Below are 92,239 nucleotides of genomic sequence, written 5' to 3'. Positions count from 1 at the left end.
TGACTTCTATATAAAAAGACGCTGTGTCGTAACAAGAGGCATTGACCAAACTTTCCGCTCTTATAAACAATTCTTGAGGGTTGGTCTGGTTCTCAAAGCTCTCGGCAATGGCATTTAACCCCGAGTCCGCATCGCTTTGGCTTAGGTGATAGGTGACCTTGCCTGTTTGCGTGTTCAATGTTTGGGCCTGTAAATTGAAAATGGCCTTGCCGTCATTGGAAACATCATCGCATAAAGTTAAGTCATCTACATGTCCTACCACTGGTAATGAATTGACTTTTATATAAAAAGAAGTTGTATCATAACAAGAGGCATTAACTACACTTTCTGCTCTTACAAATAATTGTTGTGGGTTCGTTTGATTTTCAAAATTTTCAGGCAAAGGGTTTATTCCCGCATCGGCTTCGCTTTGCGTTAAATAATAGGTAACGTTGCCTGTTTGCGTATTTAATATTTTTAATGTTTGATTTTTTAAATTAAAAAATGATTTACTATCATTTGAAGCATCATCACATAAATACATGTTATCAGGTTGATGTGCCATTAACGTTTCATTAATGATTATTTTGAAATGTGTCGTATCAAAACAACCTGTATTTGTATTTTCTATTCGGGCATATATATCTTGATTATTACTATTTGTTTCAAAATTATTTGATAAAGCTAAGACTCCTGATATAGCCTGTGCTTGAGTTAAATGGTATGTGATTTGACAGTTGAAGTGTGGTATTACAGGGTAATTTGAAGCAACCTGAGCATTAAACTGACGTAAATCTATAATTTCCTTTCCATCATTAGATTTATCATCACAAATTATTAAATCCTCTACTAAACCTGCTAGTTTCGTTTCAACTTTTAATAAAAAACTAGAAATATCGTAACAATCTGAATTAAGACGATTCTGTATTCTAGCATAAATTACCTGATTATTTATATCGCTTGTATAGGTTATTGGTAATGCCCCAATATTATCTGTTGCGTCTTCATGGCTTTCAAAATAAGAAACTTCAAAATCCGAACCTAATTGCCCTCCCAATATTTCAGGAGTTTTAGTATTTAAATCAAAAGACTCAAAACCATCATTTATAACATTGCCACATACTAAATAATCCGTAGCTTTATTAGCTATTGGAGATTCATAAACAACTATATCCTTAGTTATACTAATAATACTGTACCCTGTATTTATCTTTGCTTCTACAGTATACGCTCCTGATGTTTTATATGTATGATTTGGGTTTTTTAAACTAGATGATTCTCTGTCGCCAAAATCCCATAATACGCTATTAACTGACTCATCAGTTTTTAAACTAAATTGACTACTGTTATTTGAACATAAATTATTTGCTTCAATTTTAGCTACAAAAAGTGATTGTATAAATGTTGGCAAACCGTAAACGTTTCGTCTTCCTTGTAAATCTACAACTCTAGATATGTAACTACTAGAAAGCCCTATAGCATTGGGAGTTTCTATAGCATCTAAATATGATGTAAAAGTACGACATAAGTATATTTTGCCATCTAAAGCTAATTGCAAAGCCGATATTAAATTTCGCCCTTGATACAGAAGAACTTTAGAATTAATAATATCTGTTTTGGTATAAATACTCAAATTAAATTGATGCAATTTACTTAAGTAACTCCTTAAATCTATTTCTGAAACATAAAGCAACTCACTATTGGGGGAAAACTCTATACCATAAGCTCCATTTTCAAAATCGGCACCAAAAACAGAGTCTATAACAATAGGGTTCGAAATAACTCCTGTATTACTATCAAAATCAAAAACTTCAACTAAACTATCAGTACTCCATCTTGCTAAAGCTATTTTTTTTCCATTAGGAGAAAATTTCATATAGCCAATACCGCTATACGGATGACCTCCATGAAAACTAACACCTGGCGAAATTACCGGTGACATTTCTACCCCATTTTCAGTTATTTTGAAAACAGTAAAATCTGAACTATTCCAATTATGAGTTGCAACCCAATAATCAGATCCGTTAGCATGCTTAACCGCAGAAATTTTCTCGGTACAAGGCGTCATTAAAAGCACATTTTTATTTGAGCTTACATCTCCGTTTCCGTTATTTAAAGTTAGGTCTACTTCAGAATATCTCAATCCTTCAACTCGACCTCCATTTATAACAGTAAATATGTAGTAAATAGTTTCAGAATTTGGCTTTGGTACAATAATAGCAGACTGTGTACTAGAGGGGTCTCCCAACAACCCTTGCCCATTAGGCATTATATTATGGTTTTTGTCCCAAACAGTAATGCCATCTGTATAAAATAAAAGTTCGCCTTTACTATTTGAAATAGTTGCACAACCTTCATTTGTTTTAAGCCCACCATCCGACAATGAATTTACAGAACCCGCATTGAAATTAATTCCTGCATTATTTCCAAAATACCAGTTTGCTCCTTCACCTTGTCCATGCAAAATAACAGAAACAAAAAAAATAGCTATGCTAACAAGCAACCTAAAACCTCTTATCCAATTAATATTTTCACCTTCTTTATCTAACATCATTAACCCACCTTCATTTACTTCTGTTCGTTCTCTAAATTCATCTATAGTATATTAATACTTGCTTTTTAATAAAAGAGGGTGTCAAATATGTTAAAATATTCTTAGATTAATAAATAAACTATATCAAACAGCCTTTATTAACGTTTAAATCCATTGCAGTCAATTAATTGTACGTTAAATATTATTAAATTATTGAGTATTATTTAATAGTTTACTATTTTTATAAAAAATTCTTTAATGAAAAAAAATATAATATTCCTTTTTATTATTTTTTTACTAGTTGAACATTCATATGGTCAAGAAGTTACTAAAGTAGAAGGAATAGTAATTAATTCCTCTGATGATTCCGCTCTTGAAAGTGTAAACATTGTGAATCTAAATCAAGTGATTGGAACAACTACCAACAACAAAGGGAAATTCAAAATTTCCGCTAAAGTTAACGACACGCTTCATTTTTCATATTTAGGCTTTAAATCCATTAAAGTTAGGGTAACTAATGATTGGTTGAAGTTTGGGAGTTCTAAAATTGAATTGACTGAATTAGCTCTTGCCCTTGAAGAAGTGGTTGTAAACCAATTAAAATTAACAGGCTATTTAGAAGTTGACATTAAACAAGTACCTGCCATAAACGATAATTATCGATACAGTATTTCCGGACTACAAGGCACTGGATATGAAGCCAGTAAAAAATCAGGTCTAACTAAAGTTATAGGTTCTATTTTTAATCCTGCAGACTTCTTACATCGTATGTTTGGTAAAAAACCGAACGAATTACGTAAACTTAAAAAGATGAAGCAAGATGATGAAATTAGAAATTTATTAGCATCACGTTTTGACAGAGAAATGCTTACTGTCCTGCTTCAAGTAGACCGGGTGGATTTAGATGAAATTGTAAGTCAGTGTAACTATTCAAATGGATTTATTCAAACCGCAAACGATTTACAAATTCTTGACGCTATTAGTGAATGTTATGAGGAATATAAATTGTTAAGCAGAGGACGAAGCAAAAGATTATAATATTAAAAGAAAGACTCAAAATTATTGATTACATTTTTATGCTCTAGAGCGTAATGCTATTCTATTCCCTTCACTATCAATAAAAACAGCCATATAGCCTATATCTGGTGAAATTTATGTTTTAGACTGTACAATACCAATAATAACATAAAAGAAGCTTAATAAAACGTCCTTTTTCCCTTTCTTTTTCATTAAAAAAAGAAACCGTAACTAAGGCTATGATTTATTTTTTGTAAATCAAATAAAGAAAAAAAATAATCATTTTATTTTAATCTCATTTTAAATCATAATTGGTATAACTTTACCTCCTCTTGTTTCTACACTACTCAATTTATTATGGATTATAAAAACGCTCTACAATGTCATCATAACTCTTTATCGTTTTTTTACACCAATCCAATCGCTTTTCATTCATTTCATTTTCAGATAATTGCCAGTTAATATCCGTTTGCCTTAGTTTTGTGGTAACGTATTGCAAAATTATAGCCGCAGATACGGATATATTTAAACTCTCAGTAAAACCAACCATAGGTATTTTTAAATAGCAATTGGCAGCATCTAAAACTTCTTGAGATACCCCATCTGTTTCTCGTCCAAAGAAGAAGCAAGATTTTTTGGTAACATCAAAATCATGCAGTTCACAATCATTAGCGTGAGGTGTAGTTGCGACAATTTGGTAACCTTTGTGTTTTAAATCTAAAATACAATCGTTTACAGAATTATATCTGTTTAAGTCCACCCATTTTTGAGCGCCCATAGCAATTTCCCCATCAATGCTTTTTGAGTTTTGCTCTTCCACGATATTCACTTCTTGTATTCCAAATACATCACAGCTGCGCATTACTGCACTAGTGTTGTGGAGTTGATAAACGTCTTCGGTAGCTACTGTAAAGTGTTTTGTGCGTTGTGCTAATACGGTATCAAAACGTTGTTTTCGATGTGCTGTTAAATAGGATTGTAAATGCTCTAGGAGTTTCGGGTCTGTCATAGATCAAAATTAAGAAAGTTTTTGTCATTATGATGAGCTCCATACAAATGGCAAGGGTGTTTTTAACTGTTGTTGAAATCGAATCTCACGAATTACTACTAATAAACAATGGTTTTAAAAATTTACTGATTAGCTTCAATCCTAATTATCACACTTTTAGAAGCTGGTGTTTTAGCGGTATGCGCAAAACTATCTAATGGTACTAACACATTTGTTTCAGGGAAATATGTAGCGCAACAGTTTTTAGGAATATCATAGCCCACAACTTTAAAATTATTTGCTTCTCGAATAAAACCTTTATATTCAGATTTCAAATTAACAACTTGTTGTTCTTCTAAACGACGCGCTTTCATGTCGTCTCGATTCATAAAAATGATTCGTCTTTCATTAAAAACGCCTCTGTAACGGTCGTCTAACCCGTAAATAGTCGTATTAAATTGATCGTGACTGCGAATGGTCATCATGATGAGTTCATCTTTTTTTAATTTCCATTTAGGAAGTTTATTGATTGAAAAATTAGCCTTTCCTGTTTTAGTTTTAAATTGTCTATTTCTTGCTCCATTAGGCAAATAAAACCCTGCAGGCTGTTTTAACTTTTTATTATAATCTTTAAATCCATCAACAACCTCAGCAATATCATCTCGCACCAGTTTGTAATCATCTTTATATTCTAACCAATTGATTTTTGAACGCTCTTTTAAAGTGGCATGTGCAACACCACACACTACTGCAACTTCACTTAGTAAATCGCTAGAACAAGGTTCCAAAACACCTTTTGTTGCGGACACTACGCCCATTGAATTTTCAACACTTTGCACTTGAACTCCCGATTTTTGATAATCTTTCTCCGTTCGTCCCAAACATGGTAAAATCAATGCTTCTTTACCTGTTACTACATGTGAACGATTGAGTTTTGTACTAACATGAACCGTTAGATTACAATTTGCTAATGCCCGAGCTGAATATGCTGTATCTGGAACTGCCGAAATAAAATTACCGCCCAAACCAAAGAATACTTTGGCTTTTTTTTCATGCATGGCTTTAATGGCATCAATTACGGAATAGCCATGTTTGTTGGTTGGCTTAAAACCGTATTTATCTTCTATTTTATCTAAAAATGCTTGAGGGGCAGATTCCCAAATACCGACTGTTCTATCTCCTTGCACGTTTGAATGTCCGCGTACAGGACAAGTTCCAGCACCTTCTTTACCAATACTGCCTTTGAGCAGTAATAAGTTGACTAATTCTCTGATATTATCAACGGCATTCTCATGTTGCGTTAAGCCCATTGCCCAACAAATAATAATTTTGTCATTATTTAGAATAAGGTCAAAAACATCATTGAAAATTTCTAAAGATACTCCTGAAGCTTTCAAGCAGTCATCAAAATTATAACGTTTTAAATCTGTAATAAAAGCATCATAACCCTGAGTAAATTCATTGATAAAAGCTTTATCAAAAACGTTGCCCCGAACGTCTTCTTTCTCTAACAACCTTAGAAGTATCGCTTTAAAAAAAGCCACATCCCCATTAATTGTAATTGGCACGAACACATCTGCTATTTGGGTCCCTCCTGTTAATATTTTAATAGGGTTTTGTGGATTGGTAAACTTTATCAATCCAGCTTCTGGAAGTGGATTAACAGCAATAATTTTACCACCATTCTTTTTACATTTTTCGAGTGCAGTAAGCATTCTAGGGTGATTTGTTCCTGGGTTCTGCCCAACAACCATAACCACCTCAGCCTTATATAAATCGTCTAAAGTCACAGAGCCTTTTCCTATCCCCAATGTTTCGGACAAAGCACTTCCACTAGCTTCATGACACATATTGGAACAATCTGGAAGATTAGCCGTTCCAAATTCCCTTACGAATAATTGATATAAAAATGCAGCTTCGTTCGTTGTTCTACCTGAGGTATAAAAGGCTGCTTCATCTGGATTATCCAATGCATTTAGATGCTCCCCTACCTTTTTAAAAGCATCTTCCCAAGACATGGGTTGATAATGCGTAGCGCCTTCAGGAAGAAACATAGGTTCTGCCAAACGTCCAGATTTTCCAATTTCAAAATCAGACCAACTTGCCAATTCATCAACAGAATATTTTGCAAAAAAATCGGTTCCAATGGTTTTATTTTGAGCTTCTTCAGCAATGGCTTTTATTCCATTTTCACAAAACTCACCAAGTGAAGAGCGTTCATCATCTGGATCTGGCCATGCACAACCCGGACAATCAAAACCTCCTTTTTGATTCATTTTTAGTGCTAACTTAAAAGCATCAGCAGGATTCATGTATTTTGAAACCTGACCTATAGCACTTTTTACAGAAGAAAGCCCAACACTGTTTTCAGGACGTTGGGTTGTTTTTAATTTCTCAAACTTTTCTGATGTTTTGGCCTTTTCTTCAGGAGATAAACTCATTAAATGATAATTATTTGTTTTATAAACACGAAGTAAAACAATTTTACAATATTATAGCTATCCTATTTAGTTCTTATTAGTAACAAATGGTTTTTTAAACAGCAATCCTAATTTTAAAGTTACAGATTAAAAACAGCTTAATTTTACAAACTCTAAAGCGCGCTTTTCATTATAATACACATTCTTTTTTCCAATAAACCCTGCGTGGCCACCATGAATTGGCATTTCTAAATACAAATTCGGGTTGTTTTTAGCTTCTTTTACAGGATAACATTCCGAAGACAAAAACGAGTCATTCAATGCATTAATAATTAATGCAGGTATTTTTATATTTGGTAGAAACTGCAAACTACTGCATTTTATATAATAATCTAAAGCATCTTCAAAACCATGTGCTTTTGAGGTATAAACGTTATCAAAACTTGCTAATGTTTTAATAGTATTTAGTGTTTCTATACTTAACAGTTCTGGAAATCGTTGCTGCTTTGTTTTTAATTTACCAACTAAATGTTTCAAGAACCTATCGTGATATAATTTGTTTTTTAAAGTATGTAATTCTTTAGCTGAACCCGTTAGATAACAAGGTACAGAAACGGCAATTGCTGCTTTAACTTGAACAGGAACGTTATCTCTTTCGCCTAAATATTTCAAAATAATGTTTGCTCCAAGGCTGATGCCTTTTAAGTAGATATTGGAATATTTTTTATTAGAAATAGCATGTTGAATTACAGCTTCTAAATCTTGGGTTGCTCCAGAATGATAACTGTAATATTTTAAATTATCCTCCCCACTGCATCCTCTGAAATTTACACAAACGGCATCTATGTTATTTGCGTTAAACAATTTTGCTGTTCCGGTCATATACGGACGTTGGCCGTTACCTTCAAGTCCGTGTAATAAAATAATGAGTTTACTTGATTTAGATTCAGAAAAACTCCAATCTAAATCTAAAAAGTCGTCATCTTTTAATGTAATACGCTCGCGTTCTTGTTTTAAAGAAACACGTCTAACTAATCCCGAATATACCGTTGAGATAAATCCGTTTTTAAAGTAAAATGGTGGTTTGTAAGTTGATTCTATTATTGGCATTTTTCAGTATTCAATTTGCAGTATTCAGTCTTCATTCTCAGTTGCATTTTCAATTTTATCGTTTATTATTGTTTATTTACATGTTTTTTATTTTCGTCTTGGCGCGATATAATGTGTTGACAGTCTCAGTTTTCAGTTGTTTTCGTTTATTATAATAACACTTCACTTCTTTTTAACTTTGCGCCTTGGCGGCTTTGCGTGAAAAAAACCTCAATTTTAATTAAATTCTAAAGACGTAAATTTAAATTCTTTTCCATTAAACAAGCCTTTATCACTCAACTTCAATGATGGAATTACCAATAAAGCCATAAACGATAGCGCCATATAAGGCGCGTGTAATGCACTTCCTAGTTGTTTAGCCATTTTATCAAGTTCTGCGTATTGTTTTCCAATAGTTGTTCCGTCTCTATCACTCATAATTCCGGCAACGGGAAGCTGCACTATTTTTTCTTCGTTCCGATGGTTATCGGGATTAGAAATTGCACAAATACCACCTTTATTTTCAATGATTAAATTAACAGCTTTACAAATAGCTTCATCTGAAACACCTACAGCTATAATATTATGAGAATCATGACCAACAGACGATGCAATAGCCCCTTCTTTCAAACCAAAATTTTTAATAAATGCTATGGCTGGTTTTTGGTTCTTATATCTATTAACTACAGTCATTTTTAAAATATCCTTTTCAGTATTTGAAACTAAATTACCGTTTTCAATCTTTGCTTCACCGATAATTTCATTAGTTACCAACTGCCCTTCTAAAGCTTTAATAACTCGAATTTGTTTTGCTGAAGATTCTACTCTAAAATCTAAAACCTCTTTCTTATCACAATTGAAATTATTTAAATTTTCAAAAGACACTTGCTTTATTAAAGATTCTCCTGCATTAAAAACCAACTCGCCACTAATATACGTTTGAAGGGTTTTGAAATGTTTTAAATCCTCTACAACCAAAAAGTCCGCATCATGCCCTACTTTAAGTAAACCAACATCCAAGTTATAATGATGAACAGGGTTTGCACAAGCAACTTGCAACACTTTAAAAATGTCCATGTCTTTTGCTACAGCTCTTGCACATAATTGATTGATATGTCCTAGTATTAAATCGTCTGGATGTTTGTCATCGCTACAAAACATCATGTTTTCAAAATGCTCTGGTAATAAATCGATTAAAGCTTCAAAATTTTTGGCGGCACTACCTTCTCGAATTAAAATTTTCATGCCTTTTTGAAGTTTATCTAAAGCCTCTTCATATGTGAAACATTCATGGTCTGTAGAAATACCTGCGTTTATATATTTTGAAACCTCTTCCCCTCTTAATCCTGGAGCATGTCCATCAACTGGCTTGTTATAATGTTTTGCCCACGCTATTTTTTTTATGACTTCTTCATCATCAAAAAGAACACCAGGGTAATTCATCATTTCTGCTAAGTATTTGATATCTGGATTTTCAAGAAGTAATTTTATGCCGTTTGAATCAATAACCGCTCCCGCCGATTCAAAATTGGTAGCCGGCACACAGGAAGGTGCTCCAAAATTGAATTTAAAAGGGACTTCTTTTCCGTTTTCAATCATAAACTCAACACCTTTAACACCCAATACATTGGCAATTTCGTGTGGGTCTGAAACGGTTGCTACGGTGCCGTGTTTTATAGCTAATCGAGCAAATTCCGAAGGCACTAACATAGAACTTTCTATGTGAATATGTGCATCTACAAACCCAGGAATTATGTAATGGTTTACCTGGTGTTCCTTTTCTTGAATGGATAGAATTTTCCCGTTCTCAAAAGTGACTTCGCCTTTGTAAATGCGTTTGTTTTCTATATCGACTATTTGACCTTGTAGTTTCAATTTGATGTTTTATTCTTAATAGTGGATTCCTGCTGGAGTTTATCTTGAGCGAAGACGAAAGGCAGGAATGACAAATCATTATGATTTCATTCAAAAAGGCACTTCGACTGCGCTCAGTGTGACTGTATTACTTCAATTCAATTTTTAGTATTTGTTTTGTGTTTTCAGTAACTCTAAACCGGTTGTCTGCTCTTCTATTAATTACCCAAACAATAGCGTCTCCAGAACATAATAACCATGTGTTTTCTTTATCTAAAAGCGATAGTTTTTCGTCTTTAAAGTATTTACTAACTTTCTTTTTACCAATCATTCCTAACGGATAAAACACATCAGCTTCTTTATGTTTTCTAATGGTTAATGGGAATTTCAACTCATTTTTATCAACAAATATAATATTGGACTGTTTACCAAAAACGGCATCGTCCCGATAGCTATCGGCTTCATCAAAAAATAAAGTTCCAAAAGGTGTTTCTACTTGTTTTTCGTTTTCTAAAACAGAAATAGTTTCGCTTGCTTCTAAATTAATTTCACTTAAAAGTAAATGCTCCCTGTTTTTAATCAAACGGTGGGTTGCTGAATACACTTGCTTTCCTGTTTCAGCATCCAATAAACCCAAAACATCATTCCATTCGGTAAATCCATACACATTAAAAACTTCAAACAAATATGCTTTTGGATTATTGAGCTTTTTAAATTCTGAAATTTTAAACGCTATATGATTGTCATCAATAGTTTCAATAGCCCTTTTTAAAACAGCATTTGTACTTTCTTCAACAATATCAGATGTATCTTTTAGATTATTTAGAGTTGATTGAAAACTCTGCAATAAACTAAGATTAATTTCTTTTAGAATTGGAATGACTTCGTGGCGTAATTTATTCCTTAAATACTTGACAGATTTGTTACTACTATCATCACGCCATTTAATATTATTTATCTTAGCATAAGTTTCAATGTCTTTACTAGAAAATGGTAATAATGGGCGTACAAAATTGCCATTAACTTCTGGGATTCCGGTTAAACCCTCTAGCCCTGTACCTCTAGTAAAATTGATTAAAAACGTTTCCAGATTATCGTCTGCATGATGAGCGGTTAAAACATAATCGAATTGTAATTGTTCCGTTAACTCCTCAAACCAACTGTAACGTAATTCTCTTGCTGCCATTTGTATGGAACGCTTGTTGTCTTTAGCATAATTTTGGGTATCAAAACGTTGTATAAAGACTTCTAAATTTAAATCTTCTGCTAATTGTAAAACGAAATCTTCATCGGCATCGCTCTCTGCACCTCTTAGGTTGAAATTGCAATGCGCTAATGCCATATTTAGCTTTAATGCTTTGCACAAATGCGTTAAAACAACACTATCTATCCCTCCAGAAATAGCGATAAGGATTTTAGCACTTCTTAGAAACTCTAAATTTGAATTTATATGATTTTCAAACCGATTCAACATAAGCCCAAATATACAATGATATAATCATTTTTAACTAATTTTAAAATGACAAAAATCATATATAAACTCTATATATTTCGTATTTTTAAAGGACTAATTAATACCTTGAATTATGTCTAGTATAGATAAATTAAACGATAGGGCCACTCTAACAGCATTCAATAAAAAAGTGGTTTCAGCAACGCAACATTTACAAGCTTATGTAAAACACCGTTTATACATTGCCGAGTCAACTCATATTATTCCTAAAAATATGTATAAATCTAGTGATATTATTGATGAAGGTATTGCCAAGTTTTACGAAGCAGGTTACAATGTTGACGCCGATGCTGGTGCAATAAAAATTAAACTTTTTAAAATTGTAGATGCAGATTTAGACGAGCTTTTCAAAAAAGAAGCGTTTCATCAAAACACCATGAGCACGCACTCCATTTTGGAAGATGAACTTAATGGACTAGAAGAAAAGTTTACCGCCGATGAAGGTTTTGATTTTATAATGAATGAGGAATTAAGCGACATATCTTACAATCAAGATATGGATGACCAACATGTATTTGTATATGATGATAATAACGCATCCATAAAAAATGCTTTTGATATTTCCGATATTTCTTTACATCGCAACAAACACTTGTTAGGTAAATTCTATACTTGGCTACCTCTTAAAGTTTCAGATATTGTAGATTTATTTGTATTTGGCAAATTAACTTTTGAAGAAATAGCAAAAGTAAAGGCTATTGAAGCCAAACGTGTTGAACGCGTTTTAGAATTAGCCATAGAGGATTTTAAAAAACACTTGATTTAGAGACTGTTTTAAAATGTATCAATTAGTTCTCCAAAACCTGTCGCATGGCTTTTGCTTTCACTAAACATTCCTCATATTCTTTTAGCGGGTCGCTTTTAGCCGTAATGGCACCACCTACGGAGTATGAAATGTATTGTTTTTTAGCATTGTATAAAATGGTTCGTATAACCACATTAAAATCGAAATCTCCATTAGGAGAAAAATAACCGATAGCCCCAGAATATACACCGCGTTTGGTTTCTTCTAAATCTTCAATAATTTTCATTGCTGAAATTTTTGGAGCTCCAGTCATACTGCCCATAGGGAATGTACTTTTAATAATATCTACGGGATGTGTTCCTGAATCTATTTTTGAAGAGATTGTAGAAATCATGTGATGCACTTGGTCAAAGGTATAAATCTGGCATAATTCTTCTACTTTCACACTACCCTTAAGTGCCGTTTTTGATAAATCGTTGCGCACTAAATCCACTATCATGATGTTTTCACTGCGCTCTTTTTCGTCGCTTAGCAAATCAGATTTCAATTGATTATCCTCCACTAGACTTTCTGAACGTTTTGCAGTGCCTTTTATGGGTTGCGAAATTATAGTATCCGCTTCTTTTTTTATATAACGTTCTGGAGAGGCGCTCAACACATACTTATCCTGTAATTTTACAAATGATGCAAATGGTGGTTTAGAAATTTGGTTAAGTTTCTTATAGGTTTCTAAAGGATTTATAGAAGTGCTTTCTGCAAAAAATTCTTGACAAAAATTAGCTTCATAAATATCGCCACGATGAATATGAGCAAGCATGTTATTTACTTTTTCAAAGTATTCATCTTTGTGGATTCGGAGTTTTATCTTTATGTTACTACGCTCACTTGGCAGATTGCCACGTCCTAATTCTTCACAATGACGAATGGTGGTTAAATCATCTTGCAATTCGTCATCAACACAGTTTAAGTATTGTATCTCAACATGATTCCCTTTAATTAAAAAAAGCTTTTTTGGCTGAAAAAAACACAAATCGGGAAACTCTAAACCATCAACATTCCTAGATTTTAAATCCTCAACATCGTTTTTTAAATCGTAAGTAAGATATCCGAAAATCCAATCTTGCGCATTAGTCTGGTAGTCTTTTAATTTTTCGAAACCATTATAATAATCGGTTTGAATACTTGTAAAAGCATCAACCGCCAAAACAGCATCGTAGCTATAATGTTTTTGCTCGTCCCGATTGCTATCTGGATTAGAATCCAACCAAACCACATCATCAAATTGCTGCGCCCAATTTAGTAATTGATTTTTAAAATTTTCGATATCCTCGAAAGTATGAATGTGTCTTGTCCTCAATTAAAAATATTATGGAGCAAAGTTACTTAGAATACTTAAAAAATGAAGACTTTTGTACATTAGTTTAAATACAAAATAGGATGCATACATTACAAAACGACAAACTCAAAATAAGCATAAAAAAAACAGGGGCTGAACTCTGTAAAATTACTTCCATAAAAAACAATACAGATTTTATGTGGCATGCAAACCCTGATGTTTGGGGAAGCTATGCGCCTAACTTATTCCCTATTATTGGAGCACTAAAAGATGATACTTATGTTTTTGAGAATGAAAAATATGAACTCCCAAAACATGGCTTTGTTAGACATAATGAAGATGTGATTTTACACGAACAAACCAAAAACAGTTTAACTTTTAAGTTAGTTTCAAATGACACTTTGTTTACAAACTATCCTTTTAAGTTTGAATTCTACATGACATACACTCTAACGGATAATACCATTGCCGTTACCCATACCGTTAAAAATACGGATAATAAAACCATGTATTTCTCTGTTGGCGGTCATCCAGCTTTTAAATGTCCTGTTTTTGAAAATGAAGCTTATGATGATTATAGTTTAGAATTTGAACATCCAGAAAACTCTAGAACACATCTTATTAATATGGAAAACGGATTAATTTCCTCTAAATCAAAACCTGTTTTTAATAATTCAAACACAATACCATTAAAACACGATTTATTTAATGAGGATGCCCTTATTTTAAAAGATTTGAAATCTAAAAGCGTCACTTTAAAAAGCAGTAAAAGCGGGGCTATACTTTCTGTAAATTATCAAGACTTTCCCTATTTGGGTATTTGGGCTAAACCCAACGGTAACTATGTTTGTATTGAACCCTGGCTAGGAATTGCTGATAGCGAAACCACCAACCAAAACCTTAAAGAAAAAGAAGGCATAATAGCTTTAGATGCCAACAAAACATTTAAAGCAACTTACAATATTGAAATACATAATAGCCATTTAGTGTAAACAGATTAATAAGCTTAACTTTGCCAGCTAAATAGCAGATTGTGACTTTTGAAGATTTAAATATAAACACACCACTTTTTAACGCCTTAGACGATTTAGGCTTTACAACGCCTACACCTATTCAAGAGCAAGCCTTTAACGTGGTAGCTTCTGGGAAAGATGTGGTTGGTATTGCTCAAACAGGTACAGGAAAGACTTTTGCCTACATGTTGCCTATTCTTAAAGATTTGAAGTTTTCTACTCAAGAAAATCCTCGTGTTTTGGTTTTGGTGCCAACGCGCGAATTGGTTGTGCAAGTTGTTGACGAAATTGAAAAGCTTTCAAAATATATAAACAATCGTGTTTTAGGAGTTTATGGTGGCACAAACATTAATACTCAAAAACAGGCTATTGCAGAAGGTATAGATATTTTAGTAGCTACTCCTGGCCGTTTATATGATTTAGCTTTAAGCCGCGTTTTACAGCTTAAATCGATTCAGAAATTAGTGATTGATGAAGTTGATGTGATGCTAGATTTAGGATTTAGACACCAACTCATTAATATTTTTGATATTCTACCAGAACGCCGTCAAAATATCATGTTTTCGGCAACCATGACGCAAGATGTTGATTTGCTAATTAACGATTTCTTTAAAAGTCCAGAACGTGTGTCTATTGCAGTTTCAGGAACTCCACTTGAAAATATATCGCAGCAACGTTTTAATGTGCCTAACTTTTACACGAAAGTGAATTTGTTAACACATCTATTAAATGATACCGAGCAATACAACAAGGTTTTAATATTTGTGGCTTTTAAACGCATGGCAGACCGTTTATTTGAAAAGCTGGAAGAACGTTTTCATGATGAGTTATGTGTGATTCACTCTAATAAAACTCAGAATTATAGACTACGAAGTATTGAGCAATTTAGAAATGGAGAGAACCGTATTTTAATTGCAACCGATGTTATGGCGCGCGGTTTGGATATTGATAACATATCTCATGTTATTAATTTTGATACACCAGATTTTCCTGAAAATTATATGCACCGTATTGGTAGAACTGGTCGTGCAGAACGCCAAGGTGAAGCGCTTGTATTTTCTACTAAAAAGGAGCAAGACGCTATAGCGCGTATTGAAGCCCTAATGGATATGAAAATTCCAGTGATGGAAATCCCTGATGCTGTTGAAATCTCTACAGAACTCATTGAAGAAGAACGTCCACAAATTAAGGAACACAACAATCCTAATAAACGTAGAGATGAAGATGCTCCTGGCCCAGCCTTTCATGAAAAATCTGAAAAGAACTCTAAAGAAAACTTAGGAGGTTCTTATAAATTTAAAATTGCTGCTAAGTACAAAAAGCCAAAAACTCGTGGCGATAAGAATTACAATAAACGGAATAAGAGGAAGTAGTTTCTGTTGCCCTCTTTAGTTATAGCTCTAATTTATGGTATCCGTTAGAGTAAATCCTTTTATCCATCTTATTAATTTTTTAAAAATTAAAATGACTCTTATCAGTTTTATTAAAAAGCTGAACTAGTACATTTGCGTCTTATAAATTTCATATAATAATGCATAATTCTGAAAAGTTTACAAAAACTGCCAATTTGCTATTAGAAATCTCATCACTCTTAATGGTTTCAGGTGCTAACACAAATAGGATCAACTCTAGTATAGATAGATTTTCTTCGGTTTTAAATTTTAATGTTCATAGTTGGATTAATCAAAAAACTATGATTATGACTTTAACCGACAAAGAAACCAATCATAGTGTAACAAAAGTATATAACCTTCCACCGCATGCATTAAACTTTCAAACGCTTTCTGAAATTAGTAAAGCGAGTTGGACAGCTAAAAGTGAAAATTGGAATCTAGAAGAAATTATAACTGAAATAGAACGTATAAAAAAACTTAAAAAACACCCAAAACTATTGGTTCTCATAGCTGTTGGCCTTGCTGTAGCAGGGTTTTGTAATATTTTTCAAGGAGACTACTTAAATATGCTGGTTGCATTTATAAGTGCATTTATTGGATTATTTGTTGCACAACAAGTACATAAGCTGCAATACAACATGTACATCAGAATATTTTTAGCGGCTTTAATGGCCTCTTTTATAGCATCCATAGGTATTATTTTTGATATTGGCAAAAACCCTCAAACCGCTTTAGCAACATCCATACTTTTTTTAGTTCCTGGAGTTGCTCTTATCAATTCGTTTACCGATTTACTTGAAAACAATGTTTTAAATGGTGTTGCAAGGTTTGCCGTTGGCGCCCTAACGGTATTAGTTATGGCAACCGCCTTATTTGTTTCAATGTATATCTTTTCAATTAAAATAATATGATAGATAGCTTATTACATTTTCTTGAAGTTTCTTTCTGGTCTGGAATAGCCGCGGTTGGCTTTGGCATTCTATTTAATGTTCCTAAAAGAACTATATTTACTATATTCTTATTAGGCTTATCAGCCGGTTTTATCAAATTTTCTTTACTTTTTTTTAACTTCCATATTGCTTTGGCAAGTCTAATTGCAGCATCGTATGTAGGTTTAATAAGTATTCCTATAGCGCATAAAATTCATCACCCTCCAGTAGTATTCTCCATTCCTACGGTTATACCCATGATTCCTGGTTATTTTGCCTACGAAACCATATTATCTATTATGAATTTTGTGTTTATAGAATCAAATACCGAAAAGCGACTAGCTCTAATAGATGCTATTTTTACCAATGGTTTTAATATGATATACATATTAATCTCCCTCACTATTGGTGTGTCTTTACCGCTTTTGATACTTAATAAAAAAAGCGTCAAAAAAATAAAGAGAGTTAAATAAGAAGTAGAATTTCTTGGGCGTTACCCTTCCCGATAGGTATCGTGAAGGGTCGGGCTTGAAGTTTATCCTGAGTACTTCGGCTACGCTCAGCATATACTAAGCCAGAGGGCTACATCTTTTTAAAGCGCCATTGCGAAGGAGGAACGACTGTGGCAATCTGTTAATCGATAGTTCTTCACTAAATTTATAACTCTAAAGCTTTAAAAAGTTAAGGGTATCCACAGTTAATCGAAAGGCTGCAACCTAACTCTAACAGACTAATACGCACAATACAGGTTTTATCTGAAATAGATTTGTCATTTCGACAAAGGAGAAATCACATAACAAGCTTTTAAATTTAGGATGAGATTCCTCCTGCATCGGAATGACAAACAAAAAAAATCCCCTTTCAATGCCGAATCTTTTCGGGAGAAAGGGGATTATAACATGTAGAGAGTTTTTCGGTTTACAGAAAAGTAACCAACCAAATTTTAACCCTAACTTAAAGTTAATCCTGTATACTTACTTGACTCTCTACAATATCTTTAATGGGTACTATTAATTTTCCTTCTTTTGTTTTTATTGTTACCGTTATGCCGTCAATAGATTCAACTTCGCCTTTAATGTTGTTGAACTCTATTTTCTGACCTATTTCGTATGTTTTTCTAGTGTAAAACGTTCTTAATAAATCGCCTACTACTTTTTGAGCTCCAAAACCCAGGGCTAATGCAAAGGCTAATAAAAAAGCCGCTAATATCATAGTGATATTACTTGTTATAATTTCTGTATCAACACCTGCTTGATTTAATGCAGTAATGGAAACAAAGGTTAAAATTAAGAAAAACACCACTTGACTTATTATTTTGGCTCCTGACAAATCCATAGATTCAAAAAATGATTTCAGCCCCTTTTTAACAAGATTTGCTAATATTAATCCAACAGTAAATATGACTAAAGCAGCAAATAATTGTGGTAAATAGCCTAACAAATTACTAATCTGTTCAGAAATCATGGTTAAATTCATGATATCGGATGCCATGATTAATAACATGATATACATAATCCACTTCACAAAATTTGAGACTACTTTTATAGTATCAAAATTTAGCTTTTTACCTTCAACAATCTCTATTTCATTTATAGCATCGTCTAGCTTGTTTGCTTTTGCTAGTTTTAAAGCTTTCTTAATAATTTTCACAACAAGCTTAGTAACTAACCAGCCTACTAATAGGACTATTATAGTTCCAATGATATTCGGAAATATTTTAGATATCTCTAGCCACATAGTTGTTAAAGACTCCATAGCTATATCTTTCCATTCTGTTGCTTTTTCCATTGCTATATTATTTTATTAGGGTTATGTTTGGTTAAAATATTCTATTTGTTTGGTTTTCTGCTTCGCATAACTGTTTCAATAACGTCACCAATATTATATGAAAATAAGGCAGCCAATTCCATAATGAGTTTTGCCATGGCAATATCACTCATAACCTTCGACTTAAGCTCCGGCGGAACTTCTTTAAGTGGTTGGTTTATATGTTTAAATGGATTATCCATTAATTTTGGTTTTCGTTATATACGCTTACAAGCTTATCTTTTGCGCGTTTAATTCTCATTTTAACGGCGCTTTCTCCAATACCTAAAGCACTTTCAATCTCCTTTATTGAAAGAAAATCTTGGTATTTTAATAACAATATCATTTTCTCCTCAGGAGAAATAAGCTCTAATGCCACTTTTAATTTATCCACTTTCATATCCAGAAAACTAGTATCGTCTTCTTCTTCAGAAAGGTTTTCTATATCTTTATAATCAACGGACTGCTTTTCAAATTTCTTAGCCGTATTTCTAGTTACATAATTTACACAATGATTATAAGTAAACGCATACAACCATGTTGAAAATTTCGATTTTCCTTTAAAACTAGATAATTTAACAAAGAGTTTTAAAAATACATCTTGTGTTAAATCTTTAGCTTCATCACCATCCTTTGCAAAACCATAACATTTATTGTACACTAATCCAGCATACCTATCGTACAAAATCTCAAAAAGCATTGTGTCATTTGTTTTCACAATGGCTTCAATCAAATCTTCGTCAGATAGCTTAATAATGTTGTTAAGGGTTTTCAAATTTAGCTTTCGCTATTAGTTTATAATGTTTAAGACACGTACTTTTCTATAAAGTCACATGATTTTCAAAAAAATAAAAATACTGTTTTTTCGTACTAAAAGACATCCAATTTATACGCATTTATTACACAAACTGTTTTTTTATTTCAAAAATAATAAACCTCTTGGCATTACATATTGATAATCAAAATATTAGAATATGATATTAATAAGGATTTACATGGAACACAATTCATGAAAGCTTTTCCCTAAATAAATAAAATTAGAGACGGTTTTTTTTCTTGTGCATTAAGATGAAAGGAAAAGTAACGAGGAATAATACTGCTTTCCTGATGATAATTTGTTTTAATTAGATTGATATTTCTCTTTCTGTTCTAGTTTTTTTTATTCTGTAACTAATCTAAATCGCTCCTTTGTTTCTCTCAAAAATTTTTGATAATTCTTTAACGGTTTTACCTTCAAATAATACAATTCAAGACGACCATCATCTGAAGGAATCCATGGTCTATATGCATAAAACGGAACACGTTTTAGAACACGATATTCTTGTTTATTTTGCACATATTCTAAATATTAAACTTAGGTTTTACCCAACCATTCCATTTACAAACACCTCAATAAAGGTTTTCATTTTATCTAGAATACGCTCCCCTATTTCGCGTGCTTTAAAAATACTTGGTCTATTATCCAAACAATTAAATACTTCATCGCGTAAAGGTTCTCTACCACTGTATATGTAGCTTTTAATTAATGCATTGAACTGCTTTTGATCTAACTGCTCCTCTTCGCAAATCTTACTTATTGCAAGTACCTTTTGCTCTTGCCAATATGTCTCAAATTCATCTTCAATAGCATCAACATCATCAATATGTGGTAAATTTTCTTCAATAAATTTTTCTATTAATTCGCGTTTACTTCTTAAATCTACTTCGCCAGAAAGCATATCGATAATAGCTTTTTTCTGTGCTTTAGCTTCATTCGATTTAGATTGTTTAAGTTTTGAAAGTAACTTAAGAATATATGCGACATTTATTTGATCCCGATGTATGAGTTCTAACTCAAAGTCAATATCATCTAAAATTGATGTTTTATTCGTCTGTCTATCATTTTTAACTTTATCATACAAGTCTAAATACTTGCTTTTATAATCTTCAAAAGATTGTTCATCAATCTGTAAATCTTCCCACTCAAAATCAGCATAAGATTCTAATACATTTTTAGCACGCATTAATTTCCTAAAAGCCTGAATAAACTGAAGTTCTTCTTCTTCACTGGGTAATTCATCGACACTCTGAAAGGTTGGTGTAATTTCTAATAGATTTTTTAACGCCTCATCAAACTTTCCTGCTATAGCTTCATAAGGAGGCATGATAATGTCTTCTATAGCATCTTTATTAGAAAATAAGGTAATAGCATCGTCTGTGGCATTCTTTAAATTACGGAAGCATAAAATATTACCTTGCGATTTCTTTTCACCTAGAATACGATTGGTTCTAGAAAAGGCTTGTATGAGTCCATGGTATTTTAAATTCTTATCCACATAAAGTGTGTTCACTTTTTTTGCATCGAAACCTGTTAACATCATATTGACCACAATAACAATATCTAATCGGTCTTTCTCCTCATTAAAAGTTGTTTTTTCACGGTCTTTTAAACGCTTACTTATGTCTTTAAAATAGTTTTCAAACTGTTGCCCGTCTTTGGTCGAGAAACTCGTGCTGTACATGTCGTTATAATCTGAAATGTATGCGTCTAACTTATCTCTAGTATGACTTGATTGGTATTTTACATTTGGTTCTGCAGCCCTTCTTTCATATTCTCCTGGAATGTAATCTTGAGCATCTTGATCGTCTTCATTAGCGCCATAGGTGAAAATAGTAGCAATCCGTAAATCATGCTCTTTAGCTATTTTTTTGGTTTGAAAAATATCGTAATACTTAATTAAAGTGTCTATACTATTTACTGCAAATAATGATGAATAGTCCTTATTGAATGTTTTCTGGTCATGATAAGCAATAATATAATCCACAATTTTCTCCAGTCGTTTTGGATCAGCATAAACCTCAGCTTTATCAATGGCTTCTACCTCAATATCTATAAACGTATTCCGGTTTTGTTTGTATTTCCCAACATACTCAATACCAAACTTCAATACATTTTGATCCCTAATCGCGTCTGTAATTACATACTTATGCAGGCATGCACCAAACAGGTCTTTAGTTGTTCGTTTTCCTAAATCATTTTTAGACGCATTTTTTGCAAAAATTGGTGTGCCCGTAAAGCCAAAGAGTTGACTGTTTTTAAAATACTCAGAAATACGCCTATGTGTATCTCCAAATTGCGAACGGTGACACTCATCAAAAATAAAGACCACCTTTTTATCCTGTAAATGCTTTAAACCACTTTCAAAATGTGTTTTAGAAATGGCGTTGTTTAACTTCTGAATGGTGGTTAACACCAACTTAGTATCATTAGTTAATTGTTTTACAAGGGCACGTGTATTGTCGGTAACATCTACACTATCTTTTTTAAAACTATTAAACTCATTCATGGTTTGGTAATCTAAATCTTTACGATCTACCACAAAAACCACTTTGTGTATTTTGGGCAAATCCATAATAATTTGGCTTGCCTTAAATGAGGTTAAGGTTTTACCAGAACCCGTAGTATGCCAGATATACCCATTATCATTATTTGTAGAAACTTGTTTAACTAATTGCTCTGCTGCATAAAATTGATAAGGTCGCAATACCATGAGTATTTTGTGGGTCTCGCTATGTACAATGTATTGCGCAATCATTTTCCCTAAATGATTTGGGTTTAAAAAGGCATTAGCGAAATCTGTAAGGTCTGTTATGTTTTTATTGTCTTGAGTAGCCCAAAAGAAGGTCTGCTTAACCGATTGCAGTTTGTTATTTGCCAGATACTTGGTATTGACACCATTACTTATAATAAATAACTGCACATATTGAAACAGGCCATGATTGCTCCAAAATGAATGTTTCTGGTAGCGATTAATTTGATTGAAAGCCTCCTTAATCTCTAATCCTCTGCGTTTTAATTCTATTTGAACTAATGGTAAACCGTTGACCAATAAAGTAACATCATATCGGTTTTTATAAGAGCCCTCTTGGGTGACTTGATTGGTGACTTGATATAAGTTTTGGCTCCAATCCTCATTATTAAAAAACCGCACATATACCACCTCTCCATTTTCTCTGGCAAAACTGAAACGGTCTCTAAGCGTTTTGGCTTTTTCAAACACATTGCCTTTGGCTAAATGATTCAGGATAGCATTGAACTCCTTGTCTGAATAGTTGTTTTTATTAAATGCTTCGAGTTGCGATTTTAAATTGGCAACTAAAGCATCGCCATCCATTATCTTAACGGATGTATAACCTAAACCAACTAATTGATTGATTAGGTTATTTTCTAATATGGCTTCTGATTGATGACTCATTAATTATCTAAAAAAATATCTTGATAGTTGTCTTGTATAGCATTAATCTCATCTTCATTTAATTCTGAAAATTCTTTCTTTAAAGCACGTTTTGAAAGTATACCATCATTTTGTTCCAAAAACCGAACTAAAATAGCAACCATTTTATCTGGCATTTCAAATTCGTTATCGATAAAGTGTTTAAACTCATCATATCGTAACAAATAATTTACCTCTTGCGGAATAACACGATTTAATGTATCATCTACGCAATCATATAAAAATTCGGCTTGTTTGGTCGCATCAAAATATCTATAGAAGTCTATAGTTTCATTTAAAACTTCCACATTATGGCCGTCCGTTTCTTTCCAGGCAATAAAATCTAGTAATGGATGCGAATAACTTTCAAGGGTTATTCTGTAGTCATCAATATGGTCTAGAATCGATGCTGATACCGGAAAAATAACACCTTGTTTCGTAAATTCTTTTTTAGCGAGTATATGATGTATTAAATATCTATGTAAGCGACCATTTCCATCCTCAAAAGGATGTATAAACACAAATCCAAAAGCTATAGAGGCTGATGCCAATACAGCATCATAAGTTGTGTCTTGCATTAACATGTTGGCACTGACCAATCCTCTGAGTAAGGATGGTAAATCCTCATGTTTTGCTGATATATGTTGCGGAATTGCATCACCAGTAGTTCTATCGTGTTCACCTATAAATCCGCCTTCATCTCTTAAACCCAGCTTTACAAACCTAGCATTTTCAATAACGATTTGCTGTAAACGCTCTAATTCTTCAATGCTTAGTGGTTTATTACCAGCTTGCCCAATAGCTTTTCCCCAACGCATGGCTCTATTGGTTCCTGGATTTTCATTCTCTATTGTAAATGAAGCCTTTGAATCTTTTAATAGCAAAAAAGAAGATGCACGTTGTAACACATCTTTATGAATCCCATTTAAGTAGGTGTTTTTTTGCTCTGATAGTTTTGCATTAATATAGGTTTCTAGTTTCTCTGATTTAAATATTAATGGGCAAAACTCTTGTGTACCAGGAAGGTTATTTACTATTTTTTGCCTTGCGACTTCACTACCTTTTATGGCATATTGTAAGTTTTTATCTATTAACGGAATGTATTTACGTTTTTTTAAATCTACATTTATGTCTATTTGTTTTTGTATTAACCATTCATACAGAAACCAAATTTTACGACTGTATTGACCACTGGGCTCAATATGTAATAACTCTATAAGTTTATTTTGATTAATGCTATTAAAAAAAGCTTTAAAAAACAATAGATTAATGCCTTCATATTTTATAGCAAATACTAATTGTTTGTAAAGCGTTTCTTCTGGCTGATAAGATGGTGAGTATACAGACCAACGGTCTGATTGATATTTTTTAGACTTTTGAGCAACAAGTGATAGTCTATGAGGTAGTGGTATTGGTAGTTTTAAACGCTCAATTAGTGCTCCATAACCAACTAAAACACCATCTTCTGGTGCTTGTCTGCCATGAAACGTGTTTATTTTTAGTGAATACTGCTTATTGTCCATTTGTTTTGGTAAAAACTAGTTACATCAAATATATCCAAATAACGTGCGCTAAACAAAAAATATATGCGCAAAATATGATTATTTAAAAAATACATGCGCAATAAATCTAAAAATGATGCGCTACTACTAAAAAATAGGCGCATACTAATTGAATTACAAAATTATACGTGCATACCATAATTACACAAATAGTTGCTGCAACAGCCCTTTTTTAAAGTGTTGCGTTTTTTCTATTTGTGTGTTTACGGTTTCTATTTTTTTATCTATAGCACTTAAATAATTGGCTATTTTTTGTTGTTCTGGTTGCGATGGATATGGAATCATGAATTTCTTCAAATCACTTCCATTAATTGAATTAATAGTAGCACCTAAATTTTTATGTACTTCTTTCTTGTAATCAACAGTATCGAAATAATGAAACAAGAACAAATTGGATGAACTTCTATAAACAGTCATAAAAGCACCAAATGCAACACCAATAGCTTTACCTTTTATTAAAGCATTCTTTCCAATTAATCTTTTGCTACCATTTCTTACACAAATCAGAATGTCATTTTCTTCAACTGGGTTGAATTTATTATCTACTATATTAACGTAAACATTATCATCAAACGTAACTTGTCTGCCATGTACATTGCTTGAACGTAGAACTAAAACACCTTCTTCATTGATATCATCTGGACTGTACGTCAAACCAGAAACAATCTTTCCAACTTCTCCCAATCGTTTCTCCTCCCAATCTGGGTAGGGATTCCCATTCTCATCTTTAAAGCGGAGCTTGCCAGAGAAGAGTTGTTGCATGACGCCTTTTTTGTATTGCTCCAACAAGGCCTTCTTTTTGGTGAGCTGCTGTATTTTTTCATCTACCGCAGATAAAAAGGCAGCTATTTTTTGTTGTTCGGGGAGGGATGGGAAAGATATTTTGTACCCCGATATTTGAGGTGCGGTTAATTGTGGCACTCCAGTACTTTCAATAAATAGATTTAATCTATTAATGGCACACTCGCTGAAATGTATATCTTCATCATTTAACGGTTTTAAGACTAACAATCTTACAATAGGATAAAACCTGTGGTCTCTTGCGTGTGCGATTCCCAAATGAGCACCTCTCCCTGAAATTGTTATCGTGTTTGGTTCAACATTGTAAATATCTGAATATGCATAAAACCCTTTTTCTTTTTTAGCATTTGCATAAATCGGATATTGATATTTCTCTGTTTTTATTTGGCTAACGTGATTTTCATTAATATCTCCACCTGCATTCACTCTATATATTTCCCCTATTTTTTTTGTATTCCAATCTCCTTCAAACTCATTGAATCGTAGTTTAGGAATGCGATTGGCAGATTGCTTCGTCGTACCTCCTCGCCATGACGGTTTGTTATTGCTATGTGTTGTTGCGGTACTCATAAGTTGCACGAAGGATAGAACGGTTTGTTTGAGCTTCCCGAAACAAGTTCGGGACAGGCTATTTTGTTTTTCACATAATAGCGAGTAGTGATAGCCTGACCCTTGTGGTCGTGCCCAAATTTTAATTTATATGTTTTGTTTCTGTTCATTATTTTCTCTTGTTTCGTCATTGCGAGGCACGAAGCAATCTGTTTGTTGTTTACGTTCCATTTCATGAGATTGCTTCGTTCATTTTTTCGTTTCTATCATGAGATTGCCACGTCCTTCGTCCTCGCAATGACAGTTAGAACGGTGTGTCTATATCTAATTGGTTACAGAAATTGGCTATGGTGGCATTGGTAGCTTCCATGTCCGTATTTATGGCTTTGAGTTCCTTAGCAACGGCTGCCAGGTCTACGGGTTCTTCTTCTTCAAAAGTATCTACATAACGTGGTATGTTTAGGTTATAGTCGTTTTCGGCTACGTCTTGCAATGTGGCTACATAGCTGTATTTATCTGTGGTTATGCGGTTGGTGTAGGTATCAATTATTTTATTGATGTCTACCTCTCGCAGCATATTTTGGGTTTTTACTTTCTCGAAATGCTGGCTGGAATCTATAAACAGGATGTTATTTGTATGTTCTCGTTTTTTCTTGAGTACCAAAATACAGGTAGGTATACTGGTGCCATAAAAGATGTTGGCTGGCAAACCTATTACGGCATCGAGGTAGTTGCGGTCTTCTATGAGGTACTTACGGATGTGTCCTTCGGCGGCGCCTCTAAACAATACGCCATGTGGTAGCACGACTGCCATGGTTCCGTTATCATCTAACTGATGTACCATGTGTTGCACAAAGGCAAAATCGGCTTTACTTTTGGGTGCCATTTTACCGTATGCCGAAAAACGGTCGTCGTTAATTATTTTATCGGGTTGCCAATTGGCAGAAAACGGCGGATTGGCTACAATGGCATCAAAACGCATCTCACTGTGTTTTGGCGATGGGTTGACCAAAGTGTCCTCATTATAAATATCGAAGCGTTTGTAATGTACGTTGTGCATGATCATATTCATGCGGCATAAGTTATAGGTGGTTGGGTTGCTTTCTTGACCAAAAAACTCGCTGACTTCTTCTACTTCTTTTGCTACACGTAATAATAGCGACCCTGAACCGCAGGTTGGATCGTATACATTTTTTAGTTTTGTTTTACCTGTGGTTACCAATTTTGCTAATACACTAGATACTTCTTGTGGTGTATAAAACTCGCCTGCCGATTTTCCTGCGCCTGCTGCGAATTTACCAATGAGGTATTCGTAGGCATCGCCCAAGAGATCATTTTCGGTATTGGCAATATCGAAATCGATATCTTCTAAATGGGATAGTACTTTTACAATGAGTTCGTTTTTGTCGTTTTCAGATTTTCCGAGTTTTGAGCTGGTTAAATCTAAATCTTCAAAGAGGTTACCGAAATCTTCTTCACTCTCTGAACCCATGGTACTTTGCTCGATATGATTTAGCACTGCGGCTAAATCGCCCAAAATGAAGTTGTTCTTTCCGCCTGCGTTTCCTCTCCTGGCTAGTTCTGAGAACAATTCTGATGGTAATAGGAAATAGCCTAGTTTATCTAAGGCTTCATCTTTTATAGCGCTTAATAGGGCTTCGCTTTCTGGGTGTTTCTCGGCATCTTGGTATATAATGCCATCGGGCTTTAAAATTTCGTTGGCGTAGAGATCCATTTTTCTACTTAAGTATTTGTAAAAAATAAAGCCTAGTATATAATCTCTAAAATCGTCGGCATCCATTTTACCACGTAGGGTATTGGCGATGTTCCAGAGTTGTTGTTCGAGTTTTTGTTTTTGTTCGGTCATTTATGGATTCGTAACTATTATTATATACAATAGCGACCTCCTGAGGTCGCTATTACTAATTAATTTAAGAGAATGTTTAAAGTTAATAAAGAATTTGAAAACCACCGCATTTAGTTAGATTTTCTTATGTTTTAAATTATATTAATCATTATCAAAAAAGTATTCGTGGATATCTATAATATCACCTCTACCCATTTGAACTAGATCTCTTGTGTCTTTTAAAAAGATGCCTAAAGAACGTTCGTTATACAATAGCTTCATTTCAGAAGAATAATCGGTTACTACATACATATCGCCTGTTAATTTAAAAAACGGGATTACCAATTTGCTTTTTACTTTTATACCCTTGTTAACCACCTTACCCTCTAATAGTGTTTTATTAAGTGCTGATTCGTCTTTTTCATCTGAGGATACTTTTACGTAAGCAATCATCATGTTCATCCACTCTACATCATCAACGAGATACCATCTGACTTTATCAAAATCAATACCGCTTTGATTAAGCCATCCATGACTTGTAAACCCAAAAAGCACTTGTTTTTTTCCATCAAGTTCTGGATCCATAGCAGGATTAAACTCTTGTATTTTATACGTAATAACGGATGTTGAAGACATGTCTTTCATTTTTTTACCGTTAAAAGCCAGTGTTTTTAATGAAAAACTCTCTAATTCCGGTCTATTGGATAATACCCATTGCGTTGCTCTTAACTCGGCTTGCTCTTTCATTTGCTCCACCGCAGCAATTCCAGCTCCAATAGCAAGGAGTCCTCCCGCTACTGCGGCTACCGCAGCACCATCTTTTTGGGCTACTGATTGTTTAGGAATTAAAAAAGCCATAACAACACATAGTAATACTAGTTTTCTCATAATAAAGTTAAGTTTAATTAAGCACGAATGTAATTTGACAAATGAACGTAAATTATGACATAAATCATAATAAAATCCTTCATTTAAACTTAAAGCGTTACTAATTTTTAGCGCATACAAGCTAAATTATCCTTAAATTAGTGTACATCAATTTATTACACTAAAATTTGAAAAGACACTATAACATTATTATTGCAGGCGCAGGTGGTATTGCGGAAGCCGCAGGACTTATTTTGGCTGAGTGGAGCACTGTAACACCAACTATTTATATTGGTAATCGTACGCTCTCAAAAGCTCAAAACGTTGCCCAATGGATTATGAAAGGCACTACCAAACCTTGTAAAGTGATTGCGTTTCATTTGGATCCCTTACATATTACGGACGATGTAAAAACCATTTTTAAAAATGGTGATGCCCTACTCGATTGTTTACCTGGAAGTTTAGCGCCTACCATGGCGGAATATGCAAAAAACAATAAGCTCTATTATGCCAACCTCACCGAATATGTAGCAGAAACAAACCAAATAATAGAAATGTCCAAAAATGCCAAGATAGGATTTGTTTTGCAAACAGGTCTGGCTCCTGGTTATATTGATGTTCTGGCACATTTTATGTACCAAGAATTTTGCAAGCAATACAAAGTTGATCAGGTAAATACACTAGAATTTAAAGTCGGTGCACTCACCAATCATGCCGTAGCACCACATTTTTATGGTTTTACTTGGAGTCCTGTTGGTGTGGCAACGGAATATTTAAAGGACTGTATCGTTATTCGAGATTTTAAAAAAACATCCCGACCTGCCCTTTCCGAAAGAAGTGTTATAATAATTAACGGGATTACTTATGAAGAAGACCTCACTTCTGGTGGTGCAGCAGACCTTCCTGATGCCTTGAGTGGGAAAGTACAACATATGGATTATAAAACTTTACGACACCGAGGTCATTATAGCTGGGTTGATAAGCAGCTAAAAGGTTTAAAAAACACTAAAGATCCCATTTCCAGTTTACAAAAAATTATGCAAGACGAAATTCCACATATCGAAGACGACCAAATTATAATCTATGCAGCCGTAGAAGGCAAGGACTCCAAAGGGGGCTTACGCCGTTGGGAAATCGCTAAACATATTCGGCCACAACAAGTTGGCAAGCATACCTTACGAGCTATCCAAACTACCACTGCTGCACCATTAGTACAGGCCGTTCTATGGTTACTGGAAACCAAACCTCAAGGCGTTATACTCCAAAGTCAGTTAGATGCCAAAACATTTTTAAATGGTGAATTTATAGTTCCTGTTTATGGAATGATTTAATGAACACAATCTGGAAAAGCTTAGGTTAATAAGTCTGATGAATTAAAATATTTTACTGCAATTTGAATACTTATTGAAACTTATAAAACACCCTATGATACTATATAATAAAGAAGTATAACTACAAAAGAAGAATTTTTGAAATAATTGGCTTTTCAAGAGTAGTATCATTTTATCATAATTTATTTTAGTCCATAAATAAAATATAACCGTCTTTACTTACAAATAATCCTATCATTTTAGTAGTTGTTTACTTAAATATTAAAACAAAAAGGTTAAATTAACAGGGTTATTCACATATGATATTCATCATTGTTTACTACAATTAAAATAATTAATTTGACATCTCCCCTAGTACTTCATGGATTTCAATTATTGCAAAGTTAAACGGTTAAACATAGATTCTTTTGAGATTTATGCAAATATTTTAATCAATTTCCTCAAAATAAAATGCAATTATCGGAAAGTCACTTGTCCTTTTATAAGGTATAGAAACAGAATTAAGGAGGTGAAAAAAACTAAATCTCAGTTAAGAGAAACATTAATTTAAAACAATGAGACTATGAATCTTCTTCAAAAAAACCAGACAATTTCAGCACTTATTGTCTTACTATTGACCATTGCTGTATACTCATGTAGAAAATACTACATTGATCATGGATTTCGTGAAACCTATACAAATGTTAATGAAGTTATTCATAAAGACTCTACAAAAATGCCATTCTTTAAAGTCCACTTTAAAAACGGGAATGTTAGTCTATTAGATACTTGGTCTTTAAACAATGGCAAAGACACTATAACCGGAAATGGTACTTTATATGATTTTAACAGAAACACGCTACATACTGGTGAATTACATTTAACCATAAATGACATAGCAATCATTGAAACCAATGAGTACTCTAAAATCCTAACTAAAGACAATGATAAAATTGCAGCACTTAGTATTCTTACAGGGGCTAATGCAATACTCAATGTGGTTTGTATTACAAATCCAAAAGCCTGCTTTGGCTCATGCCCTACATTTTATGTTGATGGACAAACATTACTTCATAACGCACAAGCAGAAGGGTTTTCTAGCTCGATTTCGCCTTCATTGGAAAGGCAAGATTTGGATGCTTTACAATATGCTACTTCTAGTGATGAATTTTTGTTGATCATGAAAAACGAAGCCTTTGAAACACACATGATTAACGAACTATACATTCAAGCTGTACCAAAAAATAAAAATGACCATGTATTTCAAGACAAACACGGATCATTCTACCAATGTGGCAATCTACTTAACGCATCGCTTGCTACAGTTAACAACACAAACATAGCATCCAGGATAAACACCATTGATGAAGCCGAATATTTCTCATTAACTGACCCAAACAAACTAGAAACAAAAGAGGAAATTATTTTGGAATACCAAGGATTGTCAACTAATAATTACGGATTAGTAATCAATTTTAGACAAACATTATTAACTACTTTTTTACTCTATAATGGCATCTCTTATATGGGTGATGAGGTTGGAGATTATTTTTCTAAAATTGAAACTAACGAATTTATAAAACAAAAACTAAGCAATCCATTTAAACGGCTTGGTAAAATAAAATTATCCGTTTGGAACGAAGAATTAAAGATCTGGCAGTTTATAGAGGAATTATATGAAACAGGGCCCATAGCCAAAAACTTAGTAATTGCCCCCCTAAACAACATAAACCAAACAAATAACAAAATAAAAATAAAAATAGAAATGACTAAAGGTTTGTGGCGGATAGATTTATTAGCCCTAACCACCATAAAATCTGAAACTGAACCATATACTATTTATCCCAATACCTTAGATATAGTTAATGGCAACGCTTACACTATATCTGATATAGCAAAGGATGATCATTACTATCTTATATCATTTCCTGGGAACGAATTTAGATTTAAGTTCAAGCTCCCAGAATTAAATAACAAAGACGAGTTTGAGCTCTTTCTTTCATCGAAAGGGTACTATTTAGAATGGATAAGAAAAAGCTGGCTTAAAGATAAAAACCTTTCTAAATTGAAAAAAATGCTTTTGAATGATGATAAAACTTGGAACGAACTTGCTCAGGAATTTAAAGCCATGGAAGATGGAATGGAATCTGTTTTCTGGAACTCAAAATTTACTAATATTCAATAAACAGATCATGAAAAATTATATCATATTACTATGTACAGCATCATTTTTATTAGCTTGTAGCTCTCCAAAGCATGTAACAACACCCCAAAATCTTAAATATAAGGTCAATGGTTTTTATGCCAAAGCGGACGTAAATGGTAGCCATAAAGATGTATCTGGTGAAATCATTGAAGTAAGTAAAAACGAAATTAAGCTATTGCAAGAAGGCACTTTGCAGCCACTTCAGAAAGATATGATACAATCTTGTGTAATCTCAGTTTCCTTAACCGTAAATAACCCTAAAAAAATTAATACTTGGGCTAGTCTTGTTAATATAGCTTCCCTCGGACATGGTGTATTTGGAATAATTTCGCTTCCAATTAATCTTGGCGTAACTGCATCCATAACAAATTCTAAATATGACTTAAAATATCCGGATAATATATCTTGGGATGAAATATATAAGTTTGCTAGATTTCCGCAAGGAATCCCCAATGACCTTGACACAAAAAAGTTACAATAAACACGAGTTACAATTATTAAAAATATCACCTTTTTTTCTTTTTATTATGAACTATTATACTGCTTTTAAATTATTATTTAAATAACCAATAGTGAACACAAAACTGAACACGTTTTGGAACGCAATTTAGAACATAAGCATTCGGCAAGCCCTATAAATAGGTTTAGGATGTTTTTTTTAAATCCCTTCACAACTCGGAGGTCGCGAGATTGTGCCCATTCTCGCGACAAGATTAAAGTATACAAAAACAGCGGCTTAGCCTTTACTAAATCGTTTTTTTATGTTTACTACCGAACAAATACTAACATTTGCATACGAAAGTGAACGCGATAGTGCATAATGATTGCCATGACACACAACCTTAAAAAGTATAGCTTAGCTATATAAGGCTACTATTTGTTTTTTCTATTTTGAGATGTAGAACTCTAAATTTCAAAATGAAAAGGTAAATCAAAATATACCAAAAAAGAAAATCGCCTAAAAATTGCTTTTTAGACGACCTCTAATATTGAACTCCTTATTATAGACTCCTGACTGCTTCAAGAAATCAACTTATATATGTAACGCTCTATCTTCAGTAGCTGCTAAAGCCGCTTCTTTAATAGCCTCTGTAAATGTTGGATGCGCATGGGACATACGAGATACATCTTCAGCAGATGCTCTGAACTCCATAGCCACCACTGCTTCAGCAATCATATCTGCAGCACGAGCACCAATCATATGTACGCCTAAAATTTCATCTGTAGTTTTATCAGCAAGGATTTTCACAAAACCATCTAAATCCATACTGGCTCTACTTCTACCTAAGGCACGCATTGGGAACGAACCAACTTTATAATCGACACCTGCTTCTTTAAGCTGCTCTTCTGTTTTACCAACAGCAGCTACTTCTGGCCAAGTATAAACCACGCCAGGAATTAAGTTATAATCGATATGTGGTTTTTGTCCTGCTAAAGTTTCTGCTACAAAAACACCTTCTTCTTCCGCTTTATGCGCTAACATAGCACCTTTTACCACATCGCCAATAGCGTAAATATTTGAAGCCGATGTTTGTAAATGGGCATTGACTTCAACCTGTCCACGGTCTGTTAATTTCACACCAGCCGCTTCAGCATTTAAACCATCTGTATAAGGTTTTCGACCAACAGACACTAAACAATAATCGCCTTTAAATTCTACTTCTTCGCCTTTTTTGTTATCTGCTTTCACAATAACCTCATTACCAACACGCTCAACAGATTTCACTTTGTGAGATACTTGCATTTTAAACTTAGCCTTTTTGAAAACCTTATTTAATTCTTTAGATAAACCAGCATCCATTGTTGGAATGATTCTATCCAGATACTCTACAACAGTAACCTCAGCGCCTAAACGTCTGTAAACCTGTCCTAATTCTAAACCAATGACACCACCTCCAATAACAATCATGTGTTTCGGGATTTCTTTAAGCTTTAAAGCTTCAGTTGATGTAATAATTCTTTCTTTATCAAGCGTTATAAATGGCAAGTTTGATGGTTTGCTACCTGTTGCTATAATGGTATTTTTTGCCTCAATTTCTGTAGATTCATCCCCAGAGATAGTGATATGTGTTGCATCTTTAAAACTTCCTAAACCTTGATAAACATCAATATTATTTTTCTTCATTAAGAAATCAATACCGCCTGTAGTTTGGTCTACAACCGCTTGTTTACGAGCAATCATTTTTTCCAAATTCACTTTAACATCGCCTGGGATTTCAATACCATGTTCTTCAAAATGTTTTACAGCATCATCATAATGATGAGAAGAATCTAAAAGGGCTTTACTTGGGATACAACCTACATTTAAACAGGTGCCGCCAAGTGTTGCATATTTTTCTATAATGGCAGTTTTCATGCCTAATTGCGCGCAACGTATAGCTGCAACATAGCCTCCAGGACCCGAGCCAATAACGGCTACATCGTATGAATTCATATAATAATTTTGAAGTGTTTTATTTAAATCGAAAAACAAAAATACGAATTTTGATTCACTCAATCCCAATGGTCTTTAGCATTATTTTTGTATCTTTTAAGAACTATAACCACTTAAATATTTTACATCATGGAAGATCATACGTACAAAAAAATTGAAATTGTTGGAACATCGGAAACATCGAGCGATGATGCCATACAAAATGCCATAGCAAAAGCCGCAAAATCGATACAAAACTTGCGATGGTTTGAAATAACAGATTCTAGAGGTAGTATAAAAAACGGAAAAGTTGAACATTGGCAGGTTACCATTAAATTGGGCTTTACCATGAAATAGTGTAGCATAACGAAAGTGTACTTTAGTTTCCTGTTTTTAGCAACTAAATCATGAATTTGGTTGATTCGGTGCTTTTGGTACTAAATCATTTTTTAATAATATCGGTTAAAACCCACTCTAACTCGGTATCGATATTCTCATTTCTATCTTTTACTGATGGCGTAATCTTTACATCTGGCTTAACACCATAACCATCTGGTTCTTGTTTATAAGGTGCTTCTATTTGCATTAAACCCATTCTAATTTTAAGCTTAGTGGCCGGCAATCGATAAATTTTATATATACCGGCAACACAGCCATTAAAGGCCCCACCTGTTTCTTCTCCAACAAAAGTGGCTCTTTTTGTGGCTTTTAAATGTGTAGAAAGCAATGAGGACGCAGAAAACGAATTTCCATTTATCAATACATATAGTTTTCCTTGATAGTTTAATGGATTAGGCGCTCTTACTTTAGATTCTTTAAACTTATAATAAAGCTTCCCTTCTTTCTTTTTAACCTTTATTAAATTCTGTGCAATAAAAATTGGCGATAGCAAGCCCCCTAAAACCTTTAAGCCATTAGGTGTTGTATTACTCATAAAAAACTTTAAAAAAGGAATTCTACTGTTCACTTCACTTTCGCTAATAAATTGATAATCCTGATCTGTTAAATATGAATATAATCTATCAATTTCCGCAATGCGTCCACCGCCGTTATCTCTTAAATCTAGAACGAAATACTTGGTTTTAGCAGAATCTAATTTCGCAAAACTTTCTTTATAAAACTTTTTATAATGACCTTTGGTAAAACTTCTTAGCTTCATAAATGCAATGGCGCTATCGGTTCCTATAAAATCAAAATTTCTGTTGTATTGTTTTCTTTTACTTAAATAACCGTACTTTTTATCGTCTTTCCTTTTCTTCTTTTTAGCTATTCTCTTTGATTTCTTTTCGGTTTTGGTTAATTTTTTTGGAGTAACTTTTTTATTAGAAATAGCATCTGTTTCATTTTTATTTTCTCCTTTAGGAATTCTTCTAAAAGTCTTAATAAATACTGAATCTTTATTTTTAAAAGTGATATTCAAGCTGTCTAAAAACCCTTTGTCTTTATAATATAATGTTGAAAATACTTTTCCAACTGCTCTATTATACATGGTTGTATTATAACCATCGGATGCAAAACGTTTTTTGTAGATGTCAACTAATTTTGAAGCAGGTTCTCCATCAATACTAACAACTTCACTCCCTGTTAGTGTAGAATCTTTTCCTCTAGTATTTTTAACCCAAAGTTTATTTTCTAAATACTCAAAATCCAAATCATAAAATTCAAACTTTTTCTTAAGAAGCAATTTACGTTCTTTTCTTGAAAACGCCTTAGTAGCAGAACTTACAGACACATGACCTTGCTTAACATTGGTTACAACTGGTGCTAATTTTTTATAAAACTCGCGTGATGCAATAGGTCTGTCTATTGACTTTTTTAGACTATCAAATTTAAATTCCAAATCGGTTTTTGAAACATATTGATACAGTTTCGGATGATGCCTTTGCAACTGTTTATATAATTTATCTATGTCATTATGCAAATCTTCAACAGAATGCAATGCATTAATCTGGTCATTATATTTTTTAACACTACCGCAAGACCATAGTAGTATCAAAATTGCAGTAACCAAAAACAGTTTTTTCATATATGCTAAAATAACAGTAATTATATCAATCTTAAACGGATTAATCTTTCTTTAACTTTTAAATATAACGCTAACACATTAAAATCAACAGCTTTTTTTTCTAGCCACGAATACACGAATTATAAAGAACAAATGAGCTTAGCTGATTTAAAATTTGTAAAACCTGCCAGCCGGCAGACTGGTAATTCTATAAAAATAATCACACGAATTGAAAAATCTAAAGATTTTTCTATTCGTGAATATTAGCGACATTCGTGGCTTAATATTTTTAATGCGTTTGTTCTGCTTTTAAACAACGTTAAATGAAATTCTCACAATAAATTATGTAATTTTGTGCTTCATGCAAAAGAACATCAACATACAAAACAAAAAAGCACGCTTTCTATATGAAATTTTAGATAAGTATACCGCTGGTATTGTATTAACGGGAACTGAAATAAAATCCATTAGAAGCAGTAAAGCATCTATTGCTGAAAGCTTCTGCGAGTTTAGTGAAAATGGCGAGCTTTTTGTGGTGAATATGACTATTCAAGAATATGCTTTTGGCAATTACTACAACCACAAACCTAAAGCGACTAGAAAGTTGCTTTTAAATAAAAAAGAGCTTAAAAAATTAAATAAAGAAGTTCAAAACACGGGACTTACGATTATTCCGTTACGTTTATTTATAAACGACAAAGGCTTTGCTAAACTTGACATAGCGTTAGCAAAAGGTAAAAAAATATTCGATAAACGTGAAACCATAAAGGACAGAGACAACAAGCGCGACCTAGATAGAATCAAGAAAGCTTATAAATAATTTAAGTATTTCTTATCGCTACATGACTATGCTAATTTGCAATCATTAAAAAAAAAATTCTCATGCAAAAACTACTTACTCTTTTATTAATATCTTTCATTACCATTAATTTACAAGCTCAAGAGAAATCCAATAAGGATAATTTAGAAGAAACTGTTGAGTTTACCATAGATAGCACACTTGTTTTATCATTAGACAGTACTATTAAAACGTTATATGCTGTTATTTCTGGTGAAAAAGAAGAACAAAGAAACTGGAAGCAATTTAAGTATTTATTCAAACCTGACGCCAAATTAATTCCTTCAGGAAAAAATAACGCTGGCATTTACCAAGTGCGTTATATGTCGCCTCAAGATTATATTAAAAGTTCTGGTAAATGGCTCATTGAGAATGGTTTTTTCGAAAAGGAAATCCATAGAAAAGTGGATACTTTCGGAAACATCACACAAGTATTTAGTAGTTATGAATCCTTTCATAGTGAAGCAGATGAAAAACCTTTTATGCGAGGGATTAATAGCATTCAACTCTTAAATGATGGCGAGCGATGGTGGATTATTAATATTTATTGGGCGCAAGAGAGTGATAATAACCTTATCCCTGATGATTATCTTAAAAATTAAAAATATTTTATCACGCTAAGACAAACTGTAGACTGAAAACTTTTTTATCGCGCTAAGACTCAAAGGCGCAAAGCGACACGCAACTCACTGTTAAAAGGGGCGCACTGTTTTTTTTCTTATGAAACTATACATCTTAATCTTCAACGTGAACAACTGAATACTGAGACTGAGACTGAGACTGCAAACTAATTCTTATCCTCCAATAAAGGCACAAATCTAAACTCACCAAATTCTTCTTTTTCAAATTCTTTTGGTCCTTTTCTGGTAAACATAGTCATCACTTGCACATCGTCTCCAACAGGGATGACAAGCCTTCCTCCTATTTTCAACTGACTCAATAAAGGCTTAGGAACAAAAGGCGCTCCAGCTGTTACAATAATACCATCAAAAGGCGCTTCTTCTTCAAGACCAATATATCCATCGCCAAAAATGAGTTTTTTAGCACGGTACCCTAACTTGGGCAAAAATTTACTCGTTTTTTTAAACAATTCGTTTTGGCGTTCTATACTATAAACCTTAGCCCCCAATTCGCAAAGAACAGCAGTCTGATAACCACTACCTGTACCAATTTCAAGGATTTTATCACCTTTTTTTATTTTTAATAATTCAGATTGAAAAGCTACGGTATAAGGTTGAGAAATAGTTTGATCGGCACCAATAGGAAACGCTTTATCTTGGTAGGCGTGATCCAAAAAACTAGAATCCATAAATAAATGCCTTGGTATTTTCCCAATGGCTTTCAAAACAGCGCTATCTGTTATACCTTTGTTCTTTAATATATTAACAAGTTGTTGTCGTAATCCTTGATGCTTAAAAGTGTCTTTCAATTTTGATGGGGTTTGGTTTGCTAAAATTAGGTAAACATTTTTAAGCTTGAAACAATTTCTTTAGAAATTAATTTTCCTATTTTTAATGTGAAAAATTAGCATTATTAATGCTATTTTTGTTTAAAACGTAAAATTATGCTGAAAGCAGGTGTACTTGGTGCTGGTCACTTAGGAAAAATTCATTTAAGACTTCTTAATCAATCGGAAAAATATGACCTCGTTGGGTTTTATGATGCTGATGAAACTAACGGTAAGAAAGTCGAATCTGAATTTGGATATAAATTTTTCAATTCTATCGAATCACTTATTGATGCTGTTGATATGGTTGACATTGTAACGCCAACGCTTTCTCATTATGATTGTGCAAAACAAGCTATTTCCAAAGGCAAGCACATTTTTATTGAAAAACCTATTACCAATACGGTAGAAGAAGCTGAACATATTAGAGAACTTCTATCTGAACATAATTTACGTGGGCAAGTAGGACACGTTGAGCGTTTTAATCCAGCATTTTTAGCGGTTAAAGACGATATTAAATCTCCTATGTTTATTGAAACACATCGTTTGGCAGAATTTAATCCAAGAGGAACAGATGTGCCTGTGGTTTTAGATTTAATGATTCATGATATTGATATTATTTTGAGTATCGTAAAATCTAAAGTTAAAAATGTTTCAGCTAGTGGTGTTGCCGTTATTAGCGATACTCCAGATATTGCCAATGCTAGATTAGAGTTTGAAAATGGCTGTGTGGCAAACCTAACGGCTAGTAGAATTTCACTTAAAAAAATGCGTAAAGCACGTTTCTTTCAAAAGGACGCTTATATTTCTGTTGATTTTTTAGAAAAAAAATGTGAAGTTGTAAAAATGAAAGATGCGCCACAAAACCCAGGAGATTTTGATATGATTTTACAAAATGCTGAAGGCGTTAAAAAACAGATTTATTTTGATAACCCACCTGTACCAGACAACAATTCTATTTTAGATGAATTAGAAACTTTTGCAGATTCTATAAATAACAATACCACACCCGTTGTAACGCTACATGATGGCACCGAAGCATTACGTGTTGCTACACAGATAATTGGTTGTTTTTAAATAAAGCTGAAAACAATTAAGAACATGTAAACTAAAAAATCGGCACATGGAAAAAATTTGGGCAATAGGAATAACCATATTGATTTTTTTAGTAATCACTTTTCTTTATTGGAAGCTTACTAGAGGTTATGCAAAAAAAGAATATGGTAAAAAGATGTGGACACAATGGGGAACGCGAACTTTTTATTGGACAGGTGCATTAATGATTTCTGGTGGACTTACAGTTCTAATCATTTTTCTTTTAAATTCGGCAAATATTTTGACTTTTTAGAAGTTTTAAAAACATGATAAAAGATTCCCTTCTTCAAGGGAATGAAAAAATATAATTCAATGAAAAATATTGCCGTAATTGGAGCAGGTACTATGGGAAATGGCATTGCTCATACGTTTGCGCAAAGTGGATTTAATGTTAATCTTATAGATATAAGTGAAGCGTCTTTAGAAAAAGGAATGGCAACCATTGCTAAAAATTTAGACAGAATGATTGCTAAAGAAAAAATCTCTGAAGCAGACAAAGCAGAAACTTTGGCAAATATTACGACGCTTACATCAATTAGAAACGGTGTTAAAGGTGTTGATTTGGTAGTTGAAGCAGCTACAGAAAACATCGATTTAAAACTCAATATCTTTAAGCAATTAGATGAAGCTTGCAATAATGACACTATTCTAGCAACAAACACCTCCTCTATTTCTATTACTCAAATTGCTGCTGTTACTTCTAGGCCTGACAAAGTTATTGGCATGCATTTTATGAATCCTGTTCCGATAATGAAATTGGTAGAAATTATTCGCGGTTACAATACCACCGATGCCGTTACAAATACCATTATGATCCTTTCTAAAACTTTAGGAAAAGTTCCTGTTGAAGCTAATGACTACCCAGGGTTTGTTGCCAATCGTATTTTAATGCCCATGATCAATGAATCTATAGAAACACTTTACAATGGTGTTGCTGGTGTTCAAGAAATTGATACTGTAATGATGCTAGGTATGGCGCACCCTATGGGACCTTTACAATTAGCGGATTTTATTGGATTAGACGTTTGTTTGTCTATTCTAAACGTGATGCATGATGGTTTTAAAAACCCTAAATACGCGCCTTGCCCTTTATTGGTAAATATGGTTAGAGCAGGTAAATTAGGTATAAAATCTGGAGAAGGTTTTTATGATTATTCAGAAAACAGAAAAGCAGAAAACGTTGCTAAACAGTTTTTAAAGTAAAAAAAATATTCGTCATTGCGAATCACATTTTTTTTGTGATGTGGCAATCTCATTATAAAGAAACAGATTACCACGTCGCAAAACTCCTCGTAATGACAAGTTCTATAATATGGCTACAGTAATTCCGTTTAAAGCAGTAAGGCCCACACGAGACAAAGTCAGTTTGGTGGCTTCTCGTTCCTATCAAAGTTATACGCAAGATGAATTGGAAGCTCGCTTGAATTATAATCCGTTTTCATTTTTACATATCATAAACCCAGGCTATAAATATGATAAACAGGTTAATGGAAAAGAACGCTACAACTTAGTTAGAAATCGGTATTTAGAATTTAAAGAAGACCATATTTTCATCCAAGACAAAACAGCGAATTATTATGTTTATAAAATTGTAAATCGTAATGGCAACGTATTTTCCGGTATTATTGCCGCTACAAGCACCGAAGATTACAAAAACGATATTATCAAAAAACACGAAGACACTATTGAATGTCGTGAAACCATTTTTAAAAACTATTTAAAAACAGTTGGCTTTAATGCAGAACCTGTGCTTCTTACCTATCCTGATAACGATATCATTGCTAATATTATTTCCAAAGTTCAAAAAGAACGTGCAGAATTTGAATTTACCACACATTTTAGAGATACACATTATTTATGGATCATTGATGATATTAAATCTATTGAAACTATTCAAGAAGAATTTGAAACCATTAAGACCATTTATATTGCAGATGGGCATCACAGATCAGCATCGTCTTATTTGCTTTCAGAAGAATTAAAATCTGAAAACAAATTACACACAGGAAAAGAGCCTTACAACTATTTTATGAGTTATTTAATTCCAGAATCTGATTTAAAAATTCATGAGTTCAACAGGCTGGTAAAAGATTTAAACGGCTTATCAAAAGAGGCTTTTTTAATAAGACTAGACACTATGTTTCGCATTGAAAACAGAGGTTTAGACCTATATAAACCTAATAAAAAACATCATTTTAGCATGTATCTTGATGGTGAGTTTTATTCATTATACTTAAGAAAAAGCAACTATAAATTCAATAACGCATTGGATGCTTTAGATACTCAAATTCTTTACAAAACCATATTAAAACCCATTTTAGGAATTTCAGATTTACGCAAGGATAACCGTATAAATTATTCCTATGGTAAAAACGATTTAGTAACCGTAAAAAGTAAAGTTGATTATGGTGAATATGCTGTTGGTTTTGGATTAGTCCCAATTACCATTGAAGAAATAAAAGCTATAGCAGATGAAGGATTAACCATGCCGCCTAAAAGCACATTTATTGAACCTAAATTACGAAGTGGTATAACTATTTATGAATTTTGACACGTTTTGTCATACTGAACTTGTTTCAGTATCTCATTAAATAGTGCATGATTTTTCGTTTAGCTGTTAAGTCGTTTAGAGCTTACAAATAAACAAATAACAACTTAACAAATAACAATGAGCATACAAGAAAACCTAAAAAACATAAAATCTTCCATCCCAGAACACGTTACGCTTGTAGCGGTCTCAAAAACTAAACCAGTTAGCGATATCATGGAAGCTTACCATGCTGGTCAGCGTATTTTTGGTGAAAATAAAATCCAAGAAATGGCTGAGAAACATGAGGACATGCCAAAAGATATTGAATGGCACATGATAGGGCATGTACAACGTAATAAAGTAAAATACATGGCGTCGTTTGTTTCGCTAATTCATGGTGTAGACAATTTCAAATTATTAAAAGAAATAAATAAGCAAGCAAAAAAACACGATAGAATTATAGATTGTTTACTTCAGATTAAAATAGGTTCAGAAGATTCTAAATTCGGAATGACTCCAAGTGAAGCTTCAGAAATAATTCATTCTAAAGACTTTTCGGGATTAAAGAATATTAGAATAACTGGCGTTATGGGCATGGCTACTTTTACAGATAATAAAGTTCAGATAAAACAAGAATTTGAATTATTAAAATCTACTTTTAACATCTTAAAACCACTGAATACCGCAAACTGCAAGCTACAAACCATTTCCATGGGCATGAGTGGTGATTACCCATTAGCAATTGATTGTGGGAGTACCATGATTCGAGTAGGAAGTAGTATATTTGGGTCACGGAATTATAATTAAAAGGCATAACGAGAAGAGCAACGAGGTGGCAACGGCATCAAAAAGAACAGATTTCCACGACTTTTCAAAAAAGTTTTGTCATAACAATAAACAAAAGAACAGCATACCATTTACGCAATACTAGACATAGAAACCACTGGAGGTAAATACAATGAAGAAGGCATTACTGAAATTGCGATTTACAAATATGATGGCCATGAGGTTGTCGATCAATTTATAAGCCTCATAAATCCAGAACGAGACATTCAACCTTTTGTAGTCAATCTAACTGGCATAAATAGCAATATGTTACGTAATGCACCTAAATTTTACGAGGTTGCAAAACGCATTGTAGAAATTACAGCTGAATGTATTTTAGTGGCACACAACGCCCAATTTGATTACCGAATTTTATGCACCGAATTTAGACGTTTAGGGTTTGAATTTGAACGTAAATCACTTTGTACCGTAGAACTTTCTAAAGATCTAATTCCTGACCAACCTTCATATAGCTTGGGCAAATTAGTCCGCTCTCTTGGAATTCCTGTAACCGACAGACATCGGGCTTCAGGCGACGCTTTAGCAACAGTAAAATTGTTTAAAATGTTGTTGGATAAAGATACCACCAAAAGTATTATCCAACAATCCATCCGATTAAATCCAAAACATCAATTAGAGCCTAGACACATAGACATTGTAGCAGAATTGCCCTCTATAACTGGAGTATATTATATTCACAAAGCTGATGGCGATATTATTTATATAGGAAAAAGCAATAATATAAAAAAACGCATCAATCAACATTTTACTGGTACTAATGCTAAATCTAAAAAAATACAAGATCAAGTAACCACTGTTACTTACGAAGCTACTGGTAGCGAATTAGTTGCGCTTCTAAAAGAAAGTGAAGAAATAAAACGCGTAAAGCCTAAATTTAACCGAGCGTTGCGTCGCTCCATATTTACGCATGCTTTATATAGTTTTAGAGATGAAGAAGACTATCTCAACTTACAAATTGATATTGCAGATGGACGAAAAAAGCCGATAACAACGTTCAGTAATCGCCAAAGTGGAAAAAGTTTTATTACCAAAGCTGTTGAAGATTTTAATTTGTGCCAAAAACTAACGGGACTTTATAAAACTAAAACAAGTTGTTTTAATTACGACATAAAAAGCTGCGAAGGTGCTTGTATTCAAAAAGAGTCTTCAGAATTGTACAACAAACGTGTAGAAGCACTTATAACAAAAAACAGCTATTCTAATAAAAACATGGTCATTATTGATAGAGGTCGCGAAGTAGATGAACGTAGCGCGATTTTGATAGAAAATGGCGTCTTTAAAGGTTTAGGTTTCTTCAATTTAAATTATCAAATAAATAATATTGAGGTTTTAGAATCTATAATAACCCCAATGCAAAACAATAGAGATACACAGCATATCATCCAAAGTTATCTCCGTAGAAATAAACGATTAAAAATCGTTGAATTAGATAGTTCAGAAAAGTAATTAATCTTTTCATTACTTTTGAATACATGAACAACGCATCAAAAAAACATTGGAAATCAAAACTTCATGATATTATTTATGAAGCAGACACGCCTACTGGAAAACTTTTTGATGTTGTTTTATTTATAGCCATTATTGCAAGTATACTATTGGTTATGTTGGAGAGCGTTAATAGTATAGACAAAAATTACCATAATTTTTTAAATATCTCAGAGTGGGTCATTACCATTCTTTTTACTATAGAATATATAGCTAGAATTATTACCGTAAAAAAGCCCATAAAATATATTACAAGTTTTTATGGTGTGATAGACTTACTATCCACTATTCCCAAATATATCTCATTAATATTTGGAGGCGTACATGCGCTTGCCGCCTTACGTGCTTTGCGTTTGCTACGTATTTTCAGAATACTAAAACTGGCACGTTACCTTGGTGCTTCAAACAATTTAGTAACTGCATTAAAAGCAAGTCGCGCAAAAATTTCAGTATTCCTTTTTGCCGTTATCATCGTCGCCATCATCCTAGGAACCATTATGTATCTAGTTGAGGGCGAAGAAAACGGATTTACCAACATCCCAAAAAGTGTATATTGGTGTATTGTAACGCTTACCACTGTTGGTTTTGGCGACATTGCACCACAAACACCTTTAGGTCAGTTTATAGCGTCTCTTGTCATGATTTTAGGTTATGGTATCATAGCAGTTCCAACAGGCATTGTATCGGCAGAATATACTGCTCAAAATAAAAAAGACAAAAGTTCACATCCCAGTGAAAATGTGTCGTTAAATTCACAATCTTGCGAAAATTGTTTAGCAGAGAACCATAAGGATAAATCTGGTTACTGCTACAATTGTGGCGAAAAGCTATATGATTGATTTTTTTGGGCGTTACCACAAGGGTCAGGCTTTCACTACTCGCTCCCTCCTAACGTCGGGGAGCTCAGACATGCCGTTCAATCCTTAACGCGTATATCCGCAAAAATCAGTTACAACCTAAAGTTTGTTTAATCATATATTCAAATTAACTTTACCAAATAAATACATCACATTATAAACTCAAACACAAAATATCTTATATCTATCATTGGTCCAACGGCCATAGGAAAAACAGCACTAAGTATAAAACTAGCGCAACACTTTAATACCGAAATTATTTCGGCAGATTCTCGACAGTTTTTTAAAGAGATGCAAATTGGAACTGCTGCACCAACAAAAGAAGAACTAGCAGCAGCAAAACACCATTTTATTCATCATAAATCTATAAAAGAAAATTACAATGTCGGTGCTTTCGAAAAAGATGCTTTAACATGTTTAAATGACTTATTTAAAGAGCAAGATGTGGTTATTATGGTTGGAGGCTCAGGATTATACGTTGATGCTGTAACAAAAGGTTTAGACCATTTTCCTGAAGTAGATTCAGACATCCGTAAAAAACTAAACAAAGCATTAGAAACAAAAGGGATAGAATCGCTTCAAGAACAATTACAGACTCTAGACCCAATTTCATATAACACCATTGCTGTAGATAATCCACATCGGGTTATACGGGCTTTAGAAATTTGTATGGGCACTGGCAAACCCTATTCCTCTTTTTTAAACAAAGGCAAAGAAAAGCGTCACTTTAAAACTATAACCATTGGATTAACCGCCGAAAGAGAACTAATATACAATCGCATCAACCAGCGTGTAGATATTATGATGCAAGAAGGCTTATTAGAAGAAGTTAAAAAGTTACTTCCTAATAAAAATTTAAACGCATTAAATACTGTTGGCTATAAAGAGTTATTCCATTATCTAAACGGCGAATGGGAACTAGATTTTGCCATTTCAGAAATCAAAAAGAATAGCCGCCGCTTTGCAAAACGTCAACTCACTTGGTTTAAAAAGAATGAAGAAACACTTTGGTTTGATTACTTAAGCGATTTAGAAGCTATTGTTGAATCTATCAACAAAAAAACACGAGAATAAAAAAAATATAATAACTCAATTTACTGCATAACCACATGGCTATACTTGGCATTTACAACAATACTTTTACCACTAGCTAAATTTCCTGTTGAAAAATTAGTGGGGTTTTCTTTTGAAGAATTCTTGGGATGAGACAAACGAGAGTGTGTGCCTTTATACTGCACATTACAATCTACTTTAGGGAACGTAATAACAGCATTACTATTCTGAAGAATGATATTCAAATTATTAAAAGAATCTGCTATATTATAAATTCCTATATCACCAATATTGCCATCAACAACGGCGCTTCCTGTTAGGTTTTCTATATCAACCTTAGAAGATATAGCGTTTAAAACTAAATGAGCTACATGTTCCAATTCAGCATTTTTAACATAATTTAAATTCAGTTCACCCAAATTCCAATGGGTTACAAAAACTGGCGAATATGAAGCATTAATGGAAGTAGAACTTCCATTAATGCTATAAGCTGTAAACTTGGTGTGTGATAAATCCGCTTTTAAATCATCAATATTTGCGGCAAACTCTATTTCGCCATGCCTAACATTAACCTTTATTTTTGCCTTTTTAGGTATTTTGATTTTAATGGTTTTTTTAATATTGGGGTTGGAATTTCCATCTAGCAAATCACTTATTTTTTCTCGGCGTTCCTTAATTAATATGGAACGTTCTTTCGCGTGTTCTTTATGGGCTTTAGTATGCTCTTTATGTGCTTTTACACGTTCTGTTTGAGCAGCCATTCTTTCTGCTTGTGCTTCTATGCGCTCAGCTTGACCTTCCATTTGTTTAGCAAAACGCTCCCCCCAAGCTTCCATGTGTTCTCCAAATTCTTCACCCCATTCTTCTCCAAATTTCTCTCCCCACGCTTCCATTTGCTTTCCATACTTCTCACCCCATTCTTTACCAAACTTGTCTCCCCAAGCTTCCATTTTCTTGGCATAATCTTTTCCATATCTAGATTCAAATTTTTCAGTATACTTCTCTAAATACTTTTCACCATCTTTTTTATAGGCTTTATAATCAAATTGAATATTGTTAACACCTTCAGGCAATTCTGGTAATTCTGGCATTTCAGGCATTTCAGGTAATTCTGGCATCTCTGGCATTTCTGGTAGTTCTGCCAATTCATATTTTAACTCTCTCAATACAGCACCAACCATATCAGCTTCATCATGCCCATCGGTTCTATAAACCCAAGTTTTAGAGCCACTGCCTTTGGTTCTAATGGAAACCAAATCTTTAGTAGCATCAATATCTACTCCCCAAGATTTTAAAGCATTTTCAAGTTCCTCCTTACTTAATTTTTCGCCTTCTATATAAGCTTCAATTTCAACAGTATCCTTATTCCAAGTATCGAATACAATATTGCAATGACTGGTGTTTAAATCAATAGTTACATCCTTATTCACTTTAATAGATTGCGATACTTTGGTCAATTTTTGTTGGGCCATTAAGCTTCCTGTTATAAGAAAACATAAACCCAACAGTTTCAATTTTATGATTGTCTTGTTCATTTTTTGATTTTTTTAGATGGATTGTTTTACTCCTTCAGCATTAGCATCAGAAATATTTAATTGTTTTAATTGTGTTCTTAAACGATACAACAGATTTAAACGAAATTTTAAATTATCTATAAGGGCATTTACCGTTAATTCAGACGGTCCAGATTCTGTTAACTCAACCGATAAGCGTTTATATTCCTTATCAAGTTCATCTAATTGCGCCAAATACCCATCAAACAACTCTTTGGTTTCTGGTGTATATTTAATTTTAGACAATTCTAAGTTTATACTTGCCAAATAATAATCTTCCACCTTTTTTAATCCTGGTGAAACATCTCCCAAAGTTTTTGTTTCCAAGGTATTCGTAGTTGCAACCGTTGTTGGTAAATCTCTTACTTGTGACTGAAAATATTTAAAAGCCCCAAAACTCAATCCCAAAAACACGACCACACTTGCAGCAATTTGCATCCAACTAAATGTTCTGCGTTTTACTGCTGGCAATGCTTCATCTAACTTATCAAGAAATCGTTCTTGATGGTTTTTAGGCATTTTCTCGTTCGTTATGTTGTCATCCTTAAATAACGCTCTAATATCTCGTGCCATTTTTTTTAAGTGTTAACAGTTCTTTTAATTTCCCTTTACCTCTTGATAATTGCGTGCGCGATGCTACTTCAGAAATATCTAGAATCTCCGAAATTTCTTGATGGTCGTACCCTTCAATTAAATACAGCATCACAACATATTGGTACTTGTCCGGTAATGTATTGATAGCATTTTTAACTTCATTTAATGTGATGGCATCATCTACTAACCATTTGTCGTCTTTATCCGTATCGACTACTTTAAGGTGCACCTCATCTAATTCAACAAGTTGATGTTTCTTAGATTTTAAAAAGTCAATACATTTATTAACAACAATACGTTTTAACCAAGCACCAAAAGTAACCTCTGCTTTATATTGATGTAGTTTAGTAAAAGCCTTAATGAAAGCTTCTTGTACAACATCTTCAGCATCTACAGCATCCTTTAAAAATCGTTTAGCAACAATATACATCCCGTCGCAGTACTGGTTGTATAACTGCAATTGTGCTTTCCGATTGTTCTGTTTACATTGTTCTATAATGTCAACTTTAAACATGCTGATTCTACTTTTGGTTTAAGTTAGCTCATTTTAAAGACGATAAAAAAAATGAAGTGTTGCAAAAAGTTAATATTTTTTTCAGATTAAAATTTGGGCGTTACCCTACAGGTCGGGCTATCCACTACAAGTCCTCGTTCCTGCGGGCTTTCCATTACTATCCCTTACGCGCGTTAGCCCGCAATCTTCAGTTTTCAATCATAGTCTCAGTCTCAGTCTCAGTAAAAATAACAGAATTTTTTCATTATTAAATCGAGCAATCCTAAGCGTCTTGGCAACTTTGCGCGAAAAAAAACAGCAAAGTAAGCAATCTTTAGTTTTCAGTTGCAGTTTGCATCCTGTATAACCCTATATAGAGTTGACCGTTTTTCAGTTATTAAATTCATCATTTATTAAAAACACCCCTAAGATTCTCTCAAGAGGGCACCACTCATAACTAATTACTCAAAACTCACAACCATCTGTCTCTTGTCTTCTCCACAACAAAGCTAAATAAATCTACGTTTGTATTTTATAAATTATTACTTTTTAAAGTATCTTTGACCCTTATAAATTGCTCTGTATGAATACCTTTTTAAAACGTATCTTAATTCTTTTATCTATAATAGCTTTAGGGCTATTTTTATATTCTGTTTTTATTGAAAATATTTTCGCAAAGCGATTAAGCCCAAAAGACACCGTAGAATTTAAACTCAATGATTTAAAGCTTAAAGTATTCTACAATAGACCATTCAAAAAAGATAGAGAAATTTTTGGTGCTTTAGTCCCTTTTAATCAAGTCTGGCGGACAGGCGCCAATGAAGCCACCACTTTTGAGACCAACAGAACTCTTGAGGTAAAAGGTGTACCACTGGCTCCTGGAAAATATACATTATGGACGGTACCAAAGGATTCCGTTTGGACTGTTATATTTAATTCGAAGCAATATTCATGGGGTGTAAACGCAGAAATGAAACCTATGTGGGACCCTAACTACGATGTTATAAACATTCAAGTGCCTGTACAAAAACTAAAACGCCCCGTAGAACAGTTTACCATTGCTTTTGATAATTCTACAGATAACCTCTATTTAACCATGGCTTGGGATGTTGTAAAAGTTGCTGTGCCATTAAAATAAGTTTTCTGTCACCGTATCCGTATACCGTTTTTTGAAGAATTTCTTTTAGAAAAAAATGCATTAAAAAAACAAGAACATTATACAAACCTTGAAAATAATTTCCACCAACATAGCAAAACCAACCACCATTATTTGGAATGGGCAAGAAGTTACTACAGGCATTTATAAAACACCTACTACCAGCCCTATTTATTTAGGAACAGAAGAAGTGAAAGGCGATGAAGTTTCAGACCGAAGCGTGCATGGTGGGAAATTTAAAGCCTGTTATTTATTTTCTGAAGTTCATTATCAATATTGGAAATACCTTTACCCCGATTTGGATTGGGATTGGGGCATGTTTGGTGAAAATTTAACAGTCTCTGATTTAGATGAAACCCAAATCTATATTGGTGATATATACAAAATTGGCGATGCCTTAGTGCAAGTTACCCAACCTAGAGAGCCCTGTTTTAAATTTGGTGTTAAGTTTGGCACATCAGATGTTCTAAGTCAATTTATTGCCCATGGTTTCCCTGGAACTTATGTGCGTATTTTAGAAGAAGGACTCGTAAAAACGGGTGATACTTTCAAATGTATTGAACATAAAGAAAATAGCTTGACTACCGCACAACTTTTTAATTTACTATTCGCTAAAAACAAAAATCAAGAGCTTTTAGAAAAAGCGGTAATGAATGATACTTTGCCTCAAAGAAAAAGGGACAAATTGAAACAGTATATAAAATAACACCAAATCAACTTTTGAATAATGGGTTAAATTCGTTTCTATTTCCTTTATATTTCAATAGAAAGTAGCCCCATAACTCATACTATGCTTATATTTTCTATCTTATCTAAAGAAAATATAATTCAAATTCACCTTCACTATTTAAAAATTCATTTGGTGTAACGTTGATTTGGTTTGTTATATCTTTGCCACAAATTATTCTAAATGTCATTCAAAGACTTAAAATTAAACAGACCTTTATTACGAGCTGTAGCTGAAGCAGGATATGATAATCCAACTTTGGTTCAAGAAAAAACAATCCCATTAGTTTTAGATAAAAAAGATATTATAGTTTCAGCACAAACGGGCACTGGTAAAACAGCAGCATTTGCACTGCCTATTTTACAATTATTATTTGACAGACAAGACGCTTCAAAAAAAGGAAAAAAAATTAAAGCTCTTATTGTTAGTCCTACCCGAGAATTAGCCATACAAATTGAGGATAATTTTAAAACCTATAGCACCTACACAAACCTTACAACAACAGTTGTTTATGGTGGCACTTCTATAGAACCACAAAAAGACGTTCTAAATAAAGGCATAGATATTTTAATAGCCACTCCTGGTCGCTTATTGGATTTACACAAGCAAGATATTATCAATCTTGATTATGTTGAAATGCTGGTTTTAGATGAAGCCGATTTAATGCTAGATATGGGTTTTATTGATGATGTAAAAAAAATAGAACGTTTATGTACCAAAGAAAAGCAAGTATTATTGTTTTCGGCAACCATACCTTATAAAGTTGAGCAATTAGCAAATACTATTTTAAATACGCCTGAGCGTGTTGCAGTGGCGACTAATTCATCTACCTCTAAAAATGTAAATCAGTTACTGTACTTTGTTCCTAAAAAGAATAAAATAGAACTGTGTTTGCATCTCTTACGAAATACCATTAAAGGACATATCATCATTTTTAGGCGAACCAAATTTGGTGTAGATAAACTTGAAAAAACGCTTTTAAAAAATGGCTATAAAGCAGATAGTATCCATGGCGATAAAAGTCAGACAGCAAGACAAGATGCTTTAAATAAATTTAAAAAAGGTGACATCAATATTTTAATAGCTACAGATGTTGCAGCAAGAGGTATTGATATTAATGATTTAGATGCAGTCGTAAATTTTGATTTACCCAATGTACCAGAAACCTATGTGCATAGAATAGGTAGAACAGCTAGAGCTGGAAAAAATGGTATGGCCTATTCATTTTGTTCTGCTGATGAAAAAAGTTATGTGCAAACCATACAACAACTTATTCAGCTTCAATTAGATGTTATTGACGAACATCCTTACCCTTTAGACCCAAAAGCAAAACCAATTGTTCATACTTCTAAAAAAACAGGAAGTAAGCACAGGAAAGGACGAAAAAGCGAAGCTTCAAAGAAGAAGAAAAAGCGTTGGTATTAAATATGCAGTTTGAAACCTAAATATTCTATCTAAAACTATTCTTCATTTTTGAAAAACAGTTTTTTACTTTAATGGAAAATCAAAATAAGTATTAGGAAATGGCTCACCCTTAAGTGTAAAATGCCACCATTCTTTAGGATAGTTTCTAAATCCAAATTTCAACATCACAGATTGCAACAACTGTCTATTTGCTTTCTGTTTGTCAGTAATCATATCAAAGTCAACCCAAGATTCCTCTCCAAAAAAATCATAGGGGCTTCCCATATCTAGAGATTCACCTGTATTACCGTTTATTATTGTTAAATCTAGGGTGCTACCTCTACTATGTCCTGATTTTGAAGCAATATATCCTGCTTTAAATAAATGTCGCTTTTTAACATTTGGATAAAATATTTGTTTATTGATAGTGTCATCTAATTTCCTAGCCCATTGTACAAAATAATTTACTGCCTGCTGCGGTCTATAACCATCATAAACTTTTAAACACAAATTTTGTTCTTGTAATACTTCATGAACTAATTTTAAAGCATTTGCAGTTTCCTTCGTTAAAATAAGCTTATTAGAGTAATAACCTTCAATAGGTTTACCTACAAAATTATTTGAAGTAAAATAGCGTAACTCTACTTCCAAATCAGGAATAACATCTTCAACATATACAAAACCTTTTGGTAGTTGAGCATACAGACTAGAAAAAACTAAACAGACCAAAAAAATTAAAGTATACTTCATTCTTATTTTGAATTACGCTAATTTAGAAAATAAAAGAATATGCTATTTGAAAGCCCCATAAATTTAAAAATGAAAGATGCTGATGTGATTTATTACCCAAATTTCTTCCATCAAAGTTTAGCTGATACACTTTTTGAAAATTTATTAAGCCAAATGAACTGGAAACAAGATTCCATAACCGTTTTTGGAAAAACACATTTACAACCTCGTTTAACTGCATTTTATGCCAACAACAAGAATGAATATAAATATAGTAATATTATTATGCAACCACATCCTTTTAGCGGTGATTTACTTAAAATTAAAAATAACATTGAAACAGCTTTAAATATAGATTTCACTAGTTGTTTAGCCAATTTATATCGCGATGGAAAAGATAGCAATGGTTGGCATGCTGATGACGAAAAAGAGTTAGGAGAAAGTCCAATCATAGCTTCTGTTTCTTTTGGCGCAGAACGCATATTTCATTTTAAACATAAGTTTGACAACGCTCTAAAAACAAAGCTCATTTTACAGCACGGAAGTCTTTTATTGATGCAAGGAGAAACACAAGCATACTGGCTTCATCAAATACCAAAAACACAAAAACATATTGGAAAACGAATCAATTTAACATTTAGAATTATTGCATAAAAAAGCCGAGTTCCCTCAAACTCGGCTTCTTTTCAATTTGCTTTTTATATTATGATGCTAGATTTGGGGTTTCCATTTTTAACAACATAATGCAAATATTAATTAATTAATCCATTGAACTAAAAAGTGTGTTATTTAGTACACTCCAAATATAGAATTATTAAACACATCTAAACGATTAAATGCATTTAAAATCGATGAAATACCTAAAATTTTAACATTTAAATGTAGTCTTATCGGTATTATCGATGAAATGCATTAATATCAGACTAAATAAATAAAAAGAAATTGTCAGAAATAAAAAAAAGCACCTTAAATAAGATGCTTTTTTTACTAACTAACCAACCAAAATATGAATTACAATTCATAAGTTTAAAGTAACCACTCAATAAACTTTCTATTTGAATGTAATCATAATGTATAAAGCAATACTCGTGCCAAACTGAATTAAATCTTTATTTTCTTTTTTTCTTTATTATGGTACTTTGTAGCAACAAATTTGACTTATGCAAAACCAACCTTTATTTACGGACGATACTATAGTTTTTGGATTATTAATGCTTGCCCTTGGTTTCATTTTTTATACAGAATCGAGAACATCGGGGTTTTGGCACAAATTTTATAAGATAGTCCCTGGTTTATTTATGGCGTACATGATTCCTGCTTGTTTTACAACATTAGGGCTCATAGCTCCTGAATGGGAAACTACTAATAAATCTGGAGAAATCATTACACACAGCTCTAATTTGTATTATGTATCTAGTCGTTATCTGTTGCCTGCGGCTTTAGTATTAATGACTTTAAGTATTGACCTTAAAGCTGTGTTTAATTTAGGGTGGAAAGCATTAATTATGTTCTTTACAGGAACCATAGGTATAATTATTGGTGGCCCTATAGCGATTTTATTAATCTCTATGGTTTCTCCTGAAACTGTTGGCGGAATTGGTCCAGATGCTGTTTGGAGAGGGCTTTCTACTCTAGCGGGTAGCTGGATTGGTGGTGGTGCTAATCAAACCGCTATGCTAGAAATATATGGTTATAATCAAAAACTTTATGGAGGCATGGTGTTTGTTGATATCGTGGTTGCAAATATCTGGATGGCATTATTATTAATTGGAATAGGAAAAAGAGAACGTATCAATAAATGGTTAAAAGCAGATACATCATCAATAGAAGCGTTAAAAGAAAAAGTATCTGATTTTTCTGAAAAAGTAAAACGTAACCCTAGCTTAACAGATTTAATGATTATTGCTGCCATTGCATTTGGTACAGTAAGTATTGCTCATTTATGCTCAAACTTCTTAGGTCCATTTTTTGATAATGTTGTTGCGAACATAGAATCACCAACAACTAGAAATATTTTTACCTTTTTAAGTTCAAAATTCTTTTGGATGATAAGCACATCTACGATAATTGCAATCTTATTGTCATTTACAAAAGCTAAAACTTATGAAGGTGCAGGAGCTAGTAAATTTGGTAGTGTATTTATATATATTCTAGTCGCTTCAATCGGAATGAAAATGGATTTAACTCTTATTTTCGACAATGTGGGCTTAATTGCCATAGGTGTTGTTTGGATGAGTATTCATGCTGTGCTCTTAATTATCGTAGCTAAACTAATAAAAGCACCTTATTTCTTTTTGGCCGTTGGTAGCCAAGCTAATGTTGGAGGTGCGGCATCTGCTCCAATTGTTGCATCGGCATTTCATCCTTCATTAGCTACGGTTGGTGTTCTACTAGCTGTATTTGGTTATGCCGTAGGCACCATAGCTGCAATTGCTTGTACTATTTTAATGGAATTAGCTGCAACAAGCTAGCTTTTAAATAAAATTTTAAGATATTTACGCTCTTAAATTTTAGAAATGAAAAAAACAGCATTCTTACTTCTTGCTTTTTTATTAGCGGCATGTGGAGAGAAACAACACGACTTAACTGTAAAAGCCAATATAGAAGGATTAAAAAAAGGAACCGTTTATCTTAAAAAGATAAAAGACACCACACTAATAACTATTGACTCACTGGTTATAAATGGCAATTCCATTTTTGAGCTACATAGTCCTATAGATACTCCTGAAGTTTTCTATCTATATTTAGATAAGCATAGTACTGAAAAAGATAGAATTACATTTTTTGCGGATAAAGGCATTACAGAAATTAATACAACACTGAAAAACTTTGTTTTTGATGCAAAAATAAAAGGTTCAGAACAGCAAAAAAAGCTAGAAGAATACAGAGCTATTATTTCTAGAATAAACAATCGAAACCTAGAATTGATTAAAGAAAGTTTTGAAGCTCAAAAAGAGGGCGATACTGCAAAGTTTAATGCTGTCCTAAAAGAATCTGACGGGGCTTTAAAACGAAAATACTTATATACAGTAAATTTTGCATTAAATAATAAAGATAGTGAAGTAGCTCCTTATTTGGCACTTACCGAAATATACAACGCACAAGTAAGATTCTTAGACACCATAAACAATTCATTAACTACAAAAGTTAGAGCGTCTAAATATGGAAAAGAATTAAACTTATTTATTGAGAAAATAAAGAAAAACGAAAAAACCAATTAATTATTGGTATAACAAAATATCCTCATAAAAAAAAACCTCACATTAAGTGAGGTTTTTTTTATGAGCCGATGGAGGGACTCGAACCCACGACCTGCTGATTACAAATCAGCTGCTCTAGCCAGCTGAGCTACATCGGCGTTTTTGTGGGTGCAAATATAATCGCAAAAATAATATTTGCAAGCTCTCCACTAAAAATTTTATCCTAATTTATTAATTTTCTCAATTAAAGCTCTTCCTTTTGTTTCTAACTCAGTATTGATAGCTTTAAAATGCGCTTTTGGATTATCAACATTTTTAGCATTTACCTTTACTATTAACTCATCAAAAGTTTCAATTGCCTCATCAATAATTGCTTCACTTTTCTTGGTGTCTTTGTCTGTATTCGAGTATTCCCAAACATAAACTGCTTCTATAATATCGCCTAAAACATAATTGATATCTTTTTTTAGGTCTCTAACATTTGCCATTTTTTGTGTTTTTAAAATTTCAACAAAAATAAGTAATTATTTCCCAGAATAGGTTACAAAATTTCTTGGAGTTTCATAAAGTGTAACTTCTAACTCTAATTGTTTATCAATTTTTGGTTTTATCTTGTTATAAATTATAACCGCAATGTTTTCAGCAGTAGGGTTTAAGTCTTTAAAATCAAGGACTTCAACATTTAAATTTTTATGATCGAAAGCATCTTCAACTTCACTTTTTATAATTTCTTTTAAAACTTTCATATCAATAACATATCCAGTTTCATTATCAATTTCACCTGTTACACTTACAATCAATTCGTAATTATGCCCATGAAAATTAGGATTATTACATTTCCCAAAAATGGCGTCGTTTTTCTCGAAACTCCAGTCTTTTCTGTACAACCGATGCGCTGCATTAAAATGTGCTTTTCTACTAACTGTTACTTTCATTAAGTTCCTATATTTATATGTTCGTAGAATTTATCAAAAATCACTTTAAACCATTCTGTATATAACTCAGGATGTAATGATATATCAACTTTTACGTCTTCCAAAGGCATCCATTTCCAACTTGCAACTTCATCTATATTAATAACCGGTTCACTATTGTATTTACCTAACATAACATGATCATATTCATGCTCAGTTAAACCATTATCAAAAGGTGCTTTATAAATAAATGAAATGGTTTCTTTCAAATCTACTACAAAGCCCATTTCTTCTTGTAAACGCCTTCTCCCTGCTTGAATATTGGTTTCGCCATCTCTTTGATGACTACAACAGGTATTCGTCCAAAGTCCTGGTGAATGATATTTATTTAGCGCACGTTGTTGCAACATTAGTTCGTTTTTATCATTAAAAACAAAAACCGAAAAAGCACGATGCAACAATGCCTTTTCATGTGCTTCCATTTTAGACATTAAACCAATTTGCTCATCCATTTCGTTAACAAGGATTACTTTTTCTTCTTTCATCTGTTAATTTCTATTTTCAATTTAGGTCAGATGTAATGCGTCAATAAACATATCGGTTGGCATCAACTTAATGTTATTTCTCATTTCATAGTTAAACAAAAATACAAACAAAATTATAACTTGTTAAATTACATTCTAATAAATATAAAAGCATTAAGATTGGGTATTTTAATTGAAGTTATTAATAGTATCTTTGCAACCCATTTGTATAAACATTTATGAGTTTTTTAAAAGAAATAGAACGCAGACGAACCTTTGGTATCATTTCCCACCCTGATGCTGGAAAAACCACTTTAACAGAAAAACTACTTCTTTTTGGTGGCGCTATACAAGAAGCAGGAGCTGTAAAAAGTAATAAAATTAAGAAAGGTGCTACCAGTGATTTTATGGAGATTGAGCGCCAACGTGGTATTTCGGTTGCTACTTCTGTTTTGGCTTTTGAATATGATGGTATTAAAATAAACATTCTTGATACACCTGGGCATAAAGATTTTGCAGAAGACACCTTTAGAACCCTTACTGCTGTTGATAGTGTAATAGTAGTTATTGATGTAGCAAAAGGTGTTGAGGAACAAACTGAAAAATTAGTTGAAGTTTGTAGAATGCGAAATATCCCTATGATTGTATTCATTAATAAAATGGATAGAGAGGGAAAAGATGCTTTTGATCTATTAGATGAAGTTGAGCAAAAATTAGGCTTAAAAGTGGTGCCTCTAAGTTTCCCGATAGGTATGGGTTATGATTTTAAGGGTATTTATAATATTTGGGAGAAAAACCTCAACCTTTTTAGTGGAGATAGCAGAAAAGATATTGAAGAAACCATTGAGATTTCAGATTTGACCTCTCCTGAATTAGATAAATTAGTTGGAGAAAAAGCAGCCAATACTTTACGTGAAGAAATTGAACTTGTTGAAGGCATTTATCCTGAATTTGATAAAGCTAAATATCTAAATGGAGAACAACAACCTGTGTTCTTTGGTTCTGCTTTAAATAACTTTGGAGTTAGGGAATTATTAGATTGTTTTGTTGAAATTGCTCCTAAACCAAGACCAAAACAGAGTGAAGAGCGTTTGGTTGACCCAAAAGAAGATAAGTTTACAGGATTTGTATTTAAAATACATGCTAATATGGATCCTAACCATAGAAACCGTTTAGCTTTTGTTAAAATTGTTTCTGGAGAATTTAAACGTAATGCACCTTATTTACACGTTAGGAATAATAAAAAAGTAAAATTTTCCAGCCCTAATGCTTTTTTTGCTGAAAAGAAAGAAATAGTGGATATCTCCTACCCTGGTGATATTGTTGGTTTACAAGACACCGGAACTTTTAAAATTGGTGATACTTTAACCGAAGGTGAAATTTTAAACTATAAAGGTGTTCCTAGTTTTTCGCCAGAACATTTTAGATATATTAACAATGCAGACCCTTTAAAATCTAAACAACTAACTAAAGGCGTAGACCAACTCATGGATGAAGGTGTTGCCCAATTGTTTACTTTAGAACTTAATGGCAGAAAAGTAATCGGTACCGTTGGAGCGCTTCAATATGAAGTCATTCAATATAGATTAGAGCATGAGTACGGAGCAAAATGTACTTATGAAAACCTAAATGTTTTTAAAGCATGTTGGGTTGATCCTAAAAACTCTAAAACTGACGAATACAAAGAATTTATTAGAGTTAAACAACGCTTTTTAGCTAAAGACAAACAAAATCAACTTGTGTTTTTAGCTGATTCATCATTTTCATTACAGATGACACAGCAAAAATATCCAAATATTAAACTTCACTTTACTTCAGAATTTGATTAAAACAAGATGTATATCGTTTATTAATAAGTTCAAAAGGTCTTTTTAACGAGTATTCTAAACACTTAACTACTCTATTTTTAAATTTAGGGAATACATCATAAACCCCAAAATGATTAAACTATGAAAATTAGCGATAAAGAATTCAGCAATGCTGATATCACTGTAACCTACGACCCTTGTGTATGTACTCAATCCGAAACTTGTGCCAAAGAACTTTCCAATGTTTTTAGAAATTCAGTAATCCCTTGGGTTGACCTAGATGGCGCTTCTTCTGAAAAAACAATAAAACAGGTAAAAAAATGCCCATCTGGTGCATTACAATTTTACGCTAATAAAGAAGTGGCTTAATATTATTCAAATTGGTATTAGTGAAATCTGCCATAAAAAAAAGCCTTTGAAAATATTTTCAAAGGCTTTTTTTTTTTTATGCTTGACCCGTTGGCCCAAAATTTAATGGTATTGGTGGTTGTTCATAATCTTTAATTTCTCCATGAGCGCTTTCAAATCTAGCGACATTATCTGCTAAAGCTTTTAGTAGACGCTTAGCGTGTTGGGGCGTTAGTATTATTCGAGATTTAACCTTGCTTTTTGGCACTCCAGGCATAATGTTTACAAAGTCAACAACAAATTCAGAAACTGAATGATTTATTATTGCTAAGTTGGAATATGTCCCTTCTGCAACCTTCTCATCAAGCTCAATATTAATTTGACCTTGCTTTTTATTATCTTTTTCGTCTGCCATAATCTTAATAACTTAATTTAATTAAAAAAGCCTTCAAGTTAATTTACATGAAGGCTTTTGTTTTATAGATTTCCGCCTTCCTGCCTACCAGCAGGCAGGCGCGGGAAGACAATATTTAATTATAATTTAATTCTTGTTTTACTTGCATCATTTCGTCAAACTCTTCTTTAGAGCCAACAATAATGTCTTTGTAAGTTCTCATACCTGTACCTGCTGGAATTCTATGTCCAACAATTACATTTTCTTTCAAGCCTTCTAAAGAATCAACTTTACCAGCTACTGCTGCTTCATTAAGAACTTTAGTTGTTTCCTGGAACGATGCCGCAGAAATAAATGACTTAGTTTGAAGCGATGCTCTTGTAATACCTTGTAGTATTGGCGTAGCCGTTGCTGGTTGTGCATCTCTAGCTACTACAAGATTTTTATCTTCACGACGTAATATAGAATTTTCATCTCTTAAATCACGAGGCGAAATAATTTGTCCTGCTTTAAGATTTACTGAATCTCCTGCATCTTCAATAACTTTCATTCCAAAGATATCATCATTTTCTTTAATGAAATCTGCTTTATGAGCCAATTGATCTTCTAAGAATATAGTATCACCAGAATCAATGATTCTAACTTTACGCATCATTTGTCTTACAACAACTTCAAAGTGCTTATCATTAATTTTAACACCTTGTAAACGATATACTTCTTGTACTTCGTTAACTAAGTATTGTTGAACCGCTGAAGGGCCTTTGATATTTAAAATATCGTTAGGCGTAATAGAACCATCAGACAAAGGCATACCTGCTTTTACATAATCATTTTCTTGTACAAGAATTTGATTAGATAACTTTACTAAGTATTTTTTAACATCACCTAACTTAGATTCTACTATAATCTCACGGTTACCTCTTTTGATTTTTCCGAAAGAAACCACACCATCAATAGCGCTTACAACTGCTGGATTAGATGGGTTACGAGCTTCAAACAACTCGGTTACACGTGGTAAACCTCCTGTAATATCACCTGCTTTTGCAGATTTACGAGGAATCTTAACTAAAATCTTACCAACAATAATTTTCTCACCATCATCAATCATTAAGTGAGCTCCTACTGGTAAATTATATGAACGTATAGTTTCACCTTTAGAATCTTCAATTATTAGTGTTGGAATAAGCTTTTTGTTTCTAGATTCAGAAATCACTTTTTCTTGGAAACCAGTTTGCTCATCAATTTCAACTTGATAGGTAACCCCTTGTTCAATGTTTTCATACCTCACTTTACCAGCAAATTCTGAAATAATTACACCGTTATAGGGATCCCAAGTACAAATCACATCACCTTTACTTAATTTATCGCCATTCTTAACATTAATAGTTGACCCGTAAGGAATATTATTTGTACTTAAAACAATACCTGTTTTCTTGTCTGTTAGCTTAAGTTCAGATGTTCTAGAAATAACGATATCAATATCATTACCTTCATTATCTTGACCTTTAACTGTTTTTAAATCTTCAATTTCTGCAATACCATCAAACTTAACAGCCAATTTATTATCTTCAGAAATGTTACCAGCAATACCACCTACGTGGAACGTACGTAATGTTAACTGTGTACCAGGTTCACCAATAGACTGTGCAGCAACTACACCAACAGCTTCACCACGTTGTACCATTTTCCCAGTAGCTAGGTTACGTCCATAGCATTTAGAGCAAATACCTTTTAAAGCTTCACAAGTTAATGCTGAACGTACTTCTACACTCTCGATTGGAGAGTATTGGATAGCTTTAGCAATATCATCTTCGATTAATTGACCAGCTGAAACTAACAACTCATCAGTTAATGGATTATGTACATCATTTAATGATACACGACCAACGATTCTTTCTTCTAAAGTTTCAACAACTTCATCATTTTTCTTCAATGGTTCAACTTCAACACCTCTAAGCGTACCACAATCTTCTGTATTGATTATAACGTCTTGAGAAACATCTACTAAACGACGTGTTAAATAACCTGCATCGGCAGTTTTAAGTGCTGTATCGGCAAGACCTTTACGTGCACCGTGAGTAGAAATAAAGTATTCCAAAATTGAAAGTCCTTCTTTAAAGTTAGAAAGAATTGGGTTTTCAATAATCTCTCCTCCACCTGCATTAGATTTTTTAGGTTTTGCCATTAATCCACGCATACCTGTAAGCTGACGAATCTGTTCTTTAGATCCACGAGCTCCAGAATCAAGCATCATAAACACCGAGTTGAATCCTTGTTGATCTTCACGAATACGTTTCATTGACAATTCGGTCAATTCTGCATTTGTTGAGGTCCAGATATCAATAACTTGGTTATATCGTTCGTTGTTGGTAATAAGTCCCATATTATAGTTACCTGTAATACCATCAACTAAACCATTGGCTTTATCAATCATGCCTTGTTTTTCTGGCGGAATGATAATATCTCCTAAACTGAATGACAATCCGCCTTGGAATGCAAATTTAAACCCTAAAGTTCTAATTGCGTCTAAGAAATCTGCTGTTTCAGGAACTGATGTTACTTTAAGAATATCACCAATAATATCTCTTAATGACTTTTTAGTCAATACTTCATTAATATATCCTGCTGCTTGCGGTACATTTTGATTAAATAACACACGCCCTACTGTTGTTTCAATAATCATAGGAGCAAGTTTACCATCTTCGTTAATATCAATGGTTCTTACTTTAATCCCTGCATTTAAATCTACTCTTTGCTCATTGAAGGCTATTTCAACTTCCTCTGGAGAATAGAACGTTAATCCTTCACCTTGAATTGGCACTTCTGGAGTAGATTTACGTAACTTAGTCATATAATACAGACCAAGAACCATATCCTGAGAAGGTACTGTAACTGGTGAACCATTTGCTGGATTTAAGATATTATGAGATGCCAACATTAATAATTGACATTCTAAAATAGCTTCTGGCCCAAGTGGTAAATGTACCGCCATTTGGTCACCATCAAAATCTGCGTTAAATGCTGTACACACTAATGGGTGCAACTGGATGGCTTTCCCTTCAATTAATTTTGGTTGGAAAGCTTGTATACCCAACCTGTGTAGTGTAGGAGCACGGTTAAGTAGTACTGGATGTCCTTTAAGAACATTTTCCAAGATATCCCAAACCACTGGCTCTCTTTTATCTATAATTTTCTTTGCAGATTTTACTGTTTTTACAATACCTCTTTCAATTAATTTTCTAATTACGAAAGGTTTGTATAATTCAGCTGCCATATTTTTAGGCAATCCACATTCAAATAATTTTAATTCTGGTCCAACAACAATTACCGAACGTGCAGAATAATCAACACGCTTACCAAGTAAGTTTTGACGGAAACGCCCTTGCTTACCTTTAAGTGAATCTGATAATGATTTTAATGGTCTGTTAGAATCTGTTTTTACAGCAGAAGATTTACGTGTGTTATCAAACAATGAATCAACAGATTCTTGTAACATACGTTTTTCATTACGCAAAATAACTTCTGGTGCTTTTATCTCAACTAGTCTTTTTAAACGGTTGTTTCTGATAATGACACGACGATATAAATCATTTAAATCAGACGTTGCGAAACGGCCACCATCTAACGGTACTAAAGGACGTAATTCTGGTGGAATGATTGGCACAACTTTCATAATCATCCATTCTGGACGATTTTCTCTGTTATTGTTAGATTCACGTAATGCTTCAACAACTTGCAAACGCTTTAAAGCTTCCGTTTTACGTTGTTTAGATGTTTCTGTGTTTGCTTTATGACGTAATTCATAAGACAAAGCTTGTAAATCTATTCTTGCTAATAAATCAATTAAACATTCAGCACCCATTTTGGCTAAAAACTTGTTTGGGTCTTCATCATCTAAATACTGATTGTCTTGCGGAAGTGCTTCAAGAATATTTAAGTATTCTTCTTCGGTTAAGAAGTCCATTTTTTGTAATGGTTCACCTTCTTCATTTTTGGCATTACCTGGTTGAATTACTACGTAACGTTCGTAGTAAATTATCATATCTAATTTCTTAGAAGGTAATCCTAATAAATAACCTATTTTGTTTGGTAATGAACGGAAGTACCAAATGTGAGCAACAGGTACAACAAGGTTGATGTGCCCTACTCTATCACGACGTACTTTCTTTTCGGTTACTTCTACACCACAACGGTCGCAGACAATACCTTTATAACGGATTCTTTTATATTTACCACAAGCACATTCGTAATCCTTTACAGGACCAAAAATACGCTCACAGAACAAACCATCACGTTCTGGTTTGTGAGTTCGATAATTGATAGTTTCTGGTTTTAAAACCTCACCTCTAGACTCTGCTAAAATAGACTCTGGTGACGCTAAACCAATGGAGATTTTATTAAATCTCTTTACTGTATGCTTATCTTGTTTTCTTGCCATTTTTCTTAACTTTTCAGTCTCAGCCTAAGTATTCAGTATCTAGCATAAACTGCTAACTGGACACGGTGACTGCCAACTATTTTTTACTCCTCTAATCTGATATCCAAACCTAAACCTTTCAATTCGTGCATAAGTACGTTGAATGATTCTGGTAATCCTGGATCTGGCATTGGTTCACCTTTTACGATTGCTTCGTAAGTTTTGGCTCTACCAATTACATCATCAGATTTTACAGTTAAAATCTCACGTAGAGTACTTGATGCTCCATAAGCTTCAAGTGCCCAAACTTCCATCTCACCAAAACGCTGACCACCAAATTGTGCTTTACCACCAAGAGGTTGTTGTGTGATTAATGAGTAAGGTCCAATAGAACGTGCGTGCATTTTATCATCAACCATGTGACCAAGTTTCAGCATGTAAATCACACCAACAGTTGCTGGTTGATCAAAACGCTTTCCTGTTCCACCATCGTATAAATAAGTATGTCCGTATCTTGGAATTCCAGCTTCATCTGTAAACTCGTTGATTTGATCTATAGTTGCTCCATCAAAAATTGGAGTTGCATAAGTACGATCTAATTTTTGACCAGCCCATCCAAGAACTGTTTCATAAATCTGACCGATATTCATACGAGACGGTACACCAAGTGGGTTTAATACAATATCAACAGGCGTTCCATCTTCTAAGAAAGGCATATCTTCTTGACGAACAATACGAGCCACAATACCTTTATTACCGTGACGTCCTGCCATTTTATCACCCACTTTAAGTTTACGTTTCTTAGCAATGTAAACTTTAGCGAGTTTGATAATTCCTGCCGGTAACTCATCACCTACAGAAATGGTAAACTTCTCTCGGCGCAACGATCCTTGTAAATCGTTCTCTTTAATTTTGTAATTGTGAATTAAATCAGCAACCAAATTATTGGTATGCTCATCAGTAGTCCATTTTCCAGATACTAAATGCGCATAATCATCAACAGCATTTAACATCTTAAGTGTGAATTTTTTACCTTTTGGTAATACTTCTTCACCTAAATCGTTAAAAATACCTTGAGCAGTTTTTCCATTTACAATAGCAAAAAGCTTTTCGATTAAAACATCTTTTAAATCATCAAACTTTCTATCATATTGAGCTTCTAAAGCTAGAATATCATCTTTATCCTGAGCTCTTTTACGCTTATCTTTTACAGCTCTTGCGAACAATTTCTTTTCGATTACAACACCGTGTAATGACGGAGACGCTTTTAAAGACGCATCTTTTACATCACCAGCTTTATCTCCAAAAATGGCACGTAATAACTTTTCTTCTGGTGTTGGATCAGATTCTCCCTTAGGTGTAATTTTACCAATTAGGATATCGCCAGGTTTAACCTCGGCACCAACACGAATCATTCCGTTTTCATCTAAATCTTTAGTAGCTTCTTCTGAAACATTAGGAATATCATTGGTTAATTCTTCATTACCTAATTTAGTATCTCTTACATCAAGAGAATACTCATCAATATGAATAGATGTAAAGATATCTTCACGTACTACTTTCTCAGAAATTACAATAGCATCCTCAAAGTTATACCCTTTCCAAGGCATGAAGGCTACTTTCATATTTCTACCTAAAGCAAGCTCTCCTTTTTGAGTGGCATAACCTTCACATAAAACTTGACCTTTAGTAACTTTATTTCCTTTAACCACAATTGGTTTAAGATTGATCGAAGTCCCTTGGTTTGTTTTTCTGAATTTCACTAATTGATATGTTTTAATATCACTATCAAAACTTACTTTAGCTTCATCCTCTGTACGGTCGTATCTAATTTTAATTTCATTGGCATCTACGTAAAGTACTTCACCATTTCCTTCCGCATTAATTAAAACACGGGAATCTGATGCTACTTGACGTTCTAGACCTGTACCAACTATTGGCGCTTGAGGCAATAATAATGGTACAGCTTGACGCATCATGTTTGATCCCATCAAGGCTCTATTCGCATCATCATGCTCTAAAAATGGAATTAATGATGCCGAAATAGATGATATTTGATTTGGCGCTACATCAGTATAATGTAATCCTGCTGGATCAATTACTGGGAAGTCACCTTCCATTCTAGCAATTACCTTTTCATGTAAAATCTTTCCGTTGTCATCAACTTCAACGGTTGCTTGAGCGATTAGTTTATCTTCCTCTTCTTCAGCACTTAAATATATTGGTGCGTTCTTAATATCAACGACACCATCGGTTACTTTTCTATAAGGGGTTTCAATGAATCCCATAGAATTCACTTTAGCAAAAACTGAAAGTGAAGAAATTAAACCAATATTTGGTCCCTCAGGAGTTTCAATAGGACATAAACGTCCGTAGTGTGTATAGTGAACATCACGTACTTCAAAACCTGCTCTTTCTCTTGATAGACCTCCAGGCCCAAGAGCTGACAAACGACGCTTATGCGTGATTTCGGCTAGTGGATTGGTTTGATCCATAAATTGAGACAACTGGTTTGTTCCAAAAAATGAATTAATTACTGACGATAATGTCTTAGCATTAATTAAATCGATTGGAGTAAACACCTCGTTATCACGAACGTTCATACGTTCACGAATAGTACGTGCCATACGTGCTAAACCAACACCAAATTGAGATGATAATTGCTCACCTACAGTACGTACACGACGGTTTGATAAGTGATCAATATCATCAATCTCAGCTTTAGAATTGATAAGCTCGATTAAATATTTTATAATCGTTATAATATCTTCTTTGGTAAGCACTTGCTTATCCATTCCGATATCTAACTGTAATTTTTTGTTCATTCTGTAACGTCCAACTTCCCCTAAAGAGTATCGTTGGTCAGAAAAGAATAATTTATCTATGATACCACGTGCTGTTTCCTCATCCGGCGGCTCAGCGTTACGTAATTGTCTATAAATATGTTCAACGGCCTCTTTTTCAGAGTTTGTTGGATCTTTTTGAAGTGTGTTATGAATAATAGCATAATCACCTTGTTCTGCACTTTCTTTATGTAAAAGGATAGTTTTTACATCAGCTTCAAGAATTTCTTCAATATTTTCTTTATCTATAACCGTATCACGATCAAGCACAATTTCATTACGCTCAATAGATACAACCTCACCAGTATCTTCATCAACAAAATCTTCATGCCATGTATTCAACACACGTGCGGCCAATTTTCTTCCTACGTATTTCTTTAGTCCAGATTTCGATACTTTAACTTCTTCAGCTAAATCAAAAATCTCTAAAATATCTTTATCACGCTCAAATCCGATAGCACGGAAAAGCGTTGTAACAGGTAGTTTCTTTTTTCTATCAATGTAGGCATACATTACTTGATTGATGTCTGTAGCAAACTCAATCCAAGATCCTTTGAATGGTATCACCCTTGCTGAATATAACTTTGTTCCATTGGCATGGAAAGATTGACCAAAGAAAACACCAGGTGAACGGTGTAATTGAGATACAACAACACGTTCTGCACCGTTGATACAAAACGTACCAGAAGGCGTCATGTAAGGTATAGTTCCTAAGTACACATCTTGAACAATGGTCTCGAAATCCTCATGTTCAGGGTCGGTACAATATAACTTTAACCTTGCTTTTAGCGGAACGCTATAGGTAAGTCCTCTTTCAATACACTCTTCAATAGCATATCTTGGTGGATCTACGAAGTAATCTAAAAATTCTAAAACGAATTGATTACGTGAATCTGTAATTGGAAAGTTTTCCATGAAGGTATTATATAAACCTTCATCACCTCTTTCTTCAGATTTTGTTTCTAATTGGAAAAAATCCTGGAAGGATTTAATCTGAATATCCAAAAAGTCTGGATAATCTGTCTTATTTACAATAGACGAGAAATTTAATCTTTCAGCTTGTGTTGATAACATCAATGGACGGAATTATGATTAAAAAATAATGATAGTGCTTTAAAACACTAATTAAACTGCAAAAAACAAGTCAATTATTATGAGTTGTTTTCTAATACATTTAGCGTACATATATTATACGCAAAATGGTCTAGGTCTGATAGCACATGCTCCAGACCTAAACCTTTATGTTTTTGAGTTGTTAAGCTTACTTTAACTCAACCTCAGCTCCAGCTTCTTCTAAAGATGCTTTTAAAGCCTCAGCTTCATCTTTAGTTACAGCTTCTTTGATTGCACTTGGTGCATCATCAACTAAACCTTTAGCTTCTTTTAAACCTAAACCAGTTAATTCTTTAACTAATTTTACAACAGCTAATTTAGAACCACCTGCTGCTTTTAAAATAACATCAAATTCAGTTTGAGCTTCTTCAGCTTCTCCACCTCCAGCAGGACCAGCCACAGCAACTGCAGCAGCAGCAGCAGGCTCGATACCATACTCATCTTTTAATATAGTTGCTAACTCATTTACCTCTTTTACAGTAAGGTTAACTAATTGTTCTGCGAAATCTTTTAAATCTGCCATTTTTCTATCGTTTTAATAATTTTGTAATAATATATTTGTAATAAAGTGCGTACTATTTAATACTACTATCCTTCTTTTTCAGATAGTGTTTTAAGAATTCCAGCTATAGTTCCTCCACTTGATTTAAGTGCAGAAATAACATTTTTAGCAGGCGATTGTAATAGTCCAACAATCTCTCCAATCAATTCTTCTTTAGATTTGATATCTACTAACATGTCTAATTGCTCATCGCCAATATAAACAGCTTCCTCAATAAACGCGCCTTTTAATAAAGGTTTGTCAGATTTTTTACGGAACGTTTTTATCAACTTAGCTGGTACATTACCTGTTTCGGAATACATCACAGATGTATTTCCTTTAAGCACTGTTGGAAGCTCTCCAAACTCTCTGTCTGAAGCTTCCATTGCTTTTGCAAGTAATGTGTTTTTAACAACTGCCATTTTTACGTTTGCTTTAAAAGCAGCACGACGTAAATTTGAGGTTGTACCTGCGTTTAATCCTGAAATATCTGCTAGGTAGATATTTGCATTATTAGCTAATTCTGCAGTTAAGTCCTCAATTACTTGTGATTTTTCTTCTCTTGTCATAATTTAAAGTTTTAACTTAATTAACCAATTTTAGGATCAACAGCAATACTTGGGCTCATTGTAGAAGACATAAATATGCTTTTTACGTAAACTCCTTTTGCAGTTGTCGGTTTTAGTTTCATTAATGTTGTTAATAATTCATTTGCATTTCCTGCAATTTTATCAGCACTAAATGATGCTTTTCCAATAGCAGCGTGTACAATACCAGTTTTATCAACTTTAAAGTCAATTTTACCAGCTTTTACCTCTGTTACAGCTTTAGCAACATCCATAGTTACCGTACCAGTTTTTGGGTTAGGCATTAAACCACGAGGGCCTAACACACGTCCTAAAGGACCTAATTTACCCATAACACTTGGCATAGTAATAATAACATCAACGTCTGTCCAACCACTCTTGATTTTATCAAGATACTCGTCTAAACCAACGTAATCTGCTCCAGCTTCTTTAGCTTCGGCTTCTTTATCTGGTGTTACTAATGCTAATACTTTCATATCTTTACCAGTACCATGTGGTAATGAAACCACACCTCTTACCATTTGATTAGCTTTACGTGGATCTACTCCTAAACGCACTGCTAAATCAACTGATGCGTCGAACTTAGTATTGGTAATCTCTTTTATTAATGCTGATGCTTCATCAACAGAATAGATTTTACCTTTTTCAATTTTTGCTAAAGCCTCTTTTTGCTTTTTTGTTAATCTTGCCATTTTCTAATGTCTTTAATAGATTAAGAAGGAAATTTTCCTGTTACAGTTATTCCCATCGATCTTGCTGTACCAGCAACCATTTTCATAGCAGACTCTATAGTAAATGCATTTAAATCTACCATTTTGTCTTCTGCGATGGTTTTAACCTGATCCCAAGATACTTTAGCTACTTTTTTTCGGTTTGGCTCTCCAGATCCCTTCTTCACTTTTGCAGATTCCAATAATTGAACTGCTGCTGGTGGAGTTTTGATTACAAAGTCAAATGATTTGTCTTTGTAAACAGATATAACCACTGGTAATACTTTACCTGGTTTATCTTGGGTTCTGGCATTGAATTGCTTACAGAACTCCATGATGTTAACACCTGCAGCTCCTAAAGCGGGTCCAACCGGTGGCGATGGATTCGCAGCACCTCCCCGAACTTGTAACTTAACTACTTTACCTAATTCTTTTGCCATTTTTTAATAATTTAATTTTTTGATGTTATCTCTCATTTGGAAGCGAAAGACTCATCTATCTAATGTAACACTATTATACTTTTTCTACTTGCATATAACTTAATTCTAATGGTGTTTTTCTTCCGAAAATCTTAACCATTACTTCAAGTTTACGCTTCTCTTCATTAATTTTTTCAATCGTTCCATCAAATCCATTAAAAGGACCATCAATAACTTTAACTGTTTCACCTTTTGTAAAAGGAATGGCTACATTAGCACTTTCTTCTACAGATAATTCGTCAACCTTACCTAACATTCTGTTAACTTCAGACTGTCTTAACGGCACAGGATCACCACCTTTAGTTTCACCTAAAAATCCGATAACATTAGTAACCGATCTAATAATATGAGGAACCTCTCCAGTTAAATTGGCTTGCACCATTATATAGCCTGGAAAAAACACTTTTTCTTTATGTACCTTTTTCCCGTTACGGATTTGTATCACACGTTCTGTTGGCACTAATACTTGATCAACATAATCTTGTAAACCCAAACGTTCGATTTCTCTCTCAATATAGGCTTTGATTTTGTTTTCTTGACCACTTACAGCACGAACAACATACCATTTTTTTTCACTTACCTCAGACATAAAATTTCTTTTTAAACGTTAATCCATTGAAAGTAAGCTGCTATAACTTTACTGAATACTGTATCTACACCCCAAATAGCAAGTGAGAATATAATAGAGAATACAGCAACTAAAACTGTTAAACTCTGCGCCTCTGCCCAAGTAGGCCATGCAACGTTGTTTTTTAGTTCTCCGAATGATTCTTTTATATAATTTACAATTCCAGCCATGTTGTTATTTTCTTTAAAATCTAAATTGAAATACTACTCAATTTTGTATTGCACGGGCGGAGAGACTCGAACTCCCGACACCTGGTTTTGGAGACCAGTGCTCTACCAACTGAGCTACGCCCGTAAACATAAGTCAAGGTATTCCATAAAAAATGGAATACCTTAGCTTACTATTTTATTTAAACTGTATTAGTCTAATATCTCAGTTACCTGACCTGCACCAACTGTTCTACCACCTTCACGGATTGCAAAACGCAAACCTACATTCATTGCAATTGGTTGAATTAAATCAACAGTAATAGTTAAGTTATCTCCAGGCATAACCATTTCAACACCATCAGGAAGCACAATGTTTCCAGTTACATCAGTTGTACGAACGTAGAACTGTGGACGGTAGTTGTTATGGAACGGAGTATGACGTCCACCTTCTTCTTTTTTCAAGACATAAACCTCAGCTTTAAATTTAGCATGTGGTGTTACAGAACCTGGCTTACAGATTACCATACCTCTAGAGATTTGAGATTTCTCAATACCTCTTAATAAGATACCAGCATTATCTCCAGCTTCACCTCTATCTAATATTTGACGGAACATTTCGATACCTGTAATAGTAGATGTTAATTTCTCAGCACCCATACCAATAATTTCTACAGGATCTCCAGTGTTTGCAATACCAGTTTCAATACGACCAGTTGCAACAGTACCACGACCTGTAATAGAGAATACATCTTCGATAGGCATTAAGAAAGGCTTATCAACTTCTCTTAATGGCTCTTCAATCCATGCATCAACAGCTTCCATTAATTCTAAAACTGTATCTACCCATTTTTTCTCACCGTTAAGCGCACCTAAAGCAGAACCAGCAATTACAGGGCCATTATCTCCATCGTACTCATAGAAAGACAATAAGTCTCTTACTTCCATGTCTACCAATTCGATTAACTCTTCGTCATCAACCATATCCACTTTATTCATGAATACAACCATACGAGGAATTCCTACCTGACGCCCTAATAAGATATGCTCACGTGTTTGTGGCATTGGACCATCCGTAGCCGCAACTACTAAAATAGCACCATCCATTTGTGCAGCACCAGTTACCATGTTCTTTACGTAATCCGCGTGACCTGGACAGTCAACGTGAGCGTAATGACGATTAGCTGTTGCATACTCTACGTGAGATGTATTAATTGTTATACCTCTTTCTTTTTCTTCTGGTGCATTATCAATTTGATCAAATGATCTTGCTTCAGAATAACCTGCATCAGCTAATACTTTAGTAATAGCAGCAGTTAAAGTTGTTTTACCGTGATCTACGTGTCCAATTGTACCAATGTTTAAGTGTGGTTTTGAACGATCGAAAGTTGCCTTTGCCATGTTTTTAAAATAATTTTAATCTTAGTTATATAATAATATTAGTGTATTCTGTTTTTTATACTCTTAATATAGAGCCAATGACGAGATTTGAACTCGTGACCTCTTCCTTACCAAGGAAACGCTCTACCCCTGAGCTACACCGGCATTTCACTTACGATTGCCGATTTTTGAATTACGATTCGCAAACCGCACCATGTAACTCGTAAATTAATTGAGCGAGAGACCGGGTTCGAACCGGCGACATTCAGCTTGGAAGGCTGACGCTCTACCAACTGAGCTACTCTCGCAATTCTTCAAAAATTTCAAATTCAAAATCCCAAATCCCAAAGAGATAAACAATTAAAAAAAATCAAAACCTTCAAAAGGTATTTTCAATATTTTAAATAAAAATCAAAAAAAAATTGTGGGGAGAGCAGGATTCGAACCTGCGAAGACGTAGTCAGCAGATTTACAGTCTGCCCTCGTTGGCCGCTTGAGTATCTCCCCAATTAACTTATTTCAATTTTTTTAAAGAACTTGAGCCGATGGAGGGACTCGAACCCACGACCTGCTGATTACAAATCAGCTGCTCTAGCCAGCTGAGCTACATCGGCATTTTTCTATATTTTTACACATAAAAAAAGCCCGTTATTTCTAACGGACTGCAAATGTATAGATTTTTTACTTTATTCAAAACATTTTTTGAGAAATTTTATTATAAATGTGCTCTTAATTTTTCTTTTCTCTTTTTAAGTTGTCTTTCTAATGATGCAACTGCCATATCCGCGCCTTCTTCAAAACTTTTACATTGTTTTTTTACTATTAAACTATCTCCAGGAACACTCACTCTTGCTTCAAATATTTTATTTTCTTTGTTACTCGTGTTTTCAACTTTTAAAAAAACATCAGATTTTATAACTTTATCATAAAACATATCTAATTTATCCATTCGTTGTTGAACAAAATCTATCAACTTTTGATCTGCATTAAAATTAACTGATTGTGTGTTTACTTTCATACTTCTGTTTTTGGTTAGACAATAATTTATTTTACTTTTTACTTCTAGGATGCGCATTTACATGTACTTTTTTTAATTCTGCTATACTATTATGTGTATAAACTTGTGTAGCAGCTAAACTTGAATGTCCTAAAAGTTCTTTTACAGCATTTAAATCTGCACCTTGGTTTAACAAATGAGTTGCAAAAGAGTGCCTGAGTATATGTGGACTCTTCTTAACTTTTGAAGATGCCAAACTAAAATAATCATTAATTATTCTGTAAACAAGTGTTTCATATATTTTAACGCCTTTTTTCGTTAAAAATAGGTAATCGGCATCTAAAATACATTCTAACTCATTTCTTGTTTTGAAATACTTACGTACGGTTTGCAACACTGTTTCTAATAACGGAACAATACGCTCTTTATTTCTCTTCCCTAAAACTTTTAGCGTTTTATTATCTAAACTAATACTAGTTAGTTTGAGTTCAATTAGTTCTATTCTTCTTATACCTGTTGAATAGAATAACTCAATAATTAGTTTATTGCGAATACTTTCAAAATCATCACCAAAATTTAAATCGTCTAAAACGGTTTTTACTTCTGCTTCTGAAAATGGCACTTGTATTTTCTTACTCGTTTTTAAGGCTTTGTGCTTTAATAATGGATTGAGTTTAATATCACCAATTTTTAAAAGAAATTTATAATAGGTATTTAATGCTGATACTTTTCTATTAATACTTCGGTTTGATATGCCACTTTCCACCAAAACAACTATCCAACTCCTTATTTGCGTATAATCGACCTTGTTTATTGAGTTGGTTTCGTATTCGTTTTTAATGAATTCTGAAAAAACCGTTAAATCATTTTGATAAGCCTTTACTGTCAACTTCGAATAGTTTTTTTCGAGCAGTAGATAATCCGTAAATGGTTTCAAGGACATAATTAGATAAATAGATTTTTGGACAATTAAATTTTTAGATTCTATAAGTTAAATGTACGACCTTTTTATTTAATGTTTGAGCAAAAAAAAACCCGCATAAAGCGGGATTTTTAATATTTATTGCAGATTACTAAACCTCTTCTGCATCTCTTAGCCCTTGAATGTATTGGGCTTTTTGAATTTCCACTCTACGTACAACTGAAGGTTTGCTATATTGCTTACGCTCTTGCAACTGATTTTTAACAGTAGTCTTAACAAACTTGCGCTTGTAACGTTTTAATGCTCTATCTATATTTTCTCCTTCTTTAACTGGGATTCTTAACATCGTATCTTAACCTCCTCTCTTTTAGAATTTTCAGGGTGCAAATATATAATATATTCTAAATACTACATTCAAAATTATGTTTTTTTAAGTTGCTGGCTTGTATTCTTTTTTATCTATAATGATTTTTGCAAGGATTTCACGAAGAATTTCAGAGGTTCCTCCACCAATGGGCCCTAGCCTACTATCGCGCCATAATCTAGCCATTGGATAATTTTCCATATAACCGTAACCACCCAAAAATTGAAGACACTGGTAAATTACTTCATCTGCCATTTTAGTCGACTTTAGTTTTGACATGGTTGCTTCTTTAACGACATAATCTCCTTTGCTTAACCTATAAGTTACGGAATAATTAAACGCTTTACAGATTTCCATATCGGAATACAAATCGGCAATACTGTGTCTTAAAGCTTGAAACTCATTAATAGACTTCCCAAAAGCTTTACGCTCACTCATATATTGCAATGCGTACTCTAAAGCATATTCTGCACGTGCATGTGCGTTAACGCCCATAACTAATCGCTCAAGCGAAAAGTGCTGCATGATATACCCGAATCCTTGATTTTCTTCTCCTAAGATATTGGCAATAGGGATTTTAACATTATCGAAGGCAATTTCAGCAGTATCCGATGCTCTCCATCCTAACTTATCTAATTTTGTTGCTGTAATACCAGGAGTCTCTCGATCGACTACAAAAATACTCATCCCTTTATTACCCAATTCTGGATTTGTTTTTGCAGCTACTACCAAATAATCGCTATAAATCCCATTGGTAATAAATGTTTTTGATCCGTTGACCAAGTAATGGTCTCCATTTTTAACAGCTGTAGTAAGCATACTTGCAACATCACTACCTCCAGAAGGTTCTGTAATACATAAACATCCTATTTTATCGCCAGCAATACTTGGTACTAAATAATTTTGTTTTATTGTTTCGCTCCCTTCGGCATTAAGATGCGTCATTGCCAAATAAACATGCGCCCAAATGGCGGCTGCAAAACCACCTGAATTTATTTTTTGAAGCTCCTCTTGTAATATAATCGTGTAGAAAAGATCCAGATTCATCCCGCCATAAGCTTCTGGATAGTTAATCCCAAAAAAGCCCATATCTCCAAATTTTCTCCAAATAAACCTGTCGATACGACCTTGCTTTTCCCAATTTTCAATATGTGGGACAACTTCTTTTTGCAAAAAATCTTGAAGGCTTTTTCTAAAAAGATTATGCTCTTCGGTGAAGTACATGCTATTCATAAACGCAACGTTTTTCTTTTTTTTTGTTCCATTAATTGTCTTGACAATTTATTAAAATTCAAGAACAACTTAATCGAGCGACAAATATAATTCAATTATCTCGATTTTATTTACAGGGAAGTCTTTAACTTTTGTTAATTCGCCTAACGACTTAAAACCGGATCTTAGTTGACGTTGCTCAATAATATCATGTGCTAAATCGTAGTCGATATGCTGAATGGTAACCAGCTCATCTACTGTTGCTATATTTATATTGATTTTTTGGATAAACCTTGGCGTTTTTACTGTAAAATCGTTTGTTATTTTTTCAATCACTTCGGGCGTCAATCCATATACATCTTGAAGTTGAACATCGGCAATAAAGCCTCCTTTAAATTTATTTCTGAGTTTTATAATGCGTTCAGCATAATATTCGCCAATGCCATTTACTTTTTGAAGTTGCTGAGCCGTAGCTATATTTAAATCTTGTTTTTGGGCAAATGTTTTTGGTTTATTTGTATAGGAATAATTTGAATTGGTTTTAGTATTGGTATTAGTGACCCATTCTGGGAATTTAAAATATGGAGATATGGTATTTAAAAGTGAATCTGAAACTTTAGTGACTTCCTGAAATTGCTTGGTAGAATTAATCCATTTATTTTGTTTTCTAAAGGCTAATAATCTGTCAATTTCTTCATTAGTCATTCCTAATGTTGCTCCCTTATAATCTGTTATATAATTTGGATTGAAAGGGTATGTTTTTGGTTTTCTGGCTTCAAGCTCAACTAATTTAAGCGAATCAATTTCTTTAGTGAATTTTGCTAATTCTTCTTTATTAACTTGAATGTCTTCCGTAGAGATCCCCCTAGTTATCGGGACGATTAAAAAATAAACGCATTGACACACCACAATTAATATTAACAATAAAAAAATCCCATGGCGTTGCGCTTTAGAAAACACGACATGGGATTTAAAATTTCGCATTACTCTTATTCTTTAAGTTCTATCTTTAATAGCTTTCATATATTTATTAAGTTCATCTCTAACTTTTGGTGCTAGTATCACTAAACCTACCATATTTGGCACCATCATAGCAAAAACCATAGCATCAGAAAAACCTATTACAGACCCTAAGCTAGCAGCTGATCCGATAATAACAAACAAGCAGAATAATATTTTATATGAATACTCTGCTTTTTTCGTTCTACCGAATAGGTAAGACCAACCCTGAAATCCATAATACGACCAAGATATCATAGAACTGAATGCAAACAATACGACTGCAATAGTCAAAACATAAGGAAACCAAGAAATAGCAGATTCAAAAGCTCCAGATGTTAATAAAATAGCTTGAGCATCGTTTAGAGATGCATTTTCTGCAGCAACATTTCCTGTAATAATCAATACTAAAGCCGTCATAGTACACACTACAACCGTATCAATAAATGGTTCTAATAAAGCTACCATACCTTCACTGGCTGCGTATTTTGTTTTTACTGCTGAATGCGCAATTGATGCCGAACCAATACCTGCTTCGTTCGAAAATGCTGCACGTCTAAACCCTTGAACCAATACACCTACAGCTCCACCTGCTATTCCTTCTGGGCTAAATGCACCGTTATATATTTGAGCAAAGGCATCACCAAGCATACTGAAATTAGCAAAAATCACAAATAGTGAAGCCGCGACATATATTGCTACCATAAAAGGTACAATTTTATCTGTTACTTTGGCTATTTTTTTAATACCTCCAATAATCACAATACCAACTAAAATGGCCATTACCACTCCAAAAGCCCATCCGTTTCCATGAAGAAATGAATTTTCGCCTCCTGTTATGTTTTCTACAAGCTGAAAAGCTTGATTAACCTGAAACATATTGCCGCCTCCAAAGGAACCGCCTATAACAAAAATGGCAAATAATACGGCTAAAACTTTACCTAAACCACCGAGCCCTTTAGACTTCAATCCTTTGGTTAAATAATACATGGGACCTCCATACACCGTTCCGTCATCTTCAATATCTCGATATTTTACACCAAGTGTACACTCTACAAATTTTGATGCCATCCCTAAAAACCCTGCAACGATCATCCAAAACGTGGCACCCGCACCGCCAATAGAAACTGCAATGGCAACACCAGCAATATTACCTAAACCAACAGTTGCCGATAAGGCCGCTGTTAACGCTTGGAAATGCGACACCTCCCCCTCATGTCCTTCAATTCTTATGGTGTCTGGATTATCATCTTCATCAGTAAATTTAGATTTTGAAATTTCAACTTTATGGTTAGCCCTATCTTCTAAATCATCATAATTACCTCTTACAATGTTTATAGATGTAAAAAAACCACTAAAATTTATAAATTTAAAATACACTGTAAAATATAAAGCACCCAATATTAATGGAAACAACACCCAATATATCTTAACATCCTCTGAAAAAGGAATTTGGTAAAAAACAGCGTTTACAAACCAACCTGTGGCGTTACCAAATTTCTCATCAATGATTTGATCTATACCTTTGTTGGCAGCTTCTTGAGCAAAAGTTAAAAATGGAGTTATTAAAGTGAAAATTGAAAGCAGGTACTTCTTCATAAAAAAGAATATTGGTTAGTGTTTTATTGAAATATTCGCGCTAAAAGCTAGCAAGATGCTAAAAAAAACTGATTATTTAAAACAATGGTAGTTAAAATAGCTATTTACTAATCGATGCCGTACTCGGTATTTAATGCCTCAATTTGTTCTGGTCTACCAAGAACAATAATTTTTGAATGCCTGGCAAGTTCCATGTCTGCTTCAGGATTTACCATATATTTGCCGTTTTCATCTTTATAACCAATAACCGAACATCCCGTTTTTCTGCGAAGATCTAAACCTTTTATAGTTCTAGGCTTATTGGCATCATAAAATTTTTCAACTGCAACTTCTTCAATATTGATATTAGACTTACCGACAATAGATAAATTATCAATAAATTCCATTAACCCAGGAACAACTACTAAAGAAGCCATATGATCACCTCCTATTTTATCAGGCAATATCACATTATTTGCACCAGCAAATTTTAATTTATCATAAGACGATTCATTTGATGCGCGACTAATTATATTTATTTTGCTATTTAGTTGTCTTGCAGAAAGTACCACAAACAAATTATCTGCATCGTTTGGCAATGCCGAAATAAAACAGGATGCTCTTTCCACACCTGCTGCTATTAGAGTTTCATCTTCATTTGCGTTTCCAATTACATACGGCACCTCATCCAGCTGCAAGCGCTCTTCCATTTCTTTATTCTTTTCAATAACTACAAACTGTTTCTTGTAAGCTTTCAACTTTATGGCTGCTTGCTTGCCGTTTCTTCCGTAGCCACATATTACAATGTGGTTCTTAAAACTTTCAATCATTTTTTGCATCTTTTTGTGTTTTAATTCTTCAACATTGTTTTTACTTAAAATGTATTCTGTAATTATAGATAAAGCATAACCCACAATAACAACACTCGCCAAAATTAAAAATATGGTAAAAATTTTAGACTGATCGTCAAGCGGAACGACTTCCCCAAAACCAACTGTGGTCATAGTGATAACCGTCATATAAAACGCATCGACCCATGAGTAGCCCGATATCATTTTATACCCAGTAACACCAATAAGCATAATGACAACCAATAGAAGAACAGCTGTATAAATTTTGGTCCTGAAAAATTTTATCAATGGATTCATAAATCGAAAACAGATGAGCGTTTTGTATAAACCAAATCTTTAATATGCATCCAAAAGGCCAAAAACAGATATAGCGCAAAACCAAAACCAACGGTTACAAAAGTGAGGTACATAAAAGAAGTCCGTACCACTTTTGCTCTAATACCAAATCGGTCTGCTATTCGTTGGCAAACATAATACCCATGTTTTTGGAAAAATAATAAAGGCTTGTAGATATTATTCATGCTGCAATTTAACACTTCCTTTTTTAGTTTAAAAGCATATAAGTCTATTTGTTAATAAGAGTATTACCAACCGCACATTGTAAACATTTATTTTTATTGCAGTATTCTGTTTTTAATTGAATGAATGCTTGCGAACTTAGTGCCGATTTAGATACTTTTTTCAAATTATTAAACGCATTGATAATGCTATTTTTTTCTGAATTAATAGCGTTGGCCAACTTAATTACCCCCCCATCAACCTCTTCGCCTCTTTGCTTGGCGTAACAAAACTTTAATGGAAGTATCGTATTGATTAGCAATAAATCTACAAATGATTTTGTAAGTGTTTTTGTTGATGATTTTGATTCTTTTTGAAACGTGTAATGCGTTTTCCAAAATGTAGAAGTCGATACTTTAAAAAGTTCATAAAAGCCATCTAACTGGTCTGTTTCTATAACTTTTGAAAATAAATTTTGATGTTCATGATACAAACTTGCTAATTGCGATAATCTGATAGTTGGAAAATTTGGTGGACGTAATCTAAAAAACTGAATGGGTAATACTTGATTGTTTTCTAGTTTAAATTTTTGCTTTAGAAATTGATACTCTTTTGCCAAACTTAAATAATAGGCGCCTTCAATATCTTGTTCTAAAAAACCTGCTTGCCCAAATAATAGTGCTTCTAGAGCCTGCTGATTGGATTGCGTCTTCCTTACTATCGAAAAATCGATAGACTGCGCTAAACTAAAAAACGATTCGCCATTTACCTTAAGTCCAAAGTTTTTAACTAGCATTTTAAACAAAACCGCTTCCCAATCGTTTTCTGATTCTTGCAAAAGCGTTTCAATGGTTTTTGATTTTCGTTCTAAACGCTCAAAATACAAACGTTCTAACCAATTATCTAAAACAAAATCGTCTATTGACCCAAAATCATTTTCACAATTAATCCATTTGTTTTGTTTAGAAAATAGCTTTTCGTAATTATTTAAAAGTCCTGCATCTGTAAAATCCTTAAGCTGTAATGTTGGAATTGTTGTATTATCTTTTCTAAAAACTTCAATATCATGTTCCCATACCACATGCAGAATGACATTATCATAAGCTTTATCTTGTTCGTGGTTATGCAAAAACCAATCGGATGATTTGATGTGGATTTCTACATTTCCAGCCCAAAGCTGCTCGCCTATTTTAAGTTTTGCATTAAAAAAATCTGGTCCCGAATTAAAATTATGCTGCCCTACTTGACTAACTAAAATAGATTCATCTGCTGTTGTTTTCAATTTACTAATCTCAATTTTTTTATGTTTCCAGATGTAATGTAGAAAGTCTTCTTGCATGCAACTAAAATATAAAAATATTAGTCTTATTCCTTTAAAGTTGTATAAATTTGGGGAAACTTTTCGATGGAAGAATTAACACTTACAACACCGGCCCTTTTATTTTCAGCAATATCATTAATTATGCTAGCCTATACCAATAGGTTTATAGCCTACACTGCTGCAATTAGGGATTTATATGATAAGTATCAAAAAAATCATGATGAGCGTTTTTTTAAACAAATTAAAAACATAAAGCATCGTTTATACCTTACCAGATACATGCAAATATTGGGCATTACCAGCTTATTGTTTTGTGTACTGACTATGTTTTTAATTTACATACAGCAAAATACCATTGCAGTTTGGGTTTTTGGTTTAGCGCTAATTTTATTAATTGCTTCGCTATCGCTTTTAATTGTTGAAATTCAAATTTCTGCTAAAGCTTGGGAGCATCATATTAAAGATATTGATAATAGGTGATATTTGAAATATAGAGCACTTAACTTTGCAAAAAAAACTCCAACTATCTTAGTTTAACAACCGATAAAGTTTACTTGTGCCGTCCCAATAGTTACAGGGACAGCGCAGGAAAACTATCAAAAAAAAAGGATATAAGTACACTGAAAAACAACACTGAAAATGAGATAAGTCAATATTCAAAAAAGAGATAAAATAAAATATATTTTTTACCAATTTTAAGTAATTTAATTTTTCACATATTAGTAGTAACAGATCAGTGTAAAATTATCATATCAGGTCTAAAAATGCATCATAGACATCCTTTATAACAATATATTAAAATATTACAAATCAGATTATAAAGCTGATTTTTACATAAATTTTCAACTAACCTTATAAAAAATCACAAAAATAAAATGAATTTCAACACCATTATCATTTCGTTTTATTTTAATTTCCAAATATTATTTCCACATTACTGTAACGTTTTAAAACATTAGGCTACTTACATTATAACTAAACCATCAGATTGAATAAAGAACTAAAACATAGTTTTGTTGAATTGCTAGAAAAGCATCAAAATATTGTACACAAAGTTTGCCGTTTGTATACTAATAATTACGATGCTCATAACGATTTATTTCAAGAAATAACCATTCAACTTTGGCGCGCCTATCCTAAATTTAGAGGCGATGCTAAGTTCAGTACATGGATGTATCGTGTAGGTTTAAATACCGCAATTACCTTATACAGAAAATCTAAACGAACTATTAAAACTCAAGATTTTGAAGGTGTTTCTTTTAAAATAAAAGCGGAAAATTATGATGATACAGAAGAACAACAATTAAAAGTACTATACAAGGCTGTACATCAATTAAACGATATTGAAAAAGCACTTGTCTTTTTATATTTAGAAGACAAGGACTACAGAGAAATTAGCGAAACCATGGGAATTAGCGAAGTGAATGCGCGCGTGAAAATGAGCAGGATCAAAACCAAACTTAGAACCATACTAAATCCGTAAAATTATGGATGAATTAGATTTATTGAAAAAAGACTGGAATAAGCAACCAGAAAACAAAAAGCTATCGGTAAAGGAGATTTACCCGATGCTCCATAAAAAGTCGTCTTCTATTGCAAAAACACTGTTTTATATAAGTGTAGCAGAGCTTGTCTTTTGGATTTTAATAAACACCATTCCTTATTTTTCCTCTACGAACTATAGGGAACGCTTAAATTCCGTTTTCAATGAAGACGCACTAACTGGCTTAACCATTTTTAGTTACGCCGTTATTTTGCTTTTTATCTACTTGCTTTTTAAATCTTACAAAGCCGTTTCCGTTACCGACAATGCTAAAAAATTAATGAAAAGCATTATCTATACACGAAAAATCATCAGGTATTATGTTATCTACAACCTCGTTATGGTATTCATATCCTCAGCAATAGCCATAGTTTACGCCATCAACCACGACCCAAAACTTGCTAATATCCATGATTTTAGCGACAAACAATTAGCCATTTTTACGGTAATATCAATTGTAATTGTTGGCGTGTTCATGATTATCATCTGGTTGTTCTATAAACTAATTTACGGATTGCTTTTAAGACGCCTAAACCGTAATTACAAAGAACTTGAAAAATTGGAAGTGTAGATTATTTGGGCGTTACCACAAGGGTCGGGCTTTTCGCTATATCTTTTTAAAGCGTCATAGCGAGGCGTGTGCGCCGTGGCTATCTGTTAATTTTTAGTAAGCCTCTAAAACAGTTTTCTTAAGTTTAAAAAGGATGCCACTTCAATCCCTAACGCAAAAATCTTGAACCTCAACAACATCGCCAGTTTTCATGTTACCAGTTACAGTCTTACCTACCCTAACCCGAACCAAACGCAAGGTTGGAAACCCAACTGCTGAAGTCATTTTCCGAACTTGCCGAAACTTCCCTTCGTTTAAAGTAACCGAAACCCAAGATGTAGGGCCATGTCTGTCATCTCTTATTTTTTGCTTTCGTAAGGGCAAATCTGGAATAACTTCTAACTTAAAAGCCTTACAAGGTTTGGTTTTGTACTTTCTGCCTTCAAAACCTATTTCCACACCTGTTTTTAACTGCTTTATAGCGTCTTCAGAAATAGCACCATCCACTTGCGCATAATACTCTTTTTCAACTTTTTGACTGTTTACAAAATCGCTCATTTTCCCATCGGTTGTGAGCAATAATAAACCTTCAGATTTTTCATCTAAGCGACCAATAGCCATAATACCCTCTGGAAAATCATGAAGTTCTCCTAAAAAATTTTTAGATTTTTGCTGTTTGGAATTACTATAAAACTGACTTAAATACCCGTAGGGTTTGTAGATTATAAAATGTCTATGATTTGTTTTAAACGTCTCCATTCAAAATACTATAAACCAATGCCTTGGTTGGTTTTTGCCCACTCATTTTAACCCTAACAGTTTCAAAAGTCATTTTAAAATCGCATCCCGATTTGTACGCACTGCAACCATAAGCCCTTTTTCCTTTTATAACCGTTCCCTTTTTGCATTTTGGACAAGCCAATGCATCTGTCTTCGCCTTGCCATTTGCAGACGCAGCAGCCTTTTTATGCTCTAATTTCAATTTGAAATTATCATCAAAACGTAGCAAGCCTTCAACAGTCCCTAAATCCGTTTTAAAGCCTTTTAAATTTACTGTAGATCCTTTTTGAAGCAATCTAACAAACTGTTTTTCTGATATTTTTTTTCCACCAAAACTAAACGGCATTACAAAATCACAGCCCGATTTATAAGCGCTACAGCCATAAGCCGTTTTACCCTTTAAAAGCTGTCCCTTTTTACATTTTGGACAAACCTCAGCCAAAACACCTGCTTGTTTTTTTACTGTTGCTTTAGCGGCTCTATTTTTAATGACTGTAGCTTGCGATATATTGGCACGTTTGGTTTCACTTCTAACTTCATAAACCAAAGCATCTACCATACGTTTCATGTTCTTAATGAATGCGCCTGCTGTAAATTCGCCTTTTTCAATATCTTTTAACTGTTTTTCCCAAGAGCCAGTAAGTTCAGCAGATTTTAATAAATCGTTCTGAATCGTATCTATCAACTGAACACCTGTTACCGTTGGCAATACCTGCTTTTTATTTCGTTTTATATACTTCCTCCTAAAAAGCGTTTCAATAATATTGGCACGTGTGGATGGTCGTCCAATACCGTTTTCCTTCATTAAATCGCGTAATTCTTCATCATCAACCTGTTTACCTGCGGTTTCCATAGCACGCAATAATGTTGCCTCAGTAAACTGATTTGGCGGTTTAGTTTCTTTTTCTAAAAAAGAAGGTTCGTGCGGGCCTTTTTCACCTTTTACAAAAGTTGGCAACATACCCGATTCCTTTTCTTTAGCATTAGGGTTTTCGAAAACTACTCGCCAGCCTTTTTCTAAAATTTCTTTGCCTGTGGTTTTAAAAACCACTTTAGCAGCACTTCCCAAAACTGTAGTGTTTGACACTGTACAGTCATCATAAAACACTCCAATAAAACGCTTTACAATAATGTCGTAAACCTGCTGCTGATTGTACTGCAAATTAATTTGAATACCCGTTGGAATTATAGCGTGGTGATCGGTTACTTTTTTATCGTTAAAAACTTTAGAAGATTTTTTTATTTTCTTTCCTAAAAGCAGCTGCGTTAAGCTTGAATAATTCGTTAATTTTTGAAGAATCCCATGCACTTTTGGGTACACATCATTTGGTAAAAACGTAGTATCAACTCTCGGGTAGGTTACTACTTTTTGTTCATATAGTTTCTGAACAATCTTCAAGGTTTCATCTGCCGAAAATCCAAACTTCGTATTACAATACACCTGTAAACCCGTTAAATCAAAAAGTTTTGGCGCATATTCCTTTCCTTTCTTCTTAGTAATCGCTTGAATTTCAAAATCACTTTCCTTTACTTTATTGGCTAAAACCTCTCCGTCTTCTTTTTTAAGAAAACGACCTTCTTCATAGCTAAAAAGCGTATCTCGGTATAGGGTTTGTAATTCCCAATACGGTTGTGGTTTAAAGTTTTCTATGTCTTTAAATCGATTTACCACCATAGCCAACGTTGGTGTTTGCACGCGACCAACAGACAGTACTTGTTTGTAACCACCATGCTTTACAGTGTATAATCTCGTGGCATTCATACCTAATAGCCAATCGCCAATGGCTCTAGAAAATCCAGCGTAGTATAAATTATCGTAATCTTTTGATGGCTTTAAATTTTGAAAGCCTTCTTTTATAGCTTCGGTAGTTAATGATGAAATCCATAAACGTTGAACTTCCCCCTTGTAATTGGCTTCATTCATCACCCAGCGCTGAATGAGCTCTCCTTCTTGCCCGGCATCACCACAGTTTATAACTACTTTGGCTTTATCAAATAAACTTTTTACAATGTTGAATTGTTTTTGAATGCCTGAATTTGAAACCACTTTGGTTTCAAATTTTTCTGGAAGCATGGGTAGGTTATTTAAATCCCAACTTTTCCAATAAGGTTTATAATCATTGGGTTCTTTTAGGGTGCATAAATGTCCAAAGGTATATGTTACCGCGTAACCGTTACCTTCATAATAGCCATCACGTTTTGTGTTTGCTCCTAAAACAGTAGCAATTTCGCGGGCAACACTTGGTTTTTCAGCTATACAGACTTTCACTTTTATAAATTGGATTTATTCATTATTGAATCTGCAAAATAGAAATTTTGAATAGCATTTTGAAGTCGAGTTGTTAGGAGTTATTAACGAATTTTGAAAAGTGCATAAATACTTTTTTTAGGTTCATTTAACTTTTTTAGATATACGAGGTTAATCAGCTTAAGTTTACTTATTTTAAGTTCATAGCGTTGATTTCTAGGGCAAACCCATACTTTATAAAAAATGCCACATCCCAATAGCTATCGGGAACACTTGTTTTTCTCTAGCATGGATTGACACAAAAAATATGAATCCCAATTTTTAAAAAATCTATAGATTGTTTATTCGTGATAATTATATTTTCACCTATCCTTAATTTTATTCATGGATTAGTGGCAAAAACAACTCTAAAATAAAAGCGTAATTTTGTCCTGAATTAGTCTTTTTCAATAACGCTTAATGCCAAACGGATTTTAAAATAATCGACAGTTTCATTAAAATATTCAAAATATGGTCTTAATGCTTTTGGAGAATCCAGAGCTTTTTTTGCCTTTTGCACGGCTTCCACATCACTCTTAGTAACAAAATCGTATATGTTTATCTTTTTTCCTGTACTATACAACTTCGCTATATGGGAATAAATTGTTGTTACATTTAATTTTCTTTGCACCGCAATTTCCTCAATAGATAATCCCGTTTTATAGAGCTCGTAAGTTACCGTATAGGTATCTCCCTTTTTTTGTTTTTTAACTTTAGAACCCATAAAATTCATGATTTCGGCCATAAATTCATCCCCATAAACTTCTAACTTGCGCTGCCCAACACCACTAATACTTAAAAACTCGCTTTCACTTAATGGGCGTTCGCGCTCAATTTCTTTTAAAGTGGCATCGCTAAAAACTAAATATGCCGGAATACCTTCTTCTGAAGCAATTTTATAGCGTAACTGTCGGAGTCGTTCAAATAAATTACTGGTAGCTGATTTTGCTTTAGATGTTGTTTTCGTTCTTTTTAATCGTGACCTTTTCTCTTTAACAACAGGTTTAATTTCAGTAACAACTATAGGTTTAGTTAATGCCACTTTCGCTTCTTTAAACAACACTTGGTTAGAAAACTCTGTAAGTTGTAATGCATTATTTTTATGAAATGCTATTTCGCAAAACCCTTGATTTATTAGCTGAATAACAAAATGCTGCCAATGTTTCCAAGATATATCCTTACCAATTCCAAACGTAGAGACCTCTTGATAGCCTTTTGATAAAATTGCTGCATTTTGCGCCCCACGAAGCACATCAATAATAATACCCATGGCCTCCTTCTGTTTTAAACGATATATTGCCGATAGAATTTTTTGAGCAATAATAGTCCCATCAAAAAACTGAGGCGGATTTTTACAAACATCGCAATTACCACAGTTACCGCCTAGTAGCTCGCCAAAATAACCCAACAAAATTTTTCGGCGGCAAGTTGTGGCTTCCGAAAATTGTTTCATTCTATCTAATTTCGCGATTTGCACCGCTTCATTAGATGTTCCGCTTGCAAAATTTTGCAACTGAATAACATCGGCATAACTATGAAATAGTAAAGCATGCGATTTTAATCCATCTCGACCTGCACGTCCAATTTCTTGATAATAACCTTCAATGTTTTTAGGCATATTATAATGCACTACCCATCGCACATTCGATTTATCTATGCCCATACCAAAAGCAACAGTTGCGCAAACAATTTGGGTTTTATCATGTATAAAAGATTCTTGCACTTTGGAGCGTTTATCAAAATTTAAACCCGCATGATAGGATTCGGCAGGAATACTGTTGGCCTTTAATTTTTTAGCCAATTGCTCCGTGGTTTTTCGGCTTAAGCAATAAATAATACCCGATTGATTTGGCCTCGTTTTTATAAACTTAATAATTTGAGAAATCCTGTTATTAGCCGGACGCACTTCTAACCCAATATTTTCTCTGTCGAAGGATGACATAAACCTTTGCGCATCTTCTATGCGCAGTTGTTTAACAATATCTTCGCGCGTGGCTTTATCGGCAGTTGCCGTTAATGCAATAAATGGGATGTTTGGAAGGGTGGTTTTTAAAAAGCCTAGTTGCTGATATGATGGTCTAAAATCGTGACCCCAAGATGAAATGCAATGTGCTTCATCTATCGCCACGCAGCTGATATACTTTTCAGTTAAAATGTTTTGTAATGCTGCCAAGCTTTCTGGGGCAACATAAAGCAATTTTATTTCTGCTCGAATAACATGTTCTATAATAGCAAATTGTTCTTCGCTACTTTGACTGCTGTTAAAAAAAGATGCTGGAATTCCATTGGCATTCAAACCATCAACCTGATCCTTCATTAAGGCAATTAAAGGCGATATTACAATGGTTACCCCTTTAAAAGATAAGGCAGGAAGTTGGAAGCAAATAGATTTACCGCCACCTGTTGGCATAATAACCAAGCAGTCTTTTTTATTCAGTACAGCCTCAACAATATCTTGCTGATTCGCTCTAAAACTATCATAACCAAAATAGTTTTTTAAATTTAAAAATACTTGGTTTTTAGTAGCTTCTACTGGCATTAATTTAAGTCTAAATAGTAAACATTAAAAGCATTATGTTTACCATTTACGCTTTTTATTCAACTCTTCAAGTGCAGCAAGTTCCTTTTGCGGAATTACTTTTAAGAAAGACGGATGTTGCTCGATAGCGTATTCTATTCTTTTAACAATGTCGTCCGTACTTTCATTTTCGTAATCAATATCTAAAGGTGCTTTAATTTCAAAGGATTGAAGAATGTTTTTCTTTTTAATACGCAGTCCTTTTTTATCGAACGACCTACGAAAACCATCAATAACAATAGGCACTACAATGGGTTTATAACGTTTAATTATATGCGCAGTTCCTTTTCTAATAGGCTTAAACGGTGTGGTTGTTCCCTGTGGAAAGGTAATTACCCAACCATCTTCAAGTGCTTTTCCTATGCTAGAAATATCACTCATTTTCACTTGCCTATTCACATTCTGCCCTTCGGACCTCCAAGTACGTTCTATACTAATAGAGCCCATATACGCCAGAATTTTTGGCAATAAACCCGCTTTCATCGTTTCTTTAGCTGCAACGTAATAAATATTTAACTTAGGGTTCCATAAGTAGCCTATATTTTTAATAGAATCTGTACGACCACTTAAACTAGCATTAAACACATGAAACATAGAAACCACATCGGCAAAATACGTTTGATGGTTTGATATAAAAAGCACATTGGTATCTGGTAAATCTTTAATAATTTCAGAACCTTCTATCTGCAATTCATTAAAACCCCTAAAACGCCTGTGTGTAAGCGCACCAAAGATTCTAATAAGCCATTTTTTTAAAAATAATATGTGTCCGAATGGATTTCTTTTGAACAATCCCATAAATCACGCGTCAAATTGGTTAGTTATAATACTCAATGTAAACAAATTTCTCATAATGAGTATGCAAATGTAACAAATCTACAAATTACATAAGTTGTTTTAGCATGTCTTTAATTTCACTTAGCATCATAGCCGTTGCACCCCAAACTACATAATCGTTTAATTTAAAAGCAGGAACCTCAACATCAACACTGTATGATGTCGCTACTTTTCTCACAACAAGAGATTCGTCGTCTAAAAAATGACGCAAGCTTACTTCTATAATATCTTCAACTTCTTGGTCTTGTTTTATGAACTGTGGTGTGCTTTTGGAGATTCCAACAAACGGTTGCACATAAAAATTGCTCGGCGGTATATACACTTGAGATATTTTCCGAATCACTTCAATAGTGCTTTTAGGCACACCAATCTCTTCAAAAGTTTCTCTTAATGCCGCCTCTTGCAATGAGACATCATGAGCTTCTAATTTACCTCCAGGAAATGCCACTTGTGCAGAATGAACACCTCTATAAGTATTTCTAAGAATTAAAACAAGCTTAGTTTGCTGGTCGATATCTGGGTAAAATAAAGCCAAAACACCAGCGTGCTTGGCTTTATTTATGGCTTCTTTTTGCTGTGTCAAGAGTTCTCTACGAAACGGCGGCACCATTTTAAAGTGAGATGCTTCGGCTGGGAGCGGTATATTTTTTATTTTTGATAACGATTTTAAAAATTCATCAAAATTCATTGATATGCGTATTGTATTGCTTTTATGTTTCTTTTTTTTATTTCTGAATTGTGAAGATAAACAATCTAAGAAGAAAACCATATCCGATTCTGAAGTACAAAAATCGACTAAAAAAGAAACTATTACATATTCTAATGAAGAACCTGAGCGCGAATTCCCTAAGCTAAATTCTAAAAGCGCTATGGATTTTTTTCTGGAATACGACAAACACCACAAAGAGAACAAAGTGCGTATGACTACAGATTTTGGAACCATTGATATTTTATTGTATAATGAAACAAAATTCCATCGTTCTAATTTTATCTTTTTAACTAAACAGAAGTATTTTAACGACACGCAATTTTACCGAGTAATTGATAATTTTATAGTACAAGCCGGTAATAGCGATGATAAAAAAACGGCTAGAAAACGTGCCCATATAGGGAAATATTTATTACCCGCAGATACGAAACGAGGTTTTAAGCATGATAGAGGTGTGATTTCCATGCCCAGTAGCGACATTGATAACCCACACAAATTAGCATCGCCATTTGAATTTTTTATTGTCTGCCAAAAAGGTGGTGCACATTTTTTAGATGGTGATTATACTATTTTTGGTCGCGTAATTCGAGGTATGGATGTCGTTGATAAAATTGCTGCTGTAGAAACCGAGGAAGGTGATTGGCCTTTAGTAAATATTTTTATTCGGAATGTGGAGATTATTGAATAGTTCTATTTAAGCTATCTATTTTTTTTATAGTTTAGCATTCAAGTAAAAAACCACCGTTAAAAACGGTGGCTTTGGTTTTCAGATTAGACCCAAAGGGTCATAACACTCATTTTGAATCATGATGCTCCTGATATTTTACATATCGTCTTATCATAGCTTCATCTAAGCCTACTGTGCTTACAAAACAACCTCTTGACCAAAAATGATTGCCCCAGTAAGGTTTCTGCTTTAAATTTGGATAGGTTTTAAAAAGTTTGA

Annotated in this window: 83 protein-coding genes and 6 tRNA genes; 32 read left to right on the top strand and 57 right to left on the bottom strand. The window is 33.6% G+C overall.

Features of this window, described 5'->3' with window-relative positions:
• The coding region (locus ABD935_RS09380) for a PKD domain-containing protein (RefSeq protein ID WP_345191646.1) at positions 1-2,533 on the bottom strand (2,533 nt) is incomplete at its 3' end.
• 237 nt (positions 2,534-2,770) lie between these two features.
• On the opposite strand from ABD935_RS09380, the gene ABD935_RS09375 reads away from it, so the two are divergent.
• Positions 2,771-3,550: a carboxypeptidase-like regulatory domain-containing protein gene (locus ABD935_RS09375; protein WP_345191645.1), complete on the top strand. Its 780-nt coding sequence runs from the start codon at positions 2,771-2,773 to the stop codon at positions 3,548-3,550.
• A gap of 334 nt (positions 3,551-3,884) precedes the next feature.
• On the opposite strand, the gene ABD935_RS09370 is transcribed toward ABD935_RS09375, so the two are convergent.
• The 5 genes from ABD935_RS09370 to tilS form a co-directional block, all read right to left on the bottom strand.
• Complete coding sequence (locus ABD935_RS09370; RefSeq protein ID WP_345191643.1) at positions 3,885-4,538, bottom strand: TrmH family RNA methyltransferase; 654 nt, start codon at positions 4,536-4,538, stop codon at positions 3,885-3,887.
• Positions 4,539-4,660: 122 nt separating this feature from the next.
• Entirely contained in the window at positions 4,661-6,958 is a 2,298-nt protein-coding gene (locus ABD935_RS09365) for an FdhF/YdeP family oxidoreductase (protein WP_345191642.1), read from the bottom strand.
• A gap of 126 nt (positions 6,959-7,084) precedes the next feature.
• Positions 7,085-8,047: a YheT family hydrolase gene (locus ABD935_RS09360; protein WP_345191640.1), complete on the bottom strand. Its 963-nt coding sequence runs from the start codon at positions 8,045-8,047 to the stop codon at positions 7,085-7,087.
• A gap of 216 nt (positions 8,048-8,263) precedes the next feature.
• The gene (ade, locus tag ABD935_RS09355) at positions 8,264-9,901 is read right to left on the bottom strand and encodes an adenine deaminase (protein WP_345191639.1); all 1,638 of its coding nucleotides are present in this window, start codon (positions 9,899-9,901) and stop codon (positions 8,264-8,266) included.
• Between the two features lie 127 nt (positions 9,902-10,028).
• Positions 10,029-11,354 carry a tRNA lysidine(34) synthetase TilS gene (gene tilS, locus ABD935_RS09350; RefSeq protein WP_345191637.1) on the bottom strand — a complete coding sequence of 442 codons (1,326 nt, stop codon included), beginning with the start codon at positions 11,352-11,354 and terminating at the stop codon, positions 10,029-10,031.
• Positions 11,355-11,466: 112 nt separating this feature from the next.
• Here tilS and ABD935_RS09345 point away from each other — a divergent pair, with 112 nt between their 5' ends.
• Positions 11,467-12,159, top strand: a complete 693-nt coding sequence (locus ABD935_RS09345) for a hypothetical protein (protein ID WP_345191635.1) — start codon at positions 11,467-11,469, stop codon at positions 12,157-12,159.
• 22 nt (positions 12,160-12,181) lie between these two features.
• Here ABD935_RS09345 and pabB read toward each other — a convergent pair whose 3' ends face one another.
• Positions 12,182-13,495, bottom strand: a complete 1,314-nt coding sequence (pabB, locus tag ABD935_RS09340) for an aminodeoxychorismate synthase component I (RefSeq protein WP_345191634.1) — start codon at positions 13,493-13,495, stop codon at positions 12,182-12,184.
• An 80-nt stretch (positions 13,496-13,575) separates the two neighbouring features.
• Between pabB and ABD935_RS09335 the strand changes: the two genes are divergently transcribed.
• From ABD935_RS09335 to ABD935_RS09320, 4 genes are all read left to right on the top strand, one after another.
• On the top strand, positions 13,576-14,466 hold the full coding sequence (locus ABD935_RS09335) for an aldose 1-epimerase family protein (protein ID WP_345191633.1): 891 nt from the start codon (positions 13,576-13,578) through the stop codon (positions 14,464-14,466).
• Between the two features lie 41 nt (positions 14,467-14,507).
• Positions 14,508-15,860, top strand: a complete 1,353-nt coding sequence (locus tag ABD935_RS09330) for a DEAD/DEAH box helicase (protein ID WP_345191631.1) — start codon at positions 14,508-14,510, stop codon at positions 15,858-15,860.
• 158 nt (positions 15,861-16,018) lie between these two features.
• On the top strand, positions 16,019-16,792 hold the full coding sequence (locus tag ABD935_RS09325; RefSeq protein WP_345191630.1) for a threonine/serine exporter family protein: 774 nt from the start codon (positions 16,019-16,021) through the stop codon (positions 16,790-16,792).
• Positions 16,789-17,283 carry a threonine/serine exporter family protein gene (locus ABD935_RS09320; RefSeq protein ID WP_345191628.1) on the top strand — a complete coding sequence of 165 codons (495 nt, stop codon included), beginning with the start codon at positions 16,789-16,791 and terminating at the stop codon, positions 17,281-17,283. The genes ABD935_RS09325 and ABD935_RS09320 overlap by 4 nt, the downstream gene beginning before the upstream one ends.
• A gap of 487 nt (positions 17,284-17,770) precedes the next feature.
• Here the strand turns inward: ABD935_RS09320 and ABD935_RS09315 are convergent, their stop codons facing one another.
• The 9 genes from ABD935_RS09315 to ABD935_RS09275 all read right to left on the bottom strand — a co-directional run bounded on the left by ABD935_RS09315 (position 17,771) and on the right by ABD935_RS09275 (position 28,515).
• A complete protein-coding gene (locus ABD935_RS09315) occupies positions 17,771-18,598 on the bottom strand; it encodes a mechanosensitive ion channel family protein (protein ID WP_345191626.1) in 828 nt (275 codons plus the stop codon).
• A gap of 41 nt (positions 18,599-18,639) precedes the next feature.
• Positions 18,640-18,819 carry a hypothetical protein gene (locus tag ABD935_RS09310; protein WP_345191625.1) on the bottom strand — a complete coding sequence of 60 codons (180 nt, stop codon included), beginning with the start codon at positions 18,817-18,819 and terminating at the stop codon, positions 18,640-18,642.
• Positions 18,819-19,391: an RNA polymerase sigma factor gene (locus ABD935_RS09305; protein WP_345191624.1), complete on the bottom strand. Its 573-nt coding sequence runs from the start codon at positions 19,389-19,391 to the stop codon at positions 18,819-18,821. The genes ABD935_RS09310 and ABD935_RS09305 overlap by 1 nt, the downstream gene beginning before the upstream one ends.
• A 384-nt stretch (positions 19,392-19,775) precedes the next feature.
• The gene (locus ABD935_RS09300; RefSeq protein WP_345191622.1) at positions 19,776-19,952 is read right to left on the bottom strand and encodes a hypothetical protein; all 177 of its coding nucleotides are present in this window, start codon (positions 19,950-19,952) and stop codon (positions 19,776-19,778) included.
• 25 nt (positions 19,953-19,977) lie between these two features.
• Positions 19,978-22,851, bottom strand: coding sequence for a type I restriction endonuclease subunit R (locus ABD935_RS09295; RefSeq protein ID WP_345191620.1), 2,874 nt, complete (start codon positions 22,849-22,851; stop codon positions 19,978-19,980).
• Complete coding sequence (locus ABD935_RS09290) at positions 22,851-24,392, bottom strand: Fic family protein (RefSeq protein ID WP_345191619.1); 1,542 nt, start codon at positions 24,390-24,392, stop codon at positions 22,851-22,853. Before ABD935_RS09290 ends, ABD935_RS09295 begins: the two co-directional genes overlap by 1 nt.
• A 180-nt stretch (positions 24,393-24,572) precedes the next feature.
• A complete protein-coding gene (locus ABD935_RS09285; protein WP_345191618.1) occupies positions 24,573-25,802 on the bottom strand; it encodes a restriction endonuclease subunit S in 1,230 nt (409 codons plus the stop codon).
• A 283-nt stretch (positions 25,803-26,085) separates the two neighbouring features.
• Positions 26,086-27,648, bottom strand: a complete 1,563-nt coding sequence (locus ABD935_RS09280; RefSeq protein ID WP_345191617.1) for a type I restriction-modification system subunit M — start codon at positions 27,646-27,648, stop codon at positions 26,086-26,088.
• Between the two features lie 141 nt (positions 27,649-27,789).
• A complete protein-coding gene (locus tag ABD935_RS09275) occupies positions 27,790-28,515 on the bottom strand; it encodes a hypothetical protein (RefSeq protein ID WP_345191616.1) in 726 nt (241 codons plus the stop codon).
• A gap of 167 nt (positions 28,516-28,682) precedes the next feature.
• On the opposite strand from ABD935_RS09275, the gene ABD935_RS09270 reads away from it, so the two are divergent.
• The 3 genes from ABD935_RS09270 (at position 28,683) to ABD935_RS09260 (ending at position 32,491) form a co-directional block, all read left to right on the top strand.
• On the top strand, positions 28,683-29,825 hold the full coding sequence (locus tag ABD935_RS09270; protein ID WP_345191614.1) for a saccharopine dehydrogenase family protein: 1,143 nt from the start codon (positions 28,683-28,685) through the stop codon (positions 29,823-29,825).
• Between the two features lie 562 nt (positions 29,826-30,387).
• Positions 30,388-31,989, top strand: coding sequence for a hypothetical protein (locus ABD935_RS09265; RefSeq protein ID WP_345191612.1), 1,602 nt, complete (start codon positions 30,388-30,390; stop codon positions 31,987-31,989).
• Between the two features lie 7 nt (positions 31,990-31,996).
• Positions 31,997-32,491: a hypothetical protein gene (locus ABD935_RS09260; protein WP_345191611.1), complete on the top strand. Its 495-nt coding sequence runs from the start codon at positions 31,997-31,999 to the stop codon at positions 32,489-32,491.
• 552 nt (positions 32,492-33,043) lie between these two features.
• On the opposite strand, the gene lpdA is transcribed toward ABD935_RS09260, so the two are convergent.
• Positions 33,044-34,444 (bottom strand): dihydrolipoyl dehydrogenase, encoded by a 1,401-nt coding sequence (gene lpdA, locus ABD935_RS09255; protein ID WP_345191610.1) that lies wholly within the window; start codon positions 34,442-34,444, stop codon positions 33,044-33,046.
• A gap of 129 nt (positions 34,445-34,573) precedes the next feature.
• Between lpdA and ABD935_RS09250 the strand changes: the two genes are divergently transcribed.
• Complete coding sequence (locus ABD935_RS09250; RefSeq protein WP_425550213.1) at positions 34,574-34,780, top strand: dodecin; 207 nt, start codon at positions 34,574-34,576, stop codon at positions 34,778-34,780.
• Between the two features lie 85 nt (positions 34,781-34,865).
• Here the strand turns inward: ABD935_RS09250 and ABD935_RS09245 are convergent, their stop codons facing one another.
• A complete protein-coding gene (locus tag ABD935_RS09245; RefSeq protein ID WP_345191609.1) occupies positions 34,866-36,449 on the bottom strand; it encodes a S41 family peptidase in 1,584 nt (527 codons plus the stop codon).
• A gap of 340 nt (positions 36,450-36,789) precedes the next feature.
• Here ABD935_RS09245 and smpB point away from each other — a divergent pair, with 340 nt between their 5' ends.
• Together smpB and ABD935_RS09235 are read left to right on the top strand one after the other, a co-directional pair.
• On the top strand, positions 36,790-37,248 hold the full coding sequence (gene smpB / locus ABD935_RS09240; RefSeq protein ID WP_345191608.1) for an SsrA-binding protein SmpB: 459 nt from the start codon (positions 36,790-36,792) through the stop codon (positions 37,246-37,248).
• Positions 37,249-37,310: 62 nt separating this feature from the next.
• Positions 37,311-37,868, top strand: a complete 558-nt coding sequence (locus ABD935_RS09235) for a hypothetical protein (RefSeq protein WP_345191607.1) — start codon at positions 37,311-37,313, stop codon at positions 37,866-37,868.
• 185 nt (positions 37,869-38,053) lie between these two features.
• Here ABD935_RS09235 and ABD935_RS09230 read toward each other — a convergent pair whose 3' ends face one another.
• Complete coding sequence (locus tag ABD935_RS09230) at positions 38,054-38,695, bottom strand: protein-L-isoaspartate(D-aspartate) O-methyltransferase (RefSeq protein WP_345191606.1); 642 nt, start codon at positions 38,693-38,695, stop codon at positions 38,054-38,056.
• Between the two features lie 135 nt (positions 38,696-38,830).
• Here ABD935_RS09230 and ABD935_RS09225 point away from each other — a divergent pair, with 135 nt between their 5' ends.
• From ABD935_RS09225 to miaA, 8 genes are all read left to right on the top strand, one after another.
• Positions 38,831-39,790 (top strand): Gfo/Idh/MocA family protein, encoded by a 960-nt coding sequence (locus ABD935_RS09225; protein WP_345191604.1) that lies wholly within the window; start codon positions 38,831-38,833, stop codon positions 39,788-39,790.
• A gap of 46 nt (positions 39,791-39,836) precedes the next feature.
• The gene (locus tag ABD935_RS09220) at positions 39,837-40,061 is read left to right on the top strand and encodes a hypothetical protein (RefSeq protein WP_345191603.1); all 225 of its coding nucleotides are present in this window, start codon (positions 39,837-39,839) and stop codon (positions 40,059-40,061) included.
• Between the two features lie 59 nt (positions 40,062-40,120).
• The gene (locus ABD935_RS09215; RefSeq protein WP_345191602.1) at positions 40,121-41,011 is read left to right on the top strand and encodes a 3-hydroxybutyryl-CoA dehydrogenase; all 891 of its coding nucleotides are present in this window, start codon (positions 40,121-40,123) and stop codon (positions 41,009-41,011) included.
• A 109-nt stretch (positions 41,012-41,120) separates the two neighbouring features.
• Positions 41,121-42,359, top strand: coding sequence for a DUF1015 domain-containing protein (locus ABD935_RS09210; protein WP_345191601.1), 1,239 nt, complete (start codon positions 41,121-41,123; stop codon positions 42,357-42,359).
• A gap of 117 nt (positions 42,360-42,476) precedes the next feature.
• Positions 42,477-43,145, top strand: coding sequence for a YggS family pyridoxal phosphate-dependent enzyme (locus tag ABD935_RS09205; RefSeq protein ID WP_345191600.1), 669 nt, complete (start codon positions 42,477-42,479; stop codon positions 43,143-43,145).
• 108 nt (positions 43,146-43,253) lie between these two features.
• Positions 43,254-44,630: an exonuclease domain-containing protein gene (locus ABD935_RS09200; RefSeq protein ID WP_345191651.1), complete on the top strand. Its 1,377-nt coding sequence runs from the start codon at positions 43,254-43,256 to the stop codon at positions 44,628-44,630.
• 26 nt (positions 44,631-44,656) lie between these two features.
• The gene (locus ABD935_RS09195) at positions 44,657-45,508 is read left to right on the top strand and encodes an ion transporter (RefSeq protein ID WP_345191599.1); all 852 of its coding nucleotides are present in this window, start codon (positions 44,657-44,659) and stop codon (positions 45,506-45,508) included.
• A gap of 174 nt (positions 45,509-45,682) precedes the next feature.
• Positions 45,683-46,600, top strand: a complete 918-nt coding sequence (gene miaA / locus ABD935_RS09190) for a tRNA (adenosine(37)-N6)-dimethylallyltransferase MiaA (RefSeq protein WP_345191650.1) — start codon at positions 45,683-45,685, stop codon at positions 46,598-46,600.
• 20 nt (positions 46,601-46,620) lie between these two features.
• Here miaA and ABD935_RS09185 read toward each other — a convergent pair whose 3' ends face one another.
• Genes ABD935_RS09185 through ABD935_RS09175 form a run of 3 tightly spaced genes read right to left on the bottom strand, consistent with a single transcriptional unit; the run spans position 46,621 to position 49,240 of the window.
• Positions 46,621-48,114, bottom strand: a complete 1,494-nt coding sequence (locus ABD935_RS09185) for a DUF4097 family beta strand repeat-containing protein (protein WP_345191597.1) — start codon at positions 48,112-48,114, stop codon at positions 46,621-46,623.
• A gap of 12 nt (positions 48,115-48,126) precedes the next feature.
• Positions 48,127-48,705 (bottom strand): hypothetical protein, encoded by a 579-nt coding sequence (locus tag ABD935_RS09180; protein WP_345191596.1) that lies wholly within the window; start codon positions 48,703-48,705, stop codon positions 48,127-48,129.
• Entirely contained in the window at positions 48,689-49,240 is a 552-nt protein-coding gene (locus tag ABD935_RS09175; protein WP_345191595.1) for an RNA polymerase sigma factor, read from the bottom strand. The genes ABD935_RS09180 and ABD935_RS09175 overlap by 17 nt, the downstream gene beginning before the upstream one ends.
• Before the next feature lie 562 nt (positions 49,241-49,802).
• On the opposite strand from ABD935_RS09175, the gene ABD935_RS09170 reads away from it, so the two are divergent.
• The 3 genes from ABD935_RS09170 to ABD935_RS09160 all read left to right on the top strand — a co-directional run bounded on the left by ABD935_RS09170 (position 49,803) and on the right by ABD935_RS09160 (position 52,527).
• The gene (locus tag ABD935_RS09170) at positions 49,803-50,357 is read left to right on the top strand and encodes a DUF2911 domain-containing protein (RefSeq protein ID WP_345191594.1); all 555 of its coding nucleotides are present in this window, start codon (positions 49,803-49,805) and stop codon (positions 50,355-50,357) included.
• Positions 50,358-50,445: 88 nt separating this feature from the next.
• Positions 50,446-51,081 (top strand): MOSC domain-containing protein, encoded by a 636-nt coding sequence (locus ABD935_RS09165; protein ID WP_345191593.1) that lies wholly within the window; start codon positions 50,446-50,448, stop codon positions 51,079-51,081.
• A 204-nt stretch (positions 51,082-51,285) separates the two neighbouring features.
• Positions 51,286-52,527 (top strand): DEAD/DEAH box helicase, encoded by a 1,242-nt coding sequence (locus tag ABD935_RS09160; protein WP_345191592.1) that lies wholly within the window; start codon positions 51,286-51,288, stop codon positions 52,525-52,527.
• A 63-nt stretch (positions 52,528-52,590) separates the two neighbouring features.
• Here the strand turns inward: ABD935_RS09160 and ABD935_RS09155 are convergent, their stop codons facing one another.
• Positions 52,591-53,256 carry a M15 family metallopeptidase gene (locus ABD935_RS09155; RefSeq protein ID WP_345191590.1) on the bottom strand — a complete coding sequence of 222 codons (666 nt, stop codon included), beginning with the start codon at positions 53,254-53,256 and terminating at the stop codon, positions 52,591-52,593.
• A 39-nt stretch (positions 53,257-53,295) separates the two neighbouring features.
• Here ABD935_RS09155 and ABD935_RS09150 point away from each other — a divergent pair, with 39 nt between their 5' ends.
• The 3 genes from ABD935_RS09150 to ABD935_RS09140 all read left to right on the top strand — a co-directional run bounded on the left by ABD935_RS09150 (position 53,296) and on the right by ABD935_RS09140 (position 56,456).
• Complete coding sequence (locus ABD935_RS09150; RefSeq protein WP_345191589.1) at positions 53,296-53,889, top strand: alpha-ketoglutarate-dependent dioxygenase AlkB family protein; 594 nt, start codon at positions 53,296-53,298, stop codon at positions 53,887-53,889.
• Positions 53,890-54,395: 506 nt separating this feature from the next.
• The gene (locus ABD935_RS09145) at positions 54,396-55,706 is read left to right on the top strand and encodes a DUF819 family protein (protein ID WP_345191588.1); all 1,311 of its coding nucleotides are present in this window, start codon (positions 54,396-54,398) and stop codon (positions 55,704-55,706) included.
• 45 nt (positions 55,707-55,751) lie between these two features.
• Positions 55,752-56,456, top strand: a complete 705-nt coding sequence (locus tag ABD935_RS09140; RefSeq protein ID WP_345191587.1) for a DUF4369 domain-containing protein — start codon at positions 55,752-55,754, stop codon at positions 56,454-56,456.
• Between the two features lie 63 nt (positions 56,457-56,519).
• On the opposite strand, the gene ABD935_RS09135 is transcribed toward ABD935_RS09140, so the two are convergent.
• The 4 genes from ABD935_RS09135 to idi all read right to left on the bottom strand — a co-directional run bounded on the left by ABD935_RS09135 (position 56,520) and on the right by idi (position 57,894).
• Positions 56,520-56,593: transfer RNA gene (locus ABD935_RS09135), tRNA-Thr, on the bottom strand.
• 60 nt (positions 56,594-56,653) lie between these two features.
• A complete protein-coding gene (locus tag ABD935_RS09130; protein ID WP_345191586.1) occupies positions 56,654-56,923 on the bottom strand; it encodes a hypothetical protein in 270 nt (89 codons plus the stop codon).
• A 36-nt stretch (positions 56,924-56,959) separates the two neighbouring features.
• Positions 56,960-57,370, bottom strand: coding sequence for a 6-pyruvoyl trahydropterin synthase family protein (locus tag ABD935_RS09125; RefSeq protein ID WP_345191585.1), 411 nt, complete (start codon positions 57,368-57,370; stop codon positions 56,960-56,962).
• Positions 57,370-57,894, bottom strand: a complete 525-nt coding sequence (idi, locus tag ABD935_RS09120; protein ID WP_345191584.1) for an isopentenyl-diphosphate Delta-isomerase — start codon at positions 57,892-57,894, stop codon at positions 57,370-57,372. The genes ABD935_RS09125 and idi overlap by 1 nt, the downstream gene beginning before the upstream one ends.
• A 218-nt stretch (positions 57,895-58,112) precedes the next feature.
• Between idi and ABD935_RS09115 the strand changes: the two genes are divergently transcribed.
• Complete coding sequence (locus tag ABD935_RS09115) at positions 58,113-59,702, top strand: peptide chain release factor 3 (protein WP_345191583.1); 1,590 nt, start codon at positions 58,113-58,115, stop codon at positions 59,700-59,702.
• A 120-nt stretch (positions 59,703-59,822) separates the two neighbouring features.
• Entirely contained in the window at positions 59,823-60,050 is a 228-nt protein-coding gene (locus tag ABD935_RS09110) for a (4Fe-4S)-binding protein (protein ID WP_345191582.1), read from the top strand.
• Positions 60,051-60,126: 76 nt separating this feature from the next.
• Here the strand turns inward: ABD935_RS09110 and ABD935_RS09105 are convergent, their stop codons facing one another.
• The 24 genes from ABD935_RS09105 to ABD935_RS08990 form a co-directional block, all read right to left on the bottom strand.
• Positions 60,127-60,444, bottom strand: a complete 318-nt coding sequence (locus ABD935_RS09105) for a DUF3467 domain-containing protein (RefSeq protein WP_345191581.1) — start codon at positions 60,442-60,444, stop codon at positions 60,127-60,129.
• A gap of 115 nt (positions 60,445-60,559) precedes the next feature.
• On the bottom strand, positions 60,560-64,861 hold the full coding sequence (gene rpoC, locus ABD935_RS09100; protein WP_345191580.1) for a DNA-directed RNA polymerase subunit beta': 4,302 nt from the start codon (positions 64,859-64,861) through the stop codon (positions 60,560-60,562).
• A gap of 83 nt (positions 64,862-64,944) precedes the next feature.
• Entirely contained in the window at positions 64,945-68,757 is a 3,813-nt protein-coding gene (gene rpoB / locus ABD935_RS09095; protein ID WP_345191578.1) for a DNA-directed RNA polymerase subunit beta, read from the bottom strand.
• Between the two features lie 187 nt (positions 68,758-68,944).
• Positions 68,945-69,319, bottom strand: coding sequence for a 50S ribosomal protein L7/L12 (gene rplL / locus ABD935_RS09090; RefSeq protein WP_300248778.1), 375 nt, complete (start codon positions 69,317-69,319; stop codon positions 68,945-68,947).
• 65 nt (positions 69,320-69,384) lie between these two features.
• Positions 69,385-69,906, bottom strand: a complete 522-nt coding sequence (gene rplJ / locus ABD935_RS09085; protein WP_345191577.1) for a 50S ribosomal protein L10 — start codon at positions 69,904-69,906, stop codon at positions 69,385-69,387.
• A gap of 20 nt (positions 69,907-69,926) precedes the next feature.
• Positions 69,927-70,616: a 50S ribosomal protein L1 gene (gene rplA, locus ABD935_RS09080; RefSeq protein WP_345191576.1), complete on the bottom strand. Its 690-nt coding sequence runs from the start codon at positions 70,614-70,616 to the stop codon at positions 69,927-69,929.
• Positions 70,617-70,636: 20 nt separating this feature from the next.
• Positions 70,637-71,074: a 50S ribosomal protein L11 gene (rplK, locus tag ABD935_RS09075; RefSeq protein WP_271559721.1), complete on the bottom strand. Its 438-nt coding sequence runs from the start codon at positions 71,072-71,074 to the stop codon at positions 70,637-70,639.
• Positions 71,075-71,147: 73 nt separating this feature from the next.
• The gene (gene nusG, locus ABD935_RS09070) at positions 71,148-71,702 is read right to left on the bottom strand and encodes a transcription termination/antitermination protein NusG (RefSeq protein ID WP_345191575.1); all 555 of its coding nucleotides are present in this window, start codon (positions 71,700-71,702) and stop codon (positions 71,148-71,150) included.
• Between the two features lie 11 nt (positions 71,703-71,713).
• Positions 71,714-71,911, bottom strand: coding sequence for a preprotein translocase subunit SecE (gene secE, locus ABD935_RS09065; protein WP_345191574.1), 198 nt, complete (start codon positions 71,909-71,911; stop codon positions 71,714-71,716).
• 51 nt (positions 71,912-71,962) lie between these two features.
• Positions 71,963-72,035: transfer RNA gene (locus ABD935_RS09060), tRNA-Trp, on the bottom strand.
• Positions 72,036-72,100: 65 nt separating this feature from the next.
• Positions 72,101-73,288 (bottom strand): elongation factor Tu, encoded by a 1,188-nt coding sequence (tuf, locus tag ABD935_RS09055; RefSeq protein WP_345191573.1) that lies wholly within the window; start codon positions 73,286-73,288, stop codon positions 72,101-72,103.
• 72 nt (positions 73,289-73,360) lie between these two features.
• Positions 73,361-73,432: transfer RNA gene (locus ABD935_RS09050), tRNA-Thr, on the bottom strand.
• A gap of 70 nt (positions 73,433-73,502) precedes the next feature.
• Positions 73,503-73,575: transfer RNA gene (locus ABD935_RS09045), tRNA-Gly, on the bottom strand.
• A 117-nt stretch (positions 73,576-73,692) separates the two neighbouring features.
• Positions 73,693-73,774: transfer RNA gene (locus ABD935_RS09040), tRNA-Tyr, on the bottom strand.
• Between the two features lie 33 nt (positions 73,775-73,807).
• Positions 73,808-73,881 (bottom strand) — tRNA-Thr (locus ABD935_RS09035).
• 101 nt (positions 73,882-73,982) lie between these two features.
• Positions 73,983-74,285 carry a ribosome hibernation-promoting factor, HPF/YfiA family gene (gene hpf / locus ABD935_RS09030; RefSeq protein ID WP_345191572.1) on the bottom strand — a complete coding sequence of 101 codons (303 nt, stop codon included), beginning with the start codon at positions 74,283-74,285 and terminating at the stop codon, positions 73,983-73,985.
• Between the two features lie 31 nt (positions 74,286-74,316).
• Positions 74,317-75,207, bottom strand: a complete 891-nt coding sequence (locus ABD935_RS09025) for a tyrosine-type recombinase/integrase (RefSeq protein ID WP_345191571.1) — start codon at positions 75,205-75,207, stop codon at positions 74,317-74,319.
• A 130-nt stretch (positions 75,208-75,337) separates the two neighbouring features.
• Positions 75,338-75,532, bottom strand: a complete 195-nt coding sequence (rpsU, locus tag ABD935_RS09020) for a 30S ribosomal protein S21 (RefSeq protein ID WP_345191570.1) — start codon at positions 75,530-75,532, stop codon at positions 75,338-75,340.
• A gap of 84 nt (positions 75,533-75,616) precedes the next feature.
• Complete coding sequence (locus ABD935_RS09015; protein WP_345191569.1) at positions 75,617-76,783, bottom strand: acyl-CoA dehydrogenase family protein; 1,167 nt, start codon at positions 76,781-76,783, stop codon at positions 75,617-75,619.
• 69 nt (positions 76,784-76,852) lie between these two features.
• Complete coding sequence (locus ABD935_RS09010) at positions 76,853-77,746, bottom strand: ComEA family DNA-binding protein (RefSeq protein WP_345191567.1); 894 nt, start codon at positions 77,744-77,746, stop codon at positions 76,853-76,855.
• Positions 77,747-77,758: 12 nt separating this feature from the next.
• A complete protein-coding gene (locus ABD935_RS09005) occupies positions 77,759-79,360 on the bottom strand; it encodes an alanine/glycine:cation symporter family protein (protein ID WP_345191566.1) in 1,602 nt (533 codons plus the stop codon).
• Between the two features lie 107 nt (positions 79,361-79,467).
• The gene (locus ABD935_RS09000; protein WP_345191564.1) at positions 79,468-80,487 is read right to left on the bottom strand and encodes a potassium channel family protein; all 1,020 of its coding nucleotides are present in this window, start codon (positions 80,485-80,487) and stop codon (positions 79,468-79,470) included.
• Positions 80,484-80,711 carry a PspC domain-containing protein gene (locus ABD935_RS08995; RefSeq protein WP_339896308.1) on the bottom strand — a complete coding sequence of 76 codons (228 nt, stop codon included), beginning with the start codon at positions 80,709-80,711 and terminating at the stop codon, positions 80,484-80,486. The genes ABD935_RS09000 and ABD935_RS08995 overlap by 4 nt, the downstream gene beginning before the upstream one ends.
• Positions 80,712-80,755: 44 nt before the next feature.
• A complete protein-coding gene (locus ABD935_RS08990) occupies positions 80,756-82,027 on the bottom strand; it encodes a DUF2851 family protein (RefSeq protein ID WP_345191563.1) in 1,272 nt (423 codons plus the stop codon).
• Positions 82,028-82,093: 66 nt separating this feature from the next.
• Between ABD935_RS08990 and ABD935_RS08985 the strand changes: the two genes are divergently transcribed.
• The 3 genes from ABD935_RS08985 (at position 82,094) to ABD935_RS08975 (ending at position 84,123) form a co-directional block, all read left to right on the top strand.
• Entirely contained in the window at positions 82,094-82,489 is a 396-nt protein-coding gene (locus tag ABD935_RS08985; RefSeq protein ID WP_345191562.1) for a DUF2721 domain-containing protein, read from the top strand.
• A gap of 508 nt (positions 82,490-82,997) precedes the next feature.
• Complete coding sequence (locus ABD935_RS08980; RefSeq protein WP_345191561.1) at positions 82,998-83,492, top strand: RNA polymerase sigma factor; 495 nt, start codon at positions 82,998-83,000, stop codon at positions 83,490-83,492.
• A 4-nt stretch (positions 83,493-83,496) separates the two neighbouring features.
• The gene (locus ABD935_RS08975; RefSeq protein ID WP_345191560.1) at positions 83,497-84,123 is read left to right on the top strand and encodes a hypothetical protein; all 627 of its coding nucleotides are present in this window, start codon (positions 83,497-83,499) and stop codon (positions 84,121-84,123) included.
• Between the two features lie 141 nt (positions 84,124-84,264).
• On the opposite strand, the gene ABD935_RS08970 is transcribed toward ABD935_RS08975, so the two are convergent.
• From ABD935_RS08970 to ABD935_RS08950, 5 genes are all read right to left on the bottom strand, one after another.
• Positions 84,265-84,861: a pseudouridine synthase gene (locus ABD935_RS08970; protein WP_345191559.1), complete on the bottom strand. Its 597-nt coding sequence runs from the start codon at positions 84,859-84,861 to the stop codon at positions 84,265-84,267.
• A complete protein-coding gene (locus tag ABD935_RS08965; RefSeq protein ID WP_345191558.1) occupies positions 84,848-87,151 on the bottom strand; it encodes a type IA DNA topoisomerase in 2,304 nt (767 codons plus the stop codon). Before ABD935_RS08965 ends, ABD935_RS08970 begins: the two co-directional genes overlap by 14 nt.
• Positions 87,152-87,566: 415 nt before the next feature.
• On the bottom strand, positions 87,567-89,708 hold the full coding sequence (gene recQ, locus ABD935_RS08960) for a DNA helicase RecQ (RefSeq protein ID WP_345191557.1): 2,142 nt from the start codon (positions 89,706-89,708) through the stop codon (positions 87,567-87,569).
• A 39-nt stretch (positions 89,709-89,747) separates the two neighbouring features.
• Entirely contained in the window at positions 89,748-90,545 is a 798-nt protein-coding gene (locus ABD935_RS08955) for a lysophospholipid acyltransferase family protein (protein ID WP_345191556.1), read from the bottom strand.
• A gap of 85 nt (positions 90,546-90,630) precedes the next feature.
• Positions 90,631-91,272 (bottom strand): NUDIX hydrolase, encoded by a 642-nt coding sequence (locus tag ABD935_RS08950; protein ID WP_345191555.1) that lies wholly within the window; start codon positions 91,270-91,272, stop codon positions 90,631-90,633.
• 4 nt (positions 91,273-91,276) lie between these two features.
• Here ABD935_RS08950 and ABD935_RS08945 point away from each other — a divergent pair, with 4 nt between their 5' ends.
• Positions 91,277-91,981: a peptidylprolyl isomerase gene (locus tag ABD935_RS08945; RefSeq protein ID WP_345191554.1), complete on the top strand. Its 705-nt coding sequence runs from the start codon at positions 91,277-91,279 to the stop codon at positions 91,979-91,981.
• A gap of 106 nt (positions 91,982-92,087) precedes the next feature.
• Here ABD935_RS08945 and ABD935_RS08940 read toward each other — a convergent pair.
• Positions 92,088-92,239 (bottom strand): transposase (locus ABD935_RS08940; protein WP_345191648.1); only part of this gene is annotated, 152 nt, incomplete at its 5' end.

The sequence above is a fragment of the Algibacter agarivorans genome, assembly GCF_039543245.1.
GTDB lineage: Bacteria > Bacteroidota > Bacteroidia > Flavobacteriales > Flavobacteriaceae > Algibacter_G > Algibacter_G agarivorans.
The sequence above is the reverse complement of the archived record's forward strand: the minus strand, read 5'-3'. Positions and strand labels throughout refer to the sequence as shown.

What these genes read in the sequence shown, in the direction of transcription:
- ABD935_RS08955 (WP_345191556.1), bottom strand. Translation starts at nt 90,545, where the DNA reads ATGGGATTGTTCAAAAGAAATCCATTCGGACACATATTATTTTTAAAA.
- ABD935_RS09220 (WP_345191603.1), top strand. Translation starts at nt 39,837, where the DNA reads ATGGAAAAAATTTGGGCAATAGGAATAACCATATTGATTTTTTTAGTA.
- rpoB (WP_345191578.1), bottom strand. Translation starts at nt 68,757, where the DNA reads ATGTTATCAACACAAGCTGAAAGATTAAATTTCTCGTCTATTGTAAAT.
- ABD935_RS09375 (WP_345191645.1), top strand. Translation starts at nt 2,771, where the DNA reads ATGAAAAAAAATATAATATTCCTTTTTATTATTTTTTTACTAGTTGAA.
- rplK (WP_271559721.1), bottom strand. Translation starts at nt 71,074, where the DNA reads ATGGCAAAAGAATTAGGTAAAGTAGTTAAGTTACAAGTTCGGGGAGGT.
- ABD935_RS09010 (WP_345191567.1), bottom strand. Translation starts at nt 77,746, where the DNA reads ATGCGAAATTTTAAATCCCATGTCGTGTTTTCTAAAGCGCAACGCCAT.
- ABD935_RS08975 (WP_345191560.1), top strand. Translation starts at nt 83,497, where the DNA reads ATGGATGAATTAGATTTATTGAAAAAAGACTGGAATAAGCAACCAGAA.
- smpB (WP_345191608.1), top strand. Translation starts at nt 36,790, where the DNA reads ATGCAAAAGAACATCAACATACAAAACAAAAAAGCACGCTTTCTATAT.
- ABD935_RS09260 (WP_345191611.1), top strand. Translation starts at nt 31,997, where the DNA reads ATGAAAAATTATATCATATTACTATGTACAGCATCATTTTTATTAGCT.
- hpf (WP_345191572.1), bottom strand. Translation starts at nt 74,285, where the DNA reads ATGAAAGTAAACACACAATCAGTTAATTTTAATGCAGATCAAAAGTTG.
- ABD935_RS09360 (WP_345191640.1), bottom strand. Translation starts at nt 8,047, where the DNA reads ATGCCAATAATAGAATCAACTTACAAACCACCATTTTACTTTAAAAAC.
- ABD935_RS09005 (WP_345191566.1), bottom strand. Translation starts at nt 79,360, where the DNA reads ATGAAGAAGTACCTGCTTTCAATTTTCACTTTAATAACTCCATTTTTA.
- ABD935_RS09150 (WP_345191589.1), top strand. Translation starts at nt 53,296, where the DNA reads ATGCTATTTGAAAGCCCCATAAATTTAAAAATGAAAGATGCTGATGTG.
- ABD935_RS09295 (WP_345191620.1), bottom strand. Translation starts at nt 22,851, where the DNA reads ATGAGTCATCAATCAGAAGCCATATTAGAAAATAACCTAATCAATCAA.
- ABD935_RS09215 (WP_345191602.1), top strand. Translation starts at nt 40,121, where the DNA reads ATGAAAAATATTGCCGTAATTGGAGCAGGTACTATGGGAAATGGCATT.
- ABD935_RS09285 (WP_345191618.1), bottom strand. Translation starts at nt 25,802, where the DNA reads ATGAGTACCGCAACAACACATAGCAATAACAAACCGTCATGGCGAGGA.
- ABD935_RS09250 (WP_425550213.1), top strand. Translation starts at nt 34,574, where the DNA reads ATGGAAGATCATACGTACAAAAAAATTGAAATTGTTGGAACATCGGAA.
- ABD935_RS09335 (WP_345191633.1), top strand. Translation starts at nt 13,576, where the DNA reads ATGCATACATTACAAAACGACAAACTCAAAATAAGCATAAAAAAAACA.
- ABD935_RS09315 (WP_345191626.1), bottom strand. Translation starts at nt 18,598, where the DNA reads ATGGAAAAAGCAACAGAATGGAAAGATATAGCTATGGAGTCTTTAACA.
- ABD935_RS09320 (WP_345191628.1), top strand. Translation starts at nt 16,789, where the DNA reads ATGATAGATAGCTTATTACATTTTCTTGAAGTTTCTTTCTGGTCTGGA.
- ABD935_RS09180 (WP_345191596.1), bottom strand. Translation starts at nt 48,705, where the DNA reads ATGGCACGAGATATTAGAGCGTTATTTAAGGATGACAACATAACGAAC.
- ABD935_RS09170 (WP_345191594.1), top strand. Translation starts at nt 49,803, where the DNA reads ATGAATACCTTTTTAAAACGTATCTTAATTCTTTTATCTATAATAGCT.
- ABD935_RS09345 (WP_345191635.1), top strand. Translation starts at nt 11,467, where the DNA reads ATGTCTAGTATAGATAAATTAAACGATAGGGCCACTCTAACAGCATTC.
- lpdA (WP_345191610.1), bottom strand. Translation starts at nt 34,444, where the DNA reads ATGAATTCATACGATGTAGCCGTTATTGGCTCGGGTCCTGGAGGCTAT.
- ABD935_RS09105 (WP_345191581.1), bottom strand. Translation starts at nt 60,444, where the DNA reads ATGGCAGACGAAAAAGATAATAAAAAGCAAGGTCAAATTAATATTGAG.
- ABD935_RS09155 (WP_345191590.1), bottom strand. Translation starts at nt 53,256, where the DNA reads ATGAAGTATACTTTAATTTTTTTGGTCTGTTTAGTTTTTTCTAGTCTG.
- ABD935_RS09015 (WP_345191569.1), bottom strand. Translation starts at nt 76,783, where the DNA reads ATGAATAGCATGTACTTCACCGAAGAGCATAATCTTTTTAGAAAAAGC.
- ABD935_RS09185 (WP_345191597.1), bottom strand. Translation starts at nt 48,114, where the DNA reads ATGAACAAGACAATCATAAAATTGAAACTGTTGGGTTTATGTTTTCTT.
- ABD935_RS09140 (WP_345191587.1), top strand. Translation starts at nt 55,752, where the DNA reads ATGAAAAAAACAGCATTCTTACTTCTTGCTTTTTTATTAGCGGCATGT.
- ABD935_RS09290 (WP_345191619.1), bottom strand. Translation starts at nt 24,392, where the DNA reads ATGGACAATAAGCAGTATTCACTAAAAATAAACACGTTTCATGGCAGA.
- nusG (WP_345191575.1), bottom strand. Translation starts at nt 71,702, where the DNA reads ATGTCTGAGGTAAGTGAAAAAAAATGGTATGTTGTTCGTGCTGTAAGT.
- ABD935_RS09205 (WP_345191600.1), top strand. Translation starts at nt 42,477, where the DNA reads ATGAGCATACAAGAAAACCTAAAAAACATAAAATCTTCCATCCCAGAA.
- ABD935_RS09275 (WP_345191616.1), bottom strand. Translation starts at nt 28,515, where the DNA reads ATGAGAAAACTAGTATTACTATGTGTTGTTATGGCTTTTTTAATTCCT.
- ABD935_RS09210 (WP_345191601.1), top strand. Translation starts at nt 41,121, where the DNA reads ATGGCTACAGTAATTCCGTTTAAAGCAGTAAGGCCCACACGAGACAAA.
- ABD935_RS08945 (WP_345191554.1), top strand. Translation starts at nt 91,277, where the DNA reads ATGCGTATTGTATTGCTTTTATGTTTCTTTTTTTTATTTCTGAATTGT.
- ABD935_RS09235 (WP_345191607.1), top strand. Translation starts at nt 37,311, where the DNA reads ATGCAAAAACTACTTACTCTTTTATTAATATCTTTCATTACCATTAAT.
- ABD935_RS09365 (WP_345191642.1), bottom strand. Translation starts at nt 6,958, where the DNA reads ATGAGTTTATCTCCTGAAGAAAAGGCCAAAACATCAGAAAAGTTTGAG.
- ABD935_RS09280 (WP_345191617.1), bottom strand. Translation starts at nt 27,648, where the DNA reads ATGACCGAACAAAAACAAAAACTCGAACAACAACTCTGGAACATCGCC.
- rplA (WP_345191576.1), bottom strand. Translation starts at nt 70,616, where the DNA reads ATGGCAAGATTAACAAAAAAGCAAAAAGAGGCTTTAGCAAAAATTGAA.
- ABD935_RS09115 (WP_345191583.1), top strand. Translation starts at nt 58,113, where the DNA reads ATGAGTTTTTTAAAAGAAATAGAACGCAGACGAACCTTTGGTATCATT.
- ABD935_RS09310 (WP_345191625.1), bottom strand. Translation starts at nt 18,819, where the DNA reads ATGGATAATCCATTTAAACATATAAACCAACCACTTAAAGAAGTTCCG.
- rplL (WP_300248778.1), bottom strand. Translation starts at nt 69,319, where the DNA reads ATGGCAGATTTAAAAGATTTCGCAGAACAATTAGTTAACCTTACTGTA.
- ABD935_RS09245 (WP_345191609.1), bottom strand. Translation starts at nt 36,449, where the DNA reads ATGAAAAAACTGTTTTTGGTTACTGCAATTTTGATACTACTATGGTCT.
- ABD935_RS09175 (WP_345191595.1), bottom strand. Translation starts at nt 49,240, where the DNA reads ATGTTTAAAGTTGACATTATAGAACAATGTAAACAGAACAATCGGAAA.
- ABD935_RS09125 (WP_345191585.1), bottom strand. Translation starts at nt 57,370, where the DNA reads ATGAAAGTAACAGTTAGTAGAAAAGCACATTTTAATGCAGCGCATCGG.
- ABD935_RS09225 (WP_345191604.1), top strand. Translation starts at nt 38,831, where the DNA reads ATGCTGAAAGCAGGTGTACTTGGTGCTGGTCACTTAGGAAAAATTCAT.
- ABD935_RS09265 (WP_345191612.1), top strand. Translation starts at nt 30,388, where the DNA reads ATGAATCTTCTTCAAAAAAACCAGACAATTTCAGCACTTATTGTCTTA.
- rpsU (WP_345191570.1), bottom strand. Translation starts at nt 75,532, where the DNA reads ATGTTAAGAATCCCAGTTAAAGAAGGAGAAAATATAGATAGAGCATTA.
- ABD935_RS09160 (WP_345191592.1), top strand. Translation starts at nt 51,286, where the DNA reads ATGTCATTCAAAGACTTAAAATTAAACAGACCTTTATTACGAGCTGTA.
- ABD935_RS09370 (WP_345191643.1), bottom strand. Translation starts at nt 4,538, where the DNA reads ATGACAGACCCGAAACTCCTAGAGCATTTACAATCCTATTTAACAGCA.
- rpoC (WP_345191580.1), bottom strand. Translation starts at nt 64,861, where the DNA reads ATGGCAAGAAAACAAGATAAGCATACAGTAAAGAGATTTAATAAAATC.
- ABD935_RS09130 (WP_345191586.1), bottom strand. Translation starts at nt 56,923, where the DNA reads ATGGCAAATGTTAGAGACCTAAAAAAAGATATCAATTATGTTTTAGGC.
- ABD935_RS09025 (WP_345191571.1), bottom strand. Translation starts at nt 75,207, where the DNA reads ATGTCCTTGAAACCATTTACGGATTATCTACTGCTCGAAAAAAACTAT.
- tuf (WP_345191573.1), bottom strand. Translation starts at nt 73,288, where the DNA reads ATGGCAAAGGCAACTTTCGATCGTTCAAAACCACACTTAAACATTGGT.
- recQ (WP_345191557.1), bottom strand. Translation starts at nt 89,708, where the DNA reads ATGCCAGTAGAAGCTACTAAAAACCAAGTATTTTTAAATTTAAAAAAC.
- ABD935_RS08995 (WP_339896308.1), bottom strand. Translation starts at nt 80,711, where the DNA reads ATGAATAATATCTACAAGCCTTTATTATTTTTCCAAAAACATGGGTAT.
- ABD935_RS09145 (WP_345191588.1), top strand. Translation starts at nt 54,396, where the DNA reads ATGCAAAACCAACCTTTATTTACGGACGATACTATAGTTTTTGGATTA.
- ABD935_RS08985 (WP_345191562.1), top strand. Translation starts at nt 82,094, where the DNA reads ATGGAAGAATTAACACTTACAACACCGGCCCTTTTATTTTCAGCAATA.
- ABD935_RS09325 (WP_345191630.1), top strand. Translation starts at nt 16,019, where the DNA reads ATGCATAATTCTGAAAAGTTTACAAAAACTGCCAATTTGCTATTAGAA.
- ABD935_RS09110 (WP_345191582.1), top strand. Translation starts at nt 59,823, where the DNA reads ATGAAAATTAGCGATAAAGAATTCAGCAATGCTGATATCACTGTAACC.
- ABD935_RS09195 (WP_345191599.1), top strand. Translation starts at nt 44,657, where the DNA reads ATGAACAACGCATCAAAAAAACATTGGAAATCAAAACTTCATGATATT.
- ABD935_RS08970 (WP_345191559.1), bottom strand. Translation starts at nt 84,861, where the DNA reads ATGGAGACGTTTAAAACAAATCATAGACATTTTATAATCTACAAACCC.
- ABD935_RS08990 (WP_345191563.1), bottom strand. Translation starts at nt 82,027, where the DNA reads ATGCAAGAAGACTTTCTACATTACATCTGGAAACATAAAAAAATTGAG.
- secE (WP_345191574.1), bottom strand. Translation starts at nt 71,911, where the DNA reads ATGGCTGGAATTGTAAATTATATAAAAGAATCATTCGGAGAACTAAAA.
- idi (WP_345191584.1), bottom strand. Translation starts at nt 57,894, where the DNA reads ATGAAAGAAGAAAAAGTAATCCTTGTTAACGAAATGGATGAGCAAATT.
- ABD935_RS08950 (WP_345191555.1), bottom strand. Translation starts at nt 91,272, where the DNA reads ATGAATTTTGATGAATTTTTAAAATCGTTATCAAAAATAAAAAATATA.
- rplJ (WP_345191577.1), bottom strand. Translation starts at nt 69,906, where the DNA reads ATGACAAGAGAAGAAAAATCACAAGTAATTGAGGACTTAACTGCAGAA.
- tilS (WP_345191637.1), bottom strand. Translation starts at nt 11,354, where the DNA reads ATGTTGAATCGGTTTGAAAATCATATAAATTCAAATTTAGAGTTTCTA.
- ABD935_RS09000 (WP_345191564.1), bottom strand. Translation starts at nt 80,487, where the DNA reads ATGAATCCATTGATAAAATTTTTCAGGACCAAAATTTATACAGCTGTT.